A 115,343-nucleotide genomic window follows, 5' to 3' on the forward strand; every position below is an offset into this window, starting at 1 on the left:
CCCACAGGTGGCCGATACCTGCGCGCAGCTCTCAAGCCAGGAAACTGATTTTCATCAGCGCATGCAGACCTTTGGCACGCCGGTCGCCGATGATGACAACGACAGCCTGCGGGTGGTGGTGTTTGACGATTACACCCAGTACGACAAATACGGCTATGAACTTTTCAATATCAATACCAACAATGGCGGCATTTATATAGAAGGTAATCCGGCCGCGCCCGGCAATCAGGCGAGCTTTTATGCCCATGAGGCCGATTGGCTGCGACCGGAATTTCAGATCTGGAACTTAAGACACGAGTACATCCATTATCTGGAAGGGCGTTTTGTCAGCTACGGCGGCTTTAATTTCTACCCTGACAGCATGGTGTGGTGGGCCGAGGGGTTGGCTGAATACCTGTCACTTGGCAGCAATAATGCCAGCGCGGTTAACCTGGCGCTCAGCACCCGCGCAGCGCGGCGCCCGACGCTGTCATCAATTTTTTCAACCAGTTACCGTGATGGCACCGACAAGGTGTATCGCTGGAGCGATCTGGCGGTGCGCTTTTTGTTTGAGCGCCATCAGGCTGAATTGCTGGCGATGACTGAACATCTCAAGCACAACGATTTTACCGGCTATAAGGCCGCCCTGAATGACTTTGCCGCCAATTATCAGGGCGAGTTTTCAAGCTGGATTGACACCTTGCAGACGCAGGTGCTGACCTTTACCGACAGTCAGCGGGAGCAGATGCTGCTTAAGCATTCTGAGCAGAAGGGACGTCATCGCTGAGCTTTGGGCTTGTAGACCACGCCTTCTTAGCCCAATCCGCTCTACACCAAGCCTGCAGTTGCAGGCTTTTTCGTATTCCGGCGGGGTTTTCAACATCAGCCAAATAAGATATACAGGACATTAAACGCACGTTCGGATTTTTTGACACTATGCAGTCAGCTTTATACAGAGCCGAAGCCCGGATAGGGGATCAGGGCTACCCCGCCTGGGAGCTTTGCCAAATTCTGCGGGCCATCAGGCAGCTGTTTGGCGATGCCACACACAGCGACATCTGTGAGCGGCTCGGCGTTGCCTATGAGCTGCTGCCGTCGATGACCCTGGTGCCTGTGTGGCAGGTGCAGGGGGCGATGGAGGCGCTGTGTTCTTTGTCCGACAATCCGGCCATCGGCTTTATCGCTGCCTCGGATTATCGGGTGAGTGAGCTTGGCTTTTTAAAGTCGCTGCTCGCAAACTGCGCCACGTTAAAGGACTGTTTTTTACTGCTCAATGACAACCCCGAATGGGCCGGCACCATGAACGACAGCCTGATAAGCTGGAGCGCAGATAGGCTGACCGTGCGCTGGCTTAATACCGCAAGGTTACCGGCGGCGCAGTTTATCTGTCACTTTCAGCACAGTCTCGGCGCCATTGTGGTGCTTGGGCGGGAGCTTTGCGGCGTCGATTTTCCGCTGCTGCATGTGGCGCTGCAGGGCGAGGCGCACCCCGGGGATGAGCTGTCAGTTTTGTGCGGCTGCGAGGTGAGCTTTAATGCGGACTTTTGTGAGTGGTCGGTGGCGCTTGATACCCTGTCGCTGCCGCTCACCTTTGAATTCAGTGACGCCGAAAAAGCGCCGGATGCACTGACAACACCTTCTTTTATCGACACAGTGCTTGGGGCACTTAAAGCCCATATGCCGGAGCTGCCGACCTTGGCTGAACTTGGCGGCGAGCTTGGTATGAGCGACCGTACCCTGCGCCGCCGGCTTGCGGACAATGGCTGCAGCTATCAGCGCCTGGTGGACAAGCTTCGAAGTCAGGCCGCCATCAGCCTTATTCTGGAAGGTGAGCTAGGGGTTGACGATATTGCCGAGCGGCTGGGCTTTACCGATGTGAGTCATTTTCGCGCCAGTTTCAAGCACTGGCTTGGCGCGCCGCCCGGCCGCTTTGCCCGTTTGGTTGCCAAAGAGCCAACAAAATCCGCCGCGCCAAAGGCGCAGTAGTTCACCCTGGATTGCTTCGTTAATGTTTGGGTAGGGCTACTGCGGCTTGGACTTTACTCATCTGACTTGAACTTTACTCATCTCGCTTGAACTCTACTTAAGCGGCCAGCCTGAGTATTTGCACTGAGCCTTAAACCTCACACCTTATTGGCAATTGCCAATCGATGGCGCCATCAAATCTATCCAGCGACTGATTTCAGTTACCGCTTCGGTGTGCACCAGATTGCGGCCAAGGGGCGGCATTCGGTCTTTGGGCGCATCCAGCGTCTGGCGATACACCAGGATGGAATGGTCACTGTTGCCGGGCACTATGTCGTAAGAAAGGCCGCGCGCGCCGCCATCCCAGCCGGGCGGCTGCTTACAGATCCCGTACTGATAACTTTGACTGTCGACCTCAAAACCGAGCCTTAAGCCCGACACACTGGCAAAGCCCGTTGGATTGTGGCAATGGGCGCAGTTAGCGTCGAGATATCCCTTGGCGCGGGCGGTCAAATCCTTGCTTTGTTCGGTAATACCCCAGGTTTTCGGCAGCGCTGCAACATCGCCAAGGCCGGTAAGAAGCCCCTTTGATTGCCAGTACAGCAGCTGATTTTGTACGCCTGCGGGGGTCGGTATGTCTTTATTGAGCAGGAGCGGCTTGGGGCCTATGGGCGCAATTACCGCGACGGAGTCCTGCTGGGTTTGATGGCAAAGTTTACACTCGGCGCGGCTTGGCACGTGGTAACTGAAATCGAGCCGCTCGGCCGCGCGGTTCATACTGTGCAAAACGTCTGCGCCGGTTTCCTTTAATACGGCTTCGCTGCCTTGCCACAGATACACCAGTGCGGTCCAGCCGCTGTCACGGCGGATAAGGAGCCGCGTTTCAATCAGTTTGGCGCTGCCCGGGTCGGTTTCACTGGTGTCGGCTGGCAGTGAGAAGCTTTTCACCAGTGCCGTGCCTGTCGGGTATTCAATTTTGCCGTTGGTAAACTGCGCCGTGGCTCCCTCTGGTAAAAACACAAAACGGCGCTTGATGGCGTAATCGGTAAAAAGCTCACTGGCGAGTTCATAGGCGATACCACGGCCGTTGGGGGCGGCGTTGGGGTTTGCGGGATCGGCAAACAGCCGATAATCCGAAAGTTTTGGGCAGTTTTCACTCATCAGCGCCGTTTGATTGATGGCGCCGTGAGTGGCGTCACACACCGAGCCACTTACCGGCGGCGTCGTTGGTGGCGTCGTTGGCGGGCTTGTGGGGGACGAAGTCTTACCATCACCGCCGCCGCAGCCTTGCAGTATCAGTGCAAGCACCAGTGCAACTATCTGTGCAAGTATCAGTGCTGGTGCCATCCGGGCCTTCGCCATCAAAGCCGCGCCACTGCCTGGACGGTATAAAAAAGAGAGTAATTTCATCATCATTCCAGATAAAAAGGCCGGGTTGCCCCGGCCTTGTGATGGATATTACTTACGCTTGGTTAGGCCACTCAGTTAGAGCAGGGCGCAACCGGCAGACGTTTGATCCACTCGTTTATCAGCGCCACGCCTTCGGTGTGCGCAAGGCTTCGGCCAATTTCAGGCATGCGGTCACCGGGCTCAGTGCTCGCCATGCGGAAATGCAGGATTGAGCTGTCTGGCTTGGTGGGTACCACGTCGTAGCCGAGGCTGCCGCCGCCGTAAGCAACAGGCTGCTTACAGGTGCCGTGTGAGTAGCCGTTGTCTTCGCTATAGGCGCGCCAGTACTCAAGCTTGAGGCCAGTGTTGGAGGCGTTGCCTTCGGGGCGGTGACAGTGGGCACAGTTGATGTCCAGATACCCCTTGGCGGTTTGCATCAGGGTGTCGTTGTCCATGGTGGCAATCTTGCTCACATCGCCATCGTGGAAGGCGGGCGCCTTGGGCACAGTGGCAAGCTCAGGCATACCTTCCAGAATACCGGCACTCTGCCAGCGGCCAAGCTGGTTCACTGTGGCATCGTTATAGGCAAAGTCTGAGTTCAGGAAGCGCGCCTTGGGACCGATTGGCACAAAACGGGGGAACTCTTCACCTTCGGCCTTGAACTGGTGACACTGCTTACACTGGTTGATGGAAGGCACCACGTAATCAAAGGTTTGTGACTTGCCGTTATGCACCACGGTTTTGGCCTGAATGGCGCCTGGCTTGGTCAGTACCGCTTCGGATTTATCGGCGTTCCACACGTACGGCAGGGCAGTCCAGCCGCTGGCGCGCTTGATAAGCAGGCGGGTTTCAATCAGATCTTCGTTGGCAATGCCGCGCTTGGAGGTATCGGCGGGCAGGGCAAAGGTTTTGCTGATGACAGTGCCGACCGGGAAGTCGAACGCCTCGTTTTCACTGTACTTGGCCTTGGTGCCGTCCGGTACAAACACGAAGCGGTACTTACTGGCGTAGTCGGTGAACAGTTGGGTAGACAGATCGTAAGGCATGCCGCCATTGGCATTCTTGGTTGGGTCTTTGGCATCGGCAAAAAGCTGATATTGCGACAGTTTCGGACAGTTTGCCTTGGCAAGGGCATTCCAGTTTACGCCGCCAGCCGATGTGGTACACAGGCTCTGATCGCCATCGCCTATGATACCGCCGTCGCCATCGCCTATGGTGCCACCGCCGCCAATCAGGTTGCCGCCATCGCAGCCGGCGGTGTTGTCATCCACGCCGCAGCCAAAAATCTGCTCGCCGAAGGTCACTGTATGCACAGGTAAGCTCACCTGGGCGCATTTCATCAGGTTGGTCTGGGTTTTTTCGTACAAGACATCGGCAATGCCAAGGTCGGTATTGCTGTTGCCGTAGAGCTGGCCCAGGCTCACGTTGCCATTGTTTTGCATACAGACGTTATCGCTGCCGTCCGGATTGAAGGGCAGCTCTTTGAGGCCCAGGTAGGCGGCGGTGCCGTTGTTGGCCAAAAGCTCACCCAAACCGTCGTACAGAATGCCTGGCATGGCGCCGTGGGTCAGTACGAAGGCGTTGATGATGTCTTTGATAAGATAGCCATTTGGCTTTTGACCATAACCGCTGATGGCGTTGTCGTGCACATAGATATTGCGCGGCACCGGACGCCAGCCATCTTCAATCGCCTGGCCGGGCTGGCCGTAGTTGGCAACAAAGTCGCTGATCTCCGGCTCGGCAATAAAGAAGCTTGATACCGTCAGGCCCAGGGTGTCGTGGTTGGTAATCTCGTTGTTGAATATTTCCACGTCGCTGGTGGAGAGTACAATCACGCCGGTGCCGGGCGGTACTATGTGCACACCGGCGGGGTTTGCCGAGGCGTTGGCGAAGTTATGGGTGTTGTTATCGTAGACCTTGTTGTCAAAAATTCTGACGCTTGAGCCGTATCTGTGGTTGTTGATGGGCAGATCGAACACCAGAATACCGCCGGTGTTGCCCATGGCTTCGTTGTTGTACACATCGGCGTAGCGGCTGTTTTCAATCTCGATACCGGCCACGTTTTCTTTGGCGATGTTGTTGCGAACCACTATGTATTCAGACTGACCAACGTAAATACCCGCATCGGCGCTGCCACGTACGTAGCTGTTTTCGATAAGGATATTTTCGCACTCCACCGGATACAGGCCGTAGGCACCGTTGTCTTTGTCGAGCGCACCTTCCCAGATGGCGCCGACGTTGCGCAGTATGATGCCGTTGGTGTTTTTCAGTTTGATGCCGTTGTTTTTGGCTTCATACACCGACAGATCTTTGATGGTGATCTGCATGGCGTTCTGCACAAAAATACCATCGCCGGAATTGGCATTGGCAAAGTTGAGTATGGTGTCGTTCATGCCGTAACCCATCAGGGTCACGTTTTTGGCAAAGGCACCGTCGCCGTCTACGTCGCCGTCAAACAGCAAGGTAGACTGAATATCAAATTTGCCCTTTGGCAGCACTATCACATCGCCGCTTTGGGCATTGATAAGCGCTTCCTGAATGCGGCTGGTGAGGTTGTCACCGGCCTCAATCATGATGGCGCCGGCGGGGAAGCTTGGGCCTGTGGGCGGCGTCACCACCGGCACGTCCGGTGTGGTGACAGGCTCACTGTCGTCGCTGTTACAGCCGCTGAGCTGCATCCCGACTGCCAGCGCCAACATGGTTGGCAGCAGCCAACGGGGTTTGCCTGTTGGCAGATTGAATGTATGTTCCTGAGTCTTGATGTGCATGAGTTATCCTCATTATTGTTATAATGCTGTTAAGAAACTTGCACGAACGTTCAGGATATACAATGAGAAATCCGGCCAAGCTGAACTGAAGCTTAAAAAGTGGGCGTTAAGCTCAAGCTTAAAAGTCAGGCTTACGTCTCGGGCCGAAAAGTCAGGATTAAATCTCAGTGTTAAAAGTCAGGATTAAATCACGGGCTAAAAAGCAAGCGCTGAAAAGCAAGGGCGGAGTTGACGCTGCAGTGAAGGTTTTTGAAAGCACCAAAGAAAAAACGCGCCGTCGGGCGCGTTTTCGCTTTTGTGACTAATTCTTAAGCTTTACGCCTTAAACGTCAGAGCCAGCGGATGCTGGTGCTGAGTGCGTGGGTTTGACCCGGCTCCAGCACTACCTTGTCTTCGAGCACATTGGCGGCTTCAAGGCAGACCATGGTCAGGTAATCTTCATCGCCAAAACGCGCAAGCCACTTGGACTTGTCAATCCAGGGGTTCCACAGCACGGCTGAGCGGCTGTTTTCGCGGGCAACTTCAATCACGCCATCGGGCGTGTGCAGGGTCTGCACTTCACCAAGGTCGGTATACACCCGGTCAGTTTCACGTACGAAGCGTACTTCGTCGCCTTCCTGGGCATAGGGGCCTTCACCGAATTCGATGTATTTGGCGCCGCTGAAGCCTTTGGCGGTCAGTGCGTGAATGTCTTTGATGGGGAAGTAGGTGTGCAGCGCCTGGGTCAGGCTGACTGTGGTATCACCCAGGTTTCGGTTAACCAGAGTGACCTTGAGGGTTTCTGTCAGATGAAAGTGCACTTCCACGGCGGTATTGTGGGGCCAGAACTGACGGTCTTCCTCGGCTATATCGAGGCTGAAAACCAGCTCCACTTCTTCATTGGCCATGCGGGTGTGGGTCAGCTTCCAGTTGCGGGTGCGGGCAAAGCCATGCTGGGCAAAGCCCGGCTCAGAATGCATACCAAACCAGGGCCAACACACAGGAATGCCGCCACGAATGCCACTGCCGGGCTTGTAATCATCTTCGCTGGAAACCCACAGCAGCGGCTCCTTGCCGGCTGGCTGAAAGAAATCGATTTGAGCACCCTGCAAAAAAATGCGCGCTTTGCACAGACGGGTTTCGACTTCGACATAGTCGAGTCCCTGCGGGTGTTTTCTGGTGTTTACCGACGCCATCGATGACATCCTCCATCAAGCGGTTTATTCACCCGGCACGGTCTGCCGGGACAATCCTCGGGCTACTTTACCCAAGATTGTGCCCGAGCATAAGCCTCCGGCGTGCACAAATCACGAGTTTGTCTGTTCGGGTGGGCAAACAACGAGCACAGAGTGCGGTATGAGGGGCTGCTTGTCAGCAGCTGCCTTCACTGTTCACTGCTGCCTTCATTGTTCACTGTTGATAATGGCTTCGATGCTGTGAGGATGCACCTTGACGGTTAAGCCATTGGCGCCAAAGGCCAGTGTGGGGTTTGGCAGCCGCTCGGCTTCGCCTGATGGTGAGCTCGCCTTGACCTTGATGTCGGTTTCGCCCGCAAGCACAGGCGCGAGGGTTGGCACCATGTTAACCAGCTCGCTTGCAAGCTCGTCGCAGCTGTGGGCGTTACAGGGCAGCACCAGCTCAATGTGCTCCCAGCCTTCGGCAGGATAGAGCTTGCTGCCGGGGTAGGGCAGCTCGACGCAGCGAACGGCCATGCTGCCTAGCTTAAGCGGCTCATGCAGTTTGATGATAAGAATGGGCCTGCCGTTAATCATGTTGTTGCTGATGACATCCCCAATCCTTTTAAAACCATCGGCAAGCCGGTCGGCGGCTTCGTTGCTGTTTACCCGAAGGGAGATATGGTCGCATTCAAGCCCAAGTGGCTTGAGGCCAAGGCGCTCTACGAGGGCAAGTATCCTGCCCTCAAAAGCACCAAGGCTTTGGATTAATTCATCAAAGTGCATGGTTTGCTCACGGCCAGATTTCAATCGGTGTGCCCGGGTCAATTAGCTGCCACAGCTCATCCATTTCATTGTTGGTCACGGCGATGCAGCCGTTGGTCCAGTTGAATTTTTGCGCTTCTTCCGGCGTCATCGGGTTTTTCGGATCCTGACCGTGGATCATGATGGCGCCGCCTGGCTTGATGCCCAATGCGCGGGCGCGCAGCACATCTTCTTCATTGGGATAGGAGATGTGAATTGAGCGGTAGTAGGCGCTGTCGGCCTTTTTGAAGTCGAGGGTGTAGCGGCCCTGCGGGGTGCGCTGATCGCCTTCTTTTTGCTTGTGTCCCTGCGGGTTATCACCCATGGCGATGCGATAGCTCTTGATAAGCTTGCCACGGAAAAACACTTCCATTTTGGAGGCGGATTTATCAACCACCACCAGGTCGACTTTTTGGCCGGGGCGGATGGTACTTGCCTGGGCAAGGGCGCTTACCGACACCAGCAGGGAACAGATCAACAGCTGACGAAACATGACTTCCTCAATATCTTTTGTTGTCCGGCATATTCCGGCGCTTTTTTTGGGATTCTACCCAAGCCTGGCGGTGCTGGAAACAGCCGAAACAATAGTTTTTGAGCCTTTTGCAGCAACATGGCACACTGTTTGGCGCAAAGGACAGTCAGGGCAATGGATGGGGAGAGCCGATGACCGACAATCAGGACGCCGCCGAGAGCGCGCTCAAACGCAAATTACGGATAGTTATTTTTGGTACAGACACACCGGCAGGCCGTTGGTTTGACTTGATTTTACTCCTGTGTATTGTCGCGAGTGTCAGCCTGGTGCTGCTCGATACAGTGCAAAGCGTCAATCAGCGCTGGGGCGAGCTTATCCACGGTCTTGAGTGGTTTTTTACCCTGGTGTTCACGATGGAATATTTGCTCAGGCTCTATTGCAGCGCCCACCGCTGGCAGTATGCCCGCAGCTTTTATGGGGTGGTGGATTTGCTGTCGGTGCTGCCCAGTTACCTTGCGCTGTTTTTCCCCGGCGCCAATTTCACGCTGATTATCCGGGTGCTGAGGCTGTTTCGGATTTTTCGGGTGCTTAAGCTTTTGCGCTATCTTAGCGAAGGCAACATGCTGCTGCGCGCCATGATGCAGTCGAGCCGCAAGGTGTTTATCTTTTTCTTTTCGGTCAGTCTTATCATCATGGTGCTCGGCGCCGTGATGTACATGGTTGAAGGGCCTGAAAATGGCTTTTCATCTATTCCCAAGTCGATTTACTGGACCATAGTCACCATCACCACAGTGGGCTATGGCGACATTACCCCAAAAACCGATTTGGGCCAGGCCATTGCCGCACTGACCATGCTGATTGGTTACTCTATTATTGCCATTCCCACCGGTATTTTGACCGCCGAGATTTCCCAGGAAATTGGCCGAAGCCGCGACCTTCGCCGCTGCAGTAATTGCCTTAAAACCGGCCATGAGCCCCAAGCCCGATTTTGTAACCGCTGCGGCAGTGAGCTTGCAGAGGAGATTTAAGAGAATCTATGACTGAACAACACAAATTGTCATCTGCTGACGGAAACTCGGCTGCGTCTCAGGGCAGTGCATCTGAAAACCCTGCATCTGAAAACCCTGCATCTGAAAACCTCATGTCTGAACCCTTTGCACCTGAAACTCTTGCACCAGAAACTCTTGCACCAGAAAAGAGGGCGGCAAAACCCATGCAGGCCAAATTTGTCGAAGGGCCAATTCTGCGCCACATACTGGTGATGAGCTCCACCGCCGCGGTGGGGATTTCGGCGCTGTTTGTGGTGGACTTGCTGGATATTTTCTTTTTAAGTCTGCTTGGCGATCATGAGCTTACCGCCGCGATTGGCTACGCGGGCACCATTTCGTTTTTCACCACGTCTATCGGTATCGGCCTCTCGATTGCACTTGGCGCGCAGGTCTCCCGCGCCATCGGCAGCGGCGACAGTGAGCGCGCCAGAAGGCTGCTGATGAGTGCGCTGATGCTGACCTTGGGCGTGTCCGTGTTGGTGGCGGTTATCGTGACTTTGAATATCAGCACGCTGCTCGCTCTGGTGGGCGCCTCCGGGCGCACCGCCGAGCTTGCCGCCGATTATCTTAATATTCTGGTGCCATCGCTGCCCTTTATCTGCCTTGCCATGGCCCTTGGGGCGGCGCTTCGGGCTGTGGGCGATGCCAAGCTGTCGATGGTCTCCACCCTGGTGGGCGGCGGCGTGAATCTGGTGCTTGATCCTGTGTTTATCTTCCTCTTTGCCATGGGCATTGAAGGGGCGGCGATTGCCTCTGTGCTGGCGCGTCTTGCGGTAATGGTTGTGGCCGGACGAGGCGTGTTTGGCAAGCATGGTTTGTGGCACCAACCACAGTTGGGCGAGTTTCGCGCAGATTTAAAGCCGATTTTTGCCATTGCCGGACCGGCAATGCTGACCAACATCGCCACCCCCATAGGTAACGGTTTTATGACCCGTGCCATTGCCGAATTCGGTGACGGCTATGTTGCCGGCTGGGCCGTGGTTGGCCGCCTGACGCCGGTGGCCTTCGGGATGATTTTTGCGCTGTCCGGCGCCATTGGCCCGATTGTCGGGCAAAACTTTGGGGCCGGCCGTTACGACCGTCTTAAGGATTGCCTGACTCAGTCGCTGCTTTTTTGCACTGCCTATGTGGTGGCCGTGTCGCTGCTGCTCGCGCTGGTAAAAGAGCCTGTAGTGCATCTTTTTGATTTAAAAGGTGATGCGGCAGATTTTGTACGCTTTTTCTTAACTTATATTGCGGTGTTTTTTGTGTTCTCAGGGGCGCTTTTTGTCGCCAATGCATCCTTTAATAACCTTGGCAAAGCCAAGTATTCGACCTTATTTAACGTAGGCAAAGCGACACTCGGCACCTTGCCTTTTATCTGGCTTGGCGCCCAGTGGGGCGGGATTCATGGGGTGTTGCTTGGGCAGGTGCTGGGCTCGATTTTGTTTGGTGTAGCGGGTGTGTTTACCGCTTATCGACTGGTCAACGGCATGGCACCCAAGGCCGCTGAGGCTACCAAGGGCACGGAGGGCACTGAGGCCACTAAGTCTGAGCACCGCAAGACTGAGCCTCTCAAGACAGCAGCTGAGACTGAGGTGGATTTTGCCGAAGTGACCCCTGCGGCAAGCAGTCCCTTGTCATCCTCCTGCACTCAGATGGCGCAGTTAACTGAAGAGCAGGACTGCCTTGGCGCGACCCACGCCACCGAGTTTCTTATTCAGGTCGATGAAAACCAAAGCGATGAAAACCAAAGCGATGAAAACCATGAGGAAGAGAAGCCGCTCGACGGCAGCCCGGTAAATGAAACACGGATAGGTGAAAAGCCGGCGGGAGCAGGCCGCATTCCCAGCGACCAGAGGGGCTACCCTGCGCCGCGCCGCACAGAGTGACGTCGGCGGCAGAGGCCAAAAGCTTATTCGTAACGATTAATCGGCTGCATCAGGGCCAGCGCTTTACTCGGCAGCAGTATGTTCAGAAGCACTTTGCTGGGCAGCACCTGGCTCGGCAGTCTTAAGCTCGGCAGTTTCAAGCTCTGCAGCTTCCAGTTTGGCGCGGTCGGCCTTGGAAATATACCTGTCTTTGGCGCCGTGGTTTGGGTGCTCTTTTTTGTTTTCTCGGGCCTTGGTGCGCTTGGCCATCTTTTTGATGAGTGCCTGTTTACGGTTCATATATGGCTCCTTGAATGAGAGTTGCTGCTTCAAAATGCGAATAGCGTCTTGAATGATAGTCCCGGCTTGAACGAGAGTCGCTGCTTGGATAAGAGTGGCTGGCAGGGCCACTTGTCAAACGCGCACGCCAGCGCTCGAAGCGAATTTGCAGCGCATTTACAGTAAAGAAAAAGAAAATGCGCACCGCAACGCTCCGCCCGTCAGCGCGAAGCGGCGCAGTCTACCTGAAAATGCCCCATGGGTAAAATGGCGCTGTCTCTTTGCTGGATCATTGCAGCTGGGGCAGTCTTGCTGCCATATCAGTTTTGCCCTACAGGGCGAGACCTGCTCTGAGCAAAACTTAGCCCGGATTGGCAAAGCGGCGTCTGTCTTCCTCGGTCGCCCCTTCGTTGCACTCGCCGCGAATTTCGGCGCGGTCGCGCTCAATCAAGCGGCTCAGCTCCACGCTGCCTTCGCGGCAATAGCCAGACATTTCAAGGGTGCGGGCAAGCCCAAGTTCAATCTGCTCGGTCCATTCGGTGAGGTCGGGTTGCATCGCCACCGCGCGCCCAGGGCTGCGGCCTTGCTGCTGACGGCTTTGACGCAGCGGCGCGTTTACTGCCTCCTCCGCCATACTGCTGTCGTTGCCAGTCATGACTGTGTAGGTAAAGAGTTTCAGGCCGTCAGCGGCTATGTTGGTGCTGAGGCGGTCGCGGATTTTGGCGTCCGGACGCGCCATGACGTCGGCGGGCGAGGGGGCTGAGCTGCAGCCTGCAAGCTGTGGAAGGAGGGCTGCGGCTGACATCAGCGCCACAAGGCGTAAACTGGCTGACACTGTATTCTTTCTCCGAAAATCACCGATAATCACACTCAGCAAGAGTACTGATGTTAATCGCGGAGTCAAAGGGAATTCATGCTGCAATTTTGGCAACACGCATTTGAAACGGTTGAGTGGCAGGGCGATGGCTCGCGGCTGCTGGGGCTGATATTGCTGCTTCTCTGGCTGTGGCTGATTTGGCCATCGCAGCAACTTAAACAGCTGCTTGGTCAAAAATCGGTGCAGCTGCGGGTAACCCTGTCTCTCGCGGTCATCATGGGGCTGTGGCTGTTTAATGCCAGTATTCATGGCATGCTGCAGCTGCATTTTCTTGGGCTGATTGTGCTGATGCTGATGTTTTCCTGGCGCCTTGCCAGCGTGCTTGCCCTGCTGCCGACGGCGTTTTACTGCCTGTTGGTGCTGAAAGACCCGCTGCTCGTGGGCGCCTATGGGCTGATGGGCGTGTGTCTGCCGCTGTTTATTGCCTTTGTGGTGCAAAACCGCTGCTATTACCTGCTGCCTAAAAATCCCTTTGTGCTGATTTTTGTCAGTGGCTTTGTCAACGCAGGCCTTTCCCAGTTGACCCACGAAGGGCTGTGGGGCTTGTGGTTGTGGGGCTCGGGTTTGGTGAGCGTCGATGTGCTGTGGCACAGCTACTGGTCGCTGTCGATTTTGATGATGTTTCCCGAGGCGCTGTTAAATGGCATGGCGGTGACCTTGCTGCTGGTGTACCGGCCCGAATGGCTGGCGGACTATTCGGACCGCGATTACCTGTGGCGCTCCTGAATAAGCAGCTGAGAGGTGCTTGACAAGCAGGCGGCGCCATTGCATCTTTACGCCGCTTCCTGAAGCGCTTTTTTGTGTAGCCGCCAAGCATGCATATCTGACATGGCATATCCCGAATTGCCTACCCGGCATTGCAAATCGGGCATTGCAAATCGGGCATGGCAAATTCGGCATGGAGAGCCCACTCAGCATGACCACCTTTTACCTTGATGGCCGTCCTCTGGAGGCACTTTCTTCTGAGCCTCAGCCTTCCGATAGAGCGCCTTCCGACACAGTTCCTTCGAACAGTGCTTCTTCAGAGCAAGCATCGTCGCCGGCTCACGGGGGCGAAACCCTGCACCGCGCCTTGCTTCGTCTGGGTGTCGCGCACAATTATTCCTGCACCAAGGGCGTGTGCCGCTGCTGCCTGGTGAAACTCACAACCGGCGTGCCCACAGCCCGCGCGCAAAAGGGGCTTGAGGATGAGCTTAAAGCCGACGGCTGGGTATTTGGCTGCCAATCCGTCATTAAGCCCGGGATGCGTTTTGAGACCACAGATGATGGTTTTTGCGAGGCAGTGCTGGTGGCAAGGCGCAGCCTGTCGCCTGAGGTGTATGAGCTGGTTTTTGCCATACCGCCTGCTTTGATGGAGTCCTCCGCGGGAGAACCCAAAGTGCGCTCGCCAGAGGCAGACGCTGCCAAGCCCGTCTTTGCCCCTCTGTCGCCCTTTATCGCCGGTCAGTGTGTGTCACTCCTTGGTGGTGAGGGCTTTGGCCGTACCTACGGTATTGCCGATGTAAGCTTCCCCGCTGCCGATACCCGTTACCATATTTCCCTGCATGTCAGGCGCAAGCGTAACGGCAGTTTCAGCCAGTGGCTTTGCGACGCACTTGAGATTGGCGCGCCCCTTAAGCTTTCCCGCCCGTGGGGGCGAAGCCATTATTTGCCTGATTTTCAAAATGATGAGCTTATTTTCGTTGCCTTTGGCAGCGGCATTGGCCCGGCTGCGGCCGTGGTGCGCGAGGCACTTAACTGTGGGCATCAAAAGCCCATCAGCCTCTATCACGCCGATCGTTACCCAAGCGACCTTTATCAGCACAAGGCGCTGCTTAAACTCATGTTGGAAAAACGCCAGTTTTTCTATCAGGGGCTGATTGCGGCCGAAACCGAGCGTGAGCGGATTGACCATCACAGAGTACAGCTTGCCGATGTGGAGACCCAGCTTAAGGCGCGTCACACCCTGGGGCGGGGCAGCAGGCTGTTTTTATTCGGTGATGCCGACAAAGTCGCGCAGATTACCGAATACGCCTTTTTGAATGCACTGGAGATGGACCGCATTCACGCCCAGTCCTTTGAATACCGGGATTTACGCCGCCGGCCTCGGCGCTGAAAGCCCCATTTTCACGCCGCTGGAAATAGACACTGGAAAAAGGTGCCATTGAGCTGGGCTAAAATCGAAAACTCAGGGTTTACGATTGCTGACAAATGGACGGTCAATCTCGACTTTTCGACAGTGTTTTTTTGTTTTTCATTGTGTTAACTTGAGCCTCAACCATTTCTAAGTGCCTGATCATGGTTATTTCAAGGACGAAGCATGCAAATACGGTTAGCCTCTGACAACGATCTCGACAATCTTGTGCCTCTGTTTAACGCCTATCGCCAGAGCCTGGGTCAGACATCCGATCCTATCGGTGGCCGTGAGTTCCTGTCGGCAAGGCTGCAGGAAAATGACTCGGTAATATTTGTGGCCATGGATGAACACTCCGCCATCGGTTTTATTCAGCTGTACCCGTCTTTTTCATCCATCCATTTAAAACCCATCTGGTATTTTGACGACAGCTACGTCACGCCGGCCTATCGTGACAGGGGCGTGGCCCAATTGCTGTCGCAAAAAGCGCTGGAGCTTGCGCTGGAAGCGGATGTGCTGTGCGTGCGCCGCACTCTGGTGAATGCCAATACTTCGGTGGTACTCGATACCGACACGGGCGATCGCCATATTTACGACCTGATGAACGTAGGCTGAGGCGCCTCGCTGCTGCCGACATTGTCCTGCCACTGACACCCCTGTTAGAATGCGGCCCATTTTGAGATGTTGACTCATCTTGGTGAAAGATCAGGGGGATGCATGAATAAAGGGTTGATTACCAATGGTCTGGCGGCGGCAGTGACCGCTGCCGGGGTTGCTTCGTCACAGCCGCTGGTGACCTCGGTGGGGCTGTTTGCCCTCTCCGGCGCCGTTACCAACGAGCTTGCCATTCACATGCTGTTTGAAAAGGTGCCGGGCCTTTACGGCTCAGGCGTCATTCCCGCCAAATTTGAAGCCTTTAAACGCGCCATTCACGATCTGATGATGGAGCAGTTTTTTACCGACGAAAACATCGACCGGTTTCTCTCCGGCGGCGCCGGCAACCGCGCACTCGACCTCTCGGGCGTGATTGAAAAAGTCGATTTAACCCCGGCCTTTGATGCGCTGGTTGCCACCGTGGCCCAGTCGTCCTTCGGCGGCATGTTGTCGATGTTTGGCGGCGTTGAGGCGCTTGCGCCCATGAAGGCGCCCTTTGAAGAAAAAATGAAGGCCTCCATCACCGATATCGCTGCATCGGATGAATTCCATGATTTACTGCGCGCCGAGCTTGAACGGCCGGAAATGCTCAATGATTTCAAAGGGCAGATTGGTCAGATAGTGCAGGCACGCCTCGATGAACTGACGCCGGAGCTGGTAAAACAGCTGGTACAGAACATGATCCGCGAGCATCTGGGCTGGCTGGTGGTGTGGGGCGGGGTGTTTGGCGGTCTTATTGGTCTTGTTGCCGGCCTTGTGCAGGGATAAACTGGTTTTGGGTTAATTTTTAACCGGTCAATTGCCTTGAAAAGGACAGCACCATGGCGAATGTCGATACCATCAATTATCTGGAGATCCCGTGCCGGGATTTAAGTGCCACCAAAACCTTTTTTGCGGCGGCGTTTGGCTGGCGCTTTATGGATTATGGCCCGGAGTACAGCTGTTTTCTGGACGGTGGCATCGATGGCGCCTTTTATCAGGCCAAGGCAGCGTTCAGTGCCAGTTCGGCGCCGCTCTTGGTGTTTTACAGCGATAATCTGGCGCTGAAGCAAGAGCAAATCATGCACCATGGCGGCCAGATAGTGCGCTCTGTGTTCAGCTTCCCGGGTGGGCGGCGGTTTCATTTCAGCTGCCCGAGCGGCAATGAATATGCGGTCTGGTCTGAGTAAGTCTCGTCTTTAACGGCAGTAACGGTGGCGTGAACTCATGCTACGTGAACTCATGCTACGTGAGCTGATGCTACATGAACTAATGCTATCGGTACCGCCCGGGCTTCAGGAGTAGTTTGTGCCCCATTGTAAAATCGATTTTTCGGCAAATGTCCCCGGCCATCAAGTGGCTGAGCGCCTTACCCGCGCCTGCCACGGCGCTATGCTGGCATCGCAGTTGTTTGAGCCATCTTCAGTAAAAACCCGCGCCATTGAAGCGGATGCCGCCCTTACCGGCACTGCATCAGACAGCTTTATTCATGTGGATATCGCCATTATGCCGGGGCGCAGTGATAGCCAGAAGCAGGCGCTGCTTGCGGCCCTTGTGGCAGCGATTGACGACTGTGGCGTGGTGGCATCGAGTCTGACGCTGGAAGTCAGGGAGCTTAATCAGGCGTTTTATGTCAAAAAACTGAGCGCCCCGGGTTTGGATAGCCGCCCGATTGCTCAACATCAAACAAGCAGCCGCTCGGGCAAGCAAGCGCAAAGCCGCGCGGGAAAGCCTGAGTAGGCCGCATCATGGATAAGCTGCCATCACCTTGCGTACGCAACTGCTGTCTCGATGACAGCGACATTTGTGTCGGCTGTGGTCGCAGTTACGATGAAATTCTTGCCTGGCACAATGTCGGTATCGACGGTCAGCGCGAAATCCTTGAGCGTGCGGGCGTAAGGCTAATGGGGCTGCGGGGGGCCGGGTCAGAACTTTCTGAACTACAATCTTCTAAACGACAGCTTTCTAAACCACAGCCTTCTAAACCACAGCCTTCTAAACCACAGCGTCCTAAATCAGAGCTTTCTAAAGCGCCGGACATTGAGAAGCCGAAAAACGGTTAAACGGCAGATAATTGCTTATGTTCATATAAAAAATGCCCCGCAGTTGCGGGGCGTTTTTTTAGCTGAGCTCTCTTAAACCTCTGAGCTATCTAAAATCTCTGAGCTATCTAAAACCTCTGAGCTCTCTTAAACCTCTGAAGCGGCCGAACTCTCCGCACTTTCATCACTGGCCGAACTTTCATCACTGGCTGAAGAGTGAGCTGCTCAGGCGCGGCGTTGTGTGTCACCGAGGCTTAAGCTTTCCACCCACTCAGTGCGACAGCGTGAGGCGCATCAGTAGCTCTGTGCATGCACTTCGCGCACCGCGCGGCCGGAGGGGTCAATGATCCCCTGCAGGCTTGCATCCCAGGCGAGCGCCTCGGGGGTAGAGCAGGCCACACTCTTGCCGCCCGGTACCGTAAGAGCTGCCGATTCCAGCGGGAACAGCTCTTCAAAGAAACAGCGGTAGAAGTAAGCCTCTTTGGTTTCCGGCGTGTTGTGCGGGAAACGGAAGCGGGCGTTGGCCAGCTGCAAATCATCCACCTGCGCGGCGGCCACTTCTTTTAGGCCATCAATCCAGCTGTAGCCTACGCCATCACTGAACTGCTCCTTCTGACGCCAGGCAATTTCGGCCGGCAGTTTGTGCTCAAAGGCGGTGCGAAGAATGTGCTTCTCGATTTTGCCCTTGCCGGACATCTTGGCGGCGGGGTTTAAGCGCATCGCCACATCCATAAATTCTTTATCAAGGAAGGGCACCCGTGCTTCGAGGCCCCAGGCCGCCATGGCCTTGTTGGCGCGCAGGCAGTCGAACAGATGCAGCTTGTCGAGTTTACGCACCAGCTCCTCGTGGAAGGCCTGTGGGTTTGGCGCCTTGTGGAAATACAGGTAGCCGCCAAAAAGCTCATCCGCACCCTCACCCGAGAGCACCATCTTGATACCCATCGCCTTGATTTTACGCGCCATCAAGTACATGGGTGTGGCGGCGCGGATGGTGGTGACATCATAGGTTTCCAGGTGATAAATCACATCCTTGATGGCATCCAGCCCTTCCTGGAAGGTGAAGTGGATCTCGTGATGAATGGTGCCGATGGCATCTGCTACCTTGCGGGACGCGGCCAGATCCGGCGAGCCCTTGAGTCCCACGGCAAAAGAGTGCAGCTGCGGCCACCAGGCTTCGCTTTCGTCGTTATCTTCGATGCGGCGCTTGGCGAAGGTTTGGGTAATGGCAGACACGATGGAGGAATCGAGACCACCCGACAGCAGCACGCCGTAGGGTACATCTGACATCAGCTGACGCTTAACGGCGGCTTCCAGTGCGGCGCGCAGTTCATCCACGCTGGCCTCGTTGTCGGCGACTGCCTCATAGGACTGCCAGTCGCGCTGGTAGTAGCGCACTGCCTCGCCTGTGTCGCTTGACAGATACTGACCGGGCGCAAAGGTTTCAACGGTTTTGCACACGGGCACCAGCGCCTTCATTTCAGAGGCGACATAAAAGTTACCCTTGGCATCGCGGCCGGTGTACAGCGGAATAATGCCGATATGATCGCGGCCGATGAGGTAGCTCTGTTTGGCCTTGTCGTACAGCACAAAGGCGAAGATGCCGTTCAGTTTATCCAGAAATTCAGTGCCGTATTCCTGATACAGCGCCAGAATGACCTCGCAGTCGCTGTTGGTCTGGTAGCTGTACTTGTCGCCAAGCTCAGCCTTGAGCTCTTTGTGGTTGTAGATTTCGCCGTTCACGGCCAATACCAGATTGCCATCTTCACTCAAAAGCGGCTGTGCACCGTGCTCAATGTCAACAATAGCCAGACGCTCGTGGGCCAGCACTGCATGGTCATCGGCATAAATACCCGACCAGTCCGGGCCGCGGTGACGCAGCAGTTTGGACATTTCCAGCGCCACCTGGCGCATTGCACGGGCATCGGACTGGATATCAAGAATGGCGAAAATCGAACACATAACAAACTCCGGCTTCAACTGAAGGTGCATCAATGTAGAAGCCACTTTGCCAGCGTTTTTTGCAGCAATCAAATGCCAAATATGAATAAACGTCATTTCTGTTGGCTTTTGTGTGATGTTTTCAACGTTTTTTACGCCATTGAAATATGGATTATTCAAAAACAGCTCAAGAATATTGGTGATTGTGATTTTGCCATCGACCAGGCACAGGTTGGATTGGTTTTTTATCAGTTACGCCGAAAAAATTAAGCTTTTCTTAAAAAAGTCTGCCTTTGATTAAAAAAGAGCGTGTTTGGCTGAAAACTGCGCTGCGGCGGGCTGAGATGAGGTCAACGAAGGGTGAACCTAGTGATGTAACTAAGAACTAGTGATGTAACTAAGAACTTGGGATTTGGCTTACGTTAATGCTGCGGATGTGCATGCAGTGCTGAAAGATTGCAGTTCGTAGCCTTAAAGCCAAAGTCGTAAAGCATAAGGCCTTAAAGCAAAAGGGCTTCGTCATGAAGCCCTTTCGTAAGGCAGCAGCAGGCTTGTCAGTTGGCAGGCCTTAAGCTGTGAAACTCGCTTTGCTGCAGATAGCCCGGGCGGGCATCTGAATTGGCAAGGGCATGGGCAACGTCAAAAAATACCGCCATGTCTTCCAGGGCGCCGGATAAATCCCAGTCGGCGCGGTATTCGTCGCACACGTTGTGGTAGCAGCCTTTCATTTTGGCCTGCATGTCGGCCTTGTAAGCGGCGGTGGCTGCATCAATCGGCTCACTGCCGCCACCGGCGAAGGCGGCGGGCACACCGAGTTTGGCAAAGCTGAAATGGTCGGAGCGGAAAAAGCCACCTGAGGCCGGGTTTTTCTCACTCACGGCCTCGCGGCCCTGCTTTTTGGCTGCATCGATAAAGTAGTCTTCGAGCTGCGACTGGCCTTTGCCGACTATGGTGAAATCCTTGGTGCGGCCATTGACGTTGGTGGAGTCCAGATTGAGCACCGCAATGGTGTTGTCAATTGGATACAAGGGGTTGGCGGCATAGTAACGTGAGCCAAGCAAGCCTTGCTCTTCACCTGTGGTGGCGATAAAGGTCAGTGAGCGGCGATTTTTAATGCCGACGGCATCGAGGGCGGCAAACTGACGGGCAATTTCGAGTATGCCGGCCACGCCGGAGGCGTTATCGAGCGCGCCATTGTAAATCTTATCGCCATCGCGGCTGTTGTCCTTGCCGATGTGGTCCCAGTGGGCGGTAAAGAGGATGTGTTCATCGGCTTTGTCGGTGCCGGGCAACGTGGCGACCAGGTTGTGGCTGTCGGAAAACTTAGCCTCGTTGGCAAAGGCGATATCGGCGCTTTGGTTAAGTGCGGTGTGGCCTGAGCGCTCGGCCGCGGTTTTGCTGAGGCTTATTAAATCAAGGCCTGCATCGGCAAACAGCGCCTTGGCGGTTGCAAGCTGCATCCAGCCTTCGACCTGAATGCGGTCTTTGCTGTCTGGCAGGTTTGCCAGCTCCTGCTGCGGTCCGGTCCAGCTGTTTTCCACCACAGACCAGGGGTAAGAGGCGGGGGCGGTGTCGTGGATGATGATGGCACCGAGTGCGCCCTGACGGCTCGCTTCTTCAAACTTGTAATTCCAGCGGCCGTAGTAGGTCATGGCCTTGCCTTTGAACTTGCCTGACTCTGGCAGGGCAAAGCCCGGGTCGTTTACGAGGATGACGGCAATTTTGCCCTTCATATCGAGGCCCGCGTAATCGTCCCACTGGTATTCGGGCGCCCTGATGCCGTAGCCAACAAACACCAGCGGCGCATTTTTGATGTCGATGCCCGCGTTATTGTGGTGGCTGCTGAGCACTATGTCTTTGCGATAGCTGGGATTTTGCTTGCCAAGGCGAATGCGCTGATCTTCTGCGGCTGTGTAGGTCACCATGGGCACGCTTTGCAGGAAGCTGCCATTGTTGGCACCCTTAAGCCCGGCGGCTTTAAAGGCAGTGCTTAAGTAATCCAGGGTTAACTGTTCACCGCGGGTGGTGGGGGCGCGGCCTTCAAAATCATCGGAGGATAAAATTTTGATGTCGTTACGATAGCGGGCTTCATTGAAGTCCGGTGCGGGCGGCTGGGACACGGCGCTGCCCTGACTGCAGGCGGTCAGAAGCAGCATCCCCAGCGGGAGCAAAGGTTTCATAGGGTACCTTATTGTTTTTTTACTGTTTTTATTGTGTTTTGGCTTTGCCATGACTGGCGGCGTTTTGCACTTCCCATCATGACAAGGGCCATCATGACAAAGGCCGCTTGCCTGTGACAAGGCAAACGGCCTGATTTTGGTATCAAAATGTGACTTTGTTTTCGAACGCTGTGTTTTGCTTAAATCACATCGATGTCGGCGGCGCAGTTAAACACATGGTTTGGCCTGAATGGCTCTTTATCTATGTCTTCCAGGCGGCTCACCCCTGACAGCACCAGAATGGTTTCAAGCCCTGCCTGAAAACCGGCCAGAATGTCGGTGCGCATGTTATCGCCGATAATCACTGTGTTGTGGCTGTGGCCGTTGATGTGATTGAGCGCCGATCGCACTATCCAGCTGCTGGGTTTGCCCACATAAAACGGCTTGCGACCTGTGATCCGCTCAATCGGCGCGCACAAAGCGCCGCAGGCCGGTGAATAGGCCGGGCCATGGGTATCCGGGTTGGTGGCGATAAAGCGGGCGCCTGAGGCGACAAAGCGGGCGGCCTTGTGGATCATGTCCCAGTTGTAAGAGCGGGTTTCACCCACAATGACAAAGTCTGGGTTGATGTCGGTAATGGTAAATCCGGCTTTGTACAGCTCGTGGGTGAGGGCGCCTTCGCCAATCACAAAGGCCTTGCTGCCTTCCTGATGTTTTAAAAAGTCGGCGGTGGCCATGGCGGCGGTATAAAAGCACTCCTCCGGCACGTTAATCCCCGCCGCTTCGAGGCGGTTTTGCAGATCTTTGCCGGTTTGCACCGGATAGTTGGTAAGAATAACCAGCGGATTGCCCTGCTCGAGCACCCGGTGAATAAATTTGTCGCTGCCGGGCACCAGTTTGTTGTCGTGAAGCAGCACTCCATCGATATCACAGATGATGTTTTTCATTGAAAAATCCTGTTCAAGGCTCCCGTCCCTGGAGAGAAAGGTTGGACGGCTCATCTATCTAAAGCCAATTTTGACGGATTTTCAATGCCAAAGGCCGCTTGGGAAAGGATAAAGCGCGTTGATGCTCCTTAAACGCGGCTTGGGTTGGCCACTGTAATTGCCGTTTGCAGCAATAGAAACCAGCGATAGAAACCAGCTATAGGAACAAGCTATCGAAGCCAGCTATCGAAGCCAGCTATAGAAACGAGGGGGCCAATAACAAAAAAGAGACCCGAGGGTCTCTTTTAAGGAATGCGCTTCATGAGAGCCGCCTTGAGCTTGTTCACCGCCGAGCGGCTTTCGCCATCAATCCGGGGCGTAGCCGCTTGCGCCGATTTGTTCGCCATCAAGATAGGCGAGCTCATCGCGCATCTTCAGGCGGCCAGCGGCGAACCATTTAACCACCAGAGGGTAAATGGCATGCTCCTGCTCGTGTACCCGCTCGGCAAGCACAGTGGCATCGTCACCTTCATACACGGGCACCTTGGCCTGCAAAATAACAGGGCCAGCATCCAGCTCGGGCGTCACAAAATGCACACTGGCACCGTGCTCGGTTTCGCCGGCATCGATGGCCCGCTGATGGGTATCGAGACCGGTAAACTTGGGCAGCAGTGACGGGTGGATATTGAGCATACGGCCGAGGTAGCGGTTCACAAAACCTTCGGTCAGAATGCGCATAAAGCCTGCCAGTACCACCAGATCGGGCTGGTAGGCTTCGATTGCTGCAACGAGGCGCGCGTCGTATTCAGCGCGTTTTTCGCCTTTGCGGGCAATCACGCAGCTGGTGTTTATCTCGCCATGGTGGGCACGGACAAGGCCATAGGCGTCAGGCTTGTTGCTGATAACGCCAACAATTTCCACGCCCTGACGGCCGTGGCACTGGTCGATAATGGCCTGCAGGTTACTGCCACTGCCGGAGATAAGAACGACGACGCGGCAGCTCATCAGCGGATCTCCACCTGCTCTTCATCGCCATTGCGTGCAGCGATATGGCCAATGTGCCAGGCGGTTTCGCCTTCGGCCTTCAGCAGTTCAAGTGCGGCATCTACTTTGTCGGCTGGCAGGGCAACAATCATGCCCACGCCGCAGTTAAAGGTGCGGTACATTTCATAGGTTTCGATGTTGCCAGCGCTTTGCAGCCACTGGAACACTACTGGCCACTGCCAGGAGCCGCCTTCTACCACGGCTTTGCAGTTGTCAGGCAATACGCGTGGGATATTTTCCCAGAAGCCGCCGCCGGTGATGTGCGCCATGGCGTGTACATCGTTTTCGGCAATCAGCTTGAGCAGTGATTTCACATAAATCTTGGTTGGCTCGAGCAGGTGCTTGATGAGCGGCTTGCCGTTCAGGTCCTGCTGTGGGTCGGCTTTGCTGACTTCGAGAACCTTACGGATAAGAGAGTAGCCGTTTGAGTGCGGGCCGCTGGAGGCCAGTGCAATCAGGGCATCACCGGCTTTGACTTTGCTGCCGTCGATGATGTCGGCTTTTTCTACCACGCCCACGCAGAAACCGGCCAGATCGTAGTCTTCACCTTCGTACATGCCTGGCATTTCAGCGGTTTCACCACCGATAAGGGCACAACCTGACTGGAAGCAGCCTTCGCCGATGCCGTTTACCACGGCAGTAGCGGTTTCAACGTCCAGCTTGCCGGTGGCGTAGTAGTCGAGGAAAAATAAAGGCTCAGCGCCCTGAACGATCAGGTCGTTCACACACATGGCCACCAGATCCACACCGACGGTATCGTGACTCTTGAAGTCGATAGCCAGACGCAGCTTGGTTCCCACGCCATCGGTACCGGATACCAGCACTGGGTGCTTGTACTTGGTTGGCAGTTCACACAGGGCACCAAAACCACCCAGATTACCCATCACCTCAGGGCGGCGGGTACGCTTAACGGCAGACTTGATGTTTTGAACCAGTGCATTGCCTGCGTCGATATCGACACCGGCGTCTTTATAGCTCAGTGGAGTAGGAGTGCTCACGGAGGATCCTCTAATAGGGTACATCGAGTGGTTTTTATGGGGGCGTATTCTAGCAGTTTGTGTGGGGTGTCGAAAGGGCAGTTTTGGTTTTAAGGCGGCGTTTTGGCGACTAAGCAGGCGACTTGGCTCACGATTCATTCTTTTCGCAAAACTTTATGTTTTCACTAAAGAACAAATCCACTAAAATCGAAAAAATTTGCCCAAAAAATGCCAAACGCAGGAGAAAGACATGAAAGTTGTCGAGGTAAAGCATCCCCTGGTTCGCCACAAAGTTGGCCTGATGCGCGAAGGTGATATCAGCACCAAGCGTTTCCGTGAACTTGCCGCCGAAGTGGGCAGTCTGCTCACCTATGAAGCCACCGCAGACTTTGAAACCGAGACTGTGACCATTGAAGGCTGGAATGGCCCGGTGCAGGTGGATCAGATAAAAGGCAAAAAAGTGACTGTGGTGCCTATCCTGCGTGCCGGTCTTGGCATGATGGACGGCGTGCTTGAGCACATTCCAAGCGCCCGCATTTCTGTTGTCGGCATTTACCGCGACGAAAAGACCCTCGAGCCTGTGCCTTACTTTGAAAAGCTTTGCAGTCATGTTGAAGAGCGTATCGCGCTGGTGGTCGACCCCATGCTGGCTACCGGCGGCTCCATGATTGCCACCATCGACTTGCTCAAGTCCCGTGGCTGCAAGCAAATCAAGGCGCTGGTGTTGGTAGCAGCCCCTGAGGGGATTGCCGCACTTGAGAAAGCCCATCCGGACGTTGAGCTTTACACCGCCGCCATCGACAAGTGCCTTAATGAGCACGGCTACATTCTGCCGGGGCTTGGCGATGCCGGTGATAAGATTTTCGGTACCAAATAAGTAGCATCCATTAAACCGCTGCAAGATACATTGCTGCGATGCCGGATAAGCAAAAAGCGCCCTTGGGCGCTTTTTTCGTATCCTGCGGTATTTCTTTTTGGCTAATCCGCTCACAGCACCATGGCGGCGACCCAGCCAAACACCAACAGCGGAATGTTGTAGTGGATAAAGGTTGGGATCACGCTGTCGCGCATATGGTCGTGCTGACCATCGGCGTTAAGGCCTGCGGTGGGGCCAAGGGTCGAGTCAGACGCAGGCGAGCCGGCATCACCCAGCGCGGCGGCGGTGCCCACCAGGGCAATGGTCGCTGGCACTGAAAAGCCAAACGACAGCGCCAGTGGCACATAAATAGTGGCGATGATCGGAATGGTCGAAAACGACGAGCCGATGCCCATGGTAATAAGCAGGCCAACCAGCAACATCAAAAACGCCGCCAGCGCCTTATTATCGCCTATCATACTGCTTAAGGATGACACCAGGGTGCCCACATCACCGGTGGCCTTGACCACAGCTGCAAAACCCGCAGCGGCAATCATGATAAAGCCTATATTGGCCATCATTCGTACGCCCTGGGTAAAGATATCCTGATCTGCCACATGCTTAAGGGCGCCGGAGAGGCTGAACACCATAAAGCCAATCAGGGCACCGAAAATCATCGAGTCGGTTTCAAGCTGCACCAGCAGGGTGGCAACAATGGCAACCAGAGCGACCACCAGGCTGCGCCTGTTGATGGCGACTTCCGGCTCGGCGGCAAGAATTTTGGCTTCCATGTAGCGGCGCGGTTTGCGATACGAGATAAATACCGCCGTCAGCAATCCAAACACCATGCCAAGGGCAGGGATGAGCATAGCGCCCGGCACCTGATCTATGCTGGCTTCAAGACCATTGCCCTTGAGGTTGGCGAGCAGTATGTCATTGAGAAAAATGCCGCCAAAACCTACCGGCAGCACCATATAGGTGGTCACCAAGCCAAAGGTGAGTACACAGGCCACGAGGCGCCGGTCAAGCTTGAGCTTGGACATCAAATGCAACAGCGGTGGCACCAGAATAGGAATAAAGGCAATGTGTATCGGTAAAATATTCTGCGATGCCATTGCCATGGCAAGCAGCGCCAGCAGCAGTAACATGCGCACTGTGCCGAGGGTTTTGGGATTGGTCTCGCCGCCAAGTTTGTGAATCACGCCGTGGGAAATCACAGTCGTGAGCCCGGAGTGAGAAAGGGCAACGGCAAAGGCGCCAAGGAGCGCGTAACTTAAGGCAATCTGGGCGCCGCCGCCAAGGCCGGTATTAAAGGCATCTATGGTGGCAGACATATCAAGCCCGCCAAGCAGGCCTGCGACCAGCGCACTGATGGTCAGGGCGATAACCACATTCACCCGCGCCAGGCTCAGCGCCAGCATCAGGCAAACGGCAATAACCACGGAATTCATCATTAAATCGTCTTCATTTTCTAAAACGGATATTTTGGCGAGCCTGGGGGGCCCTTGTCCAGCCGGGCGGCTGAATTGACGCTTAAATTTGCCAAATGTGATCTGCACGTGGCCTACGCGGAAAATAACCGTGAACTTAATACGGACAAAATGTCGATAAAATCAACGTCCGGCGCCACCACGGCGCCAAATGTGTGATATTGGCTCGATTTGGGTTGTAAGCGTACGGGCACCTCTTATAATGCTGAATATCAAACAGGAAAGTTCGTATTATCCACAGCTCAATCCATAGATGGAGGTAACAATGAGCGTATTAGTAGGTCGTAAGGCCCCCGATTTTACCGCTGCTGCCGTGCTGGGTTCAGGCGAGATCGTAGATAACTTCAACCTGACTGCTGCCATCAAGGGCAAGCCAGCCGTGGTTTTCTTCTACCCACTGGACTTCACCTTCGTATGTCCTTCTGAGCTTATCGCTTTTGATCACCGTATGGATGAGTTCAAGAAGCGTGGCGTGGAAGTGATTGGTGTGTCTATCGACTCTCAGTTCACCCACAACGCCTGGCGTAACACCCCGGTTGAAAAGGGCGGCATCGGTCAGGTGCAGTACACCCTGGTTGCCGACGTTAAGCACGACATCTGCAAAGCGTACGATGTTGAGCACCCAGAAGCCGGTGTGGCTTTCCGTGGCTCGTTCCTGATCGACAAAGAAGGTAACGTACGTCACCAGGTAGTGAACGATCTGCCGCTGGGCCGTAACGTTGACGAAATGCTGCGTATGATTGACGCGCTGCAGTTCCACGAAGAGCACGGCGAAGTGTGTCCTGCCGGCTGGATCAAAGGTAAGAAAGGCATGAGCGCCAACCCAGACGGCGTTGCTGCTTACCTGAGCGAAAACGCAAACGAACTGTGATCTGTCACTCCTTCGGGAGTAGCCGGATTAAAAAAGCCGCCCACGGGCGGCTTTTTGCATTCTGCGATGTGACTCAGTCGGCCGTGCCTGCCGCATCGGCCTCGTCATCAAGCTCGGCGCCCACAAGCGGCCAGCCGCCAAGGGCCTTCCAGCGGTTAACAATATGACAAAAAAGCTCGGCGGTGCGCTCGGTATCGTAAAGCGCGCTGTGGGCTTCTTTATTATCAAACGGAATGCCGGCAATTTTACAGGCCTGCGCCAGCACAGTATGCCCGAGCGCTAGCCCCGACAAACAGGCGGTGTCGAAGGTGGCAAAGGGATGAAACGGCGAGCGTTTTACGCCGCTGCGCTCAATCGCTTTGCTGACAAAACCATGATCGAACGCTGCGTTGTGGGCGACGACAATGGCGCGGTGACAGTCGCTGGCCTTAAGCGCCTTGCGCACTTCTTTGAAGATTTCCAGCAGCGCCTCTTTCTCGCTTACGGCGCCGCGCAGGGGATTGCTCGGGTCAATGCCGTTAAAGGCCAGCGCCGCCGGTTCAAGATTGGCGCCTTCAAAGGGCTCAACATTAAAATGCAGGGTTTTATCCAGCACCAGCTCGCCATCCTCGGTCATTTTGAGGGTGGTGGCCGCAATTTCAAGCAGGGCGTCGGTTTGGGCATTAAAGCCTGCGGTTTCAACGTCGATAACCACAGGCAAGTATCCGCGAAACCTGTGTTTGAGCTTATTGGGGTTGAAAACGTCCGGCATCCTGAATTCTCTGACAATCGTAAAGGGCGCTATTATGCTAAATGCGGGCGGGGCTGTCATGTTTGATTGGCTGAAATATAAGCTAAAGAACCGCTGAGATTGGTCGATACTGTCAGAGTAGACTCCTGAAACCGGAATTTGTTATGTGGCGATCACTGTTTTTGCTCCTCGGTATATCACTGCCCTGTGCGGTGACGGCCGATGTTCGCCATTATGTTGCTGCCCTCGATGAGTCCCAGTGGCGCATTGCCGAGAGCAGTCGCATCCGCTGCAGCCTTGAGCACGATATTCCGTCCTACGGCAAAGCGGTGTTTTCGAGTGCAGCCGGTAAAGAGCAGAACCTGTTGTTTACCCTCGATATGTGGGCCAAGCCCGATGCGGCTACCACCGCAACCTTGGTGAGCAAGTCGCCGTCCTGGCGCCCGGGTGAGAGTAACGAGAACATTACCCGCCTTACTTACATGCGTGATTTTAACGGTGAAGTGCCGAAAAAGGCCGCCTGGTCGATGCTGGCCGAGCTTGATCGTGGCCGCGAGCCGACCTTTTATTACGCCGATTGGTACAACAGCGACAACAAGATTGCCGTTGGCTTATCGGCGGCCAATTTCAAACGGAAATACACTGAGTTTCGTCAGTGTCTGGCAGGGCTCTTGCCCTACAGCTTTGAAGATATCGCCTTTACCGTGCTCAATTACAACCCGGGCGGCACTGAGCTGACCCGATTCTCGCAGGCGCAGCTTGCCAGGGTGCAGGAGTATCTAAGCCAGGATCCGGAAGTAGAGCTGATTTTAATTAACGCCTATACCGACAGTTATGGTGGCCGCAGTATCAACCAGAAGGTATCTGAAAAGCGTGCCGATTCAGTGAAAGCCTTCTTTGTTGGCAAAGGGATCCCCGCTGAGCGGATAATGACCGAAGGCCACGGTGAGACCCGCCATGTGGCGTCCAATCAGGGCGATGATGAGCGTGCCCGTAACCGCCGGGTGGTGGTGCAGATCACCAAGTCCATCTGAGTCAGTCCCGTTTATGGACTGAGGGGAGGTCGAATAGACCTTTCGATAACCAAAGCCGCATTCAGCGGCTTTTTTGTTGGCTCGAATGCCGTGTTAAAGCGAGATGTGAGGCGAAAGAGGGATACATGGGCTTAGGGTAAAAAAAAGCCCACTTGAAACCAAGCGGGCCGCAAAAGAATAAGCATTGCAATCAACAAATTGAAGGAAGGAAGTCAAGCATAAGAACCAGGGATGATATCGATGTGTCAGACACAGCGATAAAATGTTCTTTGTTTTCACAATCTGACAGAGCAGACACTTCCGGAAAACGTGGCCATTGTAGGCAGGTCGGATGAGATTGACAAACGAGAAAAATTGGATTTATTCATTAGAAAATCTAATTAACTAAAAGGTGATTAAGCTCTCATTTTGCGCCGTTTCAGCGCGAATTCGACTAATTAAGCACATAGCGGGCATAACTTTGCGTATTGCATTCACCCGGATTGTTATCATCCCTTTAATCCCGTCAGCCATGCAAACTTTCGCCAGTGCCGCCAAAGCCAATTGCCTGGTTAATTTTTGGGGGTATAGTGGGCAGCGACAATGCAAGTCCCAATTCTGAAGGATGATAACAATGACAAGCAGAATCAGCACCCTTAGCCTGCTCACGCTGGGATTGACCCTGGCGCTTGGCGGCTGCAACAGCAAAGACAGCACCAACGCCAAGGCCGAGCTTGCGTATCCCGCATCCGAGGTAAAACCTCTGGTGGAAGAGCTTCATGGCGTTAAAGTAGAAGACCCCTACCGCTGGCTTGAAGAAAACAGCCCCGCCACGGAAGACTGGGTTAAACGCCAGCAGGCCTTTGGTGACAAGTATCTGGCCGATATTCCCAATAAGCAGGTGGTGGTCGACAGGATCACTGAGCTTTGGAATTTTGAAAAAGTCGGCGCGCCGTTTGAACATGGCGATAACCGCTTTGTGTTCCGTAACGACGGTCTGCAGTCACAAAACGTGCTTTATGTGAGTGAAAATGGCGGCGCCGAGCGCGTGCTGCTTGACCCCAACAAGCTGTCGGCCGATGGCACTGTGGCGCTTTCGGGCGTGTCAGTGAGCGGCGATGGCAAGACACTGGCGTTTGGTGTGTCCAAGTCCGGCTCCGACTGGCAGGAGTGGGCCTTTATCGATGTAGCCAGTGGTCGCAAGCTTGGCGACAGCCTCAAATGGATCAAATTCTCCCGCGCCGAATGGGCTCACGATAACAGCGGCGTGTACTACTCCCGCTACGATGCACCCAAGGGCGGCGATATCCTCTCGGATGTTAACTACAACCAAAAAGTCTACTTCCATCGTTTGGGCGAATCCCAGGACAAAGACACCCTCGTGTATGAGCGTCCGGATAATCCGGAGTGGGGCTTCTCCGCTTCTGTCTCAGATGATGGCGACTTCCTGCTTATCAGCATTTCGGTCGGTACCGACAGCCGCAATCGCTTTTTCTACAAGCCGCTTAAGGACCGCAGCCTGAAAGTGGTCGAACTGATGGGCGAGCTTGAGGCCGAGTATCAGTTCCTTGGTAACGAAGGCCCGGTGTTTTTCTTCAAAACCGATTTGGATGCGCCTAAGGGCCGGGTGATTGCAGTCGATACCCGCAAACCTGCCAAAGCAAACTGGCAGACGGTTATTCCTGAGTCGGATGACCCCATCGCGGCGGTCAGCATCATTGGCGGCCATTTGGTGGTGAGTTATCTTCATGATGTGCTTGGCAAACTGTCAGTATTCAACATGGATGGCAGCAAGCGTGAAGAGGTGAAACTGCCCGGTCTTGGCAAGATTGCCGGCCCCTTTGGCAAGCCAACCAAACCGTACTTCTATTATGTGTTCAACAGCTACGTGCAGCCTGAAACCATCTACAAGTATGATTTGGACAAGGGCAGCAACGAGCTTTTCAGCGCGCCCAAGGTGTCGTTCAATCCCGACGACTACGCCTCTGAGCAGGTGTTTTACACCAGTAAAGACGGCACCCGTATCCCGATGATCCTGAGCTACAAAAAAGGACTCAAGAAGGATGGCAACAACCCCACGCTGCTGTATGCCTATGGTGGTTTCTCGATTTCCATGACCCCACGCTTCAGCCCGGCCACCATCGCCTGGCTCGATATGGGCGGCATCTATGCGGTGCCAGCACTGCGCGGCGGCAGTGAATATGGTGAAGAGTGGCACAAGGCCGGCATGTTCGGTAAAAAGCAGAACGTGTTTGACGACTACTACGCCGCCGCCGAATACCTTATCAGCGAAAAATACACCCAAAGCAGTAAACTTGGTGCCTATGGCCGCAGTAACGGCGGTTTACTGATGGGCGCGGCGGTAACCCAGCGGCCTGAGCTGTTTGCCGCTGTGTTGCCGGCAGTGGGCGTGCTGGATATGCTGCGCTTCCATAAGTTCACCATCGGCTGGGCCTGGACTGCGGAATACGGCAGCGCCGATAACGCCGCTGACTTCCCGTATCTGCTGGCTTACTCGCCGTATCACAATGTAAAAGCGCAACAATATCCGGCAACAATGGTGATGACCGCCGATCACGACGACAGGGTAGTGCCGCTGCACAGCTTCAAGTTTGGCGCTATGCTTCAGGCCAGGCAGCAGGGCGATGCCCCTGTGATTATGCGTATCGAATCCAAGGCCGGTCACGGTGCCGGTAAGCCAACTTCGATGCAAATTGCGGAGTTTGCCGACATTTACGCCTTCCTGTGGCAGAACTTCGGTTTAACATTACCGCAAAAGCTTTGATCTGCACCGCATAATTCAAATCTTGTGACAAGGGGCTTCGGCCCCTTTTATCATTTATTTTTCTTTACGATTGCAGTCTGGCCGCCCATTCACAATCCGCGGCGGGATAGGTATAGTAGCGTCAATTTTACCATTGGGGATGCTGCACGTTTTTCATGTTTTTATGGCCTATTTCTGTATATTACGAAGATACTGATGCCGGTGGGGTGGTTTACCATTCCAACTATCTGAATTTCTTCGAAAGGGCGCGCACTGAATGGTTACGATCCTTCGGGATCAGCCAAACGTCGCTGCTGGCAGAGGACATCGCCTTTGTGGTTGCCCGCGCAGAGCTTGATTTTGTTCGCCCGGCGCGGTTTGAGCAGAACTTAACGGTCGAGTCCAGTGTCTCAGACATGAAACGTGTGTCCATGGTATTTAATCAACGTTTGATAGATAACGAAGGCAACTGTTACTGTGAAGGTCGGATAACGGTTGCCTGTGTGACGCTCTCCAAAATGCGGCCACACGCTATACCCCCATTTATTGCGCAGGAGTTATTACAAGGTGCACGCTGAAATTTCCTTTATTGGTCTGTTCATGCAGGCGAGTTTTCTCGTCAAGATAGTGATGCTTATCCTGATGGGCCTTTCTGTGGTGTCATGGGCTATCATCATCCAGCGCCGCAACCTGCTTAAAGGTGCGATTAAAAAGTCTGCCCGTTTTGAAGACCGTTTCTGGTCGGGGGTGGATTTGAACCGCCTTTATCAGGACCTGTCATCCCGCGGCGAAACCAACGCCGGCCTTGAAGCCATGTTCGTGACCGGTTTCAAAGAGTATTCGCGTCTGGCCCGCCTTTCGAGCAAGGTGCCCGGCGCCGTGATGGATGGTACCTACCGCGCCATGCGGGTGACCCTGTCCCGCGAGCTTGAAAAACTCGAAGCCAACCTGCCAGCGCTGGCGACCATCGGCTCTGTGACCCCTTATATTGGTCTTTTTGGTACCGTGTGGGGGATCATGAACGCCTTTATCGCACTCGGCTCAGTTGCCAACCCAACGCTCGGTATTGTGGCGCCGGCCATCGCCGAAGCCCTTATCGCCACCGCCATGGGTCTGGCTGCCGCGATCCCTGCGGTCATTTTCTACAACCGTTTTACAACCGATGTGGAAAAGCTTGAAGGCACTTACGTCAACTTTATGGAAGAGTTTTCCAGCATTCTGCATCGTCAGGCCTACAGCGAGAAGGAATCTGCCTGATGCAAGGCTATCAGCGTAAACGCCGCCGTCCGGTGGCCGAGATTAACGTAGTGCCCTACATCGACGTGATGTTGGTACTGCTTATCATCTTTATGGCAACTGCGCCCGTGGTAACTCAGGGCGTGAAAGTCGACCTGCCCCAGGGCGAGGCCGAGCCTTTGTCCACCGAAAGCAAGCCACCCGTGGTGGCGGCGCTCGATGCCAATGGCGATTACTACCTCGATATCGGCAGCGGCGGCAGCGACAAAGACGTGCTGACCCTCGAAGAGATGCAGGTGCAGGTTGCGGCCGTGCTGTCGGTTGAGCCTGAGCGTCCGGTGGTGGTTAAGGCCGACCGCAGTGTGCCCTACGAAGAGGTGATAGGTTTGATGGTGGCGCTGCAACAGGCGGGCGTGCCATCGGTGGGCTTGATGACGGACTCACCAGAGGAGAAGTAACGGGTGGCAGGAAAGTCTGATTTACGTCTGCCCTTGGTGGTATCCTTTGCATTGCACGGCGCGCTGTTACTGGTCGCCGTGTTTGGCTTATTTGACTTCCTGAAGCCCAAATTGCAGCCCCAGGAGCCCGCCGCCGCAGCGCCGGTGCAGGCAACGCTGGTGGATTCGGGCAAGGTGGCGGCTGAAGCGCAAAAGATCCGCGATAAAAAAGCGGATCAGGAGCGTAAAGAAAAGGCCCGCCAGGAAGAGCTTGAACGCAAAGCGGAAGAAGCGAAAAAGGCCCGCGAGCGTGAACAGGAAAAAATCAAGCAGCTTGAAGTCGAGCGTCAGCAAAAAGAGATAGAGACGCAAAAGGCCATCGAAGAAGCCAAGCAGCAGGAAAAACAGGCCAAAGAAGCGGCACAAAAGGCTGAGGAAGAAAAGGTTCGCAAGGAAACCGAGCGCAAGCAGGCCGAGGCGGAAGCCAAGAAGGCCCAGGAAAAACGCGCTGCCGAAGAACTTGCCGCCAAGAAGGCCGAAGAGAAACGCAAGGCAGACGAAGCCAAGAAGGCAGAAGAGAAGCGCAAAGCCGACGAAGCCAAGAAAGCGGAAGAGAAACGCAAGGCCGACGAAGCCAAGAAGGCGGAAGAGAAGCGTAAAGCCGACGAAGCCAAGAAGGCGGAAGAGAAGCGCAAAGCCGACGAAGCCAAGAAAGCGGAAGAGAAACGTAAGGCCGAAGAAGCCAAGAAAAAAGCCGCTGAAGAAGCTGCCGCCGCCGAAGCGGCTGCGCGCGAGCAGGAGCTTGCAGAAATGATGGCTGCCGAGCAGGCGACCATCGATGCGTCACGCAACAGCAAGCTGACCTCTGAGCGCGACCGCTACACTGCCATGATTAAATCCACCATCCAGCGCAACCTGGTGGTAGATGAGTCGATGCGCGGTAAGCAGTGCCGTTTGCTTATCCGGCTTGCCAACGACGGTTTTGTGACCACAGTGCAGTCACTCGATGGCGATTCTGTGGTGTGCCGTGCGGCCAAGGCTGCCGTGACCAAGGCGGGTAAATTGCCGGTGTCGCCTCAACCCGAGGTCTACCAGCTGATGAAAGAAATTAACCTTACCGTACAACCTGAAATTTAAGTTCTGAAATTTACGTCCTGAAAGTTGAGTAAAGGAGTTTCATGAAGCGCATTCTTAAGTGGGCAGTACTGCTCGGTGCGGTACTGACAGTCCCGGCGCGCGCCGCGCTGGATATCGTGATCACCGAAGGTGTGGACGCCGCCCGTCCTATCGCCGTAGTGCCTTTTGTGTGGCAGGGCACAGGCCCTGTGCCATCACAAATCTCTGATGTGGTCGCCTCAGATTTAACCCGCAGCGGTACTTTTAAGCCGCTCGACCCGCGCGGTCTGCCACAAAGTGGCATCGCCAGTCTGGCCGAATTTGCGCCGCAGCAGTGGTCCGGTATCAATGCCGAAGCCGCTGTGGTCGGTACCATCAAGCCTTATGGCCCGGATCAGTATCTGGTGACCTTTGATTTGATTGACCTTATCAAGGCTCAGGCCGGGCAGGGCGTGCAAAACAAACAGGAATTGCTGCTTGAGAGCCGCCAGACGGTGATCACCTCGGCGCAATTCCGCCAGTACGGTCACCGCGTGAGTGACATAGTGTATGAGAAGCTCACCGGTATTCGCGGCGCCTTCCTGACACGTATCGCCTACGTGCTGATTAACCATGGCGATAAAGTGCCATACCGCCTGATGATTGCTGACTACGATGGTTACAACGAGCAGATGCTGCTGCGCTCGCCTGAGCCATTGATGTCGCCTTCCTGGTCACCTGACGGTCGTCGTCTGGCTTACGTGAGCTTTGAAAACCGCAAAGCGGAAATCTTTGTACAGGACATCTACAGCCAAAACCGCGTGAAGGTATCGAGCTTCCCCGGCATTAACGGCGCGCCAAGTTTCTCGCCTGACGGCAAGACACTGGCGGTGACCCTGTCAAAAGACGGCCAGAGCGAAATCTATACCATTGATATTGCGACCAAGACCACGCGCCGCATTACCAACCATTACTCCATCGATACCGAGCCAAGCTGGTTCCCTGATGGTCGCTCGCTGCTGATCACTTCAGAGCGCGGCGGTCGTCCACAGCTGTATAAGGTAGAGCTGGATTCAGGTAAACTGACTCGTCTGACCTTTGACGGTGAGTGGAACCTCGGTGGCTCCATTACCCCCGATGGCCGTCACATCGTGTTTGTAAACCGTACCAACGGCAAGTTCAACATTGCCCGCATGGATCTGGAAACCCGTTTCATGCAGGTATTGACCTCCACCCGTCTTGACGAATCTCCCAGTGTGGCGCCCAATGGCACCATGGTCATTTATGGCACCACACATCAGGGCCGGCAGGTGCTCGCTGCCGTGTCTATGGATGGACGTTTCAAGGCAAGATTGCCAGTGGGACAGGGCGAGGTGAAATCACCTTCCTGGTCTCCCTTCCTGTAACTGTTTGAATTATTGTTGATTGATTTAAGGAATTTAAAATGGAATTGAACAAGCTGCTCAAGACTCTGCTGGTGGTTGCTCCGATTTTTGCTCTGGGCGCCTGTAGTTCTACTGACTCTGCTTCTGATGCATCCGGCTCTGAAAGCGGCATGGATGGCGGCAGCTACGGTGGTGTTGAAACCGGCAGCGCTGCTGGCATGATGACCGCTGAAGAGCAGGCTCGCATGAAGCAGGAACAGCTGCGTCGCGAAAACGTGATTTACTTCGACTTCGACCGCAGTGAAGTATCTCCTCAGTCTGAAGAGACTCTGATGGCCCACGGTAACTACCTGGTGGAAAACCCATCAGTACGTATCCTGATTGAAGGTCACTCGGACGAGCGTGGTACGCCAGAGTACAACGTAGCCCTGGGTGAGCGCCGTGCCAAAGCTGTTGCCAAGTACTTGCAGTCTATGGGCGTGCAGCCTTCTCAGATGAGCATCGTCAGCTACGGTGAAGAGAAGCCTCAGGATCTGTCCCGCACCGACGAAGGTTTCTCTATGAACCGTCGCGCGGTACTGGTGTACTGAGGTTAACCACGACAGGGTAAGGGTTGATGAAAAAGAGCGTATTACTGATTTCCATGGTGCTGGCAATGCCGGCACTGGCCAAGGCACCGGTTGAAGATCTGGGTTCCGGCAGCGCTGATGACAGGGTTGCCAAACTCGAGCGGATCCTCAAAGCCAAGCAGCAAACTGACTTTGACATGCAGCGCCGTTTGGATTCGCTGCAGCAGGAAGTGCTGGAGCTGCGTGGGCTGGCTGAGCAGCAGAACTATCAAATCAACGAGATGCTTGAGCGTCAGCGCAAGCTCTACGAAGAGATAGCCAATCTGCAGTCGGCGCCCAAGCCAAGCCAGAGCGCCTCGGCCGCAGGTGCAGCCGCTGCTGTGTCTCAGCCTGTGCCTTCACAGGGTCAGTCTACGCCTTCTCCGAGCGCCGGCGCAGTGGATGCCACGCTCAATGAAACCGCCGCCTATGAAGGCGCCATCAATCTGGTGCTGAAAGAGCGCCGCTATGATGATGCCATCACGGCGTTTCGCAGTTTCGTCAAGCAATACCCGACGTCGAATTACTCAGACAATGCCAACTACTGGCTCGGTCAGCTGCTCTATAATAAGAACGAGCTGGACGAAGCCCGTGGTGCTTTCACCGTGGTTGTCGAAAAATACCCCGATTCGGGCAAACGTGGCGACAGTCTGGTGAAACTCGGTCTTATCGCTGAGAAAAAAGGCGATAAGACCGGTGCAAAAAATCTGTACCGTAAAGTCATCCAGGACTACGCAAACAGTGCTGCAGCGCGCATTGCACAGCAGCAATTGAACGCACTTTGATGGGTTTTAACTCAGAAAACAGTCTCTTGGGCTGTTTTTCATGCAAACGGCAAAAGTTTCGGGAATTTGCGCTTGCATGGAGAACTGAAAAAGGTATTATAGGCGCCCTCAGCGCAGCCAAGGCGGCGTAGAGGGCAAACCTGAACGGGTCGTTAGCTCAGTCGGTAGAGCAGTTGGCTTTTAACCAATTGGTCGAAGGTTCGAATCCTTCACGACCCACCAAGTTCCAGGCGTGCCGATCCCGATGGGTCGTTAGCTCAGTCGGTAGAGCAGTTGGCTTTTAACCAATTGGTCGAAGGTTCGAATCCTTCACGACCCACCAACTTCGGTGGGTTAGGGATCAAATTACAGTATCGAGCGGGTCGTTAGCTCAGTCGGTAGAGCAGTTGGCTTTTAACCAATTGGTCGAAGGTTCGAATCCTTCACGACCCACCACTCTTGTGTGGGGTACTGTATCAAAATGTGGGTCGTTAGCTCAGTCGGTAGAGCAGTTGGCTTTTAACCAATTGGTCGAAGGTTCGAATCCTTCACGACCCACCACTTCCTTGAAGTGAATTCTGCGGTAAATCAACAAGTTGGGTCGTTAGCTCAGTCGGTAGAGCAGTTGGCTTTTAACCAATTGGTCGAAGGTTCGAATCCTTCACGACCCACCACTTCCTTGTTGACCGCAACACATGTTGGGTCGTTAGCTCAGTCGGTAGAGCAGTTGGCTTTTAACCAATTGGTCGAAGGTTCGAATCCTTCACGACCCACCACTTCCTTCAAGTAAATAAATGCTGTAACACAATGATGTAATCAAATGCGGGTCGTTAGCTCAGTCGGTAGAGCAGTTGGCTTTTAACCAATTGGTCGAAGGTTCGAATCCTTCACGACCCACCACCTTTGATAATGTTATTGCTGCTTCTTTATGGGTCGTTAGCTCAGTCGGTAGAGCAGTTGGCTTTTAACCAATTGGTCGAAGGTTCGAATCCTTCACGACCCACCACTTACTCCTCTCGTTTCACGCTTCACTTTTCAAACAGCTAATTTAAGCAATCGCTTTTCTACTTTTGTCTCATAGACCTATTGCTAATACTGCCGAATTTACAATTTGTTCATAGTGCTTCTGATTAATAATAACAATCAGGGAGCTATAACAATGAAACAAGCAGCAATCTCATTGGCGCTGGCCGGCGCACTTGCCTCAATGGCAGGCACTGCGGCCGCCGAAGCCGGAAAAACCGATTTCACTTTTGGTGGCTATATTAAAGCCGATGTGATGTTCAGCGATTACAGCAATGGCGCGCCGGACTCAGGGGATCTGTCCCGTCAGTTTTATGTACCGGGCACCATTTACGGCAAGGATGGCAACGGCAATCAGGTGGTTGACTTCCAGGCCCGCGAAACCCGCTTTAACTTCAAAACCGCCACCGATGTGGATGGGCACACCCTGACCGGCTTTATTGAGCTGGACTTTATGACTCATACCGATGGTAACGAGCGGGTGTCAAACAGCTACTCCCCCCGTATTCGCCACGCCTACGTGAGCTACGATGGCTGGACTGCAGGTCAAACCTGGACCACTTTCCAGAATGCCTCCGCGCTGCCTGAAAACCTTGATTTCGTTGGTGCAGCAGACGGTACGCCCTTTGTGCGTCAGGCACAGGTGCGTTACACCAGCGGTGCGTTCCAGTTTGCCCTGGAAAACCCTGAAACAACCCTCAGCGCCAATCAAACCGGCTCACGGATCACCAGTGGCAGCGGCATGATCCCGGACGCCGTCGCCCGTTATAACTTCAAGACCGAAGGCGGCGCCTCGTTCTCGCTTTCCGGTATTGCCCGTCAGCTCAATGTGGAGCAAAACGGCCTGGATGACTCAGCGCTCGGTTATGGCGCAAGCTTTGCCGGTATTATTCCGGTCGGTAAAGACGATTTACGTTTCACCGCCACCTGGGGCGAAGGCCTTGGCCGTTATATGGCGCTGAACTTTGCCAACGCAGGTACCCTGGATGCCAACGGCAATATCGAGACGCTGGGCAGCTTTGGCGGCTTCGTGTCTTACCGTCACTGGTGGAATGAGCAGTGGCGCTCAAGCTTTACTGTGTCCGGCATGTCGGTAGACAACAAAGTCGAATACAGCGGCGCCAAGGTGAACAAAGACGCGATGTCGGCCTACGTGAACCTGCTGTACTCCCCAAGCAAGCCGCTCACTTTCGGTGTTGAGTACATGTATGCCACCAACAGCATGGAAAACGGCACCGACGGCGATTTGAACCGGGTGATTTTCTCCGCCAAGTACGCGCTGTAAGTTACCAATAAACAAAGAAGGCGAACCAAGTGTTCGCCTTTTGTGTTTGTCGCCAGCACTGTAAGCCCTGACTAATTATCACTTTGCGCTAACCGATATTACAGCTTACAGAGTCTCAGGCGATTTGGCGCGAAATAGCATGTCCAGTGCAAAGCCTTCCTCGGTGTCCGGCAGGGTGATGCTGCCCTCAAGTTTCTGATTGACCAGATTAAAGACTATGTTCATCCCGAGACCTATGCCGCCCTGATTGCGGGCCGTGGTAAAAAAGGGCTCAAAAATCCGCTTACGCGCTTCCTCGGTCAGGCCTTTGCCATTGTCGCGATAGTGGATGCAAAATTCACCATTGGGCCTAAGTTCGCCTTTGATGTCTATGCGGTTATCCTGCCCGGCATCAAAGCCGTGCATGACGCTGTTACTGAGCAGATTTATCAGGGTTTGAGAGTGCACGCCCGGAATGGTGCTGAGGTTCCAATCCGCAGGAATATCAATCTGTACTTTTGCCTGAACCGATTTCAGCAGTGGCTGCATTGCCGTCACTATCTGATGGTAATACTGGGCGATATTAATGACTTCATGTTCTGAGCAGTGCTGATCGGCTGCAGTGCGCTTAAAGCTCTCAACAAGTTCTGCGGCCCGCTGCAGATTGACCTCCATCAGGGTCATGGCACTGGCGCTGAGTGACAGATACTCTTCAAGATCATCCGAGGTAAGCTCGCCCTTTTGATAGCGGTCAGCAAGCAGCTTGTGGTGTTCTTTCAGTACGCTTTGGCTGGTGATAGCAACCCCAAGCGGGGTGTTCACCTCATGGGCAAGTCCTGCCACCATATTACCCATGGCCGCCATTTTTTCGGATTCAACCAATCGCTGCTGCGCTTCTTTTAGCTTGTTAATGGCATCGTCCAGATGGGCTGTGCGCTGGGCAACCTTGGTTTCAAGCAGCTGATTTGCTTCTTCAAGCCGCCGCTCGTGTGCCAGCCGGTCAAGTTCGGCCTCTATGCGCCCGGAAAACAGTTTAAATAGATCCAGCACAAAGGCATCGTTCTCAATCGGGCGTTTGTAAAGGGCGACGATTATGCCCATCACTTCGCCTTTGAGGTCGTGCAGCGGCGTACCGAGGTAGCCCTCAATTCCCATTTCAACCAGCAGTAAATCGTCGGGAAAGCTTGCACAAACATTATCACGGTAACAACACACCGAGTCGTCGGCGGCATTGGCGCAGGGGGTATGGGTGAGGGAGTAGCTGATGTTATCCACCAGTTTGCCATCCGCCACCAGGGCAATGGTATTTGAGCAATACTGGGTTTTGTCGAGGGTGGCGACAAAGGTGTAGTCGGCGCCTATGGTTTGATGCAATGCTAAGGTGATGGACTGAAAAAATGCCTCGCCTCGGGTGTTGGATACTTTTTCAATGATATTGGCGAGCAACTGTTCCATCTGTTTGCCTGCGTTTGCTTAAACCTTATTTGAGTGTAGCGTTCAAATTGGCCAATACCAAAAAAGCCCGCAGGGTTGCGGGCTTGATGATAACAGGGCTCGGCAGGGGATCAGCCGAGCAGCTGATGCTCGCGCACGTAGGCTTCAAAATCGGTGCAGCCACCCACATGGGCCTTATCAACGAAGATCTGCGGTACGGTTTCAACGGTTTTGCCGACTGTCTTTGACAAATCTTCTTTGCTTATTCCTTCGGCATGAATATCCACATAGCGGAAGGTGAAGTCATCACGCTTTTCAACCAGCTGCTCGCACAGCTGTTCGGCGCGTACACAATAGGGGCAGCCTGGACGGCCAAAGATTACAACGTGCATAGTGGCTCCTTATGGTTTGACTGGCATTTTATACCACAGCAGCCGGGGTTTTGATATCCGCCATTGGGCGTTTAAGCCGCTGTCTGCGCAGCCATCAGCTTAAAAGCTTTAATTGGCTTTTACCGCCTTAATCCGCTTCAGCGCCCTAATCAGTCTCAAAGCGGCGCTGGCTTTGGTACTTGCCGGTGTAATCAAAAAATTTCTCCAGTAGCTGCCAGCCAAACTTGCCCTTTTTTAACAATAGCAGCTCAGGCATTTTGAATCTGTCGCGGTCGGCGACTATCTCGCTTGCTTGCTTGTAGCGTGGCAGTTTGACGCCGGGCGCGCGCTGATGAGGTGCCAGAAACGCCGCAAACAGGGCTTTTCTCTGGCCGTCGGTTTGCATTTTAAAGCGTTCCTCAAACGGATTGCCGTCCATATCCTGATAGCTTATCAGCAGATCATTGCCGCTTGCGCTTAGCTGCATATCCGCCACCTTAAACAGGTGATGGTGCTTGTGGGCGAGCACGGCTTTAAGGTGTTTGTCGGGGTCAACCAGGGCGCTGTCGCAGCTTCGGCAAATGCGGGCGGCAATGTCGTTCTCGGCGCCGCAGTCCGGACAAATGCGGGCGCGGTAGCGAAAGTCGCACTGGCTGCCATCCTCGATAATGCCCTGACAGCGACGGCCAAAATGCTCGATGATGTCACCATCCTGATCGGTTTTGCCCCAAAACAAATTCGCAAAACCGCAGGCCGGGCAGGGCACCTGCACCGGCACGCTCTTGCTGTCGGGGCGGGGTTTTCCCACTTCGGGGTGAAACAGGCTAAAGCCATTGGCGGCGTAATCAAGAATTAGGCACTCGGTTTTGCCGGGATAAAGCCTGAGCCCCCGTCCGACCATTTGCTGAAACAAACTCACAGATGCGGTGGGCCGCAGGATGGCAATCAAGTCCACGTGGGGCGCATCGAATCCCGTGGTCAGCACTGACACATTCACCAGAAAGCGTATTTGGCCTGCTTTAAAGGCATTGATTATCCGGTCGCGCTCGATTGCGTCGGTGTCGGCGGTAATGAGCGCAGCGCTGGTTGTGTTTTGAATCGCAGTGCTTGCTTCGCCTTCCTGCATGCCAATGTTTTGTAGCCCTTTGCTTTCGCCGCGCTCAAGCAGGGCCAGTACTTCTTTGGCATGGCGCACGGTGGCGGCAAAAATGATAACCCCGCGCCTCGATGCGCCAAGGGCTTTCAGCTGGCCAACAATGGCCGTGGTGGCGCGGCCGCTGGTATTGAGCACCGACTCGACCTCAGCCTCGCTGTAATCACTGTCTTCACTTGCCTTGAGATTGGCAAAGTTGTACTGGGCCGCAAGCCCGTCAAGCAGCCGTGGCGGCGTTAAAAAGCCCTTTTTAATCAGTACCCGCATCGGCAATTCAAAAATGCACACATCGAACACGCCCTTATCGGGATTGCCCACATGACCATGAACATGGCGCTTGTGGATATACCCTTCGCCAAGACGATAGGGTGTAGCGGTAAGCCCAAGTAACAACAGATTGGGATTGGCGGCCTTGAGCGCGGCAAACAGGCTGTGATATTGGCTGTCCTTATCCTGACTGACCCTGTGGCACTCATCGATGATGACCAGTGAAAAGGGCTCACTGAAGGCATCCAGATTTCGCGCTGCCGATTGAATACCGGCGATGACGGTTTTGCCGCCGCTGTCTTTTTCGCCAAGTCCGGCGGAGTAAATGCTGCCGCTGCCTGCCATCAGCGCGACTTTTTCCGCGTTTTGTGCCACCAGTTCCTTCACATGGGTCAGTACCAGTACCCGCCCTTTGGCGATGCGGGCAAGCTCGGCTATCACCAGACTTTTACCGGCGCCGGTTGGCAGCACCAGCACCGCCGATTCACGGCTTTGGCGAAAGTGGTTCAGGGCGGCCTCGATGGCATCCTGCTGGTAGTCGCGAAGGGTAATAGTGGGAGCTTGGCTGGTTTTTATCATGCAGTGGAATTGTCAGTGTTGGAATGTTTGGTGGCAGAACCTTTTTTCAGAGCCTTTGTTGTCAGAGCTTTTATCAGAGCCTTTGCCAGAGCCTGTGATTAGCGAGCACAACATAGCGATTGAGCGTGTCTCTTTGGCGACAATACACAAGGCTGATAATACACAAAGCTGCCGATACACAAGGCTAGGGATAAAGAGTTCTGTGGCGAGTGTAACAGCTAAGCGGCCTGCGTCCAGCCAAAGGCGGGGGCAATCGCAGCAAGCGGATAAAAAAAGGCCCCTGAAACAGGGGCCAAACTTGAGGAGAAGATTTAGGGGTGACGCTAAAGCGGTGCTCAGTCGGCGCGGTTCAGGCGGCTTTCGATAAGGGTATCGATAACCGATGGATCGGCCAGGGTAGACGAATCACCCAGATTGGTAATTTCGTTGGCGGCAATCTTACGCAGGAAACGGCGCATGATTTTGCCTGAGCGGGTCTTTGGCAGACCGCTTGCCCACTGGATAAGATCCGGTGTTGCCAGCGCGCCGATTTCCTTACGTACCCACTGACGCAGCTCCTGACGCAGCTCTTCAGTCGGTTCGGTACCCTTGGTCAGCGTCACGTAAGCGTAAATGCCCTGGCCCTTGATATCGTGCGGATAACCCACAACAGCCGCTTCAGCCACCAGATCGTGCGCCACCAGAGCGCTTTCCACTTCGGCGGTGCCGAGGCGGTGGCCTGATACGTTAATCACGTCGTCCACACGGCCGGTGATCCAGTAGTAACCGTCTTCGTCACGGCGGGCACCGTCACCGGTGAAATACATGCCGCGGAAGGTCTTGAAGTAGGTCAGCACAAAGCGTTCATGGTCGCCATAAACGGTGCGCATCTGACCGGGCCAGGAGTCCAGCAGCACTAGGTTGCCCTCGGTGGCGCCTTCCAGGATGTTGCCTTCGTTGTCAACCAGCGCAGGCTGCACGCCAAAGAAGGGGCGGGTGGCCGAGCCGGGTTTGGTGTCGGTTGCGCCGGGCAGCGGGGTGATGAGGATGCCGCCGGTTTCAGTCTGCCACCAGGTATCCACAATCGGGCAATGCTCATGGCCTATGACTTCGTGGTACCAGCGCCAGGCTTCGGGGTTGATAGGCTCACCCACAGAGCCCATGATCCTAAGCGACTTGCCATCGAAACCATCGAAATGCTGTTTGCCTTCGGCCATCAGGGCACGGATAAGGGTTGGCGCCGTGTACAGGATATTGACCTGATGACGGTCGATGATTTCACCCATGCGCGCAGGGCTTGGGAAATTGGGAATACCTTCGTGGATAAGCACGGTGGCGCCATTGGCGAGCGGGCCGTACACCATGTAGCTGTGGCCGGTGATCCAGCCCACATCGGCGGTACACCAGTAGACTTCACCCGGTTTGTAATCGAACACATACTCGTGGGTCATCGAGGCATAGACCATGTAACCGCCGGTGGTGTGCAGCACGCCCTTGGGGTTACCGGTTGAGCCTGAGGTGTACAGCAAAAACAGCGGATCTTCGGCGCCCATTTCTTCAGCGGGGCAGTTGGCATCGGCTGCGGCAACCACATCATCCCACCACAGATCGCGACCTTCGGTCCAGCTGACCTTGCCGCCGGTACGCTTAAGCACCAGTACGGTTTCTACCGTGGTCACATCCGGGCGGCTCAGCGCCTCGTCGATGTTGGCTTTCAGCGGAATTTTACGGCCGCCGCGCAGACCTTCATCGGCGGTAATAAGCAGTTTTGACTTGCCATCAATCACCCGTGAGGCGATGGAGTCAGGGGAGAAGCCGCCAAATACCACTGAGTGGATAGCACCAATGCGGGCACAGGCGAGCATGGCCACGGCCGCTTCCGGCACCATGGGCATATAGATGGTAACCACGTCACCTTTTTTCACGCCCTGTGCTTTGAGGGCATTGGCAAAGCGGCATACATCGGCATGCAGTTCGCGGTAGGTGATGGTGCGCTGTTCGGCGGCATCATCGCCTTCCCAGATAATGGCAACTGTGTCGCCCTTGGTGGCCAGATGACGGTCCAGACAGTTGGCCGAGGCGTTCAGGGTGCCGTCGGCAAACCATTTGATATACAGATTCTGGTCGTTGTAGGAAGTGTCTTTGACCTCTGTGAATGGCCGGATCCAGTCTATTCGCTTGGCCTGCTCTGCCCAGAATCCTTCAGGGTTGCTGACGGATTCCTGGTACATCTTCTGATATTGTTCGTTGTTTACCAGCGCGTTGGCCGCGATTTCGGCAGGCACTGTGTAGAGAGACTGCATGCTCATAGGGCTTCCCTTTTATATTTGTTGCGTGGCAATGAGTATGGGCGTGGGGCACAACTCACACTATTAGACCTTGGTCTAGTTTGCTTTTTCCCTTATTTTTTAGCCTGTTGCGAACATATTGCTGGCTGGATTTCCGCCGATTTTCAAGGCACAATGGGCGTAAAAAATGAGAATACTATGAATCTGACCCTGTTTGTCTCCGTTATTGCGGTTTTTTACGTGTTTTTGTTGTTCCTGCTGGCGTGGGGCGCGGAGCGCTGGTTCAGCGGCGTAACAAAAAGGCTGCAAACCTGGATTTATGGCCTGAGTCTGGCGGTGTACTGCTCGTCCTGGAGCTTTTTGGGCACAGTGGGGCAGTCGGCCGGTAATCTGTGGTCGTTTTTGCCGATTTTCCTCGGCCCCATTCTGATTTTTACCCTCGGCTTTGGCATGCTGCGCAAAATGGTGGTGGTGTCCAAGGCGCAAAATATCACCTCGGTGGCCGACTTTATTGCCGCCCGTTATGGCAAGTCGCAGCTGCTGGCGGCGCTGGTTACCCTGATAGCGCTCTTTGGCATCATGCCTTATATCGCGCTGCAGCTTAAAGCCATGGTGGCGTCACTCAACTTATTCCAACCGGCCGGCGAGCCGCTCGACGGTTTCAGTGTGGCGCTGGTGATTTCGGTGGTGCTGGCGGTGTTTGCCATCTTATTTGGTACCCGCAAGCTTGATGCCACTGAGCATAACCCTGGCATGATGCTCGCCATCGCCTTTGAATCCCTTGTTAAAATCGCCGCCTTTTTGCTGGTCGGTATTTTTATCAGCTTTGGCGTGTTCGGCGGTTTTGGCGATATCTGGGATAAGGCCAACGCGGCGGCGCTGATTGAACATCCGAAACTTAAACTCGAAGCCATACTGCCGGATCTGCTGGTGGGCATTGCCGCCTTTTTGTGTATGCCAAGGCAGTTTCACGTGATGGTGGTGGAGTGCGCCGGTGAAAGTGTGCTTAGCCGTGGCCGCTGGATATTTCCGATTTACCTGGCGCTCTTTGGTCTTTTTGTTGCGCCGCTCGCCCTTGCCGGAAAGCTTGTGCTTGGCGATTCGGTGCCGGCCGATACCTATGTGATTAACATGCCGCTCGCCCTTGGCGCGGATTGGCTGGCGATTATTGCGCTGCTTGGGACTCTGTCAGCGGCCACCGGCATGGTGATAGTGGCGGTGGTGACCATTTCCATCATGATAAGCAACGAGTGGCTGGTGCCGTTGATGCTGCGGGGCGGCCGGATCCGCGAAAAGAATTTTGCCCAGTTCTCGCAGTTTCTGCTGAACGCCCGCCGCCTTGCCATCGTGCTTATTCTGGCGGTGGGTTACTTCTCGTTTTTGTACCTTGCCGACAGCGATTCGCTGGCGCACCTCGGTATGCTCGCCTTTGGTGCCTTTGCCCAGCTTGCCCCTGCGTTGGTGGGCGGCCTTTACTGGAAACACGGCAACCGCGCAGGGGTGTTTCTTGGGCTTGCGGCCGGTTTTGGCCTGTGGATGTGGGTGCTGCTGCAGGGCGCGGGTGAGCGCCTTGCCAGTGCGGGGCTTTCTGATGTGTGGCTGCTGTCTTACATCAGCCCCAACGTCAGCGACACTCTCCTTGCCGTCATGGTGAACACCATGTTTTACATTCTGGGGTCGCTTTGGTTTCGCGCAGGTGTGGTGGAGCGTATTCAGGCGAGCAGCTTTGTCTCCCCCGGTGAGCTTAAAAGCACAGGTACCCGCAAAACCGGGCCGATTTCCCAGCAGGAGCTATTGATGCTCGCAAGCCGCTTTGTCAGCGCCACCCGCGCTTACCAAAGCTTCAGCCGCTTCTCGCCCGATGCGGTGAGCAGTGACGGCTGGAACAAGGCGGCAAGCCCTGAGCTGATTGCCCATACCGAACATATGCTCGCCGGGGTGCTTGGTGCATCGAGTGCTTCTTTGGTGCTCGATTCCGTTATCAAGGGGCGCGATCTGGCGCTCGATGAAGTGCTGTCACTGGTGGATGAAGCCTCCTCCAAGGTGATGCTCAGCCAAGAGATGCTGCGCGGCGCCATCGAGCATGCCTATGAAGGCATCAGCGTGGTCGACAGCAACCTTAACCTGGTGGCCTGGAATGCCCGCTACAGCGAGCTGTACCAGTATCCGGAAGATTTTTTGCAGGCCGGCATGCCCATCAGTGAGGTTATCCGCTTCAATGCCGCGCGGGGTTATTGCGGCCCGGGTGACATCGAAGAGCAGGTCGAGCGGCGGGTGCAGCATATGCGCGATGGCACCGCCCACAGCTCTGAGCGGGCCAGAAGTGATGGCAAGGTCATCAAAATTCAGGGTAATCCCATGCCCGATGGCGGCTTTGTGATGACCTTTACCGACATTACCCAGTACCGAGCCCAGGAGCGGGCGCTCAAAAACGCCAACGAAACCCTTGAGTCGCGGGTGAAGGAGCGTACCTACGAGCTTGCCATGCTCAACAGTCAATTGCTTGAAGCCAAGGCACAGGAAGAGATGGCCAACGCCTCCAAGAGCCGTTTTCTTGCGGCGGTGGGCCACGACCTGATGCAGCCGCTTAACGCGGCACGGCTTTTTACCGCATCGCTCTCCCAGTACAGCAACCTTGATGATGAGGCGCGCACGACGCTGTCGCACGTTAACAGCTCACTGAAAATCGCCGGTGAACTGCTGACCGACCTTTTGGATATTTCCAAACTCGATTCGGGCATGGTGGAAGTGAATCGGCGCGACTTTGCCGTTGCCGACATACTCACCGGCCTTGCGGTGGAGTTTGAGGCCATGGGCAAGGATAACCATATTCGCTTTGCCATGGTGCCAAGCACTGCCACGGTCAACTCCGATCCGGCGCTGCTTCGCAGGGTGCTGCAGAATTTTCTCACCAATGCTTATCGCTATGCCCGCGGCGGGCGGGTGCTGCTGGGCTGTCGTCATCGTCCGGGCGAGCTTGAAATCCAGGTGCTCGACACCGGCTGCGGCATAGATGAAAAAGAAGTGCATGAAATCTTTAAAGAGTTCAAGCGTCTTTCCAATCCCCACAGCAAGGGCGTGAGCGGTTTGGGATTGGGGCTTGCGATTGCAGACCGCATCAGTAAGGTGCTCGATCACGACATCAAGGTGGCGTCCATGCTTGGCCGCGGCTCGGTGTTTTCGATTAGTGTGCCTCTTGGCAAAACCGTACTGACGCCGGTTGCGGCCAAAAGGCCTGCCATGCTGCAGCCGCTTGCGGGGGTTAAGGTGCTGTGTATCGATAACGAAGAGGCGATTCTTGCCGGGCTTGAGAGCCTGCTGAGCCGCTGGCAGTGCGAGGTGATTTGCGCCCGAGATCTCAGTGATGCGCGCATCAAGCTGGGCCTTAAAGGGGTGGCGCCGGACATAGTACTGGCGGATTTTCACCTTGATGATGGTCAGAACGGCGTAGATGCCATGGACGGTATTCGTGCCCTTTATGGTGAGCATCTGCCCGGCATTCTTATCACCGCCAACACCCGCAAAGAGCTGGTTGAGGACGTGCAGCGCCGCGGCTATCACTACATGGCCAAGATGGTAAAACCGGCCGCGCTCAGGGCCCTTATCTCAAGCCTGGTAAAATGAGCCGGATTTATTCAGCAATGTCGCTGGTTTAACGCCTGCGCCGCCTTTTCCGAGGCGGCGTTTTTGTTTTCGGGCGGGCAAAAGTTATGCGTTCGTTAAATAAATCATCCAAAAGTGAGCAAAATTCTGCTCACCCCATTGACCGCTTGTTGGATATGTCGCTAACATCCGTAAAAAATAAAAAACGGAGTTATCCATGCAAGCTCGCTGCGCGTCCTACTACAACGCCACTATCAAGCACGAAACCGATTATCCGGCGCTGGTGGGGGACATTCAGGCAGATGTAGCCATTATCGGCGGCGGTTTTACCGGTGTGAATACCGCACTGGAGCTGGCCGAGCGGGGTTACAGTGTGGTCTTGCTGGAAGCCAACAAAATTGCCTGGGGCGCGACCGGCCGAAACGGCGGTCAGGTCACAGGTTCATTATCGGGCGACAACGCCATGACCAAACAACTGAGAAACCGCATCGGCGCTGAAGCCGAAGATTATGTGTGGTCGCTCAGGTGGCGGGGTCATGACATCATCAAACATCGGGTGGCCAAGTACAATATCGACTGCGATTTGCGCTTTGGCCACCTGCATACCGCATTCAAGCCCGCTCACATGGATGAACTTAAGTCCATGCAGGCGGAGGCTGAGCGGCGCGGCATGGGTGACATGCTGACGCTGGTCGAAAAACACGAGATGCCTAACTATCTCGAATCGCCGCTGTATCACGGCGGTCTGCTCAATAAAAAGAACATGCACCTGCACTCGGTCAACCTCTGTATTGGTGAGGCGAGGGCGGCTGAAAGTTTGGGCGTGCGGATCTTTGAAGGCTCGCAGGTGCTCGACATAGTCGATGGCGTGCGCCCAGTGGTGAAAACCGCCATGGGCAGCGTGACCGCCGACAAGGTGATGATAGCCGGTAACGCTTATCACAAGCTTGGGCGCCCCAAACTGCGCGGCATGCTGTTTCCGGCATCCCTTGGCAATTGCGCGACGGTTAAGCTCAGCGATGAGGTTGCCAGGGCCATCAACCCCCATAACCTTGCCGTGTACGACTGCCGTTTTGTGCTGGATTATTATCGCCTTACCGCCGACAACCGCTTGATGTTCGGCGGCGGTACCAACTACAGCGGCCGTGACCCCAAAAACGTGGCCGACGAGCTGCGTCCGGCGATTGAGCGCACCTTCCCGCGCCTCAAAGGCGTTGAGATTGAGTTTGCCTGGGCCGGTATGGCCGGGATTGTAATTAACCGAATTCCCCAGCTTGGCAAAGTCTCGGAGCACGTGTACTACTGCCAGGGCTACTCAGGCCATGGCGTGGCGACCAGCCACATTATGTCCGAGATCATGGCCAAGGCTATCGATGGCGATTTACGGGAATTTGGTCTGTTTGCCGGCATGAAGCACTGGCGCATTCCGCTTAACGAATGGTTTGGTAATCAGGCGCTTGCCATCGGCATGCTCTATTACCAGCTGCGCGAAAGCCTGCGGGGCTGAAGCCCGACGTAAGCAAGGCGCAACCAAGACGCAAAAAGGCCGCACTCTATGCGGCCTTTTGATGTGTCTGGCGAGTGATTATTTAACCCAAATCCACCTTATCCATTTCCAGCTGCTGCAGGGCAATTACTGCCTGTGTGCGGTTGCGCACCCCAAGTTTTCTGAAAATCGCGGTGGCGTGGGCCTTGATGGTGGCTTCAGACACGCCCAGATCGTAGGCAATTTGTTTGTTGAGCAGCCCTTCGGCAAACATTTGCAGCACACGGTATTGCTGCGGCGTCAGCTCTGAGAGTTTGCTTGCCATCTGATCTGTGCCGTCTTCTTCTATCCGGATAAGTTCAATGCCGGCCGGCAGCCAGATATCGCCATACAGCACGGCGGTCATGGCTTCGGTGAGGGTTTCCATCGAGGCTGACTTGGGGATAAAACCGGCGCTGCCGTAATGAATGGCGCGGCTGATGGTCTGGGTGTCTTCGTGGGCAGAAATCACCACCACCGGGATATCGGGGTAGTGGGAGCGAAGATGAATAAGGGTCGAATAGCCGTGGGAGCCGGGCATCTGCAGATCCAGCAGCACCAGATCGTAATCCACATCCGCGCCCCCGAGCACTTGCTCCAGCGCATCGGCGCTGTCTGCTTCAAACCAACGGGTGTCGGCAAAGGCGCTGCTCAAAGCCTGACGCAGGGCATTGCGAAACAAGGGGTGATCATCGGCAATGATGATATTGAGATTCTCGAGTTTCATGTTGCAGGGTTCTTATTGTTCTTAATCGTGCTTTGAACCCAATGTAACAGAAAAGAGAGACAGGATCCTATGGATTTATCCGCAGTAAATACTTTAAATCCATAGGTTTTCCATAAGCTTAGACTAAAGTTGTATATCTGATTTTCGATCTCGAAAGCGGCCTTTCTGGTCAGAAGGTCGATTTTTCGGTGAAATTATGGTCAGTCGTGCTCCCAGACGCGGGTCGGCTTGCGGTTTTCATCTACCGCCACAAAAGTGAATACGCCGCGAATCGCATGCTCGCGTTTGTCCTGATACATGTCCTCGACAAAGATGTTCACTTCCACTTTAAGGCTGGTGTTACCCACATGAATAACCCTGGCAATCAACTCGGCAAGGCTGCCGGCGGGAATGGCTTTATTGAAGTCAATCCGGTCGGAGCTCACGGTGACCAGGGGTTTACGGCAAAAGCGGGTCGCGGCGATAAAGGCGGTTTCATCCATCCAGGCCAATGCTTCACCACCAAAGAGGGTGTTGTGATGGTTGGTGTTGGAAGGAAATACCGCCTTGATCACCCGCGCTTCGGCGCTGTCAATTCGTTTGGCGATGGCGTCGGGAAAGGGGCTTTGGGTATCGGTCAGTGGCATACGGCAACCTTGGGTTATGCACAGCAATAAATGGCGCGCAGTATAAGGGTTTCGTTACCGCCACGCCATTTTGTAAAGCGTATGCCACATCAATAACTGTATTTGAATGCAATTTTCGCAAGCTTTTTACAAAAATATTCACCTTTAAATTCAGTAATATCGAATATTCACGATCAAAATGTAATCAATTTACAACTTTATGTGGTTAACTTTTTGTTAAATCGGGGCTAAGTTAAAAAAACCGAAGCTGTTCCTCAAGGCAATTCGGCCGCGTACCCGCATTGCCGGGATTCGGAAAAACACAATTAAAGCAATAACTGAGGTCCTGAGTATGACAATTTACCCTAACCGCGGTCGCCCTCTAGGCGTTCACCGCCTGGCGTTGTGCACGGCGCTTGCGCTGTCTGCAACCACAATCCACCCGGCATTTGCCGTCGACTGTCAGGGCATTGCCCCCTGGCAGGCAGCCTCTGTGTATGCCACGCCAACCAAGGTGACGTACAACAGTCAGCTGTATCAAAACAAATGGTGGACCCAAAACGACAATCCGTCGCAGTCAACCGAGTGGGGCGTATGGAGCTCACTTGGCAGCTGTGATGGCGTGTCACCCAATCAGCCACCGGTCGTTGCAATCAGCTCACCTGTGCAAGGCAGTAAACTGAGCCCAGGCGAAGTGGTTGAACTTATTGCCGCAGCGTCCGATCCGGACGGCACGGTTGCAAGTATCAGTTGGTTTGCCAATGGCGCGGCCATCAGCTCGCCCTGGACCGCCTCCATCACTGGCGCTGTTGAAGTCGTTGCCAAAGTCGTCGATGACAAGGGCGCCGAAAGCGAAGCCAAGGTACAAATCAGTGTTGAAAACAGCGCCAATTTACCGCCTGTGAGCGACATTCTTTCGCCGGCAAATGACAGCGTTGTCACCGAGGGTGAGGCGGTGTTGGTGTCTGTTGAGGCGAATGACGCCGACAGTGGTGATGCGGTAAAACGGGTCGAGCTTTGGGTTAATGGCAGCCGCGCGCTGAGTGACAGCGCCGCGCCCTGGCAATTCAGCTGGACACCCGCCACCGCCGGCAGCTATCGCCTGCAAAGCCGCGCCTTTGATGGCAGCGGCGCAGAAGGGCGCTCGGCCGAGGTTAATCTCACCGTCGGCGTGGCCAATCAGGCGCCAGCTGTAAGTGTCAGCGCTCCGGCAAACGGTTTTACACTTGCATCCGGAGCCACTCTTACCCTGAGCGCCGCTGCCAGCGATGCCGATGGCAGCGTAAGCTCGGTGAGTTTCTATGCCAACGGCAGCTTGATTGCCGTGGATGATGCCGCGCCCTATGAAGTGAGTTTCGCTCCTGCCGATGGCAACCTGAGTCTGCAGGCGAGCGCGGTGGATAACGCCGGGCTTGAGAGCCGCTCTGTGGCCGTGACTGGGTTTGTTGGCGATATGCCAACCGATCACGAGGCCTGTCGCCCCGAAGGACTTGTTGGTAACTCGCTGTATTGTTTGGTGTATGACGAGCAGGGCCGCGAGAAGATGGGGGCCGATCATGCCCGCCGGGTGATAGGTTATTTCACCTCCTGGCGCACCGGCAAAAACGGCCAGCCATCCTACCTTGCCAAGGACATTCCCTGGGGCAAAATTACCCACATCAACTATGCCTTTGCCCATATTGATGCCAATAACAAGGTTTCTATCGGCAATCCACAGGCCATCGATAATGCGGCCACCAACATGAGCTGGCCCGGTGTCGCGGGCGCGGAAATGGACCCGGGATTCAGCTATACAGGTCACTTTAACCTGCTGAACAAGTTCAAAAAGCAGCATCCCGAGGTCAAAACACTGATTTCCATCGGTGGCTGGGCCGAAACCGGCGGCTATTTCGATGACAGCGGCAAGCGGGTGGCGAGCGGCGGTTTTTATGAGATGACCAAGACCCAGGCCGGTATCGACACCTTTGCCGACTCGGTGGTGGCGTTCCTGCGCAGCTACGGCTTTGATGGCGCCGACATTGACTATGAATACGCCTCGTCCATGGGCAAGGCGGGAAATCCCGATGACTTCTGGATCTCCGAGCCGCTGCGTGGCTCGCTGTTCAAGCAATACGATGCGCTGATGAAAACCCTGCGCGAGAAGCTCGATGCGGCCGGCCGTGAAGATGGCAAGCACTATCTGCTGACCGTGGCCGCGCCTGCATCAGGTTATTTGCTGCGAGGCATGGAAGCGTACCAGATGACCAAATATCTGGATTACGTCAACATCATGAGCTACGACCTGCACGGCGCCTGGAACGACTTTGTTGGTCACAACGCGCCGCTGTATGACACGGGTCTTGATGCCGAGCTTGCCAAATGGAGCGTGTACAGCACGGCTCAATATGGCGGGATTGGGTATCTGAATACCGACTGGGCTTATCATTATTTCCGCGGCTCACTGCCTGCCGGTCGCATCAACATCGGCCTGCCTTACTACACCCGTGGCTGGCAGGGTGTGAATGGCGGCGACAATGGTCTGTGGGGGCTTGCGCCTGCGCCGGATCAAAATGCCTGTCCGACCGGTACCGGCGAAGGTACGGCCAACTGCGGCTACGGCGCGCAGGGTATTGATAACCTCTGGCACGACCTGGACAGCAATGGCAAAGAGATTTTTGCTGGCTCCAACCCCATGTGGCACGCCAAAAACCTCGAAGCCGGTGTATTGCCAAGCTACCTTGCGGCTTATGGTCTGAATGCGGCTAACTCCGCCCATCAGCTGAGCGGCGTGTATCAGCGTCACTATGATGCAACAGCGGTTGCGCCCTGGCTGTGGAATCCGCAGAAAAAGGTGTTTATTTCCACCGAAGATGAAGAGTCCATGCGCGCCAAGGTGCAGTATGTGGTGGATAAAGGCATTGGCGGCGTGATGTTCTGGGAGCTTGCCGGTGACTACAGCTGGTACCCTGAGCGCAATGGTGGCAGCGGTGAGTTCTTTATGGGCGATACCCTGACCAGCATTGCCTACAATGCCTTTGCCAGCGCAGCGCCATATGGCAACGCCATCGGCAGTGGCACTAAACCTGCCGAGTCACTCTCGCTCAGCGCGAGCCTGTCGGGCTTTAAAGAAGGGGATAACAACTACCCCATTACGCCAACCCTCACCATAGTCAACCAAAGCAGTGTCACCATTCCGGGCGGCGCCGTGTTTGAGTTTGATATTTCCACCGCCACCTCGGCGCAGATAAGCGATCAGTCAGGCCTTAACTTAAGCGTGATTAAGGATGGCTCCAATGCGGCCGGCAATAATATCGGCGGCCTTGAGCAGGAGTTCCACCGCGTTAAGTTTGTGCTGCCAAGCTGGAAGTCACTCGCCCCGGGCGCAAGTCTTGATGGCACCATCAAGTACTATCTGCCTGTGTCTATGCCCTCCAACTTTACCGTCAGCTTTGGTGGCAAAACCTACGGTTTTGGCACTGGCAGCGGCGGTAACGGCGATGGCACCACGCCGCCGCTGGACTGTAATGCAACACCGGACGACCCGGCGTGCAGCACAGCCCCTGTGGATAGCTGCACATCCAAAGCCATTGATGCTGCAAGCATTCCTGCTTACCCCAACTTCCCTCGTACCGACTGGGCCGGTAATCCAAGCCATGCCCTTGGCGGCGATCGCATGAAAAATGCCACCGCCGTGTACGAGGCCAAGTGGTGGACCAGCACCGAGCCTGGCAAGAGTGCCGACTGGGACTTTGTCTGCAATATCTAATCTCACCATAAAGGCGCCCACGGGCGCCTTTTCCTCATGCCCGAGCTGACCAAAGGGCAAAGGATTGGAGGATATATCAATGAGTAAACATAAGCTTATCTTGTCGCTTGCCTTGCTTGGAGCAAGCTCACAAGCGCTGGCCCATGGATTAATGGAGCACCCCAAAGCACGGCAGCAGTTTTGCGCCGAGCAGGGCGGTTACTGGTGGCCTGCAGATGGCAGCGCCATCCCCAACGCCGCTTGCCGCGCCGCATTTCTGGATTCCGGCACGGTGCAATTTGTTCAAAACCATGAGTTTTCTGCCAACGTTGCCGATTTTCGCAATATGGCGGCGGTAACCTCGGTCGTCAGTGATGGCAAGCTTTGCGCCGCGGCAGATCATGCCAAACGCGGTATGGACTTGCCCAGTAGCGATTGGCAGCGCACGCCCATGACGGTAGCGCCCGATGGCACCATGGAAGTGTTGTTTGCTGCCCATACGCCCCATAACCCAAGCTTTTGGCAATTTTATTTGTCACGTCCGGATTTTGATGCTGCCGCTGAGCCGCTTAGCTGGGGCAAACTTGAGCTTATCGATGAGCTAGGCGATCAGCCCATTACTGTTATCGGTGATAAAAAATATTACCGGATGCAGATTAAGGTGCCGGCAGGCCGCAGCGGCAAGGCGACCCTGTACAGCCGCTGGCAGCGTGACGATGTGGCCGGTGAGGGCTTTTATAATTGCGCCGACATAGTGCTTGGCGATGGCACAGAACCTTTGCCGACGCTGAACTCGCTCGGCAGCTATATTCCTGCCGGGCTTATGGTGTCGGCCGGGGATGAGCTCTGGTTTCGGGTGTTTGATGGCGATGGTCGTGAGAGAGTCTTTGAGCGCCGCACTCTGACCGCAGCCGAAGTTACCTCGGGCGCGTGGACGAAAAATCTCGCGGCACAGGTCACGCTCGCAAGCCCGCTGGTGCAGATTGGCGCGAAGTGTGCCGATGGCAGCGTGGGCTATTCAGATGCACTGGCTGAAAATCAGGTATGGACCAGAGAGGCTGGACTCAGCTATCGGCTTGACCTTAAATCCGCGCCGCCCGCACTTGCGCTCACTGGGCTTGAGGCAAACTATCGCCTCAGTGGTGGCAAGGCGCTGGTGAGTTTCAGCATTGAGGCGAGTAAGGCGGTAAACGCTGAGCTTGCGCTGTTAAAAGCAGGCAGCACAGTGCTTACTGAGAGCCTGAGCCTGCCCGAAGGCAGCACGGCCAGAACGCTGACGTTAACGGCGGCCGGGGAGTATGAGCTTTCGCTCACGCCCACATCAGCAGCAACATCGTCCGCTGCAACAGCGTCAGGTGATGCGCCGCTTCGCGTGCGCTTCAGCGTGAGCAGTGATGATAGCTGCAGTGTAAGCTCTCCGGATGCGGCAAATTATCCTGAGTGGCAGGCGGGCAAAGCCTATAACAGTGGCGATAAGGTCAGCTTTAACTCGCTCATCTGGCGTGCCAAATGGTGGACTCAGGGCTCAGCGCCTTCAGTAAGCAATAGTGCCTGGACGTTGGTGAGTGATGTGGTGCTGCCATGGGACACGGCGGCGCCTTACAATCAGGGCCAGCGGGTGAGTTTTTCAGGGCACCTGTGGCAGGCGCTGTGGTGGACAAGGGGCGAGACGCCCGGCAACAGCGGTGCCTGGCAGGATCTGGGACTGTGGCAGTGCGCCGCGCCTTAATCTCACCAATCAAGCTGATAGCCGCGAATCAACGCTAATCAACGTTAATCGCGCTGGATTAGACAGCAAAAAGCCTCCATGCGGAGGCTTTTTTATTCTCGGCGGGCGGAATTAGCGCTTCAGCTCGCGGCGGACTCGGGCGGCGGCGGCAAGTGCGCGCAGCAGTGGCTCGGTATCGCCCCAGCTTAAGCAGGCATCGGTAATCGACTTGCCGTAGCACAGGCTTTGGCCTTCAACCACGGCCTGATTCCCTTCTTCGATAAAGCTTTCAGCCATGATCCCGGCAATGGCAGTGGAGCCAGCGCGAATTTGTGCCATCACATTTTCAGCCACTTCCAGCTGCTTTTTGTGATTCTTTTGGCTGTTGCCGTGGGAGAAGTCAATCACCATGCCGGTGTCGATACCGGAGGCTTTGAGCTGCTCATGGGCCTTGTGTACATGCTCCTCGGCATAATTCGGGGCTTTGCCGCCGCGCAGAATAATGTGACCGAAGGGGTTACCGTGGGTGCGGTACACCGACATGTGGCCGTCCTTATCGGGCGAGTAGAAGATGTGCGGTACTTTGGCGGCGCGCACGGCGTCTACGGCGATATTGATGTTGCCGTCGGTGCCGTTTTTAAAGCCGACCGGGCAAGACAGTGCCGAGGCCATTTCGCGGTGGATTTGGCTTTCGGTGGTGCGGGCACCAATGGCACCCCAGGTGATAAGGTCGGCGATGTACTGACCGTTCACCATATCCAAAAACTCGGTGGCGATGGGCAGTTTAAGCTCGGTAATTTGCTGCAGCAGGTGACGCGCTTTACGCAGGCCCTTGTTGGCGCTGAAGCTGCCATCGAGATCCGGATCGGAAATCAGGCCTTTCCAGCCGACAATGGTACGCGGCTTTTCAAAGTAGACCCGCATCAGGATGCAGAGGTCTTCTTTGAGTTCAAAGTGCAGTGCAGACAAACGAGACGCATAGTCCAGCGCCGCTTCGGTGTCGTGAATAGAGCAGGGACCGATGATGACGAGCAGGCGTTTGTCTTCGCCGGTGAGAATGGCTTCCACCTCACGGCGCTGGGCCACCAGATAATCGGCCGCATCCTGGGTCAGCGGGTATTCCGCCGCCAGCTGCGAAGGAGAAATTACTTTACACAGAAGGGATGTACGTAGTTCGTCAGTCTTGATTGTCATTCAGCATACCGGTATTCGTGCGGGCTTATCGCCAGATTGAACCGGATTATAACCAATAGTGACGGGCTGCACAGTGCCGATTGGGCAATAAATCGACAACCGTGCAACGAATTTGATTTAAGTTAGATCCAAAATCCGCCGAAGGTGGCTTAGAACATGTGCCGCTCGAGGCCTGTCATATCAAGAATTTTGGTGGCAATTTCTTCCACCGAGTGATTGGTGGTGTCTATATAAGGAATGCGTTCCTTCTTAAACAGCATTTCCACCTCTTTGACTTCAAGGCGGCACTGGCGCAGGGACGAGTAGCGGCTGTTCTCCATCCGGCTTTGGCGAATTTCCTGCAAGCGCACCGGATCGATAGTCAGGCCAAACACCTTATGTTTGTTGCGCTTCAAAGCTTCAGGCAGCTTTAAGTTATCCATGTCATCCTCAGTAAAAGGATAGTTCGCGGCCTTTACCCCAAATTGCATCGACAGATACAGGCTCGATGGGGTTTTGCCGCAGCGGGACACGCCGCACAGGATAATGTCGGCTTTATCCATGTGTTTTAAGGTCTGGCCGTCGTCATTTTCCATGGCAAAGTTAATGGCATCGATGCGTGCTTCATAACTGTGATTGGCTTTGCCGTGGGTGCGATGCAGCACCGGCGCTGCGCTGACGCCTAATTGTTGTTCAAGTGGCGCCACGAAGGTGTTCAAAAAGTCATAATCCAGCCCTTCGCTGGAATAGATAACCTCTCTTATCTCCGGCTTTACGATGGAATGAAATACCAGCGGCCGCTCACCTGTTGTAATAAAACTATCATTTATCTGCTTTTTTACCGCCTCGGCTTTGCTGTTTGTTTCGACAAACGGGATGGTAATTGCTTCAAATTCAATGGGAAATTGTGAAAGTACAGCATGGCCGAAAACTTCTGCCGTGATAGCGGTTCCATCGGAAATGTAGAAAACTTTACGAGCCATACCAACCTCATGTAGTAATAAAATTACAAATAAAATTATAGATTTACGCTGATTGCACCGAAGTGTAAAATGCCGCTGCCCCGGTGTGAAGGGGCCAACCATATAAACATGCGGAGATAGAACTGTGCAGCAATATGTACTCTGGTATCAGGAATTGGGCATGGGCGACGTCAACAAGGTTGGCGGCAAGAACGCTTCCCTTGGTGAGATGATCAGTAATCTGGCCAACGCAGGTGTTCAGGTTCCCGGTGGCTTTGCGACCACGGCTCATGCTTTTAATGAGTTCCTTGAGCAAAGCGGAGTAAACCAGAAGATTTATGACATTCTTGACACCCTGGACGTCGATGATGTTAACGCACTGGCGAAAGTAGGTGCACAGATCAGACAGTGGGTTATCGACACCCCTTTCCAACCCGAGCTTGAAAAAGCCATTCACGACGCGTACAACAAGTTAGCCAGCGAAACCAAGGATGCATCCTTCGCCGTTCGCTCATCTGCTACCGCGGAAGACATGCCAGATGCCTCTTTTGCCGGTCAGCAGGAAACCTTCCTGAACGTGAAGGGCTTTGATGCCGTATTGGTGGCCATCAAGCACGTATTCGCTTCTCTCTTCAACGATCGCGCCATTTCTTACCGCGTTCACCAGGGTTATGACCACCGCGGTGTGGCTTTGTCTGCCGGCGTGCAGCGCATGGTACGCTCCGACAAGGCCTCTTCCGGTGTGATGTTCACCATCGACACCGAATCCGGTAACGATGACGTGGTGTTCGTGACCTCTTCTTACGGCCTGGGTGAAATGGTGGTGCAGGGCGCCGTTAACCCAGACGAATTCTATGTTCACAAACCAACCCTGAGCGCCGGCCATCAGGCCGTGGTTCGCCGCAACATCGGTTCCAAGCTTATTCAGATGGTCTACTCAGACGATCTTTCACACGGTAAGCAGGTGAAAATTGAAGATGTTAGCGTGGAAAACCGCCGTCAGTTCTCTATCAACGATGCTGAAGTGATGGAACTGGCCAAGCAGGCCATCATCATCGAAAAACACTATGGTCGTCCGATGGACATCGAGTGGGCCAAAGACGGTAACGACGGCAAGCTGTACATAGTTCAAGCCCGTCCTGAAACCGTGCGTTCACGTGAAGACGTGCAGCTGATTGAGCGTTATCACTTAAAGAGCCGCGGCGCTGTCATAAGCGAAGGTCGCGCCATCGGCCACAAAGTGGGCAGTGGTGTTGCCAAGGTGCTGAAGTCCATTGATGAAATGGACAAAATTCAGCCAGGCGATGTACTGGTTACCGACATGACCGACCCGGATTGGGAACCTATCATGAAGCGCGCCAGCGCCATCGTGACCAACCGTGGCGGCCGTACCTGTCACGCGGCCATTATCGCCCGTGAACTGGGAGTGCCTGCCGTTGTAGGTTGTGGTGACGTGACCGACCGTATTCAGAACGGCCAGTTGGTGACTGTATCCTGCGCCGAAGGCGACACCGGCTTTATCTACGAAGGCAAACAGGAGTTCGAAGTGATCTCCAGCCGCGTGGATGCCATGCCTGCGCTGCCAATGAAGATTATGATGAACGTGGGTAACCCGGACCGCGCCTTTGACTTCGCCCGTCTGCCAAACGAGGGTGTGGGTCTGGCCCGTCTTGAATTCATCATCAACCGCATGATTGGTATTCACCCCAAGGCGCTGCTTGAGTTCAACCAGCAGGAAGCTGCCCTGCAGGAAGAAATCAACGAGATGATCGCCGGTTACGACTCACCGGTTGAGTACTACGTAGCCCGTCTGGTTGAAGGTATTGCCACTATCGCGGCCGCCTTCCATCCGAAGAAGGTGATTGTGCGTATGTCTGACTTCAAGTCAAACGAGTATGCCAACCTGGTAGGCGGTGACCGCTACGAGCCGGAAGAAGAAAACCCGATGCTGGGCTTCCGCGGCGCCAGCCGTTATATCTCTGAATCGTTCCGTGACTGTTTTGCCCTCGAGTGTGAAGCCATCAAGCGCGTTCGCAACGACATGGGCCTGAAAAACGTGGAAATCATGATCCCGTTCGTGCGCACTTTGGGTGAAGCCGAGCAGGTGATTGAACTCCTGAAAGAACAGGGCCTGGAGCGTGGTAAAGACGGTCTGCGCGTTATCATGATGTGCGAGCTGCCATCCAACGCGCTGCTGGCCGAGCAGTTCCTTGAGCACTTCGATGGCTTCTCCATCGGCTCTAACGACCTGACGCAGCTGACCTTGGGTCTGGACCGTGACTCTGGCATCATCAGCCACCTGTTCGATGAGCGTAACGATGCCGTGAAGGCGCTGCTCGCCATGGCCATCAAGGCTGCCAAGGCCAAGGGCGCTTACGTGGGTATTTGTGGCCAGGGTCCATCGGATCACGCCGACTTCGCCGCCTGGCTGGTGGAGCAGGGCATTGATACCGTGTCATTGAACCCTGACACTGTGATTGATACCTGGCTGTACCTCGCCGAAGCCCACGGCTAAGGCCAGTTCGGGTAAAGACCTGGGTCACATAGATGCAGGTTTTTACCTGACCGTAACAAAAGCCGCTTTTTAGCGGCTTTTTTTTTGTTTATCATGCCGGAACAAAACAACAACACAGACGCCGTGCATGTTACCCCTGCTTTCTCACCAGCAAACCCTGGAACCTGTTTATGCTGCCTTTTTAGCAGCACTCGCCCCCCAGTTTGAGGGCGATATCGATAGCCGTTACAGCGCCCGTATCGTTCAGGCAACCGATAACTCTGTGTATCAATTTTTGCCTCAGGCGGTGCTGTATCCCAAAAGCAGCGACGATGTGCAGCGGGTAATGAAGCTTGCCGCCAGTGATGAGTTTCGCGAGGTTGTGTTCAGCGCCCGCGGCGGCGGCACCGGCACCAATGGCCAATCACTGACCCACGGTCTTATTCTCGACTTGTCCCGCTATCTGAATAAGGTATTGGAAATCAATGCCGAAGAAGGCTGGGCGCGGGTGCAGGCCGGGGTGGTGAAAGATGCGCTCAACGATGCGCTGTTGCCCCACGGCTTCTTTTTCAGCCCGGACTTGTCGACCTCCAACCGCGCAACCCTGGGCGGAATGATTAATACCGATGCCTCGGGCGCAGGCTCGCTGGTGTACGGCAAGACGTCAGATCATGTGCTTGGGCTCAAAAGCGTACTGATTGATGGCTCTGTGCTCGACACAGCGCCCATGGCGGCTTCGCTGCTTACCTCGGTGAATGAGCAAAGCCTCGCCGGCAGGCTGATATCTGCTATCTCCACAGTGTGCCGCGACAAGCGGGCGCTGGTTAAACAGCGCTTCCCCCGGCTTAACCGCTTTTTGACCGGTTATGATTTGGAGCACGTGTGGGATGACGACCTGACCCAGTTCGACTTGAGCCGTATTCTCACCGGCTCTGAAGGCACGCTGGCGGTGATAGTCGAGGCCAAAATCAACCTCACGCCGCTGCCCAAACACCGCGCCATGGTCAATATCAAGTACGATTCCTTTGAGTCGGCGCTGCGTCACGCGCCATCGCTGGTGGCCGCAAACGCCACCGTGGTGGAAACCGTCGACTCCAAAGTGCTTGGTCTTGCCCGTGAAGACATTGTCTGGCATTCGGTCAGTGAGCTTATTCAGGAAGTGCCCGGCAAGCGTATCGATGGCCTCAATATGGTCGAATTTGCCGGTGATGAGGCCGAGGTAAGGGCAAAACTGTCGGCGCTTGAAGCGGTGCTTGCAGAGCAAATCGAAAACGGCGAGTGCGGTGTGGTGGGTTTCCAAAGCACCCACGATAAGGGCAGCATCGAGAAAATTTACGCCATGCGTAAAAAGGCCGTGGGCCTTCTTGGTGCCACCAAGGGTAGCCGTAAACCCATCGCCTTTGCAGAAGACACAGCCGTGCCGCCGGAGAAACTCGCCGACTTTATCATGGAATTTCGTGCGCTCCTTGATGGCCATAAACTGCAATATGGCATGTTTGGCCATGTGGATGCAGGTGTGCTGCACGTGCGGCCTGCGCTGGATATGTGCGACCCCTTGGATGAAAAGCTGCTGCGGACCATTTCCGATGAAGTGGCGGCGCTCACCCTGAAATACGGCGGTTTGATGTGGGGCGAGCACGGCAAGGGCGTGCGCGGCGAGTACGGCCCGTCGGTGTTTGGCGACGAGCTTTATGGCGTGCTGCAGGACATCAAGGGCTGGTTTGACCCGGACGATCGCTTAAACCCCGGCAAGCTGGTGGCGCCAAAGGATAAGGGCGAGCTCTTTTACAATGTTGACAGCGCCAAGCGCGGCAGTTTTGACCGGCAAATTCCCGTTAAAGTGCGTGAAGCCTTCCCGGATGTGATGAACTGTAACGGCAACGGCCTGTGTTTTAACTACTCGGCCTATTCGCCCATGTGTCCGTCGTTCAAGGCAACCGGCGATCGTATTCAATCCCCAAAGGGCCGCTCGTCGCTGATGCGCGAGTGGCTGCGGCTCCTCGAAGCCGAAGGCGTGGATGTGGAGGCGCTTGCCAAATCCAAGCCGCTTGGGCTGCTGCAGCGGGCGCAAAATACCTTAAAAGCCAAGGAAGAGTATGATTACTCCCACGAGGTGATGGAATCCTTAAAGGGTTGTCTTGCCTGTAAGGCCTGCTCAGGTCAGTGCCCGGTCAAGGTGGATGTGCCCAAGTTCCGCGCCCAGTTTTTCAATATCTACTATCAGCGCTACCTGCGTCCGCCCAAAGACTATCTGGTGGCCGGCATTGAAGATGCGCTGCCCCTGATGGCCAAGGCTCCCAAACTGGTGAATGCACTGTCGCAAAACAGCCTGTCCCAGTGGGTGATTAAAAAGGCCATTGGCTATGTGGATGCGCCCAAGCTGTCGGTGCCGACTCTTAAGCAGCGGCTCGATAGTCATCCAAGCCTTGGCTACGACCTTGATTCGTTAAAGCGCATTCCGCAAACCGAGCGTCGCCGCTATGTGTTGGTAGCGCAGGACCCGTTTAACAGTTTTTACGATGCAGGTTTGGTGTATCACTTCGTAAAACTGATTGAAAAACTCGGTTTTAAACCTGTACTGCTGCCCTTTAAACCCAACGGCAAACCGTCACACATCAAGGGATTTCTCGATAAGTTTGCCGCCACCGCAGGCTCGGCAGCGGCGTTTTTCAACGAGCTTGCCAGATTGAATATTCCTATGGTGGGCGTGGATCCGGCCATGGTGCTGGTGTACCGCGACGAATATAAGGTTGCACTGGGTGATAAGCGGGGCGATTTTAACATTCAGCTGGTGAACGAGTGGCTGATGGACGTGATTGGCAGCATGCCATCACGGGATGCCTGCGGCCGCAGCTTTACTTGGTTCAGCCACTGCACCGAATCCACCGCCAAGCCAGGTACCGCCAAGGAGTGGAGCCACATTTTTGCGCATTTCGGCGCGGCCCTGAAGGTGAAAAACCTTGGCTGCTGCGGCATGGCCGGCACCTACGGCCACGAGCTTGAAAACCTCGAACGCTCACAAAAGCTCTACGATATGTCGTGGAAAGAGGGCATTGAGGCGACCTCCCGTGAGCAAATTCTGGTATCGGGTTATTCGTGCCGCTCGCAGGTAAAGCGCTTTTCCGGTTTCAGGCCCAAGCATCCGCTGGAAGCCCTGCTTGAGCTGGTGTAAGCGCTGGTATAAGCGCGGGTATCTCTGCTGGTGTAAGCGCTGGTATAAGCGCGGGTATCTCTGCTGGTATAACGGCGAGAAGGATGACTAATATTGATAAAAGGCCCGCAGGGGCCTTTTTTGTCACGGAGCGGATGAATGACACATAAAGCTGACAGCAACTCTGCCCAATTGGTTGCAGAAGCACTCACCGAGCTTGGCGTGAGCCGCAACCCGAATCTTGGCTCTAATCCCTCACTTCATCAAGACCTTAAGGGGAGGGACGAGCCAAAGCTTTGCTCGCCTGCGCCGCTTTTTCATATCGATGCCGATGGCCACTGGCATTATCAGGGTTCACCGCTGCCTGATAAGTTTGCCAGGCTGTTTATAACGATACTTCGCCCCGAGCCTGCGGCCATCGCTACGGAAAAAGCTTTGGCAAAAAGCATGACGTCAGCACCGCCTGAACTTACGAACGGGCACGCAAACGACAGGCAGAGCGCTGCGAGCGATGAACCTGGCTGGCAGCTGGTTACGCCGTTTGAGCGGGTAAGGGTATCGGTCAGCCTCGCGCCTGTGATTATTGTGGATGTTGAGCCGACTGACAGCGGTTATCTTCTCACCTCAGTGCTTGGCCACGAATACACTGTGCCGAGCGCCGCGATTGAACCTGATGACAAGGGCGTGCGTATTCATTTGCCGGACGGGCTTTTGGGCGCCATGAGCCGCAGCTGTTATTACCGCTTTGCCGAGCTTTTGATTGACGACCAAAGTTGAAATTGCGCTGCCCGCCTAGTTTATTGGGCTTTAGGTGATAGTATTAGTTGAGGTGGTCAGGAAAGCTCACCCGTGCCTGAACCCTTGTGTTGTCACTGAGGAGGTGCTGTTTGAATCGTCAGGAAAGTCTTGGTTATCTGGTGTCCCATCTCAACGTGGCCATTGCCAACGAGCTGGATCAACGCCTTAAGCGCTATCAGCTGGATATCAAACTCTGGCCGGTGCTGTTTGCGCTGTGGCAGGAGGAGGGGATTTCGCAGACTGAGCTGTCAAAGCGCTGCGACGTCGCCAACTACACTATGACCCGGCTTTTGGATCAGCTGCAGGTACAGGGGCTCATTACCCGTCATCAGGAAGCCGATAACCGCCGTGCGTTTCAAATATTTCTTACCGACGAGGGTAAGGCGCTGGAGCAGGACTTAATTCGCGAAGCGGAGCGGGTGAATGAGCTGTTTATGGCAGAGCTTGACAGCACTGAGCAGGAAACCCTGATGCAACTCCTTATCAAGATAAACCGACTGTAAACCTTCGTTACGCCCGCAAAACGCGTTCGCATCTGCAAATTTTCTCTATTTCGCTTCATAGTGCATTTGGTCGGTGTTTTTGCTCATTGCCTCTTGGGTTTTGTCGTTCATTGTTTCAGCTCATCCATTCAGTCCATTCAGCCCGGCACTGCCATGCCGAAGCTATCCTCTGTGCCTCAATGCTAATGCGGGAAAAACGCAGCAAAAAAACACGCGACAAAAAAGGCTGCACCTTTGGCAGCCTTTGCTTGGCTCTTGCATCGCTTTGGATAATTGTCCGGGAGCCTATACCTGCATGGTCAAAAGCAGCAGCGAGCCCAAAACCCCAAGCCCCAGCAAGCCTTGCCACAGCATAGCCCGTGACCTGTGCAGTTGCTCTTTGCCTTGTTTAAGGCTCGCAACCAGCTCGCCTTTTTTGTAGATGCGGCACATGATCTCTTCGGTTTGTGGGTCAATCAGCAGCTGAAAACGCGCCCGGTGGCCGTCGTGCAAAGGGATGCTGTGCTCGCTTTGGCCGCCGAAATTCAGTTTGCTCGACACCATTTTGCCATTCACAAACACACGCTCGAGACCAAACCAGTCGCTCGCCTTCAGCTCGACACAATCCTGATTGAGACAGTACTTGAATGAGATCATTACACGCTCCGTCCTGTAGGGGGGCTTCTAAGTCAAGCAAAGGGATGATGGCTTTGCCAGTGGTTTGGCAAAGACTTTTAGTCGAATATCCCTATCCCGCTGACAGGTCTGGATAATTTGATTGGGAAAAAATTTTTGCGTGGCAGCTGGGCATTTAAGGCTATAAAAGAGAAGAGGGAAGTCTAGGACTTCCCTCTTCATTCTGCGCTGATGATTGATATCAGAGCTTATTTTTTAGCGGCATCAATGATGGCGCGGGCCATTTCGTCGGCAACGGCAGCGGTGGTGCGGTTTTGCGCATCAGCTGCGGCGAAGATGGTCAGCAGGGTATCGTAAATCTTTTCGACTTTGGCCGTAGACTTGGCCGCATCGTAGTTGTTTTCAAAAGAGACGTTGATAATGCCGCCGGCGTTAATCACATAATCAGGGGCGTACAGAATGCCCATATCTTTAAGGATCTGACCATGGCGCGGCTCGGCCAGCTGGTTATTGGCGCAGCCTGCAATGATTTTGGCTTTCAGCAGCGGCAGGGTGGCATCATTGATGGTGGCACCAAGGGCGCAGGGGGCATACACATCAACATCCTGTACGTAGATATCCTGCGGCGCCACCACAGTAGCACCAAACTCGGTGGCCACGCGGTCAAGGGATGGCTGATGGATATCGGTGACGATAAGCTTGGCACCGGCGTCGTGCAGGTGTTTACACAGGTAGTAACCCACGTGGCCCACGCCCTGAACAGAGATGGTCAGGCCTTCGAGGCTGTCGCTGCCGCGCTGATGCTTAACCGCGGCCTTGATGCCAAGGTAGGTGCCAAGGGCGGTGAAAGGAGACGGATCGCCACTCTTGCCTTCAAGACCCGCCATGTAGGGCGTTTCCTGATGGGCAATCATGATATCCGCTGTGGTGGTGCCAACGTCTTCGGCTGAATAGTATTTGCCACCCAGGGTGTTGATAAAGCGGCCAAAGGCGCGGAACAGTTTTTCTCTGTCCTGGGTCTTGGGATCGGCGATGATCACCGACTTGCCACCGCCCATGGTCAGGCCGGCCAGGGCGTTTTTGTAAGTCATGCCGCGGGAGAGGCGCAGCACATCGGTCAGGGCTTCGTCATCGGACTGGTAGTTCCACATCCGGCAGCCGCCGACGGCTGGACCAAGGTTGGTATTGTGAACCGCGATAATTGCCTTCAGGCCACTTTCCTTGTCATGACAGAAAACCACCTGTTCATGCTCGTCAAAAGATACATGATTGAATACAGCCACGTTTGAGGATCTCCGCATTGGCGATAAAAATGCCGCAGGCGCTGTGCCTGCGGTCGTTATATTTATTGCGAAACCATAGCATTTAGGGATACTCTCAACCAAGCCCAAGGGTCGATTTATTGTGAACTGCGTGGCAATTTTGCTTTCCACTTTACGTCAACGTAAAGTTATGGCAGTCTCACAGCGAGCCCGTCCCATCAGAATGCCCATTCAACGCGGCTGTTTGCACGGTATAACAATAAGATAGGAAAGAAGTATGTCTGAGCCAATTCAAGAGCCACAAGTAGATACAGCAGCACCCGATCAAGAGGCTCTGCGTCAGGAATGGGTTCGTACCCAGTTTCAGAAGGCCAACCGTTTTCTGGCCGAAAAAGGTATTCTGCCCGGCAAGGTGCTGGTGGATGAAAGCCGCTACCTTGCGCCCTATGTTGCTGTGTGGAAAATGGAAGCGCAAAAGCCTGCCAAGCAGCTTTTTTGGGTCATGTCCGGCGATGTGCCGACCGATTATGTGGATGTGAAAGTGGCCAAAACCGCCCGTGATGCGCTGCGCCATTTCTCGATGATGTGGCAGCTTAAGGCTGAAAACCTTATTCAGTCCGGTGCGGTGAAAGATCCAACCCAGGCCAAGTTTGCTAATCTGCTGATTTCCCGCGCCGAGAGCCTGTATAAAATTCAGGCCGACGAGAAGCTATGGGGCTGATGCGGCTTAAGTGCTGCCGCTTGACATAAGAAACCCGCAGCGGCATAAAACAAGCGGCATCGGCTTAAGATCCCAGCAAAACAAAAGGCACCCAAGGGTGCCTTTTGTGTCTCTGTTGCTTTTGTGCCTGACAAGCGTCTGGCACTGAGTCCTCAGATATTTGGCTGTTACTCTTCTGCGAGGTAGTAATAGCCGGACTTGAGCATCTGCACGAAAAACGCCTGCCAGTGCGGCGTAAGTGCAAGCTCGGCGTCCACCACCACGTCATTGGCCACCGCAATGAGCTGGTCATCGCTCGCGCCATCAATCACATAGGCTTCACCGGCGATAAAGAGGCGCGGCGCGCTGTCGCCCTGCATGCGCAGCACTTTAAGGCCGCCGATGCGGCGAAGCAGAGCGCCGTCATCGAGCGCATCCGCAAGCTCATCGGCATCCAGCGATTCGTCTTCCTGCACATCAAGCTCAAAGCGGTTCTGGCTTAAGAGCTTACCAAGCAGCTTGGCAACCGTGTCGCCATCGTCACACAGCTCCCGAATGAGCGCCATAATGCCCTGTTGCTCGGCAAGGCTTACCACGCCGTGACTCTCGGCACCGGGGCTTGAGATAAATCGCTTGTGGCCCTTGTCTTCGTCCATCAGCTGATCGGCGATTTGGCCGGCAAGCTCCTGTTGGCTGGGGGCACGGAACCCCATGGAGTAGGACAGCGCCAATGTGAGGGTTTCGCCCTGGTGGGGGAAGCCGGGCGGAATGTAGAGCACATCGCCTTTTTCAAGCACCACATCGATGATGGGCTCAAAATCTTCAATCAGCATGGAGTTTGGGTTACCACCGCGGCGGCTGTAGTTGCCCTTTGGCCCCACGGTCCAGCGGCGACGGCCTTCACCCTGAATAATGAACACATCGTAGTTGTCGATGTGTGGCCCAACGCCGCCGTTTGGCGTGGCAAACGACACCATCAGATCGTCAAAGCGCCAGTCCGGCAAAAAGCGGAATGCTTCGACCAGGGGCTGTGCGTCGGGATACCAGTGGTTAACGGCTTGCACCAACAGCTGCCAGCCTTCTTCGCCAAACTGGTCGTAATCCTCAAAGGGGCCGGAAATCACTTCCCAGTCATCGCCCTTGGTGACCACCACGCGGCTTGAGATCTCTTCTTCACAGGCAAGGCCTGCCAGCTCGTCGGCGGCGATAGGGTCGACAAAGTCGGGGAAAGCACCTTTATAAACCTTGGGAGCTTGTTGCCAGTCGTTGGCCAAAAAGGCCTGGGTATCGAAATTGAGCTTGTACATAGGTTAAAAAAGGCGGCTTGGTTTCCCGCGCCGCCTCTCCATCAGTGGATTAGATAAGGTCGTCCACGAAGGCTTCGGCGCGGCCGATGTAGCTTGCCGGCGTCATCTTCTTGAGCTCGGCTTTCACCGGCTCAGGCAGTTCGAGGCCATCGATAAAGGCAGCCAGCTGCGGGCCATCGATACGCTTGCCACGGGTCAGCTCTTTCAGCTTCTCGTAGGGCTTTTCGATGCCGTAACGGCGCATCACGGTTTGTACCGGCTCGGCCAGTACTTCCCAGTTGCTGTCGAGTTCAGCGGCCAGGCTTGCTTCGTTCACTTCCAGCTTGCTGATCCCCTTGAGCGTCGCCTGATAGGCGATGATGCTGTGGGCTACGCCCACACCCAGGGTGCGCAGTACGGTGGAGTCAGTCAGATCGCGCTGCCAGCGGGAAACTGGCAGTTTGGAGGCCAGGTGCTGCATCAGCGCGTTGGCGATACCCAGGTTGCCTTCGGAGTTTTCGAAGTCGATAGGGTTAACCTTGTGCGGCATGGTAGAAGAGCCGATTTCGCCGGCGATGGTCTTCTGCTTGAAGTGACCCAGGGCAATGTAACCCCAGATGTCACGGTCGAAGTCAATCAGAATGGTGTTGAAGCGGGCGAGGGCATCAAACAGCTCGGCGATGTAATCGTGCGGCTCAATCTGCGTGGTGTAAGGGTTCCAGCTAAGGCCGAGGCTGGTCACAAAACGCTGGGACAGCGCATGCCAGTCAACTTCAGGGTAGGCAGACAGGTGGGCGTTGTAGTTACCCACGGCGCCGTTGATTTTACCGAGGATTTCCACGGCCTTGATGTGGGCAACCTGACGCTCAAGACGAACCACCACGTTGGCCATTTCTTTACCAAGGGTGGTAGGAGAGGCTGGCTGACCGTGGGTGCGTGACATCATGGGCACGCTCTTGTAGGTCTTGGCCAGCGCCTTGATGGCATCGATGATTTTCTGGCAGTAAGGCAGCAGCACGTCTTCGCGGGCGGCCTTGAGCATCAAACCGTGGGACAGGTTGTTGATGTCTTCAGAGGTACAGGCAAAATGCACAAACTCGTCAACGGCCTTGAGCTCGGTGTTGTTGCCAAATTGCTCTTTAATAAAGTACTCAACCGCTTTCACGTCGTGGTTGGTGGTGGCTTCAATGGCTTTCACCCGCAGGGCATGGGTTTCGCTGAAGTTGTCTTTGATGCCATCGAGCAGTGCCAGTGCTTCTTCGCTGAAGGGCGGCACTTCTTCGATTTCGGGGCAGCTGGACAGCAGCTTGAGCCAGTTGATTTCAACCTGAACCCGATACTTGGTGAGACCGAACTCGCTGAAGATCCCACGCAGTTCGGCGGCTTTGCTGCCATAGCGGCCGTCGACCGGGGAGATAGCTGTCAGTGCGGAAAGTTCCATTGATAAGCTCCTTAATGGAAAGGCTTTATTTGTTTATAGGGTAAGATTTTTCTTTGCTGTATCGACAATGGCCTTGCGGGCAAACACCAGATGGCGGCGCTTGCCACCGAGCTGGCGCCACAATACGGCACTGCGCATCGCTGCAAGCAGCAGGGCGCGGATTTTTTGCTGTACCAGCGGCCGCTGCAGCACATTGGGGTTACCTGTGATCTGCAGTTTCGGGCCAAGATTACTGATGATATCGCTGTAAATGCTGGCGAGATTGGCTATCACCTGCTCATCTGTGATAGCAAAGTGATTGAGCTGGCGATGAATTTGATTGATGCGCTCAGACAGCATACCAAGGGCGGAATTACTGCGTGACAGCTTGCGCTCAAGTGCCAGCAGTCCTACCAGATAGCGGGTCATCTCGACGTCTTTATGCTCGCCATCGCCAAGCTGATTCAAAATCCACTTATAGCCCACCTGAAGCTGCACTTTGTCGGCGTACACATCTTCGGGCTGCTCAGGATTGGTCACCAGAATGGTGTTTAAACTCGCGGTCATGGCGTCGGTGTCACTGTCGCCGTGGCGGGCAATATACTGCACCTGTGACAGCGCCTGCAGTATGCCGGCAAAGGCCATGGTGCGTGCTTGCATTTGACTCATGGCTCACTCCTTGATGAGTGAGTCGATGATGCCGCCGCCAAGGCAGACTTCACCGTCGTAAAACACTGCCGACTGGCCCGGCGTTACCGCGGCCACCGGCTCATCGAACAGCACTTCGATGGTTTGTGCATCGATAATTTTCACGCTGCAGGGGATATCCTGCTGGCGATAGCGGGTTTTCACGGTAATGCGCGCGCCATCGGCGGGGCCTTTACGGTCAACCCAGTGCAGCTGATTAACCCGCATGCCTTTGGACATCAGCCGTGGGTGCTCATGGCCCTGGGCCACCACCAGTACGTTGCGGGCCATGTCTTTGTCGACCACATACCAGGGGTCGTCGTTTGAATTTTTCATGCCACCAATGCCAAGGCCTTTGCGCTGGCCGAGGGTGTGGTACATCAAGCCTTCGTGACGGCCGATAATGTCGCCTTCTGGCGTCTCGATGTTGCCGGGCTGAGCAGGCAGGTAGGTGGCGAGGAAGTCTTTGAACTTACGCTCACCGATAAAGCAGATACCAGTGGAGTCTTTCTTATCATGGGTGATAAGACCTTGCTCTTCGGCGATGCGGCGCACCTCGGGTTTTTCAAGCTCGCCTACCGGAAACAGGCTGCGGGCAACCTGCTCGTGGCTTAGGGTGTACAAAAAGTAGCTTTGATCTTTATTGCCATCGATACCGCGCAGCATTTCGGTTTTGCCGTCGGTGTCGCGGCGGCGCACATAGTGGCCCATGGCGATGTAATCGGCATCGAGAATGTCGTCGGCAAATTCAAGGAAGGCTTTGAATTTGATTTCTTTGTTGCACATGATGTCGGGATTCGGGGTACGGCCTGCCTTGTATTCGGCGAGGAAGTACTCAAACACGTTATCCCAGTATTCGGCGGCAAAGTTGACCGTGTGCAGCTTGATGCCAAGCTTGTCGCACACCGCCTGAGCATCTTTGAGATCCTCAGCGGCGGCGCAGTATTCGTCCGTGTCGTCTTCTTCCCAGTTTTTCATGAACAGGCCTTCAACCTGATACCCCTGTTGTTTCAGAAGGTAAGCAGAGACAGAAGAGTCCACACCGCCGGACATGCCGACAATGACTTTTTTGCTGCTGTTGGCAGCAATTTCAGCGGGAGAAGCTGTAGTTGACGTCATACGTTGAAAAAGATCCTTTCGAGTAACCAATCAGCGCCCAAGCCCATGCAGCGTATTAACTGCACTGCAGCTGACTCATTGCAGCTTTACTGTGGCGTTTTCGCGGGGGCATATTCTATCACGGATTGCCCTTTGCGGCTATGGAAAGAAGAGTGCTGTCAAGGAGCTCCAGTGTGCAGCCCTTGCCGGCTAGACAATCATGGATGCAGCGGCTGACCAGCGGGCTTCTGAGGCTGCGGCTGCCCGAATCGATGTCATCAAGGCTCAGCCAGTGCAGGGCATGGATGGCACTGTCTTTGGGGGAGCTTTGGCACTGACTTTCAAGCTCGACCAAAAAGGTGAAACGCAAAAACGCGAGGGTGCTGCTGGCACTGAACTGATACACGCCAATCAGTTTGGACGGCGACGCCTCTATGCCAGTTTCTTCATAAAGCTCCCGTTTGCAGGCATCAATCAGTGATTCATTGGCTTCAAGGTGCCCTGCGGGCTGATTGAACACCGATTTGCCATCGATGATTTCTTCCACCATCAGAAACTTACCGTCGCAGTGCACCACACAGGCCACGGTCACATTGGGTTTGTAGCGCTCCATTCAGGTCTCCCCATGACTATACAATGATGACAATCGGTTAATTAAATGCAGCCGCTAGAAAGCTGAAAAGCGTTTAAGACCGCCGCTTTCAATAAGCGCGCTGCAACATAGTGTTGTGATGCCGCAGTCTGTGAAGCCGCGGTTTACACACTAGCGGCCAAGGCTGTTACGAAGGGCGGCAATCTCATCCTGACTCAAGAGCCGGTACTCGCCGCTGCCAAGGGCGCCCAGCTGCAGCTCACCCATGGCGGCCCGTACCAGACGCAGTGTCGGATGGCCGATGTGCGCCGTCATGCGCCGCACCTGGCGGTTACGGCCTTCGCAAATCTGAATTTCAAGCCAGCAGTCCGGAATACTTTTTCGCTCCCGAACCGGCGGGGTTCGCGGCCACAGGCTTGGCGGCTCGATGCGCTGCACTTTGGCGGGCAGGGTGGGGCCATCGTTGAGCACAACACCCTGGCGTAATTGTTCCAGCTTGGCTTCATCGGGAATACCTTCTACCTGCACCCAGTAGGTTTTAAAGGTTTGTTTTTTCGGCTCAGTCAGCCGTGACTGCAATTTACCGTCGTTGGTTAGCACGAGCAGGCCCTCACTGTCCCGGTCAAGTCGGCCTGCGGCATAGATCCCGGGCAGTGGAATAAAGTCTTTCAGGGTTGCCCGTCCTGTTTCGTCGGTAAACTGGCACAGCACGTCAAAGGGTTTGTTAAAAAGCAGCACTTTGACATCCTGAGGCGCGATTGCTGCTCTGGCAGTTGCGGCTCTGGTGCTTGCCTTTCTAGCGCTTGCCTTTCTAGCGCTTGGATGAGCGCGCGAAGAAGTAGCATTTGAACCTGCGTGTGAATTGCCGCTGGAGTTGCCCTTGCTGGTTACCCTGGCTCCGGTTTGAGTGCGCTGGCGGTCCTCGCGCTTATTCTGTGCTGTGTTCGAATTGGCTGCCGGACTTTTATTGCTGCTGCGATTGCGGCTGCGCTCACCGGTTGCTTTTGGCGTGGATGTGGGCGATTTGGGGCGGCGGGATGCGGACGACACGGCGGATTGAATTCCTTTGTAGCTGTAGCTGTACACTTGGCAGTGACATAGAGTACCCCCTGTTCGCCCTAAGTGGAATTTGAATCTTGGCCTGAATGCTCTATGATGTCGGCCATAAAAATGTGATCCATGCCCTGCCAGCGGCAGGTGGGTTTCCGGGAGTTTAAGGATGTCCCGGGCGAGGGAGCGGCAACAGGCCCTTTGCGCGCAATTATCGAATAAAAACTATAAATCTTTAATTTACACAATCACGTAGGAAGCAAAATGAAAGATAATTCTCCAACGATTATTTACACCGAAACCGATGAGGCGCCAGCACTCGCTACCCTGTCACTGCTGCCCATCCTTCAGACCTTTGCTGAGCCTGCCGGCGTAAAAATCGAAACCCGTGATATTTCCCTGTCCGGACGTGTTATTGCCGCATTCCCTGAAAAACTGACCGACGCCCAGCGCATCGGCGATCACCTTGCTGAGCTTGGCGAGCTGGCAACCAAGCCTGAAGCCAACATCATCAAGCTGCCGAACATTTCAGCCTCCGTGCCACAGCTCAAAGCCTGTATCAAAGAGCTGCAGGCTCAGGGTTACGACATCCCCAACTACCCTGAAGAGCCTAAGACCGACGAAGAGAAGTCAATCAAGGTTCGTTACGACAAGATTAAAGGCAGTGCGGTAAACCCTGTGCTGCGTGAAGGTAACTCAGATCGCCGCGCGCCGCTGTCAGTGAAAAACTATGCCCGCAAGAACCCTCACTCCATGGGTAAGTGGGCCAGCGATTCCAAGTCTCACGTGTCGCACATGGACGCCGGTGACTTCTACGGCTCAGAGCAGTCTGTGACTGTAGCCGCCGCCGATAGCGTAAGCATTGTTCACACCAGCAAGGCTGGCGTTGAAACTGTTCTTAAATCAGGTCTTAAGCTGCAAGCCGGTGAAATCATCGACTCTGCTGTAATGAGCAAAAACGCGCTGGTTGCCTTCTTTGAGCGCGAAATCGACGCCGCCAAAGCTGAAGACGTGCTGCTGTCGCTGCACCTCAAAGCCACCATGATGAAGGTGTCCGACCCCATCATGTTCGGCCACGCAGTGAAAGTATTCTTCAAGCCACTGTTTGCCAAGCACGCCGCCACCTTCGAGCGTCTGGGTGTGGATGTGAACAACGGTTTTGGTGACGTGGTTGCCAAAATCCAGTCGCTGCCAGAAGCTGAGCGCGCTGCCATTGAAGCCGACATTCAGGCCGTTTACGCCGAGCGTCCAGCCATGGCGATGGTGAACTCCGACAAGGGCATCACCAACCTGCACGTGCCAAGCGATGTGATCATCGACGCCTCTATGCCAGCGGCTATCCGCTCTTCCGGTCAGATGTGGGGCCCGGACGGTCAGCTCAAAGACACCAAGTTTATGATCCCGGACCGCTGCTACGCCGGTGTGTACGATGCCACCATCAGCTTCTGTAAAGAGCACGGCGCGTTCGATCCACGTACCATGGGCACTATCCCCAACGTGGGCCTGATGGCGCAAAAAGCCGAAGAGTACGGCAGCCACGACAAGACCTTTGAAATCACTGAAGATGGCGTAGTGACCGTGGTTAACGCCGCCGGTACTGTGCTGATGAGCCACAATGTGGAAGCCGGTGACATCTTCCGTATGTGTCAGGTGAAAGACGCGCCAATCCAGGATTGGGTGAAGCTCGCTGTTCGCCGCGCCCGTCTGTCTGAGACCCCAGCGGTATTCTGGCTCGACAAAAACCGTGCCCATGACGCTGAGCTTATCAAGAAGGTAGAAGCCTACCTGCCACAGCACGACACCTCAGGTCTGGAAATCCACATCATGTCTCCTGTGGATGCAACCAAGTTCTCGCTGGCGCGCATGAAAGATGGCAAAGACACCATTTCTGTTACCGGCAACGTGCTGCGTGACTACCTCACCGATCTGTTCCCAATCCTTGAGCTCGGTACCAGCGCCAAGATGCTGTCTATCGTGCCATTGATGAACGGCGGCGGCCTGTTTGAAACCGGCGCCGGCGGCAGCGCGCCCAAGCACGTTGAGCAGGTTGAAACCGAAAACTACCTGCGTTGGGATTCACTCGGTGAGTTTCTGGCCCTGGCGGCCTCTTTCGAGCATCTGGCGCAAACCGCCGGTGTGGCGAAAGCACAGGTGCTGGCCGATACCCTGGATACCGCCATCGGTAAGTTCCTCGATGAGAACAAGTCTCCGGCCCGCCGTGTAGGTCAAATCGACAACCGTGGCAGCCACTTCTATCTGGCACTTTACTGGGCACAGGCACTGGCGGCGCAAACCGCAGATGCCGAGCTTGCCGCGCACTTTGGCAAACTGGCTGCATCCCTTGCTGCCAACGAAGAGACAATTCTGGCCGAACTTATCGGCGCCCAGGGCAAGGCCGTGGATTTAGGCGGTTACTATCGCCCGGATTTTGCCAAGGCCAGCGCCGTGATGCGTCCAAGCGCTACCCTCAATGGTTTGATGAGCCACTAACAGGCAATTAAATCCAAAAAGAGAGCTTCGGCTCTCTTTTTGTTTGCGGGCGGGGTTGATAAGAACTGGCAATAAAAAACGTCGGCAAAGATAAGTGTGGAAAAAGAAAAAGACGGACAAAGAAAAAGGCAGGGACTTATCCCTGCCTTTTTTGTACGACCACCAGATATAATTATCTGGCCGGTGTAATTGCCGAAGCGTGCATCCCCTTAGGACCTTGCTCAACTTCGAATTGGACTGGTTGGCCTGCTTTTAGAGTTCGATAGCCTTCCATTTCGATAGTTGAATAGTGAGCAAAGACGTCCTCACCACCTTCATCAGGGCAGATAAACCCGAATCCTTTGGCGTTGTTGAACCATTTAACAGTCCCGCTTGCCATACTTCCACTTCCTTCTGTTGTCTACTTCCCAGTAAGATAGTAAAACCAATAAGCGGGTTCCTAACTCCGCTCGTTGAACAGAATGAAAGCAGTGTAAGCGGATGTCAAGCTAAAATTAACAAAGAGGCAACATCTGCTTAATCAAGTGGTATCAAATGGTCAGGCCAGTTGGTACCCGATTGTTGAGAGGCTAATATAGCTATATGGCGAAAGCAGGAAATATCGAACGGGTTGCCGAGCGTGCTGACACCGAATTAATGCCACCATCCATGTATAAGGTGATCCTGAATAATGACGATTACACCCCCATGGATTTTGTGGTAGAAGTACTGCAGCTGTTCTTCAAAATGAATGAGTATCAGGCAACCGAAATCATGTTGCAGATCCATCATCAGGGGAAGGCAGTATGCGGGGTGTTTCCATTCGGAATTGCCGAAACCAAGGTAGCCCAGGTAAATCAATTTGCCAGGCAAAACCAACATCCGTTACTGTGTTCTCTGGAGAAAGCCTAAAGCCTTTTTTTCAGTAGTAGCGATGCTTTAGATGCAGTTTTAGGGGGTGTTTATGCTGAACAAAGATCTTGAAGTGACGTTGAATCTGGCGTTTCAGCAGGCAAGGGATGCCCGCCACGAGTACATGACCGTTGAGCATTTGCTGCTGGCGCTCATTGACAATCCCTCGGCACAGGATGCCTTGGTAGCCTGTGGCGCCGATATCGACAGACTCAGGGAAGAGGTCGCCACATTCATTTCTCAAACCACGCCTATCATTACCGATCCGAGTGATGACAGGGAAACCCAGCCGACTCTTGGCTTTCAGCGGGTATTGCAGCGGGCGGTGTTTCACGTGCAGTCTTCCGGGCGCAACGAAGTAACCGGCGCCAATGTGCTGGTGGCCATCTTCAGCGAGCAGGAATCACAGGCCGTGTATCTGCTGCGCCGAAGCGACATTACCCGTCTCGATGTGGTCAATTATATTTCCCACGGCTTCTCCAAAAATGAAGATGCGCCGCAGGAATCCGAGCAGGAGCGTATCGAAGATAACTCCGAGCAGGCTGAAGAGCAGCGCAGCATGTTGTCGCAGTTTGCATCAAACCTTAATTTGCTGGCCGCCCAGGGGGTGATTGACCCGCTTATTGGCCGTGAAAACGAAATTGAGCGCTCTATCCAAATTCTTTGCCGGCGGCGCAAAAACAACCCACTGCTGGTGGGTGAGGCCGGTGTCGGTAAAACCGCTATCGCTGAAGGGCTTGCGTACCGCATCGTCAATGACGAAGTGCCGGAGATCATGCGCGACGCCACAGTGTATTCCCTTGATTTAGGGGCGTTGCTTGCTGGCACCAAATACCGCGGCGATTTTGAAAAGCGGCTTAAGAGTTTGCTCAAAGAGCTTACCGCCGACAAGCACGCGATTCTCTTTATCGATGAAATTCATACCATTATCGGTGCAGGCGCTGCGTCCGGTGGGGTGATGGATGCATCAAACCTGCTTAAGCCACTGCTTTCAAGCGGTACATTGCGCTGCATGGGCTCGACCACCTTCCAGGAATATCAAAGCATATTCGAGAAGGACAGGGCACTTGCTCGCCGGTTCCAGAAAATCGACGTCAATGAACCTTCGGTCGCCGAAACCACCAAGATTTTGATGGGGCTTAAGAGCAAGTACGAAGAGCACCACGGCGTGCGTTACACCCAGGCAGCCCTTGCCAGCGCCGCCGAGCTCAGTGCCAAGCACATCAATGACCGCCATCTGCCGGACAAGGCCATCGACGTGATTGACGAAGCCGGTGCCCGTATGGCCATGTTGCCTGCGAGCAAACGCCGCAAGACCATAGGCCAGGCTGAAATCGAAACCATCATCGCCAAGATAGCCCGCATTCCGGAAAAGTCGGTATCGACCACCGACAAAGAAATGCTTAAAAATCTTGAACGTAACCTCAAGATGGTGGTGTTTGGTCAGGATAAGGCGATTGAAGGCTTAAGCGCCGCCATTCGCCTGTCGCGCAGCGGTCTTGGCGCCGACAATAAGCCGGTGGGCAGTTTCCTGTTTGCCGGTCCAACAGGCGTGGGCAAAACCGAAGTCACCAATCAGCTTGCCAAGTGCCTGGGGCTTAAGCTGGTGCGTTTCGATATGTCCGAGTACATGGAGTCCCATACCGTGTCGCGGCTGATTGGCGCGCCGCCGGGTTATGTGGGGTACGATCAGGGCGGTTTGCTCACGGATGCGGTGATAAAGCAGCCGCACTGCGTGGTGCTGCTCGATGAAATCGAAAAGGCACATCCTGATGTGTATAACCTGCTGCTGCAGGTGATGGATCACGGTACGCTTACTGACAACAATGGCCGCAAGGCGGATTTTCGCCATGTGACGCTGGTGATGACTACCAACGCCGGGGTGCAGGAAACCGTGCGTAAGTCCATTGGCTTTAAGCAGCAGGATCACAGCCACGATGCCATGTCGGAAATCAACCGGGTGTTCTCACCTGAGTTCCGCAACCGGCTCGATTCGATCATTTGGTTCAACCATCTGGATTTGACCATTATCGCCAAGGTGGTGGATAAGTTCCTGACCGAATTGCAGGCCCAGCTTGATGCCAAGCGGGTGACCCTGATGGTCAGTGACGAAGCCCGCACCTTGCTGGCCGAAAAAGGCTACGACAAGGCGATGGGCGCACGCCCAATGGCGCGGGTGGTGAAAGATCTGATCAAACGGCCACTGGCCGATGAAATCCTCTTTGGCGAACTTGAACATGGCGGTATTGCCCATGTGGATGCCAAAGACGGTGAAATCGTGATTAGTGCAGAAAAGCTGGAGAAGGTCACCTGAGGTGGCCTTCCTCTTTGCCAAGTTGATCCATTAATCGATTAGGCGCTGCTCTTTTCTACGTGCTCTTTTCTAGGTGCTCTGTCCTGGGTGCTGTGTCCTGGAAGCTATGTCATAAATCATCAGTCACACAATATTTGTCTTACAAAATCAGACAAACAAAAAACCCGGCTTGGCCGGGTTTTTGATGATGACGATCAGGATCAGCGGGCGCGGAAGACGATACGACCTTTGGTCAGATCATAAGGAGTCAACTGAACAGTGACCTTGTCACCGGTCAGGATGCGGATGTAATTCTTGCGCATTTTACCTGAGATGTGGGCGATCACCACGTGACCATTCTCGAGCTCTACGCGAAACATAGTGTTTGGCAGAGTCTCCAGGATAGTACCCTGCATCTCAATGCTGTCTTCTTTCGCCATTAAAAAATTGTCCCATTAGCCTTCAAATATGAAAAACGGGCGTATCATGCCCCAAATCGGCCTGAGTGTAAAGGGGACGGCCATAATCAAAGTAACTGAAAATCTGTGGTTCAGCTGTCAATGTCGCGGCTTAGCTGCCAACCCTGGGGGGTGAGGATCTGGTAGGGGCGGTAGAGCCGCTTGTAACACATTTTGCGGTTTTCATCGATTTGATAGCCAAGGTACAGCTGCTCTTTACCAAGCGTTGCCGCCAGTTGCAGCTGAGTCAGGATAAGTTGGCTGCCAAGGGAGCGATGCTCAAATTCAGGGTCAAAAAAACTGTAAATAGCAGAAAGACTTGTGGGCAATACATCGGTTACGGCTACCGCAAGCAGTTGGCCATTGAGCCTAAGCTCAACAAAGGCCGGCGGCGACCAATGGCACTGCACAAAATGTTCATACTGGCCAAGGCTTGGCGGAAACATCGGGCCATCGGCATGGCGAAGATTGATGTACTTTTCATACAAGGCGTAGTGCTCAGGGCTGCTTTGCTCAGTCCAGTGCACGGTCAAATCGTTGTTTTTGCTCAGGGTGCGTTTTTGACGCTTCGACGGGCTAAAGCTTTTAACCGGAACCCGCAGTGCCTGACAGGCGGTACAGCTTGGGCAGCGGGGCTTGTAGATAGCTTCGCCGCTGCGTCTGAACCCAAGTTGCAGCAGCCGCTCAAACAGCAGGCTGTCCAGAAACGGCTCCTGAATAATCAGCAGCTGCTCTTGGCGCCCTTCAAGGTAACTGCAGGGAAACAGCTGGCTTATCCCTACGCTGACGTGGGTACTATTGTCCAATCGATAACTCCCGTGGCTGCCAGCAAAGTTCACTCACCTTACCATCACGCAGCGCCTTGAGATGGCCAAGAAAGGTGCTTCGAGGTATTTCCAGGGCACCTAGGCTTTTCAGGTGAGGGTTCATGACCTGGGCATCGAGCAGCTTATAGCCGCTGGCTGACAGATGCTGATGCAGTGCCCACATGGCGATTTTGGAGGCGTCGGTTTCGCGGTGAAACATAGACTCACCGCAAAATACCTGTCCGACAGACATGCCATAAAGACCGCCGACCAGCCGCTCGCCCAGCCAGACTTCGACTGAGTGCGCATGCCCGAGGCTGTGCATTTCAAGGTAGGCGAGCTGAATTTCCTGAGTTATCCAGGTGCCTTGCTGTTTGCTGCGCGGCTGGGCGCAGCCGGCCATGACGTCGGCAAAGGCATGATTGAGCGTGATGCGCCAGCGCTGTTTACGCAGGCTCTTTTTAAGGCTCTGACTGATGTAAAGCTCGCCCGGAATAAACACGGCGCGGGGATCCGGCGACCACCACAAAATGGGATCGTCGGCGTTAAACCAGGGGAAAATCCCATCGTAATAGGCCGCTAGCAGCCGTTTGGGGTGCAGAGAGCCGCCAATGGCAAGCAGGCCATTGGGGTCGCTCAGTGCAAGCTCGGGCGATGGGAATCGCATCTGCTCATCATCAATAAAAGACAGGCCGCTCACAAACGAGTACTATCAGAGGGATGTTATTAATAAAGTAGCGGATCTTGCATTATGTGGAAACCGGCACTCGTCTGTCTGATGCTTTTGCCAGCATATTTTACCCCGTCATCACAGGCGGCTTATGAACGAAATCAAGCGGTTCCTGTTGAGAAAGTGCTGTATGGCGACGTGGTATCGGTGCGCCGCATTACCGAGCAGGAATTGGTAGAAGACCGCCATCAGGGCTGGCGCACCTTTGGTGGTGCCTTACTGGGTGGTGTGATTGGTCATCAGTTTGGTGGTGGCAGCGGTCAGGATGTGGCCACTGTACTTGGCGCTCTGGCTGGCGGCGCGCTCGCCCACCGGGCCGGGGGCGACTATTACCGTGAGTATTCGTTGGTTGAACTGATGATCCGTCAGGAAGACGGCACCCAGGTTATGGTGCTGCAGGATGAAGATCCCCGCATGGCGTTTCAAAGCGGTGATGAGGTGCGGGTGGTGTATCTGGTTGGCTCGGTAAGGGTTGATAAGGCCATGTAATGCTTCGCAAAGCATGTTCGCACTTACACACGTATGCACTGACGCCCGCTGATGCGGGCGTTTGCCTATGTAGCGCATGGCTTTGGATTGACCACGCCCGGCAAGCGGGTACACTGTCGCTATTAAGTGATTGGTTTGCTTACATCATCGGGAGAACTCATGGAACGCGCAGCGCTGAGTCACTATTTGGCTGAGTTTTTACAAACCGGCCGTTTCAAGGATTACGCCCCTAATGGCTTGCAGGTTGAAGGGCGCAATGACATACGTACCATAGTGACGGGCGTTACCGCCTGTCAGGCCCTGATTGACAAAGCGGTCGAACTGAACGCCGATGCGATTTTGGTTCACCACGGTTTTTTCTGGAAAAATGAGCCGGATGTCCTGGTCGGTATGAAGCAGAGGCGGATTAAAACGCTGCTTGGCAACGACATTAATCTCTTTGGCTATCATTTGCCGCTGGATGCGCATCCCGTGGTCGGCAACAACGCCACCCTGGGGCGTCGCCTTGGTATTCTGGACGCTGAAGCCCACGAATCACTCGGTGACGGCCTCTTGTGGTGGGGTAACACCGAGGCACCGCTGAGCGGTGATGCCTTCAGTGGCCTGCTTGAGCGGGTGCTTGGCCGCAAGCCGCTGCATATCGGCGCGGATAAGCCCATTCACCGCATCGCCTGGTGCACCGGCGGTGCGCAGGACTATATCGACATGGCGGTGGCACTCGGAGTGGACGCTTTTATCAGCGGCGAAGTGTCGGAGCGTACTTTCCACAGTGCGACTGAGCAGGGCATTCACTATTTTGCCGCTGGTCACCACGCTACTGAGCGTTATGGCATTGAGGCTTTAGGTGAGCACCTGCGCCGGGAGTTTGGTCTGAACCACCATTTCGTGGATATCGAAAATCCGGTTTAACCGCTTAACCCACTGGGTGCAACAGTACACAAAAAAGGCCGCAATCGCGGCCTTTTTGATGACTCGGGTTTATTTCACCCGCATGCCTGGCTTGGCGCCTTCATGGGGCTCCAGCACAAACAGGTCTTTACCGCCCGGGCCTGCGGCCAGCACCATGCCTTCGGACATGCCAAAGCGCATCTTGCGCGGCGCGAGGTTCGCTACCATCACGGTGAGCTTGCCTTCCAAATCCTCGGGGTTGTAAGCAGACTTAATGCCGGCAAACACCTGACGCACTTCACCGCCAATATCCAGCTGCAATTTCAGCAGTTTATCGGCTTCTGGCACGGCTTCGGCCTTTTTAATCAGTGCTACGCGCAAATCGATTTTGGCGAAGTCTTCATAGCTGATGGTTGGGCTGATGGGGTCATCGGCCAGCGGGCCTGCTTTAACTGGCTCTGCAGTGGCTTGCAGGTTTTCCTTGGAGGCCTCCACCATGGCGGCGACCTTGTCGAGTTCAACCCGCTGCATCATGGGCTTGAATTCGGCGATTTCATGGCCGCTCAAATCAGCACTCAGGCCATCCCAGGTGAGTTCCATCTTGAAGAAGGCTTCCACGTCTTTGGCAAGGCGCGGCAGCACTGGCTTTAAGTAGGTGACCAGAATGCGGAACAGGTTCAGGGCGTTAGAGCACACCTGATGGGCCTCTTCCTGCTTGTCGTCCTGTTTCACCAGCTGCCATGGCGCTGCATCGGCCACAAAGCCGTTGGCGATGTCGGCCAGTGCCATGATTTCACGCATGGCTTTGCCGTATTCGCGGGTCTCAAACAGCTCGGCAATCAGGTCCTGCTTGGCAAGGAAGCTGTCAATCAGGCTCTTGTCCGCTACAGTGGCGAGCTTGCCATCGAAGCGCTTGGTGATAAAGCCTGCGGTGCGTGAGGCGAGGTTAACAAGCTTACCCACCAGATCTGAGTTCACCCGCTGGGCAAAGTCTTCGAGGTTTAAATCCAGATCGTCAATACGGGCGCTGAGTTTGGCGGCGTAGTAGTAACGCAGATACTCAGGATCCAGATGATCAAGGTAGGTGCGGGCCTTGATAAAGGTGCCCTTGGACTTGGACATCTTGGCGCCGTTGACCGTCACATAACCGTGGGCGTAAACGCTGCTTGGCTGGCGGTAACCGGCGCCGTGCAGCATGGCGGGCCAGAACAGGCTGTGGAAATAAACGATGTCCTTGCCGATAAAATGATACACCTCGGCGCTGGAATCTTTGGCCCAGAACTCATCAAAATTGATGTTGCCGCGTTTGTCGCAGAAGTTTTTGAACGAGCCCATGTAGCCGATAGGGGCATCGAGCCACACATAGAAATACTTGCCCGGCGCATCGGGGATCTCAAAGCCGAAGTAAGGTGCGTCGCGGGTGATGTCCCACTGTTGCAGGCCTTGCTCGAACCACTCGTCCAGCTTGTTGGCCATTTCGGATTGCAGCGCGCCGGAGCGCGTCCACTCTTTGAGCATGCCTTCAAAGGCGGGCAGGTCGAAGAAGAAGTGCTCGGTGTCTTTCATCACCGGCGTGGCGCCACTCACCGCAGAGCGTGGGTTAATCAGCTCGGTTGGGCTGTAGGTCGCGCCGCAGCTGTCACAGTTGTCGCCGTACTGATCTTCAGACTTACACTTGGGGCAGGTGCCTTTTACGAAGCGGTCTGGCAGGAACATCGACTTTTCAGGGTCGAACAGCTGGGAGATGGTCTTGCTCTTGATATAGCCGCCGTCACGCAGCTTGAGGTAAATCTCGCTCGCCAGTGCGCGGTTTTCGTCACTGTGGGTGCTGTGGTAGTTGTCAAACGCCACTTTGAAGTCGGCAAAATCCTGCTGATGCTCAACGTTAACCTTGGCAATCATCTCTTCGGGTGCCATGCCAAGTTGCTGCGCCTTGAGCATGATAGGTGTGCCGTGGGCGTCATCGGCACAAATGTAGTGGCACTCGTGGCCGCGCATTTTTTGAAAACGCGACCAGATATCGGTCTGAATGTACTCCAGCATATGCCCCAGATGAATTGGGCCATTGGCATAGGGCAGGGCGCTGGTGACAAGGATTTTACGTTGTGAATTTGCCATCTTTACTCAAAATCGTGTTGGTCCCGGAATAATTGGCTTAGATACTAACCGATGCGCGCGTCATTTTCACCAAAAGCCTGTGCAATTGAGCTATTTGTGCACGCATCTTTTGGGCAATATCTGATACACTTGGGCAAATTTTTTCAGGGGGAAAGTCATTGATGTTGTCGTCCCGGAACTATCAGTTACCAGAGCCGCTGCTCTCATCTGTACTTGCGATATTGGATGCCCATATTGAACCCAGGCTGCAGCAGGGGCTCGTCAGCGCCGGTATGGTAAGCAAGCTTGGCCTTAAGGGCCGCCGGCTGGAGCTTGGTTTGGTGTATCCCTACCCGTGTCAGAGCAGCTACAAAGACACAGTGATGACCCTGACCAGAGCGCTGGCTACGCTGGATGCCATTGATGAAGTCGAGTGTGAAATCGACCTGCAGGTGCCGGTAAACACCGGCAGCACCAATACCGCCGCCATTCCCAATGTGAAAAACGTGATTGCGGTGGCGTCCGGCAAGGGCGGGGTGGGCAAATCCACTACCGCAGTCAATCTGGCGCTGGCGCTCGCCGCCGAAGGTGCCAATGTTGGTATTCTCGATGCCGACATTTATGGCCCCTCTGTGCCTGTGATGCTCGGCATTGCCGATTTCAAACCAGTATCGCCGGATGGCAAGATGATGACCGCCGCCAAGGTGCACGGCATTGCCGCCCAGAGTATCGGTTTTATTCTCGCCGATGAGCAGGCCGCGGTGTGGCGCGGGCCTATGGCCGCCGGTGCGCTGGTACAGCTTATTAACGAAACCAGCTGGCCTGAGCTTGATTATCTGGTGGTGGACATGCCGCCCGGCACAGGTGACATTCAGCTCACCCTGTCGCAAAAGGTGCCGGTAAGCGGCGCTGTGGTGGTGACCACACCGCAGGATATCGCGACCCTGGATGCCAAAAAGGGCATCACTCTGTTTAATAAAGTGAATATCCCGGTGCTTGGCATCGTGGAGAACATGAGTTTCCATTTGTGCCCCAATTGCGGGTACAAAGAGCACCCCTTTGGTACCCATGGCGGCAGCAATATTGCCGAGCGCTATGCCGTGCCGCTGCTTGGTGAGCTGCCGCTCAACATCAGTATCAGGGAAGGCATGGACAAAGGCTTACCCTCAGTGGTGGCCGAGCCTTCGGGTGATATCGCCGCGATTTACCGGGAAATCGCATGCAAAGTGGGTGCAAGTCTTGCGAAAACCAAGCCCCAGACCGGTGTTTCCATCAGCATTTCCGACGACGAGTAAAAGGTTTTAAGTATATGAATTCACAGCAATGTGTCATTATTGGTATTGCAGGGGCCAGTGCATCAGGCAAGAGCCTTATCGCCAAGACCATATATGAGGAATTGTGCCGGGATCTGGGAACGGATCAGATAGGAGTTATCGCAGAAGACGCCTATTACCGCGACCAGAGTCATCTGTCCATGGAAGAGCGGGTAAAGACCAACTACGACCACCCTAAAGCCATGGATCATGAGCTCCTTGCACAGCACTTGCTGACATTAAAGGATGGCGGCTCGGTGGAGATCCCGGTGTACAGCTACACAGAGCACACGCGCATGAGCGAAACCCGGGTGATGACGCCGAAAAAAGTCATTATTCTGGAAGGGATTTTGCTGCTCACCGATCCTAAGCTGCGTGAACTGATGGACGCCTCGGTGTTTATGGACACGCCGCTGGACATCTGTTTCCTGCGCCGCCTGACCCGCGATGTGGCCGAGCGCGGCCGCACCATGGAGTCGGTAATCAGCCAGTACCAAAAAACCGTGCGGCCGATGTTTTTACAGTTTATTGAACCGTCAAAACAGTATGCCGACATTATCGTGCCCCGTGGCGGTAAAAACCGTATTGCCACCGATATCCTTAAGGCGCGAATTCAGCACCTGCTCGCCAAATAACAAACACAATTCAGGGAGATAAAGGCAAGATGCGATTAACTGACATAGAAATTGAACAGGCGCTCGATGAAGGCAAAATCGTCATCGACCCGCGGCCAAGCAATGATGCCATCAGCGGCGTCAGCGTGGATGTGCGTCTTGGTAACCAGTTTCGGGTGTTTCAGGATCACACCGCGCCCTTTATCGACTTAAGTGGCCCAAGCATTGAGGTGCAGGCGGCGCTCGACCGGGTGATGAGCGATAAAATCGACATCAAAGACGGCGACGCGTTCTTTTTGCACCCGGGCGAACTGGCGCTTGCCGTCACCCTTGAAAGTGTGACTTTGCCGCCGGATATCGTTGGCTGGCTCGATGGCCGCTCGTCACTGGCCCGTTTGGGGCTGATGGTGCACGTGACCGCGCACCGTATCGATCCGGGCTGGCAGGGTAAGATTGTGCTTGAGTTTTACAATAGCGGTAAGCTGCCACTGGCGCTGCGCCCGGGTATGACCATTGGCGCGCTTAACTTTGAGCGCCTCAGCGGCCCAGTAGCGCGTCCGTACAACACCCGCAAAAACGCCAAGTACAAAGATCAGCAGGAAGCGGTGGCAAGCCGCATCAGTCAGGACAGCTAAGCTGCATGACCGACGTTCGGAGCAATAAAGTGACTCAGGACGAGCAAAAGGCGTTATCCGGCGCAGGCGCTGCCAATTCGCCAACCCTGTGCTGGCACGATTTAACCGGTTCCGGCACTGCGGGATCAACTGCGGCGGTTCCGGGCACTGCTGGTTCGAACCTGGAGAGCACTAATTCCGTCATTGAAAACACCGCCATTTCCGGCGCCGATCGGGCGCTGGCCTATGGCGATGGCCTGTTTGCGACCATGCGGGTGCTGGATGACGGGCGGATAACCTGTCTTGACACCCACCTCTCAAGGCTCGCCCAGGGCATGCTGCGGCTTGGTTTTTTCAGAACCGATAGTCACTCCGGTATGCCAGCTGATAGCACGTCAAGTGCCGGTGCTGACAAGCCGTCCGCACAAGATGCGCTGCTTTCGCAGCTGCTGGCACACATCAAGTCAAGATTGATTATCGCCGCTTCCTTGCATAAAGGCGGCGGCCTTAAGCTTATCCTTAGCCGGGGCGAGGGTGGGCGTGGTTATCTTGCGCCGTCTAATCCCAAAGTGCTCGCGGTATTAAGCGCTTTTGCGTTGCCGGCGCATTACAGCGACTGGCGTGCGCGCGGCGTTGCCCTTGCCAGCGCGTCGCTGCAACTTGGGCGTCAGCCAAAGCTTGCTGGCATGAAACACCTAAACCGGCTCGAGCAGGTTCTTATTCGCGCTGAGCCCTTGCCGGACTGGGCCGATGACTTTCTGGTTAAAGACTGTAACGGCGAGGTCATTGAAAGCTCGATGGCCAATCTTGTTTTTATTGTCGGCAACACCTGCATTACGCCCCATCACAGCTATGCCGGCGTCTCAGGTGTCATGCGCCAATGCCTGCTCGAAGCGCTGCTGTCACTAGGCTACCGGGTCGAGGCCAAGGCGGTTTCTGAGGCGCTGCTCACTTGCTGTGATGCAGTGCTGATGAGTAACAGCCTGATGGGCGTTATCGAAGTGCGGCGCATTAATCATCATTATTTTCCTGAATTTCATGGCATCGACGCTGTGCGTGATGCGCTGGACTCATTTTTATGAAACGAATTTTGCTCGCCCTTGGGGCGTCGGTATTCAGCCTAGCCCTGATTGGGGCAGGCGTGGTGATGTGGGGCATGAATGCCCTTGAAAGCTATGGTAAAACGCCGCTTAATCTTCAGCAGGAACGTGAGCTTGATGTGGTTAAAGGCATGAATGCCCGTACCCTTGGCAAAGAGCTGATGAAAGAGGGGCTTCTTAGCGAAGGCTGGGAATTTGACTGGTTCTTGCGCCTGCATCCTGAATACGCTGGCATACGCCAGGGCACCTACGCCATCGCCCCCGGTGACACGCTAGTGGATTTATTTGCCAAACTGCTTGATGGCAAAGTGAAAGATTTCAGCGTTACCCTGGTGGAAGGCCAGACGGTGCGCGAGTGGAGCGCAAGGCTGAAAACGGCCGCACGACTTAACTGGCAGGAGGATGCCTTTTTGGCGGTGCTGAAGGCCGAAGGCGACAGCTCAGGACTGCCGGAGGGGAAATTCTTCCCCGACACCTACAGCTACCATGCCGGTCAGTCGGTTACTGCCATGCTCACCCAAAGCTATCGTAAGATGCAGCAGGAGATTGAGGCAGCCTGGAAGGCGCGCAGCAGCGACTCGCCGCTCAAATCGCCCTATGAGCTGCTTATCCTGGCGTCCATCATCGAAAAGGAAACCGGCAAAGCCGATGAGCGGCCGCTGATAGCCTCGGTGTTTATCAACCGCATTCGCCTCGGCATGCGCCTGCAAACCGATCCGACTGTGATTTATGGCATGGGCGAGCGCTTCAACGGCAATATCACCCGTAAAGATCTGCAGGAAGATACGCCGTTCAATACCTATCGTATTGATGGCCTGCCGCCAACCCCCATTGCCGCACCGGGCCGCGCCGCACTGATGGCAGCAGCGGTGCCGGCCAAGGCTGATTACCTTTATTTTGTGTCGCGTAACGATGGCAGCCATGTGTTTTCCAAAACATTGAGCGAGCATAACCGCGCTGTAAACGAATATCAGAGAAAGCAAAAATGACCGAGTCTCGCGCAAAATTCATTGTTATCGAAGGACTTGAAGGTGCGGGTAAGTCCAGTGCCGTCGCGCTGGTAACCGATTTTATTGAAAAGCACACAGGCAAAGCCCCCGTGTGCACCCGTGAGCCCGGCGGTACGCCGCTTGCTGAAAAAATCCGTGATTTGGTTAAAAACGCCGAGCCTGGCGATCCGCTTTGTGACGAAGCCGAATGCCTGCTGTTTTACGCCGCACGGGCGCAGCTGGTGGCCAATGTTATAAAGCCGGCGCTTGCGGATGGGCGCTGGGTGCTTGGCGATCGGCATAATTTATCCTCTATCGCCTATCAGGGCGGCGGCCGCGGTTTGATGTCCCTGGTCAGTCGCTTAAGCGACATCACCCTCGGTGACTTTAAACCCGATTTGACCCTGTATCTCGACATCGACCCTATCCTTGGCCTCGAGCGCGCGGCCAGGCGCGGTGCCCTTGACCGGATTGAGCAGCAGGAGATAGATTTTTTCCAACGGGCACGGCAAACCTTTTTAAGTGAAGCGGCCAAGGATGACTCCATCAAGGTGATCGATGCATCAAGGCCACTTACCGAGGTACATGCTGCCATCATCGCTACGCTTTCAGCCGCATTTTCGGTTAACTGAGCATGGATTTATATCCCTGGTTCCAGCCAAGTTTTGATAAATTTCTGCAGCTGTCCGCTGCAGGACGGCTGCCCCATGCGCTGCTGGTCGGGATTGAAGAGGGTCTGGGTGTCAATGCGCTGCTTGAGCGTATGGCAGGCTCGGCGCTGTGTTTGTCGGTAACGCCCCACGGCGCCTGCGGTCAATGTAAGTCCTGTCAGCTGCTTAGCGCCGGTAATCATCCTGATTTTTACCGGCTGGTTGCCGATGGCAATCAAATCAAGGTGGATCAGGTACGAAGCCTTATCGCTGACTTCGCCACCACGGCGCAGCAGGGCGGCAAGCGTGTGGCCCTTATCCACGGCGCCGAGCGTATGAATCAGGCGGCGGCCAATGCGCTGCTGAAAACCCTCGAAGAGCCGCCGGCCAATACCCTTATTCTGCTGCAAAGCAACACCCCGGCGCGGCTGCTGCCAACCCTGCGAAGCCGCTGCCAGCAACTGCCTTTTGTTGCACCTGATAATCACGCCATCGCGGCCTGGCTTTCCCGTGAGGGGCTCAGAGCTGATGCCATCTGGGCACTGCCTGTGGTCGGCGGACCGGTAAAGTTGGCAGAGTACTTGCAAAACAACAAGATGGAAGTGCTGGAGCGATATCGAAAAGATTGGCGAAGCAGTTTGTCCCACGGCCATCTGTGTGCTAGCTTTAACGATATCAGCGAAGAACAAATTACTGATGTACTTAAGGTTTTGTATTCAGTACTTCTTGAAGCTGTGCAAGAGTTGTCACTTGGCAATCCCATTCGGGCGGCGAAAGTCGCTGGTTTGGCTGGCGAAATTATGGCTGTGTGCCATACCTTAACTACTATGTCGAGCGTCAATTATCTGGCACTATGTCAGAAATTTGTCTCCAGTTATCAGGGCTTATAAGCAACTTAGTCTATGGTTGATTTGATGGTGAATTTCGATACGCTGCATCAGTTGTATCGAGCCTACATGCCTTTCATTAAGCCTGCCGGGCTGTTTGTGTCCACCAGTGAAAGCCATTTTTTGGGGCAGGAGCTGACGCTGGCCTACCGCTTACCGGGCGCGACTGCCGTGCATCAACTGCGCGGGGTAGTGGTGTGGATCAATCCGGTCGGCGCTTCCGGCGGCCGTCCACCCGGGGTTGGCCTTAAAATCATGTCCGATGCCGAAACCCATAAACACCATATTGAAAACCTGCTTTCCCGCGAACTCGCCTCAGGCGATTTGACCTGCACCATGTAGGCCGCTATTCTTGCCATCCTTTTATTGACCGGCAGGAAACCCAAGGTGCTCATCGATTCACATTGCCATCTCGACAGACTCAAGGCCGGGCCTTGTGACACTTCTTTGGCCTCGTTGCTGGGGGCCGCCAAAACCCGTGGCGTTGATTATGTGCTGTGCGTAAATGTGCGCCAAAAGGGCTTTGACGCCATGCGTGAGCGGGTGGAAATGTTCGACAATGTGTTCCTCTCAAGCGGCGTGCATCCCCTTGATGTAAAAGAAGGGCTGGATGTTGCCGAGCTTAAAGCCTTTGCCTCACATCCCAAAGTGGTTGCCATTGGCGAAACCGGCCTTGATTACTATTACGCCGATGAAAGCCGCGAGCTGCAGCTTCAGTGTTTTGAGCAGCAAATCGCCCTAGCCCGCGAAGTGAATAAGCCGCTCATCGTGCATACCCGTGACGCCCGTGAAGATACCATCCGTTTGCTCAAGGATGGCGGCGCCGAGCAGGTTGGTGGTGTGCTGCACTGCTTTACCGAAAATTGGGAAATGGCCAAGGCGGCGATGGACTTGGGCTTTTATATTTCGGTCTCAGGTATTGTCACCTTCAAAAATGCGGCAGAGCTTCGCGAGGTCATCCGCAAGGTGCCCAAAGACAGGTTGTTGGTTGAAACCGATTCGCCCTATCTGGCGCCGGTGCCGCACCGCGGCCAGGAAAATCAGCCCGCCTATGTGCGTGATGTGGCGGAGTTTGTTGCTGAGCTTCGCGGTGAAAAGTTTGCTGAACTTGCTGAATTCACTACCCGGAACTTTTTTACCCTGTTTAAGGATGCGGCGCGTCTTGCCGGTCGCTGAATTTACCGGTCACGGAGTTTAAGGTTCGCCTGAGTGTATTTCTGCTAAATCAGCTGATTTAACACATAAAAAAAGGCCCAAAACTATTCCTGATGTTTTGGGCCCAGGGGAATGGCTCAATAAAGAGCCGTGCGCTATTCAGTTCCAAAAGGGTATTGAGGAAACACTCCTACCAGTCTAGAACAGTGATTTATCTTTTGCTGAATTTATGAGCAAATTTTTTTCACCATTCATAAACCACTAGCCGCCTGTGTGCTCAGCTTTGGACGTTATCGCGGCAAAGCTCACGTGGCAAGTTGTTTTTAAGCTTATTCCCCAGATGCTTGGCAAGGCCAAGTGGCGCGCCGTGCAGTGAAAGAATTTGTTCACCCAGCGCTTTAGTGCCATCAATCGCCACATCCCGCCCCATTAAATAGGCTTTTGCGGCCTCGTCGCTCACCGGCCACAGCTTGTTGCAGCTAAGGCTCATCACCGCTTCGTGGCGAATTTTGATGCCGTGCTTGTGGTTTTCAGCAAGCTTTAGACCAATGCGCTGCAAGCGGATCCGCTCAGTAAGGGCCAACAGGCCGTCGGGCACCAACCAGAATTCATCATCGCGCATCAGCACGCTCGCATCTTTTGGCAGCGAGAGCCCCAGGGATGCCAGCGCCTCAGCCAACGCCTGACGTGGCTTTGGTGCTGCCGGCGTAAAGGGGAATTTAGCGCGGTAATTCGGATCGTCGGTATTTCGCAGCACTGCCCGTGTTTTACGAAGCCTTGCCACAAAAAAGCCTTCACTGTCGTAAATTTGCGGCCAGATATGTAGAAAGCCTTCTTCAGTCAGAGATTTATCTGTACCGTCAAACAGGTTTGCGAGAGATTCAAACTCCACCGCATCGCCATAACGCGCTTTCAGAAAATGACAAACGGCCTGGTTTTCCTGCCGGTTCAGGGTGCAGGTCGAGTAAATAAGTACGCCGCCGGGTTTGAGCGCCTGAAAGGCTGAATCAATCAAATCCCGCTGCAGCGCGGCAATCGACTCAATTTCGGCAAGGTCCCAGTGCTTCAGGCTTAAGGGGTCTTTACGCACTGTGCCTTCGCCGCTGCAGGGCGCATCCAGCAAGATGGCATCGAAGGTTTCAAAAAGATAACTGCCGAATACTCTGCCATCAAAATTAGTCATCGCCGTGTTGACCACGCCCATGCGCTGTAAATTGGCGGCAAGCACCTTGGTGCGGCTCGCGGAGTATTCGTTGGCAAGGATCAGGCCCTGATTGTCCATCAAGGCGGCAAGCTGGGTGGTTTTGGAGCCAGGCGCCGCCGCAACATCGAGCAGCATGGCAGGTTTGCTGTCCTCGCCAAACATCAGCGCTGCTGGCGGCATCATGGAGCTCGCTTCCTGGATGTAAAACAGCCCCTGAATATGCTCAACCAGATTTCCGGGCTGGCAATCGTCAGGGTAGCTTACCCAAAAGCCGTCCTTACACCAGGGAATGGCAGCAAACTGCCAGCCGCGGGGTTCAAGTATGGCTTTAAGCGCGTCAGCGGAAATTTTCAGGGTGTTAACCCGGATAGCAGGGCGCAGCGGCAGACCGCAGTAATGGATAAAGTCATCCATGCTCAGATGGGATGGCATTTCTTGCGCAATGCTATTGATAAAATTTTGATTTAATTGAACCATAATGCCAGAAAGCTTGTAGCAGATGGCGGCAGTATATCAGATGTACCGGCCGCTGGGTGCCGGGAATTGGGAGAAGGCATTGCTCAATCGGGTATGGATGGTGTTTTTTGCGGTAAGCCTGGCGGCGGTGCTGCTGCGCCTTGGTCAGGGCGACACCAGTGTGGTCAGTGCGGCGGTAGAAGGGCTGTTTGCCAGTGCCAAACTTGCCGCCGAAATTGCCATTGGCCTTGTGGGCGTGCTCGCGCTGTGGCTTGGGTTGATGCGGGTTGGCGAGAAGGCAGGCATGGTTGCTGCGCTGGCAAAAGTCAGCGAGCCACTGCTTGCTAAACTCATGCCCGAGGTGCCGAAAGGCGATCCGGCCTTTGGTAGTGTGACCATGAATCTGATGGCCAATGTGCTGGGGCTGGATAACGCCGCCACGCCGCTTGGCCTCAAGGCGATGAATGACCTGCAGCGCCTCAATCCCATCAAAGATACCGCCTCCAATGCGCAGATCCTGTTTTTGGTGCTCAACACCTCGTCTGTGACCCTGATCCCGGTAACCGTGTTCCTTTACCGCGCCCAGCAGGGCGCAGCGTCGCCCGCCGATGTGTTTTTGCCGATATTGCTCGCAACCTCTGCCTCCACACTGGCAGGTCTTCTGTGTGTGGCGCTGGTGCAGCGCTTGCCCTTGTTTTCAGCCGTGGTACTTGGCTATGGCGCGCTGATGATAAGCGCTTTGCTGGCGCTTATTGCCTATCTTGGCACTCTCGCTGCCGATGAGATTGCCGCTGTGTCCGGTCTGGCCGGCAATGGGGTGTTGCTTGGGCTTATCTTTTTGTTTGTGCTTGGCGCAAGTGTGAGGCGGGTTGCCATTTATGATGAATTTATCGAGGGTGCCAAGGAAGGCTTCGGGCTTGCCATTCAGCTTATCCCTTATCTTTTGGCGATGCTGCTGGCAATTGGCTTGCTGCGCGCGTCCGGGGCGCTCGATTATCTTTTGTCGCTGATTGCTGCGCTCGTGAGCGCCATCGGCGGCGATACCCGCTTTGTGGATGCTCTGCCCACGGCGCTGATGAAGCCTTTCAGTGGCAGCGGTGCCCGCGCCATGATGCTGGAAACCATGGCACATCACGGCGTTGACTCTTTTGCCGGCCGCCTTGCAGCGGTATTTCAGGGCTCCACCGAAACCACCTTTTACGTGCTGGCGGTGTATTTTGGTGCGGTGGGCATTAAATACAGCCGCCATGCGGTGGGCTGTGCCCTGACTGCCGATCTCGCTGGCATTCTCGCCGCCATTGGCGTTTGTTATTGGTTTTACGGCTGAAAAAAACGCGGGCATTTGCCCGCGCTGAATGGTCATCCGGTTGGATTGGGATGGGGTGACACAAAAACCAAAAGCTTCAATGTATCAACAGAAGCATCAGTAAATCAGTTCGCCGATGGGGTTAAGCAGCTTACTCAGCCCCCTGGTAAAGTGCAGCGGCGCATCCACCACGGTAAAACACAGGCAACCATCTTGGGTGATAGGCGTGTGCTGCTTACTGCCATCCATCAGCATAAAATCCCCCGGGCCGTAGCTGCCAAATTCATCGCTGAAATGTCCATCCAGCAGCAGGGTAATTTCGACGCCCTTATGGGTGTGCTCAGGAATTTCACCGCCGGCGGCAATGTGCAGCAAGCTGGCACGGGCTTTACCGTCCTGGGTATCGAACCTGAGCCTGCTTACGTTTCCAAGGCCTTTCCAGCTGCTGGCAAGGTCACTGTGAATGAGCTGACGAAACGTGCGCGGCAGGATAAATTGCTCGCCTTTCACGGCAGTGACGGCCGGGCCTAGATCGCCTTTGGTCAATACAGGTTCTTCTGCCTCGGTAGCGGTAATGGCATCGAACAGACTATCCATGTTCAGCCAGTCACTTTGCTGCGCCTCAGTTCGAGTTTCTACTCGGGTAGCATCATCCAGTGCATTAACGCCAGAAGGAGCGCTCAGGTGGTGTCTGGCAAGCTTTTGCTGCAGCAGTGACACGCGCTCGGCGCACTGGTGGCAAAGCTCGCAGTGGGCACTCAGGGCAAGCGCCATGGCAAAGGAGGTTTCACCTGCGGCATGGGCAAGCAACATCTCGTCAGAGGGATGATGATTAATCATGATGTTTCTCCAGCAGGCTTTTGAGTTTCTCAAGCCCCAGCCGCAGGCGGGACTTGATGGTACCAAGGGGTACACCGAGTTTTTCAGCAAGCTCCTGCTGACTGAGTTCCTGAAGATAAATGCCCTGAACCACTTCACGTTGCAGTTTTGGCAATTTGCCGAGGTAGGCCGCGAGTAAATTATCAAGCTTGTGATCGGCAAACTCGTCACTGGCAGGATCGCTGTCAAACAGCGGCCAAATATCATCGCCGAAGGTATCTTCGCGGTTGTGCTGTACCCGGCGCAGCATATCAAAACACTGGTTGCGCATGATGGTGTACACCCAGGTGGCGACATTACCTTTATCTGAATCGAACAAATGCGCCTTGGTCCACACTGTGGTGAGTGTTTCCTGCACCAAATCCATCGCAAGACCTTGCTGCGACAGACGCGACAAACCGAAGGCCCGGATCTTTGGGCCGAAATAATCAAACAAGGCGCGAAACGCCTGCTTGTCGCGCTGGTTGGCTACCGCCAGCAGCCACTGTTTAAGGCTGTTGTCGTCTATTTCCTGCACCTGCTTTACCATCTCATCCGTTTCCTGGGCACCTGATTGAGCCCCTGACTGGATATGATAGCGGTAAGGCGTTGCTTTTTGGCGGTTTTGATGAAGAATTTTCACATTCACATCCTTCGGGAAGTGGCCATGATTGCATCGAATGTGGGTTCATACGCCAATGCGTGCCAATTGGATCAGGATTTTTTTATCACTTCGTTAATGAGCGCGAGCGTAAGCCCGGGGTCTGCTTCTTTAAGGCACAGCTGCTTGTTTTGCAGCGACAGCGGCAAGAGCTCCAGCCAGCGGCTGCATACCCAGGTCAGATTGTTAAAATCGTTATCGGAGTAATTGGCAAGCTGAGTTGGAAAGTGTGCCATCACCTGGCGCAGGCCGTCCGCAAGATGCTGATGTTTTGCCGTCATTGGCAGCGCATCCCACGCCGGCAACACACTTGCCTCGGCGCGCTTAAGCCCATCCGAATCACTCTGCCAGGGTCCAAGTGCGACGCGCTCGCGGCCACTGATGGTGATGCCAAGCAAGCCGTCTTCGAGGGTTTCAAAATCCACAATGTCGGCGCGGGTGGCGATGGGCAGTGGCAGCTTGTCATCCCCCAGCATGCACATGGCAAAGCCAAGCCCCGAGCTTAATGACTCACTCACCAAACGCTTGTATCTTGGTTCGAATATTCTCAACTTGGTCATGCCGCCCGGCAATAAGCAGATGGGCAGGGTAAACAGCGCCAGTTGCATGATAACTCCCGATTAAACCTTTACAGCCTGTATTACGTACCGCTAGGCAGGCTGGATCATCCAAGGTCGCGATGAGCTTTGAATCTTTGGCATGAGTCTTTGGCATGAGTCGCCGGCATCAGTCGGCATCAGTATCCGGCATGAATATCTGGCATCAATATCTGGCAAGGTAGCGCGATTTGCCTGGCCGCATCGCGCCGCCAATGAGGAGTAACAGATGAAATTAAATCAAACCGAAAGAACCCTGGTGACCTCCAAAGCACGCCAGAGCCTGCAAACGAACATTGAATCACGGCTTTTGATGCGACTCTTTACCGACGGGGTCCCTTTGGTGGAAAACGCGCTTGAAATCGGCTGCGGCGGCGGGCAGGGCGTGCAGTTTTTACGTCAGCGTCTTGGCGCTTCTACGATTACCGCAGTCGATTTGGACAAGGACATGCTCTCACTTGCCCGCGAGCGGCTTGGCAAGGTCAGCTGGGCCACGTTTATTGAAGCCGACGTCTGTAAACTGCCGTTTGATAACGGCGCTTTTGATATGGTGGCCGAATTTGCCATGCTGCACCATGTGCCTGACTGGCAAAGTGGGATTAACGAAATTGCCCGGGTTATCAAACCTGGCGGGCACTTTCTTTTCTGGGATTTGTACCGCGCCGCCATCGTTAATCCGCTGAGTAAACGGCTTTTTGATCATCCGCTGGAAAATCGCTTCAATCACGGGGAGCTGTTAACTGAGCTTGAAAAGAACGGCCTAAAGGTCATCAAATCAAGCAGTGTCCCCAGCTTATTCGGGATGGGGCTTTGCCGCAAAGGCTGAGTTCGAAAAGGCTAAGCGTGCAAATGCTGAGCTCGAAAATGCAAAGCGCCGCTGCGGTTTACTGCAGCGACGCAATTACAACGACTATGTTCGAAACGAGCGGCGCAGTTTCTTATCGAAGTGAATGGCAAACTAAGGCGCGGCTGCCTAGCGCCTAATTCATGCTCAGGACTGCGGCTTAGTCAACTCTGTGGCTTAGAAAGCCACACCAGTGATTGGGGCTCAACGCCAAGGCTTTTGATCATTGACGTAAATTTGGCCTCTTCATCGGCGCTCAGGTTTGGCTCGCGGGACAGCAGCCACAGGTACTCGAGCGAATCACCGGCGACCAGCGCCGTGCGGTAACGGCCATCGGCATCCCGAGTGGCGGCAAGGATTTGATAGTCGCCGTAGAAGGGGCCGAAAAACGATACTTCCAACCGACCTTCATCCGGATTGCTCGCAAAGCGCGCCTTGCCGATAGCTTCTTTCCAGCGGTTATCTTCGGCGCTGAATCCACGGTTAATGACCTTGATGCTGCCGGCGTCGTCCCGGTATTCGGCGGTCACTTTGGTCAGCCCGCGCTCGAAGCGATTTTCCATCCGCGCCACTTCGTGCCAGGTGCCCAGATAGTGCTTAAGTTCAAAGCCGTTTATCACCGGCATTGGCGGGGCGCTGGCGCAGCCGCCGAGCAGGGTTGACATGGCGAGCAGCGCTATAAGGACTCTTTTCATGATGTTCTCTCTAATCAAGGTGGATTTCTTTGCTGCTCTTTACGCCGTTAATCATCAAAAAGATCAGTTGCAGCAGTCTTGGGCGGGCGCAGATTGCGCTGGCGCATGGTTTCCCTGCCCAAAAGACCTATAATTGAGGATGTTGCTACCTTCATCAGGGTGGCCCATGGACAGCTATCCCCGGGCAGAATAAGAGACTTAACGCTATGGCCAAACTTCTTGAGACTGTTGATTCACGTACCCAACTGGTGGGCGAAAACCGGCTCGAGCTGCTCTTGTTTCGCATTCACTCCTCACAGCTGTTTGCCATCAACGTGTTCAAAGTCAAAGAGGTGGTAAAGCTGCCGCCACTCAGCGCCATGCCGGGGGCACACCCCAGCATCAGTGGGGTCGCCAATATCCGTGGTGTGTCTATTCCGGTTATTAACCTGCGCCGCGCTATCGGTTTTGGTGCGGCCGCCGATGAGTCTGAAGCAAACCTTATCATTACCGAGTACAACCGCTCGGTGCAGGGATTTTTAGTCGGTAAGGTTGAGCACATAGTCAACATGACCTGGAGTGACATCATGCCGCCCCCAAAAACCGCGGGGCGCAACAACTATCTGACGGCCATCACCCGGCTTGAGTATCAGGGGGCCACTCATCTGGTGTCGATCATCGATGTGGAAAAGGTGCTGGCTGAAATCATCCATTACGATGTGCGTTTATCGGAAGGGGTGCTGGATGAATCGCTGCTGCCGCAAATGCCGGGCCGTAAACTGCTGGTGGTGGACGATTCGGCAACTGCAAGGCGCCAGGTTAAAGAAACCCTTGGGCAGCTTGGGCTTGAAATTATGGAAGTGTGCGATGGCCTGCAGGCGCTGGAGCTTCTTAAATCCTGGGCGGATGATGGGGTAAAGGTGTCTGATGCGCTGCTGATGATGATAACCGATGCCGAAATGCCGGAGATGGACGGTTACAAACTCACCCACGAAGTGCGCAGCGACCCGCGCCTTAAAGATTTGTACATCACCCTGAACACGTCACTCAGCGGCAGTTTTAACCACGCCATGGTGGAGAAGGTGGGCTGCGATCAGTTTATTTCCAAGTTTCAGCCCGACAAGCTGGTGGAGGTGGTGCAGGAGCGGCTGCGAGAGCTGCTGAAGCATTGAGGATACTTGATGATTGGCTGCGCTTAACGTTAGTTCAGAAAAGTAGCCGTTAAGACTCGCTGGCCGTTCAGATTATCTGGTTGCTCAGCCTAACTGGACCTTATGCATTTCAGGCCGCGTTTGCCGAACTCAGGCGCATCCGTAACGGCGCGTTGAGGCTGGCACATCAGCGCTGCTCATCTTCATGTAATTCGCTTAACAGTTCCTGTTTTTGGCGCGAATTGGCGGCGCGGTAAAGGGAGGCGAGCCTCAGGGCATAGGCGAAACGCTGCCTGCCAAGGAGTTTTACCAGGGCGCAGATAAACTGCTCATCCAGTCCCTGGGTGTGGCTGAAATGGCGCGCGGCGCCGGTGAGGGTGGTGAATTTTACCCCGTCATGCTCGATTTCGGCGCCATGGCTGCCATCATCGATAACCAGTCCATTTACCGACACAGGCCAGCCGGCGGCATTGACTCTGTCCCGTGCCACTTCATACATAAACCAGGCACTTTTTTTAAATCCACCGAGGATTTTGCAGTCAAAGCCCGAATCTTCAAGTTCGGCCTTGGTCCAGTTGCTGCCGATGGCCAGATGTTTGGCGTAGCGTTGGATAAGGGTATCTTTGACCAGCATGCGGCATTCGTACAGGCTGTCGAGCTCGCGGCTTTTGGCTATCAGGCGGCACTCTTTGCAGGCGCTGATGGCGACCGACGGGTGTTCATGCTCTCGTGGGCTGATAAAGTGAAAGAGCCCGTCGGCGGGCTCTTCACAAAACCAGCAGAGGTGCCGCTTATCAAACGGCGCCTCGGCGATGGCAATCTCGGTCACTCAGTTTCAATCTCGGCGAGCTGCTTGGCCAAATCGATAGGATCAAGCTCGATGCACTCTTCGTTGGCTTGCCAGTCTACGCCAACCAGTACGCCGTCGTTGTTCAGATCTTCCACCCAGTACTCGAGGAATTCCACCAACGGAATGGCGGCAGGGCGATAGGTTGCCCACTCTTCGCTGCAATGCTCGGCGGCTTTGGCTTCGCTTGACCACAGCGGCATCACATCGGTTTCTTCATAGATGCTGGAATCGCACACGACCCAGCCTTCGCCGTCCTTGTCCATCAGGCCCCAAAGTACCTGGGAATCTTTAATATTGTCGACAAATTCGCTGAGTTGAGGTTGCATTTCAGTCATGGTGGGATCTCTTTTGCTGTTAATGCATTGATTATAAGGCATGTGCCCGCAAACCCAAGGAGTTTTACGTTTCAATGTCATGCTTTTGTGTGGCAATGAAGAGAATTTGTGCCCTGCGATTGCCTTACGCGGTGCCATCATGCACGATCCTCGGGTCGCCGCCGTTTCTTCCCAGTTCTTTAATTCCGGCGCGGCCTTGATAAAGGAGTCACAGCTTTGAAAAAAAATCTTATTCTCGCCTCATCCCTGCTGCTGTTGCCGGTTGCCTGCAGCGCGGTGCCGGAGGCAAACAGCGCCAATCCACAAAGCGCGCAAACTGCTGCCACAAGCGTGGGCAGCAGTGCCCAGACAAATGCTAAGACTACTGCAGGCAGCGTCGCTGCAACCTCAGTAGCGGATGACGTGGCGGCCGTGACCCAGGGCTTTGGTGAGTGCATCGCCGGCATTACCGACAAAGCGCACAACGCCGGTATAAGTGAGGCGCGCATCGCCTATCTTGGCAAGCTTAAGCCTGTGACCAGAGTCATCGAGCTTGACCGCAGTCAGCCTGAATTCACCCAGACCTTTGCCGATTACTTCAACAAAAGGGTAACTGAGCGGCGTATTCTCGAGGGGCAAAAGTTACTTAAAACCCACGCAGCCCTGCTCGACAAAATTCAAAAAGAATACGGGGTGCCTGCCCAGTATTTGCTGGCCTTCTGGGGACTTGAAACCAACTTTGGCAGCTACAAAGGCAAGATGCCGGTACTGGATTCGCTGGCTACCCTGGCGTGCGATAAGCGTCGCAGCCAGTATTTCACCCAGGAATTGCTGCAGGCGTTAAAGCTTGCCGATAAACACGATTTACCCCAGTCGGTGATGGTCGGCTCCTGGGCAGGCGCCATGGGCCACACCCAGTTTATGCCCACCACCTATCTTGACTACGCGGTGGATGGCGACGGAGATGGCCGCGCCGATCTGTGGGGTAGCACCGCCGATGCGCTCACCTCTGCCGCCAACTTCCTAAAGAGCCTTGGCTGGCAAGCCGAGCAGCGCTGGGGCAGGGAAGTGCTCTTGCCCGCCAATTACGATTTTACCACCCTGGGCCGCACCAACCGACGAGAGCTCGGAGCCTGGGGTGAGCTTGGGGTGCAGCTGACCAATGGTCAAAGCCTGCCGGCGGCGCCCATGAGCGCGGCGCTCTATTTGCCCGCCGGTCATACAGGCCCTGCGTTTTTGGGATATGAAAATTTTGAGGTTATTCAGCGCTGGAACCGCTCGGAGTTTTACGCCATAGCTGTGGGGCATCTTGCCGACCGGATAAAGGGCGCGCCGCCATTAACCGTGGCACCGCCGCTGCAGCCCAAGCGCACCCGTGATGGCATCAAGCAAATGCAAAGCCGCTTGATTGAGCTTGGCTTTTTAACGGGTGATGCCGATGGCGTCGTGGGCAGCAAAACCACCGCCGCAGTGCGAGAATTTCAGCGTATGAACCAGTTGGTGCCCGACGGCTTTGCCGACGATGCGACCATGAAGGCGCTCGGGCTGGATGTGGCCGCCATCAGCGCCAACTGAGCGCGCTGACAAGGCCGGGGCGATAAGGCTGGAGAGCGGGGGCATTCTTTGTTAAGCTCCTGCGGTTTTACATATTTCAGTAACAGGATTACTCATGCAAATCAAAGACGACCTGGTGGTGCAGTTTAACTACACGCTGCGCGATGAAAAAGGCGACGTGCTCGAGACCAACGAAGGGCATTCACCCATCGCCTATCTGCACGGCCATGACAACATGATGCCGGGCGTAGAAAAGGCCATCGAAGGCAAAAAAGTGGGTGACAAGTTCAGCGTTACCCTGCCAGCCAGTGAAACCTACGGCGAGCGCATCGAAAACGCCGAGCAGCGCGTGTCCACCAAGCACCTGATGGGCGCCAAAGAGTGGAAACCGGGCATGCGCGCCATCGTCAACACAGATCAGGGCCAGCGCCAGGTGACTGTGGTGAAAGTGGGTAAATTTATGGTGACCGTGGATATCAACCATCCACTGGCAGGCCGCGAGCTGACCTTCGATTTGGAAATCGTGTCCGCCCGTGAAGCGAGCGCCGAAGAAATCGCCCATGGCCACGCCCACGGCGAAGGCGGCCATCATCATTGATTGGCCAAGCCATCAGATAAAAAACGCCCGGCATGCCGGGCGTTTTTGTTTTCAGCATTAATCAGCGCGCGAATTCAACCCCGAAGTGCGCCAGCAGATAATCGATGCTGGGCTTAAGCCCTTCGCTGAAGCCGAATGACGTGCCATACCAGATCACAAAGGCGGCGCGTCTTAAGGCGTAATATTGTGCCCGCTTAAGTAAGCTGTCTGGCGCCAGTGCTTGCCAGCGCTCAGGGCCGAGGGCGGCTTGATAGTGCGCAAGAAACAGGGTGAAGAAGGGCGCTGGCATCCGCCGCCACAGGGGCGCGAGATCCATGGCGGGATCTGTGCGGCAAATATCTGAAAAATCGATGATGCCCGCCAATCTGCCTGTCTCTGTGATAAGCACATTAGCCGGACCAAAATCGCCGTGGCACAGCACTGGAGTAACCCGGAGTGGCGTGCACCGCGATGTAGTAAGCCTTTCTGACGTGCAGCTCTCAGGAGTGGATTGATGAGAGTTGCCTTGATAACTGATGCCTTGATGAGTGGTGCCGGGCGCCGATTGCTCATAAAGCGCATGGGCAGCGGCAAAATAATCCCGCGCCTTTGGGGCTATGTGCTTTGGCAGCAGGGTAAGCGCGACCGGCAGTACGGTTTCCAAAAATGCCTCATCGCCATAGGGATAGGCAGTAAGCTCGGTTATCTCATCACAAGGGATATGGATATTGGCGAGTGCCTCGGCCATGTCTTTTGCCAGCATGGCGTGGCGCTCGGCGCAGGCTGTGCGCCAGTCAAAAGGCTTGCCTGGCAGTTTTTGATACAGCATGGCGCGTGGCATTGACGGCGGGCTTAGGCTGATTTGCGGCAGCAGCGCCACAAAACCGACGGCTCTATTGCTTTGGTGTTTGTCGCCGGGATTTGCGTGGCTGTATTTTGATTTCAGGTGCTCAATGACTCTGGCTTCAAGGTCGAAACGGCAGTGAGTATTGGGGCTCAGGGTATCTGCGCAAAGGCGTATCGTGTCCGCGCTGTTGCTCTTGCTGCTATGAGATGCCATCTCTTTTGCCTTCGGCTGAGGAAAGCGGGGTAGGCGCAGCATCCATGATTGGCGCCGGGCTTGCGTCTCTTCGCATGAGGCTGATTCTGCGGTGGCGGGTATGAGCATCTGCATGCTCTCCAATATCTTAGTGCCTTGCGTTATTTCCAGCACCAGATTGCTCCAGCCGTGGCTGTGGACTTGAACCTTCCAGTCGCACATTGGCGGGGGCTGCCGTGAATCGCTTTCGCTGAAAGAGCCATGGTAATCGCCTGCGCAAGCTAACGCCGAGCCGATATGGTTTGCCGCCCAATAGGCCAGCGCTTCGGTGTCGTCTTGGTCATGCAGCCCTGTGCTTTTAATCGCGTGGGATAGCGCCAATATCAAATGCTGCATGAGCTGCTGCCTTTGTCTTTAACGGAAACCTGATACACTCTGCACTCCCAAAAATACCTGATTATCCAAACCGAGGCGTGCGATGGTAATAGTACTCAGCGCTGGCAAATTAATCCTGACCCCGACTGAGCTCCTTTGCAGGCTTTCATCCGGTGCGACGCTGCGTGCGCTGCCTGACGATATCCGCCTTGTGACCACTCCGCCACTGCTGATTGCCGATGCCGGCGCCGTAAGTTGGACCTTGCCGCTCGATGGCGTCGAATGCCTTGATGATATTACTGAATTTTATGGATTTGCTAAGGAATGACCATGAATACTCCCCAGCATCGCCCTGATGCCATTGTGATTGAACCTTCAATGCCTGCCAAGGCGGCGGTGATTTGGCTCCATGGCCTTGGAGATTCCGGTGCCGGGTTTGCGCCGGTGGCTGCAGCGCTCAACTTGCCGGACGATGCCGCCGTGCGTTTTGTGTTTCCCCACGCGCCTGAGCAGCCGGTTACCATCAACGGCGGCTATATTATGCGGGCCTGGTACGACATCAAAAGCATGGATTTGCATGACCGCGCCGATCTTGCCGGCGTGCTTGAGTCAGAAAAGCGGGTGCTGGCGCTGATTGAAGAGCAGTTGGCTACGGGCATTCCAAGCAACAACATTATTCTGGCGGGCTTCAGTCAGGGTGGGGTGATGAGTCTTTTTACGGGCTTACGCTGCCCGCATCCCCTTGGCGGGATCATGGCGCTGTCCTGTTATCTGCAGGGCGGCGATGCCTTACCGGCCGACTGCGCGCAGGCGAACCTTGGCACGGCGATTTTGCATCACCACGGCGAGCAGGATGAGGTGGTGCCGTTGTTTGCCGGCAAAATGGCCAATGAGGCATTAAGTCGTGGCGGTTATCAGGTCGAGTGGCAAACCTATGCCATGGGACACTCGGTGCTGCCGTCGCAGCTTTTGGATATTCGCCGTTGGCTGCTTGAACGTCTTGGTTAAAATTCCGTCATTCAGCTGCAATTAATAAAAAACACACCGCTTGGTGTGTTTTTTATTTGGAACAATTGTTCTCGCCCTCGCCACAAGCTCATCTCATTGAATTAATGCTCTATTTTAATTGACCTTCATTGTCAGCGTGCCATTCTCTGGCTGAAAGTAGCATATTCAAATTTATAGCTTGTTCTGTAAGGTGGACGTTTAAATAGATAAACGTCTGACAAATGGCACATTTAGCTCACGAAAATTCATATTTCTGCCACATATTGCCGTCAAAATTGCTATCATGGTGCGCGACCAAGGGCCTGAGAGCCCAGTCAGCAATAGATGATGGTTAAAAATAATATAATCAAGGGGTTGATAATATGTCTCATAATCTGATGAAAGGCATGCTGGCAACGGCTGTGCTGGTTGCTTTGACTGGCTGTAACGATGCCGATCCAAGAGAGCCTGTAGTGCCAACAACGTGCGCAGAAGCCGGTGAAGCCTGTAAGACCTTTACCCTGCTGCACACCAACGACAACCACGGTCGTTTCTGGCACAACAAAGACGGCGAATATGGTTTGGCCGCGCAAAAGACGCTGGTTGACCAAATCCGCGCCGAAGTAGAGCAGGCGGGCAGCGAAGTGCTGCTGCTGTCCGGTGGTGACATCAACACCGGTGTGCCGGAGTCGGATCTGCAGGACGCCATTCCCGATTTCATCGGTATGAGCAAAATTGGTTACGACGCCATGGCGGTAGGTAACCACGAATTTGATAACCCCCTGAGCGTGCTCGATATGCAGCGCCAGCTGGCGGACTTCCCCTTCCTGTCTGCCAACATCTATAAGGCCGACGGCACCCGCTACTTCGATGCCTACAAAGTATTTGACGTAAACGGCGTACGTATCGCCGTTATCGGTCTGACCACCGAAGATACCGCCAAAATCGGTAACCCTGAATTTATCAGCGAGCTGACCTTCACCGATCCAAAGGTGGAAGTGGCCAAGGTTATCAAAGAAATCCAGGACGCCAAGAAAGCTGACCTTATCTTTGCCGTGACCCACATGGGCCACTATGCCGATGGTGTGCACGGCAGCAACGCCCCGGGCGACGTGGAAATGGCCCGCAGCTTGAAACAGGGTGAGCTGGCGCTGGTGGTTGGCGGTCACTCGCAAAACCCCGTGTGTATGGAGCCAGGCACAGAAAACACCTACGCCGATTTCAAACCCGGCGACGAGTGTGCTCCTGATAAGCAAAACGGCACCTGGATCATGCAGGCTCACGAGTGGGGTAAGTACGTTGGCCGCGCCGACTTCGAATACTTCAACGGTGAGCTGCACCTCAAGTCATACAAACTCATTCCGGTTAACCTGCTGAAAATCGGTGAAGACGGTAAGAAGACCACCGAGCTTGCCGGTGAAGCCATCGAACACGATGCTGAGCTTAAAGAGCTGCTGCAGTACTACCAGGACAAGGGCCAGGCTTCTCTTGAAGAAGTGATTGCCACCACCGATGGCCGCCTCGAGGGCGATCGCGCTTTTGTTCGTAACGAGCAAACCAACCTTGGCCGTCTGCTGGCCATGGCGCAGTCCACCAAAGTGAATGCCGATGTGGGCGTAATGAACTCAGGCGGCGTGCGCGCCTCAATCGATGCCGGTGACATTTCTTACCGCTCGGTACTGACGGTTCAGCCGTTTGGCAACATGGTTACCCTGAGCACCATGACAGGTGCTGAGCTGACTGAATACCTCGGCGCAGTAGCGTCACTGCAGGTCGGCTCAGGCGCTTACGCGCAAATCACCGGCGTGAAAATGACCGTGGATTGTACCGCCAAAACCGTGGCCATCAGCGATGTAAACGGCAAAGGTTATGATGCCGGCGCCAGCTACACCTTTACTGTGCCAAGCTTTAACGCTGCCGGCGGTGACGGCTATCCTAAGCTGAACCCAGTGCAAACCGGTTACGTTGATGCCGACGTGCTGTACGATTTCTTCAAGCAGAAGGGCAGCATCAAGGCCGCCGATTACAACCCTATGGGTGAAATCGTGTACACCAACTCCGACAGCACCAAAGGCTGTAAAGTCACCGCCAAGTAAGTTGTGTTGTACCCAGAAGGCCGGCTAACCCCGGCCTTTTTTATTGGCAAAATTCTCGCGTAAAGTGCTGTGTAAAGTAAGGCATAAAGTGGTGGATAAGGTTCTCGCCTAACTTTTTCGCTTAAATTTTTCGCTCAACTTTTTAGGGATTGAGGCTTGAAAAGCACTCAAGCGACCTTATTTATGTGTCAGAGCCGCTCAAATGAGGGCTCTGTGCATCGCCTGCGGGGATGCGGAATGACCACGGCGCGACCTTGGGTCGGCCGGACACCGAATATTGCTTAATGTTGAGGATATTGCCATGCGTAACTATGATTTGACCCCCCTGTACCGCAGCGCCATCGGATTTGACCGTCTGGCGCAACTTGCCGAACACGCCGCTGCCAACAATGGCAACGCCGGATACCCGCCATACAATATTGAACTCCTTGGTGAAAACCGTTACCGCATTACCATGGCGGTGGCAGGCTTTGCCATGGAAGAGCTGGATATCAGTAGTGAAGGCGAAAAGCTGGTGGTGAAAGGCGAGAAGCAGGAAAAAGGCGCAGAGCGTAAGTATCTGTATCAGGGCATAGCAGAGCGTGGCTTTGAGCGCACTTTCCAGCTGGCGGATTATGTCACTGTGACCGGCGCTTACCTTGAGCATGGTTTGCTGAATATCGATTTGGTGCGGGAAATTCCTGAAGCGCTGAAGCCGCGCAAAATTGAAATCGGCACCCGTCCGCTGCTGGAAGCAGAAGCCCAGTAATTTATAAAAGGTCATTCGCAAAAAATTGCGAATGCGTGCGGCGTCCCGCAATGTTTGCAGAGCATTGCGGGACGCCATAAAAAACGTCGGCCGAGGCCGACGTTTTTTATTTAAAATCTATTGCTTAGCGCATTTTTATTGCCGCTTTGCCTTAAATTCAAAAAATTGCTTTAAATTCAAAAATTGCTTTAAATCCGAAAGCCTTACAACACTGCGCCTTCATTTGCTTGCTATTTAGCTGCTTTATCGACGCGGATTAATGTTCACGGGTCAGAAAGGCGCCCGAGGGCGAGTTAAGATCCGGCGCGCTGAACAGGCGCATCACCTTATTGGCATCTTCAAAGCGCAGGTAAAAGGCATTTTCAAAGCCGACACCACCGCCACTTTCGCCGTAGCAGCTTGGCTCACCGTTGTGCTCGGTGATGAAGAAACTGAGCTTATAAAACCCGGGTTCATCAGCGCTTTCAAGGGAGTAGCGGGCCTTACTCAGCTCAGGTGGACTGTAAAGCACCATGGTGCCATCGGCGTGAAATTCGTAGCGCTCGGTGCAGTAACCTTCAAGGGTAAGCTGCCAGTTTCCGACTTCCGGCGAATGGGTACTGCTGCAGGCGCCAAGCAGCGTGCCAGCCACACCAAGGAGGATAAGGGATTGGATGAGCCGGGCAGAAAGTTTGAACGCAGCTGTCACTCGGTTACGCCTCCGGCGTGAAGGTTTGAGGCCGGCCACAAAAAAGGCCGGATATACCGGCCTGTTTCTTCGCGTCTAAGTCCTTCGCGTCTAAGTCAGGCGCGCATCGACTTTTCACCACGGGCGAGGCCTACAACGCCCGAGCGCGACACTTCCACCACCTTGGTGACCTCGGCCAGGGCGCTGATAAAGGCGTCCAGCTTGTCGGTTGTGCCAGCCAGTTGAATAGTATAGTGATTTGCGGTCACATCCACTATCTGGCCACGGAAAATATCGGCCGAACGTTTGATTTCTTCCCGTACGTCGCCCTGGGCGCGGACCTTCACCAGCGCAAGCTCTCGCTCGATATGGGCCGATTCGGTGATGTTGGACACCTTGAGCACATCAATCAGCTTGTGGAGCTGCTTTTCGATTTGCTCAAGCACCAGGTCGTCGGCGGCCACGGTAATGTTCATCCGCGACAGGGTCGGGTCGTCCGTTGGCGCCACCGTCAGACATTCGATGTTGTAGCCGCGCTGGGAAAACAGCCCCACCACACGGGAGAGGGCGCCGGGCTGGTTTTCAAGTAATACAGATATAATTCGGCGCATCAGCTTCTCTCCGTTTTGCTCAGCCACATTTCATTCATTGCCCCGCCGCGAATTTGCATTGGGTAAACGTGCTCGGTTTCATCGACGTTGATGTCGACAAAGACCAGCCTGTCGGTCAGCGACAGGGCTTCGGCAAGCTTGCTTTCAAGCTCTTCGGGACGGCTGATGGTGATGCCAACGTGGCCGTAGGCTTCGGCAATTTTGGCAAAATCCGGTACCGAATCCATGTACGAATGGGAGTGGCGCCCAGAGTAAATCATGTCCTGCCACTGCTTAACCATGCCAAGGAAGCGGTTGTTAAGGTTAATGATTTTTACCGGCACGTCGTATTGCAGCGCGGTGGACAGCTCCTGAATATTCATCTGAATGGAGCCATCGCCGGTGACGCAGACCACGGTTTCATCCGGCATGGCCATTTTTACGCCCATGGCGGCGGGCAGACCAAAGCCCATGGTGCCAAGCCCGCCTGAGTTAATCCAGCGTCTTGGTTTATCAAAGGGATAGTAGAGCGCGGCAAACATCTGATGCTGACCTACGTCGGATGAGACATAAGCATCGCCATTTGTCAGCCGATACAGGGTTTCAATCACCTGCTGTGGCTTGATTTTATCGACACTGGTCTCGTAGGCGAGGCACTTGCGTGCGCGCCAGCTGTTGATGTCTTTCCACCAACAGTCGATGGCGGCTTCATCCATGGACTCCTGACTTTCGTCCAGCAGGGTGAGCATTTCATCCAACACCTTATCGGCGCTGCCGACGATGGGAATATGCGCCTGCACGGTTTTGGAAATCGAGGACGGGTCGATGTCGATGTGCAGCACTGTGGCATTCGGGCAGTATTTTTGCACGTTGTTGGTGGTGCGATCGTCAAAGCGCACGCCGATGCCGAAAATCAGGTCGCTCTCGTGCATCGCCATATTGGCTTCGTAGGTGCCGTGCATCCCCAGCATGCCGATGCAGTTCGGGTGCGTACCCGGAAAGGCGCCAAGGCCCATCAGGGTGTTGACCACCGGAATATTAAGCTTCTCAGACAGGGTCAGAATTTGTTTGTCACAGGCCGAGATAATCGCGCCGCCGCCCACGTAGAGCACCGGCTTTTTGGCCGCCAGCAGCGCCTGCAGACCTCGGCGGATTTGGCCCTTGTGGCCAGACACAGTCGGATTGTAGGAGCGCAGCTTCACTTCGCTTGGGTAGTGATAGTCAAACTTAAGTGCGGGATTGAGCGTATCTTTTGGCAAATCCACCACCACGGGGCCAGGGCGACCGGTGGCGGCGATGTAAAATGCTTTTTTGATGGTTTCCGGAATATCCGCAGGATTTTTAACAAGAAATGAGTGCTTTACGATAGGGCGGGAGATCCCAATCATGTCGCATTCCTGAAACGCATCGTTGCCGATAAGGCTTGATGGCACCTGGCCTGACAGAATGACCAGTGGCACTGAGTCCATGTAGGCAGTGGCAATGCCGGTAATGGCGTTGGTGGCGCCTGGGCCTGAGGTTACCAATACCACGCCGACCTTGCCGGTGGCGCGGGCATAACCGTCGGCCATGTGCACGGCGGCCTGTTCATGGCGAACCAGAATGTGTTCGATATTGGAGCTTTGGTGCAGGGCATCGTAAATATCCAGAACCGATCCGCCCGGATATCCGAAAATGTGTTTTACGCCTTCATCGATAAGGGAACGAACTATCATGCTGGCGCCGGAAAGCTTTTCCATTCATGCATCCTCAAAAAAGATACCGTTACGGTAAACAGTACTTGTTACAGCGACGGTAATCGCTCTAAAACCAGACCCTTGGGGTACAAAGGCCCGCACAATTGCCAGGGTTTCCGGTAAGAAACAAAGTTGATGCGCATCACTTGGCAACTGTCACAGATGGACAGGGCTTCATCTTTGTAAAAAGGACAGGGGATTACAAGAGAGATTTCAAAAAAAACAACAAACTTAAAGAAAATTCAACATTTTGAGGTGGCTGGCACGGGCGGCTCTAGGCTCGAGATGATGTGAGATTTTGATTAAAGCATTGAATTTTATGATTAATTTTTAATTTTGGCAATGTTGCCACCAGTGGCAGTCACAGGTGGCAGTATTGCATTTTATTCAATTACGCCGTTTGGCGGGCCAGGTACTGGCAAACGCCAGCCAGCAGTACCGACAGCAGCATCAGCACCGAAAAAGGCAGCGCACTTCCGTTATACAGCAGCGCCAGCAGCGGTCCTGCCAAGGCGCCAACCCCAAATCTCAGGGTGCCGATAACGGCAGTGGCGGTGCCGGTTTCATGCTGAAACTTAAGCAGCACTATCGCATCGGCATTGACCGACATAATCCCAAGGCAGGCCATCAGCGGCACCAAACAGGCAAGGGTGCCGTACAGGCCGAAATCCGCCAGATTGGCGAGTGTGAGCCCAAGGCCAAACAGCGAGGCAAGCAAGGTGGAAGCGCGCAGCAGCCGCAGCGAGCCAAAGCGGCCAACGATACGGGAGTTCAGTACGTTGGCGAGCATCAGAGCGCCGACGTTGGCGGCAAACACCATGGCAAAGTGATGGCTATCAAGACCAAACACCTGCATAAACACAAAGGGCGAGGCGGTGAGATAGCAAAAAAATGCAAAGGAGGTGAGCACGCCGCTGCTGATAAAGCCCTTTACGCCCGGGCGGGTCAGTACGATTTTATAGGCTTTGGCAAAACCCGGCCGCTCGGATTTTGGCAACTTTTGCTCGGGAATATGCAGGCAAAAGTACACCAGCAGCAGAGTGATGGCGGCGTAGCTTGCCAGCACATAAAACACCATCTGCCAGTGGCTTACACCAAGAATAAAGCTACCTATGCCGGGGGCAATCAGCGGTGCTAGCATCATGATAAGGCTCACGTATGACATGCCCTTGGCGGTATTGGCGCCGTAGAGAATTTTCACATAGCCCGGTACTGCCACGGTGGCGGCCGAGCCTATCATGGCCTGAAAAAATCGAAGTATAAAAAAGCTTTCCAGATCAGGCGAAAACACCAATCCAAGACTGAGAAGCGCAAACCCACCCAACCCCAGCAGCACCAGCGGCCGACGGCCATATTTGTCGGCAAGGGGACCAAACAGCAACAGGCCACAGGCGTAGCCCGCCAGATACACGCTGAGGCTTTGCTGCACGCCGGTGATGTCTGAATGCAGACTTGCGGCAATAGCGGCCATCGCCGGCAGGTACATGTCGATGGCAAGGGGCGTGATGGCCACTATGGACGCCAGCAAAGGAATTAGCCAGGGCTTAACGGCGGCTGATGTTGCTCCGGCGCTGCCGGTTTGGATGGACTGTCCCACAGTTACCTCTCGTGTCACGCCTTGACGGGCGTATGGACTGGTTTTCAGGCGAATTTAGTTTGCAGGAGAATGTTGCGTGCAGGCGCTAAACCCTGCAGAACCTGCCAGTCCCAATCCCCATCAGGGCAGGCAGCCCGCGCCTGACGTCGCCACTGTTTACGTAGCCACTGCTTACTTAGCAACAGGATAAGCCCTTTATTCTTCTTACTTCAGCAACGTACTTTTGCATGGTTCAGCAGCCCACTTCCGCCTGCTTCAACAGAGTAGTTGCCGCCTGTTACAACAGAGTAA

The 115,343-nt window shown here is 54.7% G+C and carries 102 protein-coding genes and 8 tRNA genes (1 of these 110 only partly in view); 63 read left to right on the forward strand and 47 right to left on the reverse strand.

Annotated elements, in window-relative coordinates; translation table 11 throughout:
* Both KJI95_RS14705 and KJI95_RS14710 read left to right on the forward strand, forming a co-directional pair.
* On the forward strand, window positions 1-766 hold the 3' portion of the coding sequence (locus KJI95_RS14705) for a collagenase (protein ID WP_214507960.1). It extends 188 nt beyond the left edge of the window; the window shows 766 of its 954 coding nt (coding positions 189-954); its start codon lies beyond the left edge, outside the window; its stop codon occupies window positions 764-766.
* 149 nt (window positions 767-915) lie between these two features.
* A complete protein-coding gene (locus tag KJI95_RS14710; RefSeq protein ID WP_214507961.1) occupies window positions 916-1,965 on the forward strand; it encodes an AraC family transcriptional regulator in 1,050 nt (349 codons plus the stop codon).
* Between the two features lie 144 nt (window positions 1,966-2,109).
* Here the strand turns inward: KJI95_RS14710 and KJI95_RS14715 are convergent, their stop codons facing one another.
* The 5 genes from KJI95_RS14715 to KJI95_RS14735 all read right to left on the reverse strand — a co-directional run bounded on the left by KJI95_RS14715 (window position 2,110) and on the right by KJI95_RS14735 (window position 8,552).
* Window positions 2,110-3,291 (reverse strand): SO2930 family diheme c-type cytochrome, encoded by a 1,182-nt coding sequence (locus tag KJI95_RS14715; protein WP_250885862.1) that lies wholly within the window; start codon window positions 3,289-3,291, stop codon window positions 2,110-2,112.
* A gap of 134 nt (window positions 3,292-3,425) precedes the next feature.
* Window positions 3,426-6,101, reverse strand: a complete 2,676-nt coding sequence (locus KJI95_RS14720; protein WP_250885863.1) for a parallel beta-helix domain-containing protein — start codon at window positions 6,099-6,101, stop codon at window positions 3,426-3,428.
* 329 nt (window positions 6,102-6,430) lie between these two features.
* Window positions 6,431-7,276: a D-hexose-6-phosphate mutarotase gene (locus KJI95_RS14725; RefSeq protein WP_214507962.1), complete on the reverse strand. Its 846-nt coding sequence runs from the start codon at window positions 7,274-7,276 to the stop codon at window positions 6,431-6,433.
* Between the two features lie 207 nt (window positions 7,277-7,483).
* Window positions 7,484-8,041 carry a VOC family protein gene (locus KJI95_RS14730; RefSeq protein ID WP_214508097.1) on the reverse strand — a complete coding sequence of 186 codons (558 nt, stop codon included), beginning with the start codon at window positions 8,039-8,041 and terminating at the stop codon, window positions 7,484-7,486.
* Window positions 8,042-8,048: 7 nt separating this feature from the next.
* A complete protein-coding gene (locus KJI95_RS14735) occupies window positions 8,049-8,552 on the reverse strand; it encodes a L,D-transpeptidase family protein (RefSeq protein ID WP_214507963.1) in 504 nt (167 codons plus the stop codon).
* A 170-nt stretch (window positions 8,553-8,722) separates the two neighbouring features.
* Between KJI95_RS14735 and KJI95_RS14740 the strand changes: the two genes are divergently transcribed.
* Both KJI95_RS14740 and KJI95_RS14745 read left to right on the forward strand, forming a co-directional pair.
* Window positions 8,723-9,559, forward strand: coding sequence for an ion transporter (locus tag KJI95_RS14740; protein WP_214507964.1), 837 nt, complete (start codon window positions 8,723-8,725; stop codon window positions 9,557-9,559).
* A 185-nt stretch (window positions 9,560-9,744) separates the two neighbouring features.
* Window positions 9,745-11,451, forward strand: coding sequence for an MATE family efflux transporter (locus tag KJI95_RS14745; protein WP_214507965.1), 1,707 nt, complete (start codon window positions 9,745-9,747; stop codon window positions 11,449-11,451).
* 63 nt (window positions 11,452-11,514) lie between these two features.
* On the opposite strand, the gene KJI95_RS14750 is transcribed toward KJI95_RS14745, so the two are convergent.
* Window positions 11,515-11,730 carry a DUF2986 domain-containing protein gene (locus KJI95_RS14750; protein WP_214507966.1) on the reverse strand — a complete coding sequence of 72 codons (216 nt, stop codon included), beginning with the start codon at window positions 11,728-11,730 and terminating at the stop codon, window positions 11,515-11,517.
* 340 nt (window positions 11,731-12,070) lie between these two features.
* On the reverse strand, window positions 12,071-12,544 hold the full coding sequence (locus KJI95_RS14755) for a hypothetical protein (protein WP_349356745.1): 474 nt from the start codon (window positions 12,542-12,544) through the stop codon (window positions 12,071-12,073).
* Between the two features lie 78 nt (window positions 12,545-12,622).
* Between KJI95_RS14755 and KJI95_RS14760 the strand changes: the two genes are divergently transcribed.
* The 7 genes from KJI95_RS14760 (at window position 12,623) to KJI95_RS19655 (ending at window position 17,395) form a co-directional block, all read left to right on the forward strand.
* On the forward strand, window positions 12,623-13,312 hold the full coding sequence (locus KJI95_RS14760) for an energy-coupling factor ABC transporter permease (protein WP_214507967.1): 690 nt from the start codon (window positions 12,623-12,625) through the stop codon (window positions 13,310-13,312).
* 190 nt (window positions 13,313-13,502) lie between these two features.
* Window positions 13,503-14,681: a 2Fe-2S iron-sulfur cluster-binding protein gene (locus tag KJI95_RS14765; protein WP_214507968.1), complete on the forward strand. Its 1,179-nt coding sequence runs from the start codon at window positions 13,503-13,505 to the stop codon at window positions 14,679-14,681.
* Window positions 14,682-14,885: 204 nt separating this feature from the next.
* Entirely contained in the window at window positions 14,886-15,314 is a 429-nt protein-coding gene (locus KJI95_RS14770; RefSeq protein WP_214507969.1) for a GNAT family N-acetyltransferase, read from the forward strand.
* 102 nt (window positions 15,315-15,416) lie between these two features.
* Window positions 15,417-16,121 carry a DUF445 domain-containing protein gene (locus tag KJI95_RS14775; protein ID WP_214507970.1) on the forward strand — a complete coding sequence of 235 codons (705 nt, stop codon included), beginning with the start codon at window positions 15,417-15,419 and terminating at the stop codon, window positions 16,119-16,121.
* A 53-nt stretch (window positions 16,122-16,174) separates the two neighbouring features.
* A complete protein-coding gene (locus tag KJI95_RS14780; RefSeq protein WP_214507971.1) occupies window positions 16,175-16,522 on the forward strand; it encodes a VOC family protein in 348 nt (115 codons plus the stop codon).
* Window positions 16,523-16,640: 118 nt separating this feature from the next.
* Window positions 16,641-17,072 carry a tautomerase family protein gene (locus KJI95_RS14785; protein WP_214507972.1) on the forward strand — a complete coding sequence of 144 codons (432 nt, stop codon included), beginning with the start codon at window positions 16,641-16,643 and terminating at the stop codon, window positions 17,070-17,072.
* Window positions 17,073-17,080: 8 nt separating this feature from the next.
* Window positions 17,081-17,395, forward strand: coding sequence for a DUF1289 domain-containing protein (locus KJI95_RS19655; RefSeq protein ID WP_214507973.1), 315 nt, complete (start codon window positions 17,081-17,083; stop codon window positions 17,393-17,395).
* Window positions 17,396-17,668: 273 nt separating this feature from the next.
* Here the strand turns inward: KJI95_RS19655 and asnB are convergent, their stop codons facing one another.
* From asnB to purM, 5 genes are all read right to left on the reverse strand, one after another.
* A complete protein-coding gene (asnB, locus tag KJI95_RS14795) occupies window positions 17,669-19,333 on the reverse strand; it encodes an asparagine synthase B (protein WP_214507974.1) in 1,665 nt (554 codons plus the stop codon).
* 533 nt (window positions 19,334-19,866) lie between these two features.
* Window positions 19,867-21,492: a M28 family metallopeptidase gene (locus tag KJI95_RS14800; protein WP_214507975.1), complete on the reverse strand. Its 1,626-nt coding sequence runs from the start codon at window positions 21,490-21,492 to the stop codon at window positions 19,867-19,869.
* 179 nt (window positions 21,493-21,671) lie between these two features.
* A complete protein-coding gene (locus KJI95_RS14805; protein ID WP_214507976.1) occupies window positions 21,672-22,418 on the reverse strand; it encodes an HAD-IIA family hydrolase in 747 nt (248 codons plus the stop codon).
* Between the two features lie 345 nt (window positions 22,419-22,763).
* Window positions 22,764-23,402, reverse strand: a complete 639-nt coding sequence (purN, locus tag KJI95_RS14810; RefSeq protein WP_214507977.1) for a phosphoribosylglycinamide formyltransferase — start codon at window positions 23,400-23,402, stop codon at window positions 22,764-22,766.
* Window positions 23,402-24,439, reverse strand: a complete 1,038-nt coding sequence (purM, locus tag KJI95_RS14815) for a phosphoribosylformylglycinamidine cyclo-ligase (protein ID WP_214507978.1) — start codon at window positions 24,437-24,439, stop codon at window positions 23,402-23,404. The genes purN and purM overlap by 1 nt, the downstream gene beginning before the upstream one ends.
* 229 nt (window positions 24,440-24,668) lie before the next feature.
* Here purM and upp point away from each other — a divergent pair, with 229 nt between their 5' ends.
* The gene (gene upp, locus KJI95_RS14820; RefSeq protein WP_214507979.1) at window positions 24,669-25,295 is read left to right on the forward strand and encodes a uracil phosphoribosyltransferase; all 627 of its coding nucleotides are present in this window, start codon (window positions 24,669-24,671) and stop codon (window positions 25,293-25,295) included.
* Window positions 25,296-25,405: 110 nt separating this feature from the next.
* Here the strand turns inward: upp and KJI95_RS14825 are convergent, their stop codons facing one another.
* Complete coding sequence (locus KJI95_RS14825) at window positions 25,406-26,725, reverse strand: Na+/H+ antiporter family protein (RefSeq protein ID WP_214508099.1); 1,320 nt, start codon at window positions 26,723-26,725, stop codon at window positions 25,406-25,408.
* A gap of 304 nt (window positions 26,726-27,029) precedes the next feature.
* Here KJI95_RS14825 and KJI95_RS14830 point away from each other — a divergent pair, with 304 nt between their 5' ends.
* On the forward strand, window positions 27,030-27,635 hold the full coding sequence (locus KJI95_RS14830; RefSeq protein WP_214507980.1) for a peroxiredoxin: 606 nt from the start codon (window positions 27,030-27,032) through the stop codon (window positions 27,633-27,635).
* Between the two features lie 73 nt (window positions 27,636-27,708).
* Here KJI95_RS14830 and rnt read toward each other — a convergent pair whose 3' ends face one another.
* Window positions 27,709-28,386 (reverse strand): ribonuclease T, encoded by a 678-nt coding sequence (rnt, locus tag KJI95_RS14835; RefSeq protein ID WP_214507981.1) that lies wholly within the window; start codon window positions 28,384-28,386, stop codon window positions 27,709-27,711.
* A gap of 143 nt (window positions 28,387-28,529) precedes the next feature.
* Between rnt and KJI95_RS14840 the strand changes: the two genes are divergently transcribed.
* The 18 genes from KJI95_RS14840 to KJI95_RS14925 all read left to right on the forward strand — a co-directional run bounded on the left by KJI95_RS14840 (window position 28,530) and on the right by KJI95_RS14925 (window position 39,975).
* Window positions 28,530-29,399 carry a flagellar protein MotY gene (locus tag KJI95_RS14840; RefSeq protein WP_214507982.1) on the forward strand — a complete coding sequence of 290 codons (870 nt, stop codon included), beginning with the start codon at window positions 28,530-28,532 and terminating at the stop codon, window positions 29,397-29,399.
* Window positions 29,400-30,006: 607 nt separating this feature from the next.
* A complete protein-coding gene (locus tag KJI95_RS14845) occupies window positions 30,007-32,163 on the forward strand; it encodes a prolyl oligopeptidase family serine peptidase (RefSeq protein WP_432653809.1) in 2,157 nt (718 codons plus the stop codon).
* A gap of 155 nt (window positions 32,164-32,318) precedes the next feature.
* Window positions 32,319-32,720, forward strand: a complete 402-nt coding sequence (gene ybgC / locus KJI95_RS14850; protein ID WP_214507984.1) for a tol-pal system-associated acyl-CoA thioesterase — start codon at window positions 32,319-32,321, stop codon at window positions 32,718-32,720.
* Entirely contained in the window at window positions 32,710-33,399 is a 690-nt protein-coding gene (tolQ, locus tag KJI95_RS14855) for a protein TolQ (RefSeq protein ID WP_214507985.1), read from the forward strand. The genes ybgC and tolQ overlap by 11 nt, the downstream gene beginning before the upstream one ends.
* Window positions 33,396-33,836, forward strand: coding sequence for a protein TolR (gene tolR / locus KJI95_RS14860; protein WP_214508100.1), 441 nt, complete (start codon window positions 33,396-33,398; stop codon window positions 33,834-33,836). Before tolQ ends, tolR begins: the two co-directional genes overlap by 4 nt.
* Window positions 33,837-33,839: 3 nt before the next feature.
* Entirely contained in the window at window positions 33,840-34,952 is a 1,113-nt protein-coding gene (gene tolA, locus KJI95_RS14865; RefSeq protein ID WP_214507986.1) for a cell envelope integrity protein TolA, read from the forward strand.
* 41 nt (window positions 34,953-34,993) lie between these two features.
* Window positions 34,994-36,316, forward strand: a complete 1,323-nt coding sequence (gene tolB, locus KJI95_RS14870; protein ID WP_214507987.1) for a Tol-Pal system beta propeller repeat protein TolB — start codon at window positions 34,994-34,996, stop codon at window positions 36,314-36,316.
* Window positions 36,317-36,354: 38 nt separating this feature from the next.
* Entirely contained in the window at window positions 36,355-36,885 is a 531-nt protein-coding gene (pal, locus tag KJI95_RS14875; RefSeq protein WP_214507988.1) for a peptidoglycan-associated lipoprotein Pal, read from the forward strand.
* Between the two features lie 26 nt (window positions 36,886-36,911).
* On the forward strand, window positions 36,912-37,688 hold the full coding sequence (gene ybgF, locus KJI95_RS14880; RefSeq protein WP_214507989.1) for a tol-pal system protein YbgF: 777 nt from the start codon (window positions 36,912-36,914) through the stop codon (window positions 37,686-37,688).
* A 146-nt stretch (window positions 37,689-37,834) separates the two neighbouring features.
* Window positions 37,835-37,910 (forward strand) — tRNA-Lys (locus tag KJI95_RS14885).
* A 24-nt stretch (window positions 37,911-37,934) separates the two neighbouring features.
* Window positions 37,935-38,010 (forward strand) — tRNA-Lys (locus KJI95_RS14890).
* A 37-nt stretch (window positions 38,011-38,047) separates the two neighbouring features.
* Window positions 38,048-38,123: transfer RNA gene (locus tag KJI95_RS14895), tRNA-Lys, on the forward strand.
* Window positions 38,124-38,152: 29 nt separating this feature from the next.
* Window positions 38,153-38,228: transfer RNA gene (locus KJI95_RS14900), tRNA-Lys, on the forward strand.
* Between the two features lie 37 nt (window positions 38,229-38,265).
* Window positions 38,266-38,341 (forward strand) — tRNA-Lys (locus tag KJI95_RS14905).
* A 26-nt stretch (window positions 38,342-38,367) separates the two neighbouring features.
* Window positions 38,368-38,443, forward strand: a tRNA-Lys gene (locus KJI95_RS14910).
* 48 nt (window positions 38,444-38,491) lie between these two features.
* Window positions 38,492-38,567, forward strand: a tRNA-Lys gene (locus tag KJI95_RS14915).
* A 30-nt stretch (window positions 38,568-38,597) separates the two neighbouring features.
* Window positions 38,598-38,673 (forward strand) — tRNA-Lys (locus KJI95_RS14920).
* A gap of 153 nt (window positions 38,674-38,826) precedes the next feature.
* On the forward strand, window positions 38,827-39,975 hold the full coding sequence (locus KJI95_RS14925; protein ID WP_214507990.1) for a DcaP family trimeric outer membrane transporter: 1,149 nt from the start codon (window positions 38,827-38,829) through the stop codon (window positions 39,973-39,975).
* Between the two features lie 105 nt (window positions 39,976-40,080).
* On the opposite strand, the gene KJI95_RS14930 is transcribed toward KJI95_RS14925, so the two are convergent.
* From KJI95_RS14930 to acs, 4 genes are all read right to left on the reverse strand, one after another.
* Window positions 40,081-41,409, reverse strand: a complete 1,329-nt coding sequence (locus KJI95_RS14930) for an ATP-binding protein (protein WP_214507991.1) — start codon at window positions 41,407-41,409, stop codon at window positions 40,081-40,083.
* Between the two features lie 110 nt (window positions 41,410-41,519).
* On the reverse strand, window positions 41,520-41,780 hold the full coding sequence (locus KJI95_RS14935; protein ID WP_214507992.1) for a GrxA family glutaredoxin: 261 nt from the start codon (window positions 41,778-41,780) through the stop codon (window positions 41,520-41,522).
* A gap of 145 nt (window positions 41,781-41,925) precedes the next feature.
* The gene (radD, locus tag KJI95_RS14940) at window positions 41,926-43,758 is read right to left on the reverse strand and encodes a DNA repair helicase RadD (RefSeq protein ID WP_214507993.1); all 1,833 of its coding nucleotides are present in this window, start codon (window positions 43,756-43,758) and stop codon (window positions 41,926-41,928) included.
* A gap of 335 nt (window positions 43,759-44,093) precedes the next feature.
* Window positions 44,094-46,046: an acetate--CoA ligase gene (acs, locus tag KJI95_RS14945; RefSeq protein WP_214507994.1), complete on the reverse strand. Its 1,953-nt coding sequence runs from the start codon at window positions 46,044-46,046 to the stop codon at window positions 44,094-44,096.
* Between the two features lie 177 nt (window positions 46,047-46,223).
* Here acs and KJI95_RS14950 point away from each other — a divergent pair, with 177 nt between their 5' ends.
* A complete protein-coding gene (locus KJI95_RS14950; RefSeq protein WP_214507995.1) occupies window positions 46,224-49,649 on the forward strand; it encodes a hybrid sensor histidine kinase/response regulator in 3,426 nt (1,141 codons plus the stop codon).
* Between the two features lie 196 nt (window positions 49,650-49,845).
* Window positions 49,846-51,135: an NAD(P)/FAD-dependent oxidoreductase gene (locus KJI95_RS14955; protein WP_214507996.1), complete on the forward strand. Its 1,290-nt coding sequence runs from the start codon at window positions 49,846-49,848 to the stop codon at window positions 51,133-51,135.
* Between the two features lie 82 nt (window positions 51,136-51,217).
* Here KJI95_RS14955 and KJI95_RS14960 read toward each other — a convergent pair whose 3' ends face one another.
* On the reverse strand, window positions 51,218-51,880 hold the full coding sequence (locus KJI95_RS14960) for a response regulator transcription factor (protein ID WP_214507997.1): 663 nt from the start codon (window positions 51,878-51,880) through the stop codon (window positions 51,218-51,220).
* Between the two features lie 200 nt (window positions 51,881-52,080).
* A complete protein-coding gene (locus KJI95_RS14965) occupies window positions 52,081-52,506 on the reverse strand; it encodes an acyl-CoA thioesterase (protein WP_214507998.1) in 426 nt (141 codons plus the stop codon).
* A 331-nt stretch (window positions 52,507-52,837) separates the two neighbouring features.
* Here KJI95_RS14965 and KJI95_RS14970 point away from each other — a divergent pair, with 331 nt between their 5' ends.
* Window positions 52,838-56,230, forward strand: coding sequence for a glycosyl hydrolase family 18 protein (locus KJI95_RS14970; RefSeq protein ID WP_214507999.1), 3,393 nt, complete (start codon window positions 52,838-52,840; stop codon window positions 56,228-56,230).
* 79 nt (window positions 56,231-56,309) lie between these two features.
* Window positions 56,310-57,938, forward strand: a complete 1,629-nt coding sequence (locus KJI95_RS14975; protein ID WP_214508000.1) for a lytic polysaccharide monooxygenase — start codon at window positions 56,310-56,312, stop codon at window positions 57,936-57,938.
* 111 nt (window positions 57,939-58,049) lie between these two features.
* On the opposite strand, the gene KJI95_RS14980 is transcribed toward KJI95_RS14975, so the two are convergent.
* Entirely contained in the window at window positions 58,050-59,111 is a 1,062-nt protein-coding gene (locus KJI95_RS14980) for a 3-deoxy-7-phosphoheptulonate synthase (RefSeq protein WP_214508001.1), read from the reverse strand.
* 149 nt (window positions 59,112-59,260) lie between these two features.
* On the reverse strand, window positions 59,261-60,073 hold the full coding sequence (gene ppsR, locus KJI95_RS14985; protein ID WP_214508002.1) for a posphoenolpyruvate synthetase regulatory kinase/phosphorylase PpsR: 813 nt from the start codon (window positions 60,071-60,073) through the stop codon (window positions 59,261-59,263).
* Between the two features lie 124 nt (window positions 60,074-60,197).
* Here ppsR and ppsA point away from each other — a divergent pair, with 124 nt between their 5' ends.
* From ppsA to KJI95_RS15005, 4 genes are all read left to right on the forward strand, one after another.
* Window positions 60,198-62,567 (forward strand): phosphoenolpyruvate synthase, encoded by a 2,370-nt coding sequence (gene ppsA / locus KJI95_RS14990; protein WP_214508003.1) that lies wholly within the window; start codon window positions 60,198-60,200, stop codon window positions 62,565-62,567.
* Window positions 62,568-62,694: 127 nt separating this feature from the next.
* Window positions 62,695-65,718, forward strand: a complete 3,024-nt coding sequence (gene ydiJ / locus KJI95_RS14995; protein ID WP_214508004.1) for a D-2-hydroxyglutarate dehydrogenase YdiJ — start codon at window positions 62,695-62,697, stop codon at window positions 65,716-65,718.
* A 138-nt stretch (window positions 65,719-65,856) separates the two neighbouring features.
* Window positions 65,857-66,474 carry a DUF1285 domain-containing protein gene (locus KJI95_RS15000; protein ID WP_214508005.1) on the forward strand — a complete coding sequence of 206 codons (618 nt, stop codon included), beginning with the start codon at window positions 65,857-65,859 and terminating at the stop codon, window positions 66,472-66,474.
* Between the two features lie 110 nt (window positions 66,475-66,584).
* The gene (locus KJI95_RS15005; RefSeq protein ID WP_214508006.1) at window positions 66,585-66,998 is read left to right on the forward strand and encodes a MarR family winged helix-turn-helix transcriptional regulator; all 414 of its coding nucleotides are present in this window, start codon (window positions 66,585-66,587) and stop codon (window positions 66,996-66,998) included.
* A 285-nt stretch (window positions 66,999-67,283) separates the two neighbouring features.
* Here the strand turns inward: KJI95_RS15005 and KJI95_RS15010 are convergent, their stop codons facing one another.
* Together KJI95_RS15010 and KJI95_RS15015 are read right to left on the reverse strand one after the other, a co-directional pair.
* Window positions 67,284-67,634 (reverse strand): hypothetical protein, encoded by a 351-nt coding sequence (locus KJI95_RS15010; protein WP_214508007.1) that lies wholly within the window; start codon window positions 67,632-67,634, stop codon window positions 67,284-67,286.
* Between the two features lie 227 nt (window positions 67,635-67,861).
* A complete protein-coding gene (locus tag KJI95_RS15015; protein ID WP_214508008.1) occupies window positions 67,862-68,896 on the reverse strand; it encodes a Glu/Leu/Phe/Val dehydrogenase dimerization domain-containing protein in 1,035 nt (344 codons plus the stop codon).
* Window positions 68,897-69,152: 256 nt separating this feature from the next.
* On the opposite strand from KJI95_RS15015, the gene KJI95_RS15020 reads away from it, so the two are divergent.
* Complete coding sequence (locus KJI95_RS15020) at window positions 69,153-69,596, forward strand: DUF4826 family protein (RefSeq protein WP_214508009.1); 444 nt, start codon at window positions 69,153-69,155, stop codon at window positions 69,594-69,596.
* 167 nt (window positions 69,597-69,763) lie between these two features.
* Here KJI95_RS15020 and KJI95_RS15025 read toward each other — a convergent pair whose 3' ends face one another.
* The 6 genes from KJI95_RS15025 to KJI95_RS19705 all read right to left on the reverse strand — a co-directional run bounded on the left by KJI95_RS15025 (window position 69,764) and on the right by KJI95_RS19705 (window position 75,396).
* On the reverse strand, window positions 69,764-70,882 hold the full coding sequence (locus tag KJI95_RS15025; RefSeq protein ID WP_214508010.1) for a cupin domain-containing protein: 1,119 nt from the start codon (window positions 70,880-70,882) through the stop codon (window positions 69,764-69,766).
* A gap of 49 nt (window positions 70,883-70,931) precedes the next feature.
* Window positions 70,932-72,302, reverse strand: a complete 1,371-nt coding sequence (purB, locus tag KJI95_RS15030; protein WP_214508011.1) for an adenylosuccinate lyase — start codon at window positions 72,300-72,302, stop codon at window positions 70,932-70,934.
* Window positions 72,303-72,335: 33 nt separating this feature from the next.
* Window positions 72,336-72,950, reverse strand: a complete 615-nt coding sequence (hflD, locus tag KJI95_RS15035; protein ID WP_214508012.1) for a high frequency lysogenization protein HflD — start codon at window positions 72,948-72,950, stop codon at window positions 72,336-72,338.
* Window positions 72,951-72,953: 3 nt separating this feature from the next.
* Window positions 72,954-74,087: a tRNA 2-thiouridine(34) synthase MnmA gene (gene mnmA / locus KJI95_RS15040; RefSeq protein WP_214508013.1), complete on the reverse strand. Its 1,134-nt coding sequence runs from the start codon at window positions 74,085-74,087 to the stop codon at window positions 72,954-72,956.
* 118 nt (window positions 74,088-74,205) lie between these two features.
* The gene (locus KJI95_RS15045) at window positions 74,206-74,679 is read right to left on the reverse strand and encodes an NUDIX hydrolase (RefSeq protein WP_214508014.1); all 474 of its coding nucleotides are present in this window, start codon (window positions 74,677-74,679) and stop codon (window positions 74,206-74,208) included.
* A 150-nt stretch (window positions 74,680-74,829) separates the two neighbouring features.
* Complete coding sequence (locus tag KJI95_RS19705) at window positions 74,830-75,396, reverse strand: pseudouridine synthase (protein WP_432653807.1); 567 nt, start codon at window positions 75,394-75,396, stop codon at window positions 74,830-74,832.
* A gap of 576 nt (window positions 75,397-75,972) precedes the next feature.
* On the opposite strand from KJI95_RS19705, the gene KJI95_RS15055 reads away from it, so the two are divergent.
* A complete protein-coding gene (locus KJI95_RS15055) occupies window positions 75,973-78,198 on the forward strand; it encodes an NADP-dependent isocitrate dehydrogenase (protein ID WP_214508016.1) in 2,226 nt (741 codons plus the stop codon).
* Window positions 78,199-78,370: 172 nt separating this feature from the next.
* On the opposite strand, the gene cspD is transcribed toward KJI95_RS15055, so the two are convergent.
* Window positions 78,371-78,577 (reverse strand): cold shock domain-containing protein CspD, encoded by a 207-nt coding sequence (gene cspD / locus KJI95_RS15060; protein WP_011760171.1) that lies wholly within the window; start codon window positions 78,575-78,577, stop codon window positions 78,371-78,373.
* Window positions 78,578-78,780: 203 nt separating this feature from the next.
* On the opposite strand from cspD, the gene clpS reads away from it, so the two are divergent.
* Window positions 78,781-79,089: an ATP-dependent Clp protease adapter ClpS gene (gene clpS, locus KJI95_RS15065; protein ID WP_214508017.1), complete on the forward strand. Its 309-nt coding sequence runs from the start codon at window positions 78,781-78,783 to the stop codon at window positions 79,087-79,089.
* 52 nt (window positions 79,090-79,141) lie between these two features.
* Window positions 79,142-81,403, forward strand: coding sequence for an ATP-dependent Clp protease ATP-binding subunit ClpA (gene clpA, locus KJI95_RS15070; protein ID WP_214508018.1), 2,262 nt, complete (start codon window positions 79,142-79,144; stop codon window positions 81,401-81,403).
* Window positions 81,404-81,603: 200 nt separating this feature from the next.
* Here the strand turns inward: clpA and infA are convergent, their stop codons facing one another.
* The 3 genes from infA to aat all read right to left on the reverse strand — a co-directional run bounded on the left by infA (window position 81,604) and on the right by aat (window position 83,346).
* Window positions 81,604-81,822, reverse strand: a complete 219-nt coding sequence (infA, locus tag KJI95_RS15075; protein ID WP_011760168.1) for a translation initiation factor IF-1 — start codon at window positions 81,820-81,822, stop codon at window positions 81,604-81,606.
* 110 nt (window positions 81,823-81,932) lie between these two features.
* Window positions 81,933-82,646: an arginyltransferase gene (locus KJI95_RS15080; RefSeq protein ID WP_214508019.1), complete on the reverse strand. Its 714-nt coding sequence runs from the start codon at window positions 82,644-82,646 to the stop codon at window positions 81,933-81,935.
* Window positions 82,636-83,346, reverse strand: coding sequence for a leucyl/phenylalanyl-tRNA--protein transferase (gene aat, locus KJI95_RS15085; protein WP_214508020.1), 711 nt, complete (start codon window positions 83,344-83,346; stop codon window positions 82,636-82,638). The genes KJI95_RS15080 and aat overlap by 11 nt, the downstream gene beginning before the upstream one ends.
* Window positions 83,347-83,397: 51 nt before the next feature.
* On the opposite strand from aat, the gene KJI95_RS15090 reads away from it, so the two are divergent.
* Both KJI95_RS15090 and KJI95_RS15095 read left to right on the forward strand, forming a co-directional pair.
* Window positions 83,398-83,865 carry an outer membrane lipoprotein gene (locus tag KJI95_RS15090; protein WP_214508021.1) on the forward strand — a complete coding sequence of 156 codons (468 nt, stop codon included), beginning with the start codon at window positions 83,398-83,400 and terminating at the stop codon, window positions 83,863-83,865.
* A 159-nt stretch (window positions 83,866-84,024) separates the two neighbouring features.
* The gene (locus KJI95_RS15095; RefSeq protein WP_214508022.1) at window positions 84,025-84,774 is read left to right on the forward strand and encodes a Nif3-like dinuclear metal center hexameric protein; all 750 of its coding nucleotides are present in this window, start codon (window positions 84,025-84,027) and stop codon (window positions 84,772-84,774) included.
* A 69-nt stretch (window positions 84,775-84,843) separates the two neighbouring features.
* Here the strand turns inward: KJI95_RS15095 and metG are convergent, their stop codons facing one another.
* Window positions 84,844-86,871 (reverse strand): methionine--tRNA ligase, encoded by a 2,028-nt coding sequence (gene metG / locus KJI95_RS15100; protein ID WP_214508023.1) that lies wholly within the window; start codon window positions 86,869-86,871, stop codon window positions 84,844-84,846.
* A gap of 161 nt (window positions 86,872-87,032) precedes the next feature.
* Between metG and apbC the strand changes: the two genes are divergently transcribed.
* From apbC to KJI95_RS15145, 9 genes are read left to right on the forward strand one after another with little or no spacing between them, the layout of a single operon-like run.
* Window positions 87,033-88,145: an iron-sulfur cluster carrier protein ApbC gene (apbC, locus tag KJI95_RS15105; protein WP_214508024.1), complete on the forward strand. Its 1,113-nt coding sequence runs from the start codon at window positions 87,033-87,035 to the stop codon at window positions 88,143-88,145.
* Between the two features lie 14 nt (window positions 88,146-88,159).
* A complete protein-coding gene (gene udk / locus KJI95_RS15110; RefSeq protein ID WP_214508025.1) occupies window positions 88,160-88,798 on the forward strand; it encodes a uridine kinase in 639 nt (212 codons plus the stop codon).
* 29 nt (window positions 88,799-88,827) lie between these two features.
* Window positions 88,828-89,412: a dCTP deaminase gene (gene dcd / locus KJI95_RS15115; RefSeq protein WP_214508026.1), complete on the forward strand. Its 585-nt coding sequence runs from the start codon at window positions 88,828-88,830 to the stop codon at window positions 89,410-89,412.
* A 5-nt stretch (window positions 89,413-89,417) separates the two neighbouring features.
* Window positions 89,418-90,473, forward strand: coding sequence for an aminodeoxychorismate lyase (gene pabC / locus KJI95_RS15120; protein ID WP_214508027.1), 1,056 nt, complete (start codon window positions 89,418-89,420; stop codon window positions 90,471-90,473).
* Window positions 90,470-91,480: an endolytic transglycosylase MltG gene (mltG, locus tag KJI95_RS15125; protein ID WP_214508028.1), complete on the forward strand. Its 1,011-nt coding sequence runs from the start codon at window positions 90,470-90,472 to the stop codon at window positions 91,478-91,480. Before pabC ends, mltG begins: the two co-directional genes overlap by 4 nt.
* Entirely contained in the window at window positions 91,477-92,112 is a 636-nt protein-coding gene (gene tmk, locus KJI95_RS15130) for a dTMP kinase (protein ID WP_214508029.1), read from the forward strand. Before mltG ends, tmk begins: the two co-directional genes overlap by 4 nt.
* A 2-nt stretch (window positions 92,113-92,114) precedes the next feature.
* Entirely contained in the window at window positions 92,115-93,020 is a 906-nt protein-coding gene (gene holB, locus KJI95_RS15135; RefSeq protein ID WP_214508030.1) for a DNA polymerase III subunit delta', read from the forward strand.
* Between the two features lie 12 nt (window positions 93,021-93,032).
* Entirely contained in the window at window positions 93,033-93,359 is a 327-nt protein-coding gene (locus tag KJI95_RS15140; protein WP_214508031.1) for a PilZ domain-containing protein, read from the forward strand.
* A gap of 45 nt (window positions 93,360-93,404) precedes the next feature.
* On the forward strand, window positions 93,405-94,193 hold the full coding sequence (locus KJI95_RS15145; RefSeq protein ID WP_214508032.1) for a TatD family hydrolase: 789 nt from the start codon (window positions 93,405-93,407) through the stop codon (window positions 94,191-94,193).
* Between the two features lie 256 nt (window positions 94,194-94,449).
* Here the strand turns inward: KJI95_RS15145 and rsmF are convergent, their stop codons facing one another.
* Window positions 94,450-95,853, reverse strand: a complete 1,404-nt coding sequence (gene rsmF, locus KJI95_RS15150) for a 16S rRNA (cytosine(1407)-C(5))-methyltransferase RsmF (protein ID WP_214508033.1) — start codon at window positions 95,851-95,853, stop codon at window positions 94,450-94,452.
* 79 nt (window positions 95,854-95,932) lie between these two features.
* Between rsmF and KJI95_RS15155 the strand changes: the two genes are divergently transcribed.
* Window positions 95,933-97,159, forward strand: coding sequence for a nucleoside recognition domain-containing protein (locus KJI95_RS15155; protein WP_214508101.1), 1,227 nt, complete (start codon window positions 95,933-95,935; stop codon window positions 97,157-97,159).
* A 96-nt stretch (window positions 97,160-97,255) separates the two neighbouring features.
* Here the strand turns inward: KJI95_RS15155 and KJI95_RS15160 are convergent, their stop codons facing one another.
* The 3 genes from KJI95_RS15160 to KJI95_RS15170 all read right to left on the reverse strand — a co-directional run bounded on the left by KJI95_RS15160 (window position 97,256) and on the right by KJI95_RS15170 (window position 99,265).
* Window positions 97,256-97,978, reverse strand: coding sequence for a ChrR family anti-sigma-E factor (locus KJI95_RS15160; RefSeq protein ID WP_214508034.1), 723 nt, complete (start codon window positions 97,976-97,978; stop codon window positions 97,256-97,258).
* Window positions 97,971-98,546, reverse strand: a complete 576-nt coding sequence (locus tag KJI95_RS15165; RefSeq protein WP_214508102.1) for a sigma-70 family RNA polymerase sigma factor — start codon at window positions 98,544-98,546, stop codon at window positions 97,971-97,973. The genes KJI95_RS15160 and KJI95_RS15165 overlap by 8 nt, the downstream gene beginning before the upstream one ends.
* 164 nt (window positions 98,547-98,710) lie before the next feature.
* The gene (locus tag KJI95_RS15170; protein WP_214508035.1) at window positions 98,711-99,265 is read right to left on the reverse strand and encodes an LON peptidase substrate-binding domain-containing protein; all 555 of its coding nucleotides are present in this window, start codon (window positions 99,263-99,265) and stop codon (window positions 98,711-98,713) included.
* 217 nt (window positions 99,266-99,482) lie between these two features.
* Between KJI95_RS15170 and KJI95_RS15175 the strand changes: the two genes are divergently transcribed.
* Window positions 99,483-100,079 (forward strand): class I SAM-dependent methyltransferase, encoded by a 597-nt coding sequence (locus KJI95_RS15175; protein ID WP_214508036.1) that lies wholly within the window; start codon window positions 99,483-99,485, stop codon window positions 100,077-100,079.
* 182 nt (window positions 100,080-100,261) lie between these two features.
* On the opposite strand, the gene KJI95_RS15180 is transcribed toward KJI95_RS15175, so the two are convergent.
* A complete protein-coding gene (locus KJI95_RS15180; protein ID WP_214508037.1) occupies window positions 100,262-100,792 on the reverse strand; it encodes a lipocalin family protein in 531 nt (176 codons plus the stop codon).
* 206 nt (window positions 100,793-100,998) lie between these two features.
* Here KJI95_RS15180 and KJI95_RS15185 point away from each other — a divergent pair, with 206 nt between their 5' ends.
* Window positions 100,999-101,943, forward strand: coding sequence for a chemotaxis protein CheV (locus KJI95_RS15185; RefSeq protein WP_214508038.1), 945 nt, complete (start codon window positions 100,999-101,001; stop codon window positions 101,941-101,943).
* 166 nt (window positions 101,944-102,109) lie between these two features.
* Here KJI95_RS15185 and KJI95_RS15190 read toward each other — a convergent pair whose 3' ends face one another.
* Both KJI95_RS15190 and KJI95_RS15195 read right to left on the reverse strand, forming a co-directional pair.
* Window positions 102,110-102,751 (reverse strand): hypothetical protein, encoded by a 642-nt coding sequence (locus KJI95_RS15190; protein ID WP_214508039.1) that lies wholly within the window; start codon window positions 102,749-102,751, stop codon window positions 102,110-102,112.
* Window positions 102,748-103,107, reverse strand: a complete 360-nt coding sequence (locus tag KJI95_RS15195; protein WP_214508040.1) for a DUF2750 domain-containing protein — start codon at window positions 103,105-103,107, stop codon at window positions 102,748-102,750. Before KJI95_RS15195 ends, KJI95_RS15190 begins: the two co-directional genes overlap by 4 nt.
* A 216-nt stretch (window positions 103,108-103,323) precedes the next feature.
* On the opposite strand from KJI95_RS15195, the gene KJI95_RS15200 reads away from it, so the two are divergent.
* On the forward strand, window positions 103,324-104,661 hold the full coding sequence (locus tag KJI95_RS15200; protein ID WP_250885866.1) for a lytic murein transglycosylase: 1,338 nt from the start codon (window positions 103,324-103,326) through the stop codon (window positions 104,659-104,661).
* A 94-nt stretch (window positions 104,662-104,755) separates the two neighbouring features.
* Window positions 104,756-105,238 carry an FKBP-type peptidyl-prolyl cis-trans isomerase gene (locus tag KJI95_RS15205; protein ID WP_214508041.1) on the forward strand — a complete coding sequence of 161 codons (483 nt, stop codon included), beginning with the start codon at window positions 104,756-104,758 and terminating at the stop codon, window positions 105,236-105,238.
* Between the two features lie 61 nt (window positions 105,239-105,299).
* On the opposite strand, the gene KJI95_RS15210 is transcribed toward KJI95_RS15205, so the two are convergent.
* A complete protein-coding gene (locus tag KJI95_RS15210) occupies window positions 105,300-106,277 on the reverse strand; it encodes an aminoglycoside phosphotransferase family protein (RefSeq protein WP_214508042.1) in 978 nt (325 codons plus the stop codon).
* Between the two features lie 457 nt (window positions 106,278-106,734).
* Between KJI95_RS15210 and KJI95_RS15215 the strand changes: the two genes are divergently transcribed.
* The 4 genes from KJI95_RS15215 to KJI95_RS15230 all read left to right on the forward strand — a co-directional run bounded on the left by KJI95_RS15215 (window position 106,735) and on the right by KJI95_RS15230 (window position 110,462).
* On the forward strand, window positions 106,735-106,959 hold the full coding sequence (locus tag KJI95_RS15215) for a DUF3389 family protein (RefSeq protein ID WP_214508043.1): 225 nt from the start codon (window positions 106,735-106,737) through the stop codon (window positions 106,957-106,959).
* Window positions 106,960-106,961: 2 nt separating this feature from the next.
* Window positions 106,962-107,639, forward strand: coding sequence for an alpha/beta hydrolase (locus KJI95_RS15220; protein ID WP_214508044.1), 678 nt, complete (start codon window positions 106,962-106,964; stop codon window positions 107,637-107,639).
* A gap of 362 nt (window positions 107,640-108,001) precedes the next feature.
* On the forward strand, window positions 108,002-109,714 hold the full coding sequence (ushA, locus tag KJI95_RS15225; protein WP_214508045.1) for a bifunctional UDP-sugar hydrolase/5'-nucleotidase UshA: 1,713 nt from the start codon (window positions 108,002-108,004) through the stop codon (window positions 109,712-109,714).
* Between the two features lie 301 nt (window positions 109,715-110,015).
* Window positions 110,016-110,462 carry an Hsp20 family protein gene (locus KJI95_RS15230; RefSeq protein WP_214508046.1) on the forward strand — a complete coding sequence of 149 codons (447 nt, stop codon included), beginning with the start codon at window positions 110,016-110,018 and terminating at the stop codon, window positions 110,460-110,462.
* A gap of 256 nt (window positions 110,463-110,718) precedes the next feature.
* On the opposite strand, the gene KJI95_RS15235 is transcribed toward KJI95_RS15230, so the two are convergent.
* From KJI95_RS15235 to KJI95_RS15250, 4 genes are all read right to left on the reverse strand, one after another.
* Window positions 110,719-111,150, reverse strand: a complete 432-nt coding sequence (locus KJI95_RS15235) for a hypothetical protein (protein ID WP_214508047.1) — start codon at window positions 111,148-111,150, stop codon at window positions 110,719-110,721.
* A gap of 95 nt (window positions 111,151-111,245) precedes the next feature.
* Entirely contained in the window at window positions 111,246-111,740 is a 495-nt protein-coding gene (ilvN, locus tag KJI95_RS15240; protein ID WP_214508048.1) for an acetolactate synthase small subunit, read from the reverse strand.
* On the reverse strand, window positions 111,740-113,458 hold the full coding sequence (locus KJI95_RS15245; RefSeq protein ID WP_214508049.1) for an acetolactate synthase 3 large subunit: 1,719 nt from the start codon (window positions 113,456-113,458) through the stop codon (window positions 111,740-111,742). Before KJI95_RS15245 ends, ilvN begins: the two co-directional genes overlap by 1 nt.
* 388 nt (window positions 113,459-113,846) lie before the next feature.
* On the reverse strand, window positions 113,847-115,052 hold the full coding sequence (locus tag KJI95_RS15250) for a multidrug effflux MFS transporter (protein ID WP_349356746.1): 1,206 nt from the start codon (window positions 115,050-115,052) through the stop codon (window positions 113,847-113,849).
* Between the last annotated feature and the right edge of the window lie 291 nt (window positions 115,053-115,343).

This window comes from Shewanella jiangmenensis, assembly GCF_018596335.1.
In the GTDB taxonomy this organism is placed as follows: domain Bacteria; phylum Pseudomonadota; class Gammaproteobacteria; order Enterobacterales; family Shewanellaceae; genus Shewanella; species Shewanella jiangmenensis.

What these genes read in the sequence shown, in the direction of transcription:
- KJI95_RS15045 (WP_214508014.1), bottom strand. Translation starts at nt 74,679, where the DNA reads ATGGAGCGCTACAAACCCAATGTGACCGTGGCCTGTGTGGTGCACTGC.
- ppsR (WP_214508002.1), bottom strand. Translation starts at nt 60,073, where the DNA reads ATGGCTCGTAAAGTTTTCTACATTTCCGATGGAACCGCTATCACGGCA.
- KJI95_RS14800 (WP_214507975.1), bottom strand. Translation starts at nt 21,492, where the DNA reads ATGAAACCTTTGCTCCCGCTGGGGATGCTGCTTCTGACCGCCTGCAGT.
- KJI95_RS14970 (WP_214507999.1), top strand. Translation starts at nt 52,838, where the DNA reads ATGACAATTTACCCTAACCGCGGTCGCCCTCTAGGCGTTCACCGCCTG.
- KJI95_RS15000 (WP_214508005.1), top strand. Translation starts at nt 65,857, where the DNA reads ATGACACATAAAGCTGACAGCAACTCTGCCCAATTGGTTGCAGAAGCA.
- KJI95_RS15165 (WP_214508102.1), bottom strand. Translation starts at nt 98,546, where the DNA reads ATGGTAAAGCAGGTGCAGGAAATAGACGACAACAGCCTTAAACAGTGG.
- ybgF (WP_214507989.1), top strand. Translation starts at nt 36,912, where the DNA reads ATGAAAAAGAGCGTATTACTGATTTCCATGGTGCTGGCAATGCCGGCA.
- tolB (WP_214507987.1), top strand. Translation starts at nt 34,994, where the DNA reads ATGAAGCGCATTCTTAAGTGGGCAGTACTGCTCGGTGCGGTACTGACA.
- holB (WP_214508030.1), top strand. Translation starts at nt 92,115, where the DNA reads ATGGATTTATATCCCTGGTTCCAGCCAAGTTTTGATAAATTTCTGCAG.
- udk (WP_214508025.1), top strand. Translation starts at nt 88,160, where the DNA reads ATGAATTCACAGCAATGTGTCATTATTGGTATTGCAGGGGCCAGTGCA.
- KJI95_RS15195 (WP_214508040.1), bottom strand. Translation starts at nt 103,107, where the DNA reads ATGACTGAAATGCAACCTCAACTCAGCGAATTTGTCGACAATATTAAA.
- cspD (WP_011760171.1), bottom strand. Translation starts at nt 78,577, where the DNA reads ATGGCAAGCGGGACTGTTAAATGGTTCAACAACGCCAAAGGATTCGGG.
- KJI95_RS15205 (WP_214508041.1), top strand. Translation starts at nt 104,756, where the DNA reads ATGCAAATCAAAGACGACCTGGTGGTGCAGTTTAACTACACGCTGCGC.
- KJI95_RS14925 (WP_214507990.1), top strand. Translation starts at nt 38,827, where the DNA reads ATGAAACAAGCAGCAATCTCATTGGCGCTGGCCGGCGCACTTGCCTCA.
- KJI95_RS15095 (WP_214508022.1), top strand. Translation starts at nt 84,025, where the DNA reads ATGGAACGCGCAGCGCTGAGTCACTATTTGGCTGAGTTTTTACAAACC.
- mnmA (WP_214508013.1), bottom strand. Translation starts at nt 74,087, where the DNA reads ATGACGTCAACTACAGCTTCTCCCGCTGAAATTGCTGCCAACAGCAGC.
- KJI95_RS14710 (WP_214507961.1), top strand. Translation starts at nt 916, where the DNA reads ATGCAGTCAGCTTTATACAGAGCCGAAGCCCGGATAGGGGATCAGGGC.
- KJI95_RS14930 (WP_214507991.1), bottom strand. Translation starts at nt 41,409, where the DNA reads ATGGAACAGTTGCTCGCCAATATCATTGAAAAAGTATCCAACACCCGA.
- KJI95_RS14955 (WP_214507996.1), top strand. Translation starts at nt 49,846, where the DNA reads ATGCAAGCTCGCTGCGCGTCCTACTACAACGCCACTATCAAGCACGAA.
- KJI95_RS19655 (WP_214507973.1), top strand. Translation starts at nt 17,081, where the DNA reads ATGGATAAGCTGCCATCACCTTGCGTACGCAACTGCTGTCTCGATGAC.
- acs (WP_214507994.1), bottom strand. Translation starts at nt 46,046, where the DNA reads ATGAGCATGCAGTCTCTCTACACAGTGCCTGCCGAAATCGCGGCCAAC.
- KJI95_RS14760 (WP_214507967.1), top strand. Translation starts at nt 12,623, where the DNA reads ATGCTGCAATTTTGGCAACACGCATTTGAAACGGTTGAGTGGCAGGGC.
- KJI95_RS14780 (WP_214507971.1), top strand. Translation starts at nt 16,175, where the DNA reads ATGGCGAATGTCGATACCATCAATTATCTGGAGATCCCGTGCCGGGAT.
- KJI95_RS15020 (WP_214508009.1), top strand. Translation starts at nt 69,153, where the DNA reads ATGTCTGAGCCAATTCAAGAGCCACAAGTAGATACAGCAGCACCCGAT.
- pal (WP_214507988.1), top strand. Translation starts at nt 36,355, where the DNA reads ATGGAATTGAACAAGCTGCTCAAGACTCTGCTGGTGGTTGCTCCGATT.
- KJI95_RS14745 (WP_214507965.1), top strand. Translation starts at nt 9,745, where the DNA reads ATGCAGGCCAAATTTGTCGAAGGGCCAATTCTGCGCCACATACTGGTG.
- KJI95_RS14960 (WP_214507997.1), bottom strand. Translation starts at nt 51,880, where the DNA reads ATGAAACTCGAGAATCTCAATATCATCATTGCCGATGATCACCCCTTG.
- KJI95_RS15230 (WP_214508046.1), top strand. Translation starts at nt 110,016, where the DNA reads ATGCGTAACTATGATTTGACCCCCCTGTACCGCAGCGCCATCGGATTT.
- KJI95_RS15220 (WP_214508044.1), top strand. Translation starts at nt 106,962, where the DNA reads ATGAATACTCCCCAGCATCGCCCTGATGCCATTGTGATTGAACCTTCA.
- mltG (WP_214508028.1), top strand. Translation starts at nt 90,470, where the DNA reads ATGAAACGAATTTTGCTCGCCCTTGGGGCGTCGGTATTCAGCCTAGCC.
- KJI95_RS15170 (WP_214508035.1), bottom strand. Translation starts at nt 99,265, where the DNA reads ATGCAACTGGCGCTGTTTACCCTGCCCATCTGCTTATTGCCGGGCGGC.
- rsmF (WP_214508033.1), bottom strand. Translation starts at nt 95,853, where the DNA reads ATGGTTCAATTAAATCAAAATTTTATCAATAGCATTGCGCAAGAAATG.
- KJI95_RS14750 (WP_214507966.1), bottom strand. Translation starts at nt 11,730, where the DNA reads ATGAACCGTAAACAGGCACTCATCAAAAAGATGGCCAAGCGCACCAAG.
- KJI95_RS14730 (WP_214508097.1), bottom strand. Translation starts at nt 8,041, where the DNA reads ATGCACTTTGATGAATTAATCCAAAGCCTTGGTGCTTTTGAGGGCAGG.
- KJI95_RS14770 (WP_214507969.1), top strand. Translation starts at nt 14,886, where the DNA reads ATGCAAATACGGTTAGCCTCTGACAACGATCTCGACAATCTTGTGCCT.
- KJI95_RS14975 (WP_214508000.1), top strand. Translation starts at nt 56,310, where the DNA reads ATGAGTAAACATAAGCTTATCTTGTCGCTTGCCTTGCTTGGAGCAAGC.
- KJI95_RS14765 (WP_214507968.1), top strand. Translation starts at nt 13,503, where the DNA reads ATGACCACCTTTTACCTTGATGGCCGTCCTCTGGAGGCACTTTCTTCT.
- KJI95_RS14725 (WP_214507962.1), bottom strand. Translation starts at nt 7,276, where the DNA reads ATGGCGTCGGTAAACACCAGAAAACACCCGCAGGGACTCGACTATGTC.
- apbC (WP_214508024.1), top strand. Translation starts at nt 87,033, where the DNA reads ATGTTGTCGTCCCGGAACTATCAGTTACCAGAGCCGCTGCTCTCATCT.
- upp (WP_214507979.1), top strand. Translation starts at nt 24,669, where the DNA reads ATGAAAGTTGTCGAGGTAAAGCATCCCCTGGTTCGCCACAAAGTTGGC.
- infA (WP_011760168.1), bottom strand. Translation starts at nt 81,822, where the DNA reads ATGGCGAAAGAAGACAGCATTGAGATGCAGGGTACTATCCTGGAGACT.
- KJI95_RS15160 (WP_214508034.1), bottom strand. Translation starts at nt 97,978, where the DNA reads ATGATTAATCATCATCCCTCTGACGAGATGTTGCTTGCCCATGCCGCA.
- hflD (WP_214508012.1), bottom strand. Translation starts at nt 72,950, where the DNA reads ATGAGTCAAATGCAAGCACGCACCATGGCCTTTGCCGGCATACTGCAG.
- purN (WP_214507977.1), bottom strand. Translation starts at nt 23,402, where the DNA reads ATGAGCTGCCGCGTCGTCGTTCTTATCTCCGGCAGTGGCAGTAACCTG.
- KJI95_RS14950 (WP_214507995.1), top strand. Translation starts at nt 46,224, where the DNA reads ATGAATCTGACCCTGTTTGTCTCCGTTATTGCGGTTTTTTACGTGTTT.
- KJI95_RS14740 (WP_214507964.1), top strand. Translation starts at nt 8,723, where the DNA reads ATGACCGACAATCAGGACGCCGCCGAGAGCGCGCTCAAACGCAAATTA.
- KJI95_RS15055 (WP_214508016.1), top strand. Translation starts at nt 75,973, where the DNA reads ATGAAAGATAATTCTCCAACGATTATTTACACCGAAACCGATGAGGCG.
- radD (WP_214507993.1), bottom strand. Translation starts at nt 43,758, where the DNA reads ATGATAAAAACCAGCCAAGCTCCCACTATTACCCTTCGCGACTACCAG.
- KJI95_RS15245 (WP_214508049.1), bottom strand. Translation starts at nt 113,458, where the DNA reads ATGGAAAAGCTTTCCGGCGCCAGCATGATAGTTCGTTCCCTTATCGAT.
- ybgC (WP_214507984.1), top strand. Translation starts at nt 32,319, where the DNA reads ATGTTTTTATGGCCTATTTCTGTATATTACGAAGATACTGATGCCGGT.
- KJI95_RS14825 (WP_214508099.1), bottom strand. Translation starts at nt 26,725, where the DNA reads ATGAATTCCGTGGTTATTGCCGTTTGCCTGATGCTGGCGCTGAGCCTG.
- KJI95_RS14715 (WP_250885862.1), bottom strand. Translation starts at nt 3,291, where the DNA reads ATGGCACCAGCACTGATACTTGCACAGATAGTTGCACTGGTGCTTGCA.
- ushA (WP_214508045.1), top strand. Translation starts at nt 108,002, where the DNA reads ATGTCTCATAATCTGATGAAAGGCATGCTGGCAACGGCTGTGCTGGTT.
- metG (WP_214508023.1), bottom strand. Translation starts at nt 86,871, where the DNA reads ATGGCAAATTCACAACGTAAAATCCTTGTCACCAGCGCCCTGCCCTAT.
- KJI95_RS15025 (WP_214508010.1), bottom strand. Translation starts at nt 70,882, where the DNA reads ATGTACAAGCTCAATTTCGATACCCAGGCCTTTTTGGCCAACGACTGG.
- KJI95_RS15180 (WP_214508037.1), bottom strand. Translation starts at nt 100,792, where the DNA reads ATGAAAAGAGTCCTTATAGCGCTGCTCGCCATGTCAACCCTGCTCGGC.
- asnB (WP_214507974.1), bottom strand. Translation starts at nt 19,333, where the DNA reads ATGTGTTCGATTTTCGCCATTCTTGATATCCAGTCCGATGCCCGTGCA.
- ilvN (WP_214508048.1), bottom strand. Translation starts at nt 111,740, where the DNA reads ATGCGCCGAATTATATCTGTATTACTTGAAAACCAGCCCGGCGCCCTC.
- KJI95_RS14830 (WP_214507980.1), top strand. Translation starts at nt 27,030, where the DNA reads ATGAGCGTATTAGTAGGTCGTAAGGCCCCCGATTTTACCGCTGCTGCC.
- KJI95_RS15175 (WP_214508036.1), top strand. Translation starts at nt 99,483, where the DNA reads ATGAAATTAAATCAAACCGAAAGAACCCTGGTGACCTCCAAAGCACGC.
- KJI95_RS15010 (WP_214508007.1), bottom strand. Translation starts at nt 67,634, where the DNA reads ATGATCTCATTCAAGTACTGTCTCAATCAGGATTGTGTCGAGCTGAAG.
- KJI95_RS15185 (WP_214508038.1), top strand. Translation starts at nt 100,999, where the DNA reads ATGGCCAAACTTCTTGAGACTGTTGATTCACGTACCCAACTGGTGGGC.
- KJI95_RS15215 (WP_214508043.1), top strand. Translation starts at nt 106,735, where the DNA reads ATGGTAATAGTACTCAGCGCTGGCAAATTAATCCTGACCCCGACTGAG.
- KJI95_RS14775 (WP_214507970.1), top strand. Translation starts at nt 15,417, where the DNA reads ATGAATAAAGGGTTGATTACCAATGGTCTGGCGGCGGCAGTGACCGCT.
- KJI95_RS15090 (WP_214508021.1), top strand. Translation starts at nt 83,398, where the DNA reads ATGTGGAAACCGGCACTCGTCTGTCTGATGCTTTTGCCAGCATATTTT.
- KJI95_RS14735 (WP_214507963.1), bottom strand. Translation starts at nt 8,552, where the DNA reads ATGTTTCGTCAGCTGTTGATCTGTTCCCTGCTGGTGTCGGTAAGCGCC.
- pabC (WP_214508027.1), top strand. Translation starts at nt 89,418, where the DNA reads ATGACCGACGTTCGGAGCAATAAAGTGACTCAGGACGAGCAAAAGGCG.
- KJI95_RS14980 (WP_214508001.1), bottom strand. Translation starts at nt 59,111, where the DNA reads ATGACAATCAAGACTGACGAACTACGTACATCCCTTCTGTGTAAAGTA.
- KJI95_RS14720 (WP_250885863.1), bottom strand. Translation starts at nt 6,101, where the DNA reads ATGCACATCAAGACTCAGGAACATACATTCAATCTGCCAACAGGCAAA.
- tmk (WP_214508029.1), top strand. Translation starts at nt 91,477, where the DNA reads ATGACCGAGTCTCGCGCAAAATTCATTGTTATCGAAGGACTTGAAGGT.
- ydiJ (WP_214508004.1), top strand. Translation starts at nt 62,695, where the DNA reads ATGTTACCCCTGCTTTCTCACCAGCAAACCCTGGAACCTGTTTATGCT.
- rnt (WP_214507981.1), bottom strand. Translation starts at nt 28,386, where the DNA reads ATGCCGGACGTTTTCAACCCCAATAAGCTCAAACACAGGTTTCGCGGA.
- clpS (WP_214508017.1), top strand. Translation starts at nt 78,781, where the DNA reads ATGGCGAAAGCAGGAAATATCGAACGGGTTGCCGAGCGTGCTGACACC.
- purB (WP_214508011.1), bottom strand. Translation starts at nt 72,302, where the DNA reads ATGGAACTTTCCGCACTGACAGCTATCTCCCCGGTCGACGGCCGCTAT.
- clpA (WP_214508018.1), top strand. Translation starts at nt 79,142, where the DNA reads ATGCTGAACAAAGATCTTGAAGTGACGTTGAATCTGGCGTTTCAGCAG.
- KJI95_RS14805 (WP_214507976.1), bottom strand. Translation starts at nt 22,418, where the DNA reads ATGAAAAACATCATCTGTGATATCGATGGAGTGCTGCTTCACGACAAC.
- KJI95_RS14935 (WP_214507992.1), bottom strand. Translation starts at nt 41,780, where the DNA reads ATGCACGTTGTAATCTTTGGCCGTCCAGGCTGCCCCTATTGTGTACGC.
- KJI95_RS14965 (WP_214507998.1), bottom strand. Translation starts at nt 52,506, where the DNA reads ATGCCACTGACCGATACCCAAAGCCCCTTTCCCGACGCCATCGCCAAA.
- dcd (WP_214508026.1), top strand. Translation starts at nt 88,828, where the DNA reads ATGCGATTAACTGACATAGAAATTGAACAGGCGCTCGATGAAGGCAAA.
- KJI95_RS15140 (WP_214508031.1), top strand. Translation starts at nt 93,033, where the DNA reads ATGGTTGATTTGATGGTGAATTTCGATACGCTGCATCAGTTGTATCGA.
- KJI95_RS14840 (WP_214507982.1), top strand. Translation starts at nt 28,530, where the DNA reads ATGTGGCGATCACTGTTTTTGCTCCTCGGTATATCACTGCCCTGTGCG.
- KJI95_RS15210 (WP_214508042.1), bottom strand. Translation starts at nt 106,277, where the DNA reads ATGGCATCTCATAGCAGCAAGAGCAACAGCGCGGACACGATACGCCTT.